The sequence below is a fragment of the Nocardia sp. NPDC003999 genome (genome assembly GCF_053604885.1).
In genome coordinates this window covers 566,464-679,200 of record NZ_JBSGIB010000001.1, presented here as the reverse complement: position 1 = coordinate 679,200, position 112,737 = coordinate 566,464, and the positions used below count along the sequence as shown (strand labels likewise).

Annotated in this window: 104 protein-coding genes, 2 tRNA genes and 1 pseudogene (2 of these 107 cut by a window edge); 55 read left to right on the top strand and 52 right to left on the bottom strand. The window is 68.1% G+C overall.

What is annotated here, in order from left to right; translation table 11 throughout:
* Together ACWESM_RS03305 and ACWESM_RS03300 are read left to right on the top strand one after the other, a co-directional pair.
* Window positions 1-587, top strand: the 3' portion of a protein-coding gene (locus ACWESM_RS03305) for an SDR family NAD(P)-dependent oxidoreductase (RefSeq protein ID WP_364429319.1). The gene continues 109 nt to the left of window position 1, outside the view; the window shows 587 of its 696 coding nt (coding positions 110-696); the start codon falls outside the window, past its left edge; the stop codon is at window positions 585-587.
* A complete protein-coding gene (locus ACWESM_RS03300) occupies window positions 584-1,630 on the top strand; it encodes an S-adenosylmethionine:tRNA ribosyltransferase-isomerase (RefSeq protein WP_452490889.1) in 1,047 nt (348 codons plus the stop codon). The genes ACWESM_RS03305 and ACWESM_RS03300 overlap by 4 nt, the downstream gene beginning before the upstream one ends.
* Here the strand turns inward: ACWESM_RS03300 and ACWESM_RS03295 are convergent.
* Both ACWESM_RS03295 and ACWESM_RS03290 read right to left on the bottom strand, forming a co-directional pair.
* Window positions 1,617-1,970 (bottom strand): hypothetical protein, encoded by a 354-nt coding sequence (locus ACWESM_RS03295; RefSeq protein ID WP_157170886.1) that lies wholly within the window; start codon window positions 1,968-1,970, stop codon window positions 1,617-1,619. The two genes, ACWESM_RS03300 and ACWESM_RS03295, sit on opposite strands and share 14 nt — an antisense overlap.
* A gap of 109 nt (window positions 1,971-2,079) precedes the next feature.
* Window positions 2,080-2,628, bottom strand: coding sequence for a Uma2 family endonuclease (locus tag ACWESM_RS03290; RefSeq protein ID WP_355078795.1), 549 nt, complete (start codon window positions 2,626-2,628; stop codon window positions 2,080-2,082).
* A gap of 223 nt (window positions 2,629-2,851) precedes the next feature.
* Here ACWESM_RS03290 and ACWESM_RS03285 point away from each other — a divergent pair, with 223 nt between their 5' ends.
* From ACWESM_RS03285 to ACWESM_RS03275, 3 genes are read left to right on the top strand one after another with little or no spacing between them, the layout of a single operon-like run.
* Entirely contained in the window at window positions 2,852-4,096 is a 1,245-nt protein-coding gene (locus ACWESM_RS03285) for an AAA family ATPase (protein ID WP_452490888.1), read from the top strand.
* A gap of 19 nt (window positions 4,097-4,115) precedes the next feature.
* On the top strand, window positions 4,116-4,439 hold the full coding sequence (locus tag ACWESM_RS03280) for a hypothetical protein (RefSeq protein WP_355078797.1): 324 nt from the start codon (window positions 4,116-4,118) through the stop codon (window positions 4,437-4,439).
* 50 nt (window positions 4,440-4,489) lie between these two features.
* Window positions 4,490-5,014 (top strand): GNAT family N-acetyltransferase, encoded by a 525-nt coding sequence (locus ACWESM_RS03275; protein ID WP_452490887.1) that lies wholly within the window; start codon window positions 4,490-4,492, stop codon window positions 5,012-5,014.
* Between the two features lie 41 nt (window positions 5,015-5,055).
* On the opposite strand, the gene ACWESM_RS03270 is transcribed toward ACWESM_RS03275, so the two are convergent.
* A complete protein-coding gene (locus ACWESM_RS03270; RefSeq protein ID WP_355078799.1) occupies window positions 5,056-5,706 on the bottom strand; it encodes an ACT domain-containing protein in 651 nt (216 codons plus the stop codon).
* Between the two features lie 315 nt (window positions 5,707-6,021).
* Between ACWESM_RS03270 and gatC the strand changes: the two genes are divergently transcribed.
* Both gatC and gatA read left to right on the top strand, forming a co-directional pair.
* Window positions 6,022-6,321: an Asp-tRNA(Asn)/Glu-tRNA(Gln) amidotransferase subunit GatC gene (gatC, locus tag ACWESM_RS03265; protein ID WP_067797657.1), complete on the top strand. Its 300-nt coding sequence runs from the start codon at window positions 6,022-6,024 to the stop codon at window positions 6,319-6,321.
* Window positions 6,318-7,811, top strand: coding sequence for an Asp-tRNA(Asn)/Glu-tRNA(Gln) amidotransferase subunit GatA (gene gatA, locus ACWESM_RS03260; RefSeq protein ID WP_364429299.1), 1,494 nt, complete (start codon window positions 6,318-6,320; stop codon window positions 7,809-7,811). The genes gatC and gatA overlap by 4 nt, the downstream gene beginning before the upstream one ends.
* A 60-nt stretch (window positions 7,812-7,871) precedes the next feature.
* On the opposite strand, the gene ACWESM_RS03255 is transcribed toward gatA, so the two are convergent.
* The gene (locus ACWESM_RS03255) at window positions 7,872-8,774 is read right to left on the bottom strand and encodes an SDR family NAD(P)-dependent oxidoreductase (protein ID WP_452490886.1); all 903 of its coding nucleotides are present in this window, start codon (window positions 8,772-8,774) and stop codon (window positions 7,872-7,874) included.
* Window positions 8,775-8,882: 108 nt separating this feature from the next.
* Between ACWESM_RS03255 and ACWESM_RS03250 the strand changes: the two genes are divergently transcribed.
* Window positions 8,883-9,470 carry a TetR/AcrR family transcriptional regulator gene (locus tag ACWESM_RS03250; RefSeq protein ID WP_452490885.1) on the top strand — a complete coding sequence of 196 codons (588 nt, stop codon included), beginning with the start codon at window positions 8,883-8,885 and terminating at the stop codon, window positions 9,468-9,470.
* A 109-nt stretch (window positions 9,471-9,579) separates the two neighbouring features.
* Here the strand turns inward: ACWESM_RS03250 and ACWESM_RS03245 are convergent, their stop codons facing one another.
* From ACWESM_RS03245 to ACWESM_RS03235, 3 genes are read right to left on the bottom strand one after another with little or no spacing between them, the layout of a single operon-like run.
* A complete protein-coding gene (locus ACWESM_RS03245; protein ID WP_452490884.1) occupies window positions 9,580-10,026 on the bottom strand; it encodes an SRPBCC family protein in 447 nt (148 codons plus the stop codon).
* 55 nt (window positions 10,027-10,081) lie between these two features.
* The gene (locus tag ACWESM_RS03240; RefSeq protein ID WP_452490883.1) at window positions 10,082-11,446 is read right to left on the bottom strand and encodes an alpha/beta-hydrolase family protein; all 1,365 of its coding nucleotides are present in this window, start codon (window positions 11,444-11,446) and stop codon (window positions 10,082-10,084) included.
* Complete coding sequence (locus ACWESM_RS03235; RefSeq protein WP_397275412.1) at window positions 11,443-12,237, bottom strand: hypothetical protein; 795 nt, start codon at window positions 12,235-12,237, stop codon at window positions 11,443-11,445. Before ACWESM_RS03235 ends, ACWESM_RS03240 begins: the two co-directional genes overlap by 4 nt.
* Window positions 12,238-12,404: 167 nt before the next feature.
* Between ACWESM_RS03235 and ACWESM_RS03230 the strand changes: the two genes are divergently transcribed.
* Both ACWESM_RS03230 and ACWESM_RS03225 read left to right on the top strand, forming a co-directional pair.
* On the top strand, window positions 12,405-13,634 hold the full coding sequence (locus ACWESM_RS03230; protein ID WP_364429281.1) for a sensor histidine kinase: 1,230 nt from the start codon (window positions 12,405-12,407) through the stop codon (window positions 13,632-13,634).
* Between the two features lie 315 nt (window positions 13,635-13,949).
* Window positions 13,950-14,615: a response regulator gene (locus tag ACWESM_RS03225; protein WP_039799687.1), complete on the top strand. Its 666-nt coding sequence runs from the start codon at window positions 13,950-13,952 to the stop codon at window positions 14,613-14,615.
* Between the two features lie 6 nt (window positions 14,616-14,621).
* Here ACWESM_RS03225 and ACWESM_RS03220 read toward each other — a convergent pair whose 3' ends face one another.
* Complete coding sequence (locus ACWESM_RS03220; protein ID WP_355078807.1) at window positions 14,622-15,524, bottom strand: serine hydrolase; 903 nt, start codon at window positions 15,522-15,524, stop codon at window positions 14,622-14,624.
* 240 nt (window positions 15,525-15,764) lie between these two features.
* Here ACWESM_RS03220 and ACWESM_RS03215 point away from each other — a divergent pair, with 240 nt between their 5' ends.
* A complete protein-coding gene (locus ACWESM_RS03215; RefSeq protein ID WP_452490882.1) occupies window positions 15,765-17,549 on the top strand; it encodes a protein kinase domain-containing protein in 1,785 nt (594 codons plus the stop codon).
* Between the two features lie 10 nt (window positions 17,550-17,559).
* On the opposite strand, the gene ACWESM_RS03210 is transcribed toward ACWESM_RS03215, so the two are convergent.
* Genes ACWESM_RS03210 through ACWESM_RS03200 form a run of 3 tightly spaced genes read right to left on the bottom strand, consistent with a single transcriptional unit; the run spans window position 17,560 to window position 21,168 of the window.
* Window positions 17,560-20,052, bottom strand: coding sequence for an FtsX-like permease family protein (locus ACWESM_RS03210; protein ID WP_452490881.1), 2,493 nt, complete (start codon window positions 20,050-20,052; stop codon window positions 17,560-17,562).
* 46 nt (window positions 20,053-20,098) lie between these two features.
* Window positions 20,099-20,806, bottom strand: a complete 708-nt coding sequence (locus ACWESM_RS03205; RefSeq protein WP_355078810.1) for an ABC transporter ATP-binding protein — start codon at window positions 20,804-20,806, stop codon at window positions 20,099-20,101.
* Window positions 20,807-20,859: 53 nt separating this feature from the next.
* A complete protein-coding gene (locus ACWESM_RS03200; protein ID WP_452490880.1) occupies window positions 20,860-21,168 on the bottom strand; it encodes a hypothetical protein in 309 nt (102 codons plus the stop codon).
* A 157-nt stretch (window positions 21,169-21,325) separates the two neighbouring features.
* On the opposite strand from ACWESM_RS03200, the gene ACWESM_RS03195 reads away from it, so the two are divergent.
* The 3 genes and pseudogenes from ACWESM_RS03195 to ACWESM_RS03185 form a co-directional block, all read left to right on the top strand.
* Window positions 21,326-22,639 (top strand): sensor histidine kinase, encoded by a 1,314-nt coding sequence (locus tag ACWESM_RS03195; protein WP_397275421.1) that lies wholly within the window; start codon window positions 21,326-21,328, stop codon window positions 22,637-22,639.
* A 181-nt stretch (window positions 22,640-22,820) separates the two neighbouring features.
* Window positions 22,821-23,474: a response regulator transcription factor gene (locus ACWESM_RS03190; protein ID WP_364429610.1), complete on the top strand. Its 654-nt coding sequence runs from the start codon at window positions 22,821-22,823 to the stop codon at window positions 23,472-23,474.
* Between the two features lie 70 nt (window positions 23,475-23,544).
* Window positions 23,545-24,573, top strand: a pseudogene (locus tag ACWESM_RS03185) (serine/threonine-protein kinase); the annotation flags it as partial.
* Window positions 24,574-25,806: 1,233 nt separating this feature from the next.
* Here the strand turns inward: ACWESM_RS03185 and ACWESM_RS03180 are convergent.
* From ACWESM_RS03180 to ACWESM_RS03150, 7 genes are all read right to left on the bottom strand, one after another.
* The gene (locus ACWESM_RS03180) at window positions 25,807-26,205 is read right to left on the bottom strand and encodes a rhodanese-like domain-containing protein (RefSeq protein ID WP_355078813.1); all 399 of its coding nucleotides are present in this window, start codon (window positions 26,203-26,205) and stop codon (window positions 25,807-25,809) included.
* Window positions 26,202-26,750, bottom strand: a complete 549-nt coding sequence (locus ACWESM_RS03175) for a cysteine dioxygenase (RefSeq protein ID WP_356961158.1) — start codon at window positions 26,748-26,750, stop codon at window positions 26,202-26,204. The genes ACWESM_RS03180 and ACWESM_RS03175 overlap by 4 nt, the downstream gene beginning before the upstream one ends.
* 165 nt (window positions 26,751-26,915) lie before the next feature.
* Window positions 26,916-28,187 (bottom strand): cytochrome P450, encoded by a 1,272-nt coding sequence (locus tag ACWESM_RS03170; protein ID WP_452490879.1) that lies wholly within the window; start codon window positions 28,185-28,187, stop codon window positions 26,916-26,918.
* 488 nt (window positions 28,188-28,675) lie between these two features.
* Complete coding sequence (locus ACWESM_RS03165; protein WP_452490878.1) at window positions 28,676-29,635, bottom strand: SRPBCC family protein; 960 nt, start codon at window positions 29,633-29,635, stop codon at window positions 28,676-28,678.
* A gap of 60 nt (window positions 29,636-29,695) precedes the next feature.
* Window positions 29,696-30,283: a TetR/AcrR family transcriptional regulator gene (locus tag ACWESM_RS03160; RefSeq protein ID WP_364429258.1), complete on the bottom strand. Its 588-nt coding sequence runs from the start codon at window positions 30,281-30,283 to the stop codon at window positions 29,696-29,698.
* Between the two features lie 55 nt (window positions 30,284-30,338).
* Window positions 30,339-31,466: a Gfo/Idh/MocA family protein gene (locus ACWESM_RS03155; RefSeq protein ID WP_364429255.1), complete on the bottom strand. Its 1,128-nt coding sequence runs from the start codon at window positions 31,464-31,466 to the stop codon at window positions 30,339-30,341.
* A 601-nt stretch (window positions 31,467-32,067) separates the two neighbouring features.
* Window positions 32,068-32,217 carry a hypothetical protein gene (locus ACWESM_RS03150; RefSeq protein WP_355078819.1) on the bottom strand — a complete coding sequence of 50 codons (150 nt, stop codon included), beginning with the start codon at window positions 32,215-32,217 and terminating at the stop codon, window positions 32,068-32,070.
* Between the two features lie 124 nt (window positions 32,218-32,341).
* Here ACWESM_RS03150 and ACWESM_RS03145 point away from each other — a divergent pair, with 124 nt between their 5' ends.
* From ACWESM_RS03145 to gatB, 6 genes are all read left to right on the top strand, one after another.
* Window positions 32,342-33,229: a hypothetical protein gene (locus ACWESM_RS03145; protein WP_355078820.1), complete on the top strand. Its 888-nt coding sequence runs from the start codon at window positions 32,342-32,344 to the stop codon at window positions 33,227-33,229.
* Window positions 33,230-33,311: 82 nt separating this feature from the next.
* Window positions 33,312-34,346 (top strand): ATP-dependent 6-phosphofructokinase, encoded by a 1,035-nt coding sequence (locus tag ACWESM_RS03140; RefSeq protein ID WP_355078821.1) that lies wholly within the window; start codon window positions 33,312-33,314, stop codon window positions 34,344-34,346.
* Window positions 34,347-34,357: 11 nt separating this feature from the next.
* A complete protein-coding gene (locus tag ACWESM_RS03135) occupies window positions 34,358-34,534 on the top strand; it encodes a hypothetical protein (RefSeq protein ID WP_355078822.1) in 177 nt (58 codons plus the stop codon).
* A gap of 68 nt (window positions 34,535-34,602) precedes the next feature.
* Window positions 34,603-35,046 carry a hypothetical protein gene (locus tag ACWESM_RS03130; RefSeq protein WP_355078823.1) on the top strand — a complete coding sequence of 148 codons (444 nt, stop codon included), beginning with the start codon at window positions 34,603-34,605 and terminating at the stop codon, window positions 35,044-35,046.
* A gap of 37 nt (window positions 35,047-35,083) precedes the next feature.
* On the top strand, window positions 35,084-36,460 hold the full coding sequence (locus ACWESM_RS03125; RefSeq protein ID WP_364429249.1) for an alpha/beta hydrolase family protein: 1,377 nt from the start codon (window positions 35,084-35,086) through the stop codon (window positions 36,458-36,460).
* A gap of 64 nt (window positions 36,461-36,524) precedes the next feature.
* Complete coding sequence (gene gatB, locus ACWESM_RS03120; RefSeq protein WP_355078825.1) at window positions 36,525-38,030, top strand: Asp-tRNA(Asn)/Glu-tRNA(Gln) amidotransferase subunit GatB; 1,506 nt, start codon at window positions 36,525-36,527, stop codon at window positions 38,028-38,030.
* Here the strand turns inward: gatB and ACWESM_RS03115 are convergent.
* Genes ACWESM_RS03115 through ACWESM_RS03105 form a run of 3 tightly spaced genes read right to left on the bottom strand, consistent with a single transcriptional unit; the run spans window position 38,027 to window position 40,621 of the window.
* Window positions 38,027-38,968, bottom strand: a complete 942-nt coding sequence (locus ACWESM_RS03115; RefSeq protein WP_364429245.1) for an SMP-30/gluconolactonase/LRE family protein — start codon at window positions 38,966-38,968, stop codon at window positions 38,027-38,029. The two genes, gatB and ACWESM_RS03115, sit on opposite strands and share 4 nt — an antisense overlap.
* 55 nt (window positions 38,969-39,023) lie before the next feature.
* Window positions 39,024-39,683, bottom strand: a complete 660-nt coding sequence (locus tag ACWESM_RS03110) for an NAD(P)-dependent oxidoreductase (RefSeq protein ID WP_452490877.1) — start codon at window positions 39,681-39,683, stop codon at window positions 39,024-39,026.
* Window positions 39,680-40,621: an EamA family transporter gene (locus tag ACWESM_RS03105; RefSeq protein ID WP_452490876.1), complete on the bottom strand. Its 942-nt coding sequence runs from the start codon at window positions 40,619-40,621 to the stop codon at window positions 39,680-39,682. Before ACWESM_RS03105 ends, ACWESM_RS03110 begins: the two co-directional genes overlap by 4 nt.
* Window positions 40,622-40,700: 79 nt before the next feature.
* Here ACWESM_RS03105 and ACWESM_RS03100 point away from each other — a divergent pair, with 79 nt between their 5' ends.
* Window positions 40,701-41,588: a LysR substrate-binding domain-containing protein gene (locus ACWESM_RS03100; protein WP_364429239.1), complete on the top strand. Its 888-nt coding sequence runs from the start codon at window positions 40,701-40,703 to the stop codon at window positions 41,586-41,588.
* Window positions 41,589-42,079: 491 nt separating this feature from the next.
* Here the strand turns inward: ACWESM_RS03100 and ACWESM_RS03095 are convergent, their stop codons facing one another.
* On the bottom strand, window positions 42,080-43,186 hold the full coding sequence (locus ACWESM_RS03095; protein WP_356961177.1) for a PQQ-dependent sugar dehydrogenase: 1,107 nt from the start codon (window positions 43,184-43,186) through the stop codon (window positions 42,080-42,082).
* Window positions 43,187-43,305: 119 nt separating this feature from the next.
* Here ACWESM_RS03095 and ACWESM_RS03090 point away from each other — a divergent pair, with 119 nt between their 5' ends.
* Complete coding sequence (locus tag ACWESM_RS03090; protein ID WP_452490875.1) at window positions 43,306-44,187, top strand: DoxX family protein; 882 nt, start codon at window positions 43,306-43,308, stop codon at window positions 44,185-44,187.
* A 210-nt stretch (window positions 44,188-44,397) separates the two neighbouring features.
* On the opposite strand, the gene ilvD is transcribed toward ACWESM_RS03090, so the two are convergent.
* Complete coding sequence (ilvD, locus tag ACWESM_RS03085; RefSeq protein ID WP_364429234.1) at window positions 44,398-46,239, bottom strand: dihydroxy-acid dehydratase; 1,842 nt, start codon at window positions 46,237-46,239, stop codon at window positions 44,398-44,400.
* A 336-nt stretch (window positions 46,240-46,575) separates the two neighbouring features.
* Window positions 46,576-47,085, bottom strand: a complete 510-nt coding sequence (locus ACWESM_RS03080) for a PH domain-containing protein (RefSeq protein WP_355080632.1) — start codon at window positions 47,083-47,085, stop codon at window positions 46,576-46,578.
* Between the two features lie 426 nt (window positions 47,086-47,511).
* Between ACWESM_RS03080 and ACWESM_RS03075 the strand changes: the two genes are divergently transcribed.
* The 3 genes from ACWESM_RS03075 (at window position 47,512) to ilvC (ending at window position 51,174) form a co-directional block, all read left to right on the top strand.
* On the top strand, window positions 47,512-49,446 hold the full coding sequence (locus ACWESM_RS03075) for an acetolactate synthase large subunit (protein ID WP_364429231.1): 1,935 nt from the start codon (window positions 47,512-47,514) through the stop codon (window positions 49,444-49,446).
* On the top strand, window positions 49,443-49,946 hold the full coding sequence (gene ilvN, locus ACWESM_RS03070; protein ID WP_039799659.1) for an acetolactate synthase small subunit: 504 nt from the start codon (window positions 49,443-49,445) through the stop codon (window positions 49,944-49,946). The genes ACWESM_RS03075 and ilvN overlap by 4 nt, the downstream gene beginning before the upstream one ends.
* 226 nt (window positions 49,947-50,172) lie before the next feature.
* The gene (gene ilvC / locus ACWESM_RS03065; RefSeq protein ID WP_174372187.1) at window positions 50,173-51,174 is read left to right on the top strand and encodes a ketol-acid reductoisomerase; all 1,002 of its coding nucleotides are present in this window, start codon (window positions 50,173-50,175) and stop codon (window positions 51,172-51,174) included.
* Window positions 51,175-51,246: 72 nt separating this feature from the next.
* Here ilvC and ACWESM_RS03060 read toward each other — a convergent pair whose 3' ends face one another.
* Together ACWESM_RS03060 and ACWESM_RS03055 are read right to left on the bottom strand one after the other, a co-directional pair.
* Entirely contained in the window at window positions 51,247-51,657 is a 411-nt protein-coding gene (locus ACWESM_RS03060) for a hypothetical protein (protein WP_364429228.1), read from the bottom strand.
* Window positions 51,658-51,906: 249 nt separating this feature from the next.
* Complete coding sequence (locus ACWESM_RS03055; RefSeq protein ID WP_356961184.1) at window positions 51,907-52,521, bottom strand: TetR/AcrR family transcriptional regulator; 615 nt, start codon at window positions 52,519-52,521, stop codon at window positions 51,907-51,909.
* Between the two features lie 97 nt (window positions 52,522-52,618).
* On the opposite strand from ACWESM_RS03055, the gene ACWESM_RS03050 reads away from it, so the two are divergent.
* From ACWESM_RS03050 to ACWESM_RS03035, 4 genes are all read left to right on the top strand, one after another.
* On the top strand, window positions 52,619-53,083 hold the full coding sequence (locus tag ACWESM_RS03050; RefSeq protein ID WP_452490874.1) for a nitroreductase family deazaflavin-dependent oxidoreductase: 465 nt from the start codon (window positions 52,619-52,621) through the stop codon (window positions 53,081-53,083).
* Window positions 53,084-53,275: 192 nt separating this feature from the next.
* The gene (locus ACWESM_RS03045) at window positions 53,276-54,319 is read left to right on the top strand and encodes an acyl-CoA thioesterase (protein ID WP_452490873.1); all 1,044 of its coding nucleotides are present in this window, start codon (window positions 53,276-53,278) and stop codon (window positions 54,317-54,319) included.
* A 31-nt stretch (window positions 54,320-54,350) separates the two neighbouring features.
* Window positions 54,351-55,235 carry an AAA family ATPase gene (locus ACWESM_RS03040; protein ID WP_452490872.1) on the top strand — a complete coding sequence of 295 codons (885 nt, stop codon included), beginning with the start codon at window positions 54,351-54,353 and terminating at the stop codon, window positions 55,233-55,235.
* A gap of 75 nt (window positions 55,236-55,310) precedes the next feature.
* A complete protein-coding gene (locus ACWESM_RS03035; RefSeq protein ID WP_452490871.1) occupies window positions 55,311-56,726 on the top strand; it encodes a vWA domain-containing protein in 1,416 nt (471 codons plus the stop codon).
* A 122-nt stretch (window positions 56,727-56,848) separates the two neighbouring features.
* On the opposite strand, the gene ACWESM_RS03030 is transcribed toward ACWESM_RS03035, so the two are convergent.
* Entirely contained in the window at window positions 56,849-57,472 is a 624-nt protein-coding gene (locus ACWESM_RS03030; RefSeq protein WP_452490870.1) for a TetR/AcrR family transcriptional regulator, read from the bottom strand.
* A gap of 30 nt (window positions 57,473-57,502) precedes the next feature.
* Here ACWESM_RS03030 and ACWESM_RS03025 point away from each other — a divergent pair, with 30 nt between their 5' ends.
* Window positions 57,503-57,853 (top strand): DUF6463 family protein, encoded by a 351-nt coding sequence (locus tag ACWESM_RS03025; RefSeq protein WP_452490869.1) that lies wholly within the window; start codon window positions 57,503-57,505, stop codon window positions 57,851-57,853.
* A 97-nt stretch (window positions 57,854-57,950) separates the two neighbouring features.
* Here ACWESM_RS03025 and ACWESM_RS03020 read toward each other — a convergent pair whose 3' ends face one another.
* From ACWESM_RS03020 to ACWESM_RS03010, 3 genes are all read right to left on the bottom strand, one after another.
* A complete protein-coding gene (locus ACWESM_RS03020) occupies window positions 57,951-58,184 on the bottom strand; it encodes a hypothetical protein (protein ID WP_397275453.1) in 234 nt (77 codons plus the stop codon).
* Between the two features lie 526 nt (window positions 58,185-58,710).
* Window positions 58,711-59,331: a GNAT family N-acetyltransferase gene (locus ACWESM_RS03015; protein WP_397275455.1), complete on the bottom strand. Its 621-nt coding sequence runs from the start codon at window positions 59,329-59,331 to the stop codon at window positions 58,711-58,713.
* Window positions 59,328-60,662, bottom strand: a complete 1,335-nt coding sequence (locus ACWESM_RS03010) for a helix-turn-helix domain-containing protein (protein ID WP_452490868.1) — start codon at window positions 60,660-60,662, stop codon at window positions 59,328-59,330. Before ACWESM_RS03010 ends, ACWESM_RS03015 begins: the two co-directional genes overlap by 4 nt.
* Before the next feature lie 178 nt (window positions 60,663-60,840).
* On the opposite strand from ACWESM_RS03010, the gene ACWESM_RS03005 reads away from it, so the two are divergent.
* Window positions 60,841-61,329 (top strand): DNA-directed RNA polymerase subunit beta, encoded by a 489-nt coding sequence (locus ACWESM_RS03005; protein WP_397275459.1) that lies wholly within the window; start codon window positions 60,841-60,843, stop codon window positions 61,327-61,329.
* Between the two features lie 306 nt (window positions 61,330-61,635).
* A complete protein-coding gene (locus ACWESM_RS03000) occupies window positions 61,636-61,938 on the top strand; it encodes a hypothetical protein (protein ID WP_452490866.1) in 303 nt (100 codons plus the stop codon).
* Between the two features lie 92 nt (window positions 61,939-62,030).
* On the opposite strand, the gene ACWESM_RS02995 is transcribed toward ACWESM_RS03000, so the two are convergent.
* The 9 genes from ACWESM_RS02995 to ACWESM_RS02955 form a co-directional block, all read right to left on the bottom strand.
* On the bottom strand, window positions 62,031-62,861 hold the full coding sequence (locus ACWESM_RS02995; protein WP_397275463.1) for a DUF6339 family protein: 831 nt from the start codon (window positions 62,859-62,861) through the stop codon (window positions 62,031-62,033).
* Window positions 62,858-63,754, bottom strand: coding sequence for a hypothetical protein (locus ACWESM_RS02990; protein WP_397275465.1), 897 nt, complete (start codon window positions 63,752-63,754; stop codon window positions 62,858-62,860). The genes ACWESM_RS02995 and ACWESM_RS02990 overlap by 4 nt, the downstream gene beginning before the upstream one ends.
* A complete protein-coding gene (locus ACWESM_RS02985; protein ID WP_452490864.1) occupies window positions 63,754-65,748 on the bottom strand; it encodes a hypothetical protein in 1,995 nt (664 codons plus the stop codon). Before ACWESM_RS02985 ends, ACWESM_RS02990 begins: the two co-directional genes overlap by 1 nt.
* The gene (locus tag ACWESM_RS02980; RefSeq protein WP_452490862.1) at window positions 65,745-66,761 is read right to left on the bottom strand and encodes a PD-(D/E)XK motif protein; all 1,017 of its coding nucleotides are present in this window, start codon (window positions 66,759-66,761) and stop codon (window positions 65,745-65,747) included. Before ACWESM_RS02980 ends, ACWESM_RS02985 begins: the two co-directional genes overlap by 4 nt.
* On the bottom strand, window positions 66,761-69,337 hold the full coding sequence (locus ACWESM_RS02975; RefSeq protein ID WP_397275471.1) for a Z1 domain-containing protein: 2,577 nt from the start codon (window positions 69,335-69,337) through the stop codon (window positions 66,761-66,763). The genes ACWESM_RS02980 and ACWESM_RS02975 overlap by 1 nt, the downstream gene beginning before the upstream one ends.
* Window positions 69,338-69,563: 226 nt before the next feature.
* Window positions 69,564-70,673, bottom strand: coding sequence for a DNA cytosine methyltransferase (locus tag ACWESM_RS02970; protein WP_397275473.1), 1,110 nt, complete (start codon window positions 70,671-70,673; stop codon window positions 69,564-69,566).
* Between the two features lie 46 nt (window positions 70,674-70,719).
* Window positions 70,720-71,697: a DNA cytosine methyltransferase gene (locus tag ACWESM_RS02965; RefSeq protein ID WP_397275475.1), complete on the bottom strand. Its 978-nt coding sequence runs from the start codon at window positions 71,695-71,697 to the stop codon at window positions 70,720-70,722.
* A 208-nt stretch (window positions 71,698-71,905) separates the two neighbouring features.
* Window positions 71,906-72,925 (bottom strand): Gfo/Idh/MocA family protein, encoded by a 1,020-nt coding sequence (locus ACWESM_RS02960; protein WP_452490859.1) that lies wholly within the window; start codon window positions 72,923-72,925, stop codon window positions 71,906-71,908.
* Between the two features lie 49 nt (window positions 72,926-72,974).
* Window positions 72,975-73,976 (bottom strand): LacI family DNA-binding transcriptional regulator, encoded by a 1,002-nt coding sequence (locus ACWESM_RS02955; RefSeq protein ID WP_355080602.1) that lies wholly within the window; start codon window positions 73,974-73,976, stop codon window positions 72,975-72,977.
* A 254-nt stretch (window positions 73,977-74,230) separates the two neighbouring features.
* Between ACWESM_RS02955 and ACWESM_RS02950 the strand changes: the two genes are divergently transcribed.
* The 9 genes from ACWESM_RS02950 to ACWESM_RS02910 all read left to right on the top strand — a co-directional run bounded on the left by ACWESM_RS02950 (window position 74,231) and on the right by ACWESM_RS02910 (window position 84,028).
* Complete coding sequence (locus tag ACWESM_RS02950; RefSeq protein WP_452490857.1) at window positions 74,231-75,127, top strand: TIM barrel protein; 897 nt, start codon at window positions 74,231-74,233, stop codon at window positions 75,125-75,127.
* An 11-nt stretch (window positions 75,128-75,138) separates the two neighbouring features.
* The gene (locus ACWESM_RS02945) at window positions 75,139-76,146 is read left to right on the top strand and encodes a sugar ABC transporter substrate-binding protein (protein ID WP_452490855.1); all 1,008 of its coding nucleotides are present in this window, start codon (window positions 75,139-75,141) and stop codon (window positions 76,144-76,146) included.
* Between the two features lie 10 nt (window positions 76,147-76,156).
* A complete protein-coding gene (locus ACWESM_RS02940; RefSeq protein ID WP_397275483.1) occupies window positions 76,157-77,200 on the top strand; it encodes an ABC transporter permease in 1,044 nt (347 codons plus the stop codon).
* Window positions 77,197-77,979: an ATP-binding cassette domain-containing protein gene (locus tag ACWESM_RS02935; protein ID WP_355080596.1), complete on the top strand. Its 783-nt coding sequence runs from the start codon at window positions 77,197-77,199 to the stop codon at window positions 77,977-77,979. The genes ACWESM_RS02940 and ACWESM_RS02935 overlap by 4 nt, the downstream gene beginning before the upstream one ends.
* Before the next feature lie 16 nt (window positions 77,980-77,995).
* Window positions 77,996-78,934: a 5-dehydro-2-deoxygluconokinase gene (gene iolC, locus ACWESM_RS02930; protein ID WP_452490853.1), complete on the top strand. Its 939-nt coding sequence runs from the start codon at window positions 77,996-77,998 to the stop codon at window positions 78,932-78,934.
* Between the two features lie 579 nt (window positions 78,935-79,513).
* On the top strand, window positions 79,514-80,407 hold the full coding sequence (locus ACWESM_RS02925) for a Cgl0159 family (beta/alpha)8-fold protein (protein WP_355080592.1): 894 nt from the start codon (window positions 79,514-79,516) through the stop codon (window positions 80,405-80,407).
* Between the two features lie 220 nt (window positions 80,408-80,627).
* Window positions 80,628-81,518 carry a 5-deoxy-glucuronate isomerase gene (iolB, locus tag ACWESM_RS02920; RefSeq protein WP_364429165.1) on the top strand — a complete coding sequence of 297 codons (891 nt, stop codon included), beginning with the start codon at window positions 80,628-80,630 and terminating at the stop codon, window positions 81,516-81,518.
* Complete coding sequence (gene iolD, locus ACWESM_RS02915; protein ID WP_452490850.1) at window positions 81,515-83,356, top strand: 3D-(3,5/4)-trihydroxycyclohexane-1,2-dione acylhydrolase (decyclizing); 1,842 nt, start codon at window positions 81,515-81,517, stop codon at window positions 83,354-83,356. The genes iolB and iolD overlap by 4 nt, the downstream gene beginning before the upstream one ends.
* A gap of 468 nt (window positions 83,357-83,824) precedes the next feature.
* Entirely contained in the window at window positions 83,825-84,028 is a 204-nt protein-coding gene (locus ACWESM_RS02910; protein WP_014987157.1) for a cold-shock protein, read from the top strand.
* Window positions 84,029-84,097: 69 nt separating this feature from the next.
* Here the strand turns inward: ACWESM_RS02910 and ACWESM_RS02905 are convergent, their stop codons facing one another.
* Window positions 84,098-84,736, bottom strand: coding sequence for a dihydrofolate reductase family protein (locus ACWESM_RS02905; protein WP_356961223.1), 639 nt, complete (start codon window positions 84,734-84,736; stop codon window positions 84,098-84,100).
* Between the two features lie 110 nt (window positions 84,737-84,846).
* Here ACWESM_RS02905 and ACWESM_RS02900 point away from each other — a divergent pair, with 110 nt between their 5' ends.
* A complete protein-coding gene (locus tag ACWESM_RS02900) occupies window positions 84,847-85,359 on the top strand; it encodes a winged helix-turn-helix transcriptional regulator (protein WP_356961224.1) in 513 nt (170 codons plus the stop codon).
* A 3-nt stretch (window positions 85,360-85,362) separates the two neighbouring features.
* Here ACWESM_RS02900 and ACWESM_RS02895 read toward each other — a convergent pair whose 3' ends face one another.
* Both ACWESM_RS02895 and ACWESM_RS02890 read right to left on the bottom strand, forming a co-directional pair.
* A complete protein-coding gene (locus ACWESM_RS02895; RefSeq protein ID WP_452490847.1) occupies window positions 85,363-86,169 on the bottom strand; it encodes a nucleotidyltransferase domain-containing protein in 807 nt (268 codons plus the stop codon).
* Between the two features lie 51 nt (window positions 86,170-86,220).
* Window positions 86,221-87,411, bottom strand: coding sequence for an MFS transporter (locus ACWESM_RS02890; protein ID WP_397275494.1), 1,191 nt, complete (start codon window positions 87,409-87,411; stop codon window positions 86,221-86,223).
* A 93-nt stretch (window positions 87,412-87,504) separates the two neighbouring features.
* On the opposite strand from ACWESM_RS02890, the gene ACWESM_RS02885 reads away from it, so the two are divergent.
* A complete protein-coding gene (locus ACWESM_RS02885; RefSeq protein ID WP_452490845.1) occupies window positions 87,505-88,431 on the top strand; it encodes a LysR family transcriptional regulator in 927 nt (308 codons plus the stop codon).
* 907 nt (window positions 88,432-89,338) lie between these two features.
* Here the strand turns inward: ACWESM_RS02885 and ACWESM_RS02880 are convergent.
* Window positions 89,339-91,048: an alpha/beta fold hydrolase gene (locus ACWESM_RS02880; protein ID WP_452490843.1), complete on the bottom strand. Its 1,710-nt coding sequence runs from the start codon at window positions 91,046-91,048 to the stop codon at window positions 89,339-89,341.
* A gap of 75 nt (window positions 91,049-91,123) precedes the next feature.
* Window positions 91,124-91,678: a TetR/AcrR family transcriptional regulator gene (locus ACWESM_RS02875; RefSeq protein ID WP_397275500.1), complete on the bottom strand. Its 555-nt coding sequence runs from the start codon at window positions 91,676-91,678 to the stop codon at window positions 91,124-91,126.
* A gap of 143 nt (window positions 91,679-91,821) precedes the next feature.
* On the opposite strand from ACWESM_RS02875, the gene serA reads away from it, so the two are divergent.
* A complete protein-coding gene (gene serA, locus ACWESM_RS02870) occupies window positions 91,822-93,420 on the top strand; it encodes a phosphoglycerate dehydrogenase (RefSeq protein WP_355080573.1) in 1,599 nt (532 codons plus the stop codon).
* A 245-nt stretch (window positions 93,421-93,665) separates the two neighbouring features.
* A complete protein-coding gene (locus tag ACWESM_RS02865) occupies window positions 93,666-94,673 on the top strand; it encodes a 3-isopropylmalate dehydrogenase (RefSeq protein ID WP_355069789.1) in 1,008 nt (335 codons plus the stop codon).
* A gap of 237 nt (window positions 94,674-94,910) precedes the next feature.
* On the opposite strand, the gene ACWESM_RS02860 is transcribed toward ACWESM_RS02865, so the two are convergent.
* Window positions 94,911-96,092: an MFS transporter gene (locus ACWESM_RS02860; protein WP_355069791.1), complete on the bottom strand. Its 1,182-nt coding sequence runs from the start codon at window positions 96,090-96,092 to the stop codon at window positions 94,911-94,913.
* A gap of 205 nt (window positions 96,093-96,297) precedes the next feature.
* Here ACWESM_RS02860 and ACWESM_RS02855 point away from each other — a divergent pair, with 205 nt between their 5' ends.
* The 4 genes from ACWESM_RS02855 (at window position 96,298) to ACWESM_RS02840 (ending at window position 98,981) form a co-directional block, all read left to right on the top strand.
* Window positions 96,298-97,071 (top strand): fumarylacetoacetate hydrolase family protein, encoded by a 774-nt coding sequence (locus ACWESM_RS02855; protein ID WP_355069792.1) that lies wholly within the window; start codon window positions 96,298-96,300, stop codon window positions 97,069-97,071.
* 13 nt (window positions 97,072-97,084) lie between these two features.
* The gene (gene gltX, locus ACWESM_RS02850; protein ID WP_356961234.1) at window positions 97,085-98,575 is read left to right on the top strand and encodes a glutamate--tRNA ligase; all 1,491 of its coding nucleotides are present in this window, start codon (window positions 97,085-97,087) and stop codon (window positions 98,573-98,575) included.
* A gap of 115 nt (window positions 98,576-98,690) precedes the next feature.
* Window positions 98,691-98,762, top strand: a tRNA-Gln gene (locus ACWESM_RS02845).
* A gap of 146 nt (window positions 98,763-98,908) precedes the next feature.
* Window positions 98,909-98,981, top strand: a tRNA-Glu gene (locus ACWESM_RS02840).
* A 778-nt stretch (window positions 98,982-99,759) separates the two neighbouring features.
* On the opposite strand, the gene ACWESM_RS02835 is transcribed toward ACWESM_RS02840, so the two are convergent.
* The 3 genes from ACWESM_RS02835 to ACWESM_RS02825 form a co-directional block, all read right to left on the bottom strand.
* Window positions 99,760-99,939, bottom strand: coding sequence for a DUF5302 domain-containing protein (locus ACWESM_RS02835; protein ID WP_355069796.1), 180 nt, complete (start codon window positions 99,937-99,939; stop codon window positions 99,760-99,762).
* A gap of 151 nt (window positions 99,940-100,090) precedes the next feature.
* A complete protein-coding gene (locus ACWESM_RS02830; RefSeq protein WP_452490840.1) occupies window positions 100,091-100,591 on the bottom strand; it encodes a PPOX class F420-dependent oxidoreductase in 501 nt (166 codons plus the stop codon).
* Window positions 100,592-100,624: 33 nt separating this feature from the next.
* Entirely contained in the window at window positions 100,625-101,326 is a 702-nt protein-coding gene (locus tag ACWESM_RS02825) for an IclR family transcriptional regulator (RefSeq protein ID WP_355069799.1), read from the bottom strand.
* Window positions 101,327-101,481: 155 nt separating this feature from the next.
* Here ACWESM_RS02825 and leuC point away from each other — a divergent pair, with 155 nt between their 5' ends.
* The 3 genes from leuC to ACWESM_RS02810 all read left to right on the top strand — a co-directional run bounded on the left by leuC (window position 101,482) and on the right by ACWESM_RS02810 (window position 104,361).
* Window positions 101,482-102,903: a 3-isopropylmalate dehydratase large subunit gene (leuC, locus tag ACWESM_RS02820; RefSeq protein ID WP_355069800.1), complete on the top strand. Its 1,422-nt coding sequence runs from the start codon at window positions 101,482-101,484 to the stop codon at window positions 102,901-102,903.
* 39 nt (window positions 102,904-102,942) lie between these two features.
* Window positions 102,943-103,551, top strand: a complete 609-nt coding sequence (gene leuD / locus ACWESM_RS02815) for a 3-isopropylmalate dehydratase small subunit (RefSeq protein ID WP_356961237.1) — start codon at window positions 102,943-102,945, stop codon at window positions 103,549-103,551.
* A gap of 156 nt (window positions 103,552-103,707) precedes the next feature.
* Entirely contained in the window at window positions 103,708-104,361 is a 654-nt protein-coding gene (locus ACWESM_RS02810) for an HU family DNA-binding protein (RefSeq protein WP_452490838.1), read from the top strand.
* A gap of 183 nt (window positions 104,362-104,544) precedes the next feature.
* Here ACWESM_RS02810 and ACWESM_RS02805 read toward each other — a convergent pair whose 3' ends face one another.
* The 3 genes from ACWESM_RS02805 to cofC all read right to left on the bottom strand — a co-directional run bounded on the left by ACWESM_RS02805 (window position 104,545) and on the right by cofC (window position 108,433).
* The gene (locus ACWESM_RS02805) at window positions 104,545-105,510 is read right to left on the bottom strand and encodes an NUDIX hydrolase (protein ID WP_356961239.1); all 966 of its coding nucleotides are present in this window, start codon (window positions 105,508-105,510) and stop codon (window positions 104,545-104,547) included.
* Window positions 105,507-107,678 carry an RNA degradosome polyphosphate kinase gene (locus ACWESM_RS02800; protein ID WP_355069805.1) on the bottom strand — a complete coding sequence of 724 codons (2,172 nt, stop codon included), beginning with the start codon at window positions 107,676-107,678 and terminating at the stop codon, window positions 105,507-105,509. The genes ACWESM_RS02805 and ACWESM_RS02800 overlap by 4 nt, the downstream gene beginning before the upstream one ends.
* A 71-nt stretch (window positions 107,679-107,749) precedes the next feature.
* Entirely contained in the window at window positions 107,750-108,433 is a 684-nt protein-coding gene (gene cofC / locus ACWESM_RS02795) for a 2-phospho-L-lactate guanylyltransferase (RefSeq protein WP_355069806.1), read from the bottom strand.
* 31 nt (window positions 108,434-108,464) lie between these two features.
* Between cofC and ACWESM_RS02790 the strand changes: the two genes are divergently transcribed.
* Entirely contained in the window at window positions 108,465-109,460 is a 996-nt protein-coding gene (locus ACWESM_RS02790) for an NAD(P)H-dependent glycerol-3-phosphate dehydrogenase (protein WP_364427320.1), read from the top strand.
* 76 nt (window positions 109,461-109,536) lie between these two features.
* The gene (locus ACWESM_RS02785) at window positions 109,537-110,640 is read left to right on the top strand and encodes a D-alanine--D-alanine ligase family protein (protein ID WP_355069809.1); all 1,104 of its coding nucleotides are present in this window, start codon (window positions 109,537-109,539) and stop codon (window positions 110,638-110,640) included.
* Between the two features lie 52 nt (window positions 110,641-110,692).
* On the opposite strand, the gene ACWESM_RS02780 is transcribed toward ACWESM_RS02785, so the two are convergent.
* Entirely contained in the window at window positions 110,693-111,460 is a 768-nt protein-coding gene (locus ACWESM_RS02780) for a DUF3515 domain-containing protein (protein WP_355069811.1), read from the bottom strand.
* Between the two features lie 152 nt (window positions 111,461-111,612).
* On the opposite strand from ACWESM_RS02780, the gene thiL reads away from it, so the two are divergent.
* A protein-coding gene (thiL, locus tag ACWESM_RS02775) for a thiamine-phosphate kinase (RefSeq protein ID WP_452490835.1) crosses the window boundary here: on the top strand, window positions 111,613-112,737 show its 5' portion. Its footprint extends 42 nt past the window's final position; 1,125 of the gene's 1,167 nt are visible here — the first part of the coding sequence; it begins with the start codon at window positions 111,613-111,615; its stop codon lies beyond the right edge, outside the window.

Sequence of the window (112,737 nt, the reverse complement as noted above, 5' to 3'; positions counted from 1 at the left end):
CCGACCGGTTGACGCGGGTGGCCGCCGAACTCGGGCCGTCGTTCCAGGCGGTCCCCGGCGACGTCACGGAGCCGGCGGATCGCGCCAGGTTGGCGGACGCCGCGCGCGGTGCGGGGGAACTCGCCCTGGTGGTGAACAACGCCAGCCGTCTCGGGCCGAGTCCGTTGCTGGGCCTCGCGGACTATCCACTCGACGAGTTCGAGCGCGTCTTGCGCACGAATGTGGTCGCGCCACTGGCGATTCTGCGCATCGTGCTGCCGCTGCTGCGGCCGGACGGCGTTGTGGTGAACATCAGCTCCGACGCCGCGGTTGAGCCGTATCCCACGTGGGGTGGATACGGTTCGTCGAAGGCAGCGCTCGACCAGCTCACGGCGATCCTCGGTGCGGAACATCCGGGCCTGTCCATCTACGCGTTCGATCCCGGCGACATGCGTACCGAGATGCATCAGGCCGCGTTTCCCGGCGTCGACATCTCCGACCGGCCCGAGCCCGCGACAGTAGTGCCCGCGCTGCTGCGGTTGCTCGCCGAGAAGCCGAAGAGCGGGCGTTATGCCGCCGCGGATTTCGTGGCCGGGCGGGCGTCATGACGGTGCGGACCGAACTGCCGTTCTTCGATCTGTCCCCGGATCGCAACGCCACCCTCCCGCCCGAGGCGAGAGGGATGGCGCGCGACGAGGTCCGTTTGCTCGTCGTCGAGGACGGTCTGACGCACGCCCGATTCCGAGAGCTGCCCGACCGCCTGCGCCCGGGCGACCTTTTGGTGGTGAACAACTCGGCGACCATGTCGTCGGCGGTCGACGCCACGATGGACGGCGAGCCGGTCGTGCTGCATTTCTCCACCTGGCTGGACGACGGCCGCTGGGTGGTCGAGGTCCGGACCACCGAGCGCACTCCCTATCCGCCCGAGCGGCTCTCGGCCGGGACCGTGTTGCGATTGCCGGGTGCGACGGCCACACTGCGGGCGCCCTGGCTTCCCGGCGGACGTCGTCTCTGGAGTGCGGAGGTCACCGGCGACGTGTTCGGGTTGCTCGCCGCACACGGCCGCCCCATCACGTATGCCTATGTGCCGCAGCGGTGGTCGGCGGCCTATTACACGACGGTCTTCGGCAGGGTTCCGGGCAGCGCGGAAATGCCGAGCGCGGCACGGCCGTTCACCGAGCGTGTGGTGTTGGATCTGATCACCGCAGGGGTTGCTCTCGCGCCGATCACCCTGCATACCGGCGTCTCCTCGCCCGAGGCCGGGGAACCGCCGAGCCCGGAACGGTTCGCCGTTGCCGCCTCGACGGCGCGGCTGGTGAACGACACGAAAGCCGCCGGTGGGCGGGTCGTCGCGGTGGGCACGACGGTGACGCGGGCGTTGGAGACCGCCGCCGACCCGGCGGGACTGGTCCACGCGTCGCGCGGGTGGACCGACCTGGTGCTCGGCGCACGGCGACCGGCTCGTGTGGTGGATGGTCTGATCACCGGTTGGCACGCGCCCGGCGCGTCACACCTGGATCTCCTGGTAGCAGTGGCGGGGGAGGAAACCGTCGCCGCCGCGTATGCCGCCGCCGTGGACACCGGCTACCTGTGGCACGAGTTCGGCGACAGCGCTCTGCTGTTCGGGCGTGGCCCGCTCAGTGGACCGTGACCGTGGCGCCCAGCTGGCCCGCGATGTCGAACCGCCCGCAACGGCCGTCGCTCAGGTCGAGCTTCTGGGTGATGATCTTGCCGCGGCGATTCTTGAACGTCGCCTCGGCGGACACGTCGGCGCTCGCCGTCGAGCACACCTTCGACACCACGCCGGGCGGGTCGTAGCTGACCGTCCCTCCGCCCTGGCAGGTGTTCGTGCTGTTGGCCAGGAACACGCGTGCGGTGCCCTCCGGACACGGCGCGTCCGCCACCGCCTCCGGCGCCACGGTCAGCGAGCCCAGCGCGAGCGCGGCGACGGCGGAGCCTCCGACCACTACGCGACGAACCGTCGATCCCATCGTTACCCTCATCCCATCGAACAACTTCGGCAGTACGCCGCGGCAAGACCGCAGCGTGCAGGCATGCTAACCCGCTATCACGCCTGCTGTCCTGGCGACTGCTGTCGAGCTACTCCGGAAACAGCAGGTTGTCGACGGCGATGGTGGTGTCCGCATAGCGGACCGGGATGTGGTCGCCGGGCCGGTACTCTTTGCGAGTCCGGTAACCCGTGGGTATCGGTTCGGTGTGCTCGTAGATCACGGTTCTCGTGACTACCCAGTAGGTCGAATACCCGGCGCGGCCATACAGTTTCGCTTTGACTCCGAGGTCTTGCATCACCGTTTCGTCGGAGATTTCGATGACCAGGAGCACATCAGCCGGATCCCACACAGCGATTTTCGAACCGATCAAATCGACCTGATCCGCGTCTGCCCGCAGTACCCAGCAGTCGGGATCGGGTAGCGACTGGGCGGTGGGCAGCGTCTCGCTGGTCACCTCGACCCCCTTGGTCGGAAGCTCCCGCGCGATGCGAAACACCGCTCGGCCGTGCCACGACCCGATAACCACCGGCCATACCTCCCCCTCGACGAGTTCGACACGATGGTCGAACGCGCCCGCCTCCCACGCGCGCAGGAACTCGCTGCGCGTCCAGCGGTAGGCGATCGAAGCCTCGGTCATGCGATCAGGGTACCGTGCCGCCGATCGCGCAGCCATCGGTCGCAGACCTGTTCCCCCAGGTAATGCTCGTGATCGAACAAAGAGAGGGAGGACGTTCGAGCCTTCGGCGAACTGTGTGTGGGCTCGGTGCGCATGTCGCCGACGTGGGGCGAGATCAGGCGCGGATCGCGGACGCTACCGGCCTGATGTCGCCTACCCATGCCACAGACGGAAGTATGGCGGCATGCTGCGCAGTTTTCAGGTGACCAATCACAGATCGCTGGCCGACGAGCAGGAGTTGCGGCTCACCAGAGGAAGCGGGCCGGTGGCGGTGCCGGTGACCGCCGTGCACGGCGGCGCCGCTGCGGGCAAGACGAACCTGATCGATGCGCTCGGGCAGATGCGTGACGCGGTGTTGCACTCGGTGACCGGGTGGGACCCGTACGCGGGCCCGGTGCGGGCGCCGCATCTCGGATTCCCGGACCGGCCTTCGGAGTTCGTGGCGGCGTTCGTCGCCGAGGGCGTGCCGTATACCTACGGGTTCCGGCTGGACAACGCCGACGTGACGGCGGAATGGCTGCACACCCATCCGCGCTCGCGCAAGCGAATCGTGTTCGAGCGCAACGGGGAACAGATCAAGATCGGCCCGATGTTCGAGGCCGCGCGCTACGGTATCACCGCGCTGGCTCCGCTGGTTCGTCCGAACGCGTTGCTGCTCAGCCTCGCCGGTCAGATGTACTCCGACGCGCTCGTGCCCGCCTACCGCTGGTTCGATTCCATGCTCGAAGTGCAGCGCGGTCCCTCCGAACCCGACGCCATCGCCCATCGGCTGGGCAGTCACATCTCCCGATCCCCGGACAACGCGGCGCGGCTGCTGATGCTGCTGCGCACGGCCGAGCTGGGCATCACCGACCTGCTCGTCGCCGAAAACGACCCGTTGTACGCCGACTACCTGCGTGATCTGGACGCCGACATCGCCGGTCTGGGCAAGCAGATCGATTTGTGCGCCTCCTCGCCCGGCCACGCCGACCAATTGCTTCGCGACAACGGCCTGACCCCGGTGCTGCTCGAACGTGAGCTGACCAATCTGAAGGCCGCGCGTGACGCCTTGTACACGCGCATGGTGGCCCGGCGCGGTGTCGGCCTGAGCCTGGTGCACGACGGCATCGACGCCCCGTTCGGGATCGGCGACGAATCCTCCGCCACGCTGTCGTTGCTGCGGGTCCTGCCCGCCATGCTCGACGCGCTGGACGAGGGCCGTGTACTCGCCGTCGACGACATCGGCGCGTGCCTGCCCGCGGAGGAGACCGATCGGTTGATCCAGCTGTTCCAGAACCCGGAGACGAATGCGCGCGGGGCGCAGTTGATCTTCACCACGAACAATCGGACGCTGATCGATCGGGGCAACGGACGATCGCAACGCACCCGCACATCGGTCTGGCAGGTACGGCGCACGGCTCAGGGCGCCAGCGAGCTCACGCCGGTGTGACGCGACTTAGCATGGGGGCATGTTGGAGTTCGTCGCGCTGGTTACCCTGACCGCGGTGCTGGTGTCGCTGATCGTGTTCACCATCCGCGGCAAGCGGGGCTACCGCCCGGCGAACCCGGAGGAGGGGACGCTGTACGTCACCGGTGTGAGCCCGCGCCCCGACGCGACGGGCGAACAGTACGTGACCATCACCGGCAATCTGAGCGGTCCTTCCGTCTCCGGCAAGGTCGTCTACGGCCGTTTCGCCTGGGACACGAGTTCCTGGCCGTCGATCGGCGACCTGCTCACCGTCGTCTATCCGGCGGGCAAGCCCGACCGCTGGCAGATTTCTCGTCCCGGCTGAGCGGTCGCCGTGCCGTAGCCCACACTATGGTCGATGGCATCATGCCGGGTATGGATGAGCGGGACGCGGGTGTCGTCGTCCGGGCGGCGCGGCCCGAGGAGTACGCGACGATCGGCGAGTTGACGGTGGAGGTCTACGTCGGCGAAAGCTACGTGGAAGCGGGCAGCTGGTACGCGGGCGAGCTGGCCGACACCGCCCGCCGCGCCGCCTCGGCCCGGGTCCTGGTCGCCACGCACGCGGGCCGGATCGTCGGCTCGCTGACGGTCGCACCCGCGGGTAATCCGTACGCGGAGATCGCGCTGCCGGGTGAACTCGAGTTCCGCATGCTCGCCGTCGCGAAGACCGCGCGCGGACTCGGCACCGGGACGGCACTGGTGCGCAGCGTGCTCGATCTCGCCCGCGCGGAAGGTTGCGCGGCGGTCGCCCTCACCACCATGGCCGCCATGGTCGACGCCCGGCGGATATACGATCGCTTCGGCTTCCTCCCCGTACCGAGCCGGGACTGGCGTACTCCCGCGGGGGAGCTGCTGCATGTGCTCCGGCTACCGCTCGGCCCTTCTGGCGATTCCGCCTAGGTAGTCGTCCGTGGCGCGGAATCCGCTGCGCCGCTTGTGAATCAGCCGAGGACGGTGGCGACTATCCCGGCGAGGTAGCCGAGCCGGGCCACCTCGGAGGGCCGGAAGTCGGGGCCGCCCGGCCTGCCGAGCAGCAGGACCTTGCCGGTGTTGCCGAGCGGAGCGGCGGCGAGTTTGGTGTCCATGTCCCGCCAGATCTCGGGCACCCAGTCGGCTTCGGGGTCGAGCACCGTCGGCTTCTCCAGCGGCATCCACGGTGCCGAACCCGCTTGTGTCTGTGGCGCACTCGGGCTGCCGACCACCCGGTAGGCGCCGTGCGGCCCGATGTCGATGATCGTGCTCCAGCCGACCCGCAGCACCCGCGGCACACCGTCCACCAGCACCTGCATCCGGTCGTCGCGAGCGCTGGCCACATGATCGATGAGTTCGAGTTCGCGATGGGTGTCGAGCACGCCGGAGTACGGGCGGATCGAGTCCACGTGCACGTCGCCGATCGATTCGGCGGCGGTGATGAGGGTGTCGGGGAGTGCGCCGGAGGGCACCTCGACGACCAGATCGTCGACGGCGTAGCCCGCGCCGCGCTCGACCACGTCCAGCGAGAGGATGTCGGCACCGACGGAGCCGAGTGCGAGGGCGAGCGCACCGAGGCTTCCCGGTCGATCCGGAAGTTGCACGCGGAGCAGATACGACACGTGCGTTTCCTTTCTTAGGGCGGCCGAGGCTCTGAACGGATACCCGGGTGACGCAATACTTACACCCCTTACGGCCGGTTATCGAGTCGAAGACCGGCGAGTGACGCGCGCCACTCGATGAATTCGCGCGAAACCGGCGTGTCGGGCTAGTCCGAGCGGCCGTGTCGCGCGCCGGAGGGGGTTGCCGGGGGCCTGCTGGGCGATGGTTCCTCCGCCGCGCCGACGAAGCCCGGGTGCCGGGTGGTGACCCGGTCCCCGGTGGCTAGGCTGTGTGGGTTGAGCACTGTTGATAACGAAGCCGAAAGGGGTCCCGCGGTGCCCGCCATCTCCCGCGACGAGGTCGCACACCTCGCCCGGCTGTCCCGGCTCGCGCTGTCCGACGCGGAACTGGATCAGTTCGCCGGACAGCTGGATTCGATCCTGAGCCACGTGCGGACCATTTCCGAGGTAGCCGCCGCCGACGTCCCGGCTACGGCGTCGCCGAACCCGGCGACCAATGTGACCCGTCCCGACGAGGTGGTGCCGGGCCTGACCCCGCGGGAGGCGCTGTCGGGCGCGCCCGCCGTGGACGAGCAGCGGTTCATGGTGCCGCAGATTCTGGGGGAGGGCGAATGAGCGCGGCATCGCATCACGATTCCGTCTTGACGACGCTGTCGGCGGCCGAGCTTGCCGACAAGATCCACGGCCGCGAGCTGTCCTCGGTCGAGGTCACCCAGGCGCACCTGGACCGGATCGCCGCGGTCGACGGCGAGTACCACGCCTTCCTGCACGTCGCGGGAGAGCAGGCGCTAGAGGCCGCGGCCGCGGTGGACGCCGCGATCGCCTCCGGCGCCGAGCCCGCCTCGCCGCTGGCCGGAGTTCCGTTGGCGCTCAAGGACGTGTTCACCACCACGGACATGCCCACCACCTGTGCGTCGAAGATCCTCGAGGGTTGGGTGTCGCCGTACGACGCGACCCTCACCACGCGGTTGCGCGCGGCGGGGATCCCGATCCTCGGCAAGACCAACATGGACGAGTTCGCCATGGGCTCCTCCACCGAGAACTCCGCCTACGGTCCCACCCGCAACCCGTGGGACACCACCCGCATCCCGGGCGGTTCGGGCGGCGGCTCCGCGGCGGCGCTGGCCTCGCACCAGGCCCCGCTGGCCATCGGCACCGACACCGGCGGATCGATCCGCCAGCCCGCGGCCGTCACCGCCACCGTCGGCACCAAACCCACCTATGGCACGGTGTCGCGCTTCGGCCTGGTCGCGTGCGCGTCGTCGCTGGACCAGGGCGGTCCGTGCGGTCGAACGGTGCTGGACACGGCGCTGCTGCACGAGGTGATCGCCGGATACGACCCGCGCGACTCCACCTCGCGCGACGTGCCGGTGCCGCCGGTGGTGGCCGCCGCGCGCGCCGGGGCGCAGGGCGATCTGCGCGGCGTCAAGATCGGCGTGGTGAAGGAACTGCACTCCGACAGCTACCAGCCCGGCGTGCTCGCCTCCTTCGACGCCGCCGTGGCGGTGCTGAAGGATCTCGGCGCCGAAGTGATCGAAGTGTCCTGTCCGCACTTCGAATACGCGCTGTCGTCCTACTACTTGGTGATGCCGTCGGAGGTGTCGTCGAACCTCGCGCGGTTCGACGCGATGCGCTACGGCCTGCGCGTCGCCGACGACGGTCAGCACAGCGCCGAGCAGGTCATGGCGGCCACGCGCGCGGCCGGGTTCGGCCCCGAGGTCAAGCGGCGCATCATGATCGGCACCTACGCGCTGTCGGCGGGTTACTACGACGCCTACTACGGCCAGGCGCTGAAGGTGCGCACGCTGATCGCCCGCGACTTCGACAAGGCCTACGAGCAGGTCGACGTGCTCGTCTCGCCGACCAGCCCGTTCACGCCGTGGAAGCTGGGCGAGAAGGTCGACGATCCGCTGGCCATGTACCTGTCTGACCTGTGCACCCTCCCGACCAATCTGGCCGGTCACCCCGCCATGTCGGTCCCCTCCGGGCTGAGCAAGGACGACGGCATGCCCGTCGGCCTCCAGATCATGGCCCCCGCGCTCGCCGACGATCGCCTCTACCGGGTGGGCGCGGCCTATGAGGCCGCCCGCGGTCCCGTCGCCTGATATTTCGCACCGAGCCGCTCGGCTCACCGCACCCGCGGTGCCGAGCGGCTCGGTGAACAATCAGGCGGGCCAGGTGAATTCGGGGTCGCCGGCGTAGTCGGCGCGTCGTTGATCCAACGCGAGTGCGACCATCTGGTGCGCGCCAGGCCCGATGATCTTGCGTAGCGGCGGGTTCGGCATGTTCACCAACTCGATCAGACCCGCGGCGCCGACCTCCGGAGGCGCTTCGATCCACTCGGGCTCGGTGTCGGTGCCCGATTCGACCGGAGCGGCGGGCTCGTTCGGTGTGTTCGCCGGCTCGGCTTCGGTCGACTCCGTTCCGGTCGCCTCGGCCGGGTAGTCCGGCATGCCCAGGATGGCGTTACGTACCGGCGCATAGGCGGGAATGCCGCTGGCGAATCGCATGCTCGACTTGGCCCAGTCGGTGTCGAAGCCGCCCATCTGCGCGAGCGTGACCCGGATGCCGAAGGGGCGCAGTTCGTCCGCGAGCGAGGCGCTGAATCCCTCCAGTGCCCACTTGCTCGCGTTGTACAGCCCGAACAGGGGCAGACTGCCCACGGCCCCGACCGTGGAGATCTGCACGATGTGCCCCGAACCCTGCGTGCGCAGATGGGGCGCCGCCGCTTGGGAAACCCAGAGGGCGCCGAAAAAGTTGGTGTCCATCTGGTCGCGGATCTGCGTCTCGGTCAGTTCCTCCACGGCGCCGACCAAGCCGTAACCCGCGTTGTTCACCAGCACATCGATCGTGCCCGTCAGCGCGAACGCCTTGTCCACGGTGGCGATCACGCCGGCGCGGTCGCGAACGTCCAAGGGCAACACGGTGAGACGGTCGTCGGCAATGCCCGCGAGGGCCTCCGGGTTTCTGGCGGTCGCGACGACGCGATCCCCCTCGGCGAGCGCGGCCGTCGTGAAGGCGCGGCCGAGTCCGCGGCCTGCCCCGGTGATGAACCACGTTCTGGTCATGGGTGATCCTTTCGTCGCGAGACGCTCCGTCTCGTCGGATACCGTGCCAAGTCGCTCGCGCCTTGTCAAGACGAGACGTTTCGTCTCGTCATCTGCTACCGTGACGGCATGCCCGAGACTCCCGCCGCCGCGCGCCGCAGCGAGCGCTCCCGTGCGGCGATACTCGCCGCGACCGCCGAGCTGATCCGTGAGGTGTCCTACGCGAAGCTGGGCATCGAGGCCATCGCGGCCCGTGCGGGTGTCGGCAAGCAGACGATCTACCGCTGGTGGCCGTCGAAGGGGGCGGTGGTGTTCGATGCCATGCTCGAAGCCGATTCGGGGCCGGAGGGTCCGGCGCTACCGGACACCGGCGACATCGCCGCCGATCTGCGCCAGTTGCTGCGCGGTTCGATCGTCGCGCTGACCGATCCCGGGTTCGAATCCTTCCTCCGCGCGATGTACATCGAGATCCAGCAGGACGCCGAGTTGGGCGCCGCCTACCGTGAGCGTTTGCTGCTGCCCCAGCGCGCCGCTGTCGCCGACCGCTTGGCCGCCGCCGTCGCCGCAGGCGAAGTGCGCGCGGATCTGGATCTCGAGCTCGCCATCGATCTGCTGCTCGGTCCGGTGCAGATGCGGTGGTCTCTCGGGCTCGGTGGCCTCACCCAGGCCTACGCCGACGCCGCGCTCGACGCCGCGCTGGCCTATCTGCGCGCGTGAATCCGTCCTGTCCGACTCGGTTTCCAGTCGCCTGGACTCCGACGCCGTCCGACTCCAGCAGGCCGGTTCGGCAACAAGGAAGTCGTTCGGCGCCCGAGGGTTTCCATCGTCAGGAAGCCCGCAGCGATTCGGCCTGCTTCTGGATGCCGTCGGTCATGCCCTCGAAACCCCGGCGCAGATTCTTGCCCAGCGATGCGACGACCACGGGATGCAGCCATCCGCCGAGTTCGAAATGGGATTCGTAGCGAGTGCGGTTGTCCGGAAGCGGCTTCACGATGTGGGAGCGCAGGCTGTGCAGCGCGCCCAGGGGTACGGGTTTCATCGCGTAACTCAGCTCGCGGCCCCGGGTGTGCGAGCGGATCCATTCCCGCTGCTTGCGCGGCTTCGAGCCGGAGACCTGGACGAGCATGTCGATCGGCTCGCCGGGCACCAGCGAACTGCGGCACTCCGTGACGAAGGGATTCCATTCGCCGTAGCGCGGGAAGTCGGTGATCACCTGCCACACCAGGTCGGCTGGGGCGTCGATGTCGGCGGCGAGGTCGATGACGAAGGCCATGAAGAAATTAGAACATGTTCTATGGCGGTCGCGGGCGAGTGGCGTGCCGAACAGCTCAGCACGAGCCCATCGCCGTCCCTTGATCCTGGCCGTACCGGTGGCCGTGGCCCGGCGGAGCGTGCAGCGCGGCGAGCAGATCGGCGGTGGTCTGCGCGAAGCTGAGCACCGGAAGCCATTGCGGAACCGGAGCGTCGACGCGGGCGCCGGTCAGGTCGGGCGCGCGCCACAGCTGGGAAAGCGACCAGTGGATCACCGGATCCGAGCTATTGGCCAGCACGGTCGCGCCGGAGCGGTGGACATTGTCGGCCGGTGGACCCGCCCAAAGAACCGCGCAGGTTCGGTCGTCCTGCTCGGCGTCGTCGGCGAAGACGGCGTTGCCGCCCAGAGCGCCCAGGCTCTGCCCGTACAGGTACAGCTTCGGCTTGTGCGCCAGGCTTTGGATGTGGCGCTCGACGGCGGTGAACAAGGCGCGAGCGGCCGTCACCGCCGATTCCCGGCCGAACACGAACGTCGCCCAGCTCGGGAGATAGGAGTATTGCAGCCCGACCAGCGCCACGTCACCGCCGAAGCGCCGATCGAACCCCGCCACGGCGTTCGCGTCGATCCAGCCCGATCCGGTGGGCACCGTGACGACCAGGTGCGAGCGCGCGAAGCCGCCCGACCGTTCCAGTTCCCGGATCGCCAGCGCGACGCGGCTGTCCAGGTCGGGTGCGGAGGCCACCCCGACGTAGACCCGCACGGCGCGCACCGACGCGTCGCTCACGAATTTGCGCCCCTCGGCGCCCAGCGACGTCCAGCTCACCGCCGACTCCGCGCTACCCGACCCGGCGTGCGAAACCGGTCGCACCAGAGTGGGATCCAGCTCGGCGTTGGCCCGCGCGTACGCCGCCTCCCGCCATCCGACCACCGCGGGCACACCGACCAGGTACAGCAGCACCGCCGCGACGGCGGCCAGCGAGATGCTCCGCGACCAGCCCAGTTTCCGCCGAGACCAGGCGATCGAGCGGGTGGCGGCGGCGAACAGCCCGACGATCAGCGCCGCGCCGAGCGCGCAGCGCACCCAGTAGTCGGCGCCGATCGGCGGCGTGCCCATCGCGGCGCGCAGCCGGTTCTGCCAGTGTCCCGCGTTCGCCGCTGCTCCCACCACCAGCACCGATATCGCGATCAGCAGGGGCAGCCGCAGCCACGCATGGTGCCGATCGAAGTCGAAACCGCGTCGCCGCACGATGATTCGCAGCGTTCCGGCCACGCCGAGCGTCAGCGCCGCGAGGAGCCCGGTCAGCACGGCTTGCGCGCCCGGTGTGCGAGGGAGCAGACCTGGGGCCAACGACGCCAGTGTGCCGAGCCCGATGCCGAGTGTGGTGCCGATCCGCGGCGGTCGTGCCTGGAGTCGGAGACGGCGGTTCGGGAACACCGTCATCGCCGCACCGTTGCCGCGACGGACGCAGGTGGCGGGCAATCCGCGAGTCCGGAGCCACGCCGCCGGTTGTGGACGACGAGAGCCGCGCTCAGACCGGCGATTCCGGCGACGAGCACGCCGAGCAGCTTCCAGCTCGACGCGGAGTCGGACTCGGCGGCGTCGAACAGGGGCTCGACCACCGGTACGCCGTAATCCTGCCGCCGCGAGTTCAGATCGACCGCGGTGTTCGCGATCGATGCCATCGCATCGCAGCGGGCGCGGGAGAACGGGTCCACGCGGGTGGCGCAGGCCTGGTGCATCTGCCGGTCCAGCGACGCGTCGAGGGCCTGCCGCGCCCACGGGCCCAGCGGTTCGCCGCGCTGGTCGGCGTAGCGCAACAGGTCGTAGCCGAGGTCATGGGCCTTGCACGCGGTGTCGAACTCGGCGGGCAGCGTCACCGGGGACGAGCAGTCGCCGTCCGGATCGACCAGCAAACCGTCCACCGTGCTGGGCCGGTAACCGAACGACGCGACGAAGTCCGCCGGGATCGCGGTGAGCGCGTCGGGGCCACCGGCGGCCAACTCGGCGACGGCGGCGCTCGCCTGCGGGCTCTCGATCGGCGCGGCCGCCGCGGCGGCCTGCGGGGCGGGGGAGAGGAAGACCGTCGCCGCCACGGTGGTCAGCGCGGTCGCGGTGAGCGCGGCGTAGCGTCGCGTGTGCGCGGTGACGGAAGAAGCTGCGGCGGAATGATTTCGGGCTCCTACGGCCGAAGCGAACCGGGTCTCGCGCCCGGCGCTGGTCGGTGTGCTCATGGCGACGACGTTAGGGGCCGGCTTTCCGGTCCCGCCTCACGCCCGGGGAGGTTTCGCGCGCCGTGCCGCCGGGGGAGCCGCCGCGCCGCCTCACACCGGGGTATCGGGGCGGAAATCACCCGTGGGTATGAGGCCGCGGTGAACTGGGAGTTCCTAGTGTCGTAGGCATGAACCGAGAAAGTCGCGGCTGGACGCGACGGCTGGACGCGCGGACCTGGTTCGACCTGGGCACGGTGCTGGTCGCGCTGATCTGGTACGCGGTGGCCTGGCCGACCCTGCACCTGACCCACGCGGTGCCCGCCGCGGCGCAGCCGTTCATCGCGGCGCTCGCCGCGTTCCCGGTGCTGCTGGTCCGGGTCAACCCGGCGCTGGGCTGGGCCATCTCGGCGGGCTCCGCGCTGGTGATCGCGCTGGCGATCCCGCATCAGCCGAACAACGACCTGCCGTTCCAGGTCGTGCACGTGCTCTGTGTGCTGGTGCTGTTGTTCGCGGTGGCATTGCGCGCCCCGGGACAGATCGTGGCGGTGTCCTGGGCGGCGACCGCCCTGCTGTTCGCGACCACCATGCCCGGCGAGGGCGAAGCGTTCGCGAACGCCGCGTGGGGCTGGCCGATCGCGCTGGGCGCGCTGGTGCTGTTCGGACTGCTCGTCCGCTGGCTGGCGCTGTCGCGGCGGCAGCTGGTGCGCCAGGAGGAGGAGAACGAACTCGAGCGGGCCCGCCGGGCCATCTTGGAGGAGAAGGCGCGCATCGCCCGCGATCTGCACGACGTCGTGGCCCACCACATGTCCTTGGTGGTGGTGCAGGCGCAGACCGCGCCGTACCGGGTCGAGGGCGTCACCCCGGCCGCGCGCGCCGAGTTCGAGTCGATCGGCGCCACAGCGCGCGAAGCGCTCAACGAGATCCGCGGCATGCTGGGTGTGCTGCGCAGCGACGGCCAGTTGCCCGAGCACGCGCCCCAGCCGAAGGCGGCCGACGTGATCGGCCTGTTCGAAGGCGCGCGCCGCGCTGGTGTCCGCATCGAGTGGACCGTCGAGGGTGCGCTGGACACGATCCCGGAGACCACCGGCCTCGCCTTGTTCCGCGTCGTGCAGGAATCACTGTCCAACGCCTCCCGGCACGCCCCGGGCGCGCCGGTCCAGGTGCGCATCGCCCGCGACGCGGAGCTGCTGCTCGACGTCGAGAACGAGCCGGGGGCCACGCCCGCCCGGACGGTCGGCAACGGCGGCCACGGCATCGCGGGTATGCAGGCACGAGCGCTGGCCGTGGGCGGCGAGGTGACGGCGGGGCCGCGCACGGACGGCGGATTCCGGGTCCACGCGCGCTTCCCGCTCACCGTGCCGGAAGCGGCTGCCGCAGTTGTCGGTGCAGGCGCGCTGCACGGCGAACCAGGACGCTGAGCACCGCCGGGAGGATGCGCAGTGCGCTGCGGGTTCCTGCGGATGCTGATCGGAGGCAGCGACGGAAGGCACGTGCCGCCGTTGCACAAAGCACCCGAGGCTGCCGGGCACGACACCGAATCGGGAGTTGAGCGGTGTCGAGACATCGCATCAGAGCAGACCGTGGCCGCAGCGCCCGAGCGGCGATCAGATGTGCTGGCCTCGGACACGGGCCGAGCGTGCCCGTCGATGCACAGTCGGGACAGTGGGCCCCTGGCATGCTCGTGCGTCCGGTCGGCGCGACGCGCAGTCGTACGGGGCAATTAGGGTGAGCTGGTGGCAATTACGGTGTTGATCGCCGACGACCAGGCGATGGTCCGTCAGGGGTTCGGGGCGCTGCTGGCCGCGCAGCCGGATATCAGCGTGGTGGGCGACGCGGCGGACGGCAAGGTCGCGGTGGCCGAGGCGAAGCGGCTGCGCCCGGACGTCGTGCTGATGGATGTGCGTATGCCGGAGATGAACGGGCTCGACGCGGCCCGCGCCATCCTGGCGGCCGGGTTCGACCCGCCGGTGCGCGTACTGATGCTCACCACCTTCGACATCGACGACTACGTCTACGAGGCGCTGAGCCTCGGCGCCAGCGGGTTCCTGCTCAAGGACGCGCCCGCCGAGGAACTGGTCCGCGCGGTGCGGGTGGTCGCCGACGGTCAGGCGCTGCTCGCGCCCACGGTCACCCGCAGACTCATCGCCGACGTCACCCGCCGCCGCAGCGCTGCCCGCGCCAAGCCGTCGCCGCAGCTGTCCGCGCTGACTCCCCGGGAGCGGGAAGTGCTGGAACTGATCGCGAAAGGCATGTCGAACTCCGAGATCGCCGAAACCCTGTTCGTGGCCGAGCAAACCGTGAAAACCCATGTTTCCAAGGTGTTCTCGAAGCTGAATCTGCGCGACCGGGCGCAAGCCGTGGTGCTGGCCTACGAAACCGGCTTGGTCACCCCGGGCTGAGCCGGGTCACATCGGCGGGCAGGACCCGCCGCGCAGTTCGTCGAGATGACCGCCGAGCATCCGCGCCATCCGGCTGAGGATGGTGGTGGAGTCGTCGAAGCTGCCGGAATCGGCCGTCGCCGCCAGCGCGACGGCGACCATGCCGGACCGCACCGGTACCAGGCCGAACTGGCGGACGGTGTAGACGCCGGTGTCGTCGTCGGGACCCCAGCCGCCTTTGAAGGCCGTGCCCTCCAGGACGCCAAGACCCCATGCCTGCTCGGGCGTTATCTTCGTCATCAGCTCGGTGACCTGGAACGACTCGGGCAGGCACGGCAGCCGGGAGGCGAAGCGGGCTTGATTGGCCAGCGTCCATTCGGTGCCGCCGAAGGAGGTGTAGTCCAAGGTGGTGCGCGGGCCCGCCACCCCGGTCGTGGCGTCGCCCGCCTCGTCGATCACGTCCTGCACCGCCTTGGCCGCTTCCAGCCCGTCGCCGAGCGATTGCCACAGCGCCTCCGCGGCGTCGTTGTCCGACCACGTGATGGCCGCCTCCACGTCGTGGATGATGCCCTCCTGCGGGTCGTGCCGCAGCGCGGCGATCGCGAGCGGCACCTTGATCGTCGACCACGCGATGCCGCTGACCCAGTCGCCGAAGACGGTCATCCGGCCCCCGCCGACGGGGATGATCGCCATGCCGACCTGTCCGCCGAGCTGGGGTTGTAACTGGGTGAAATCGGCGGCCAGCGAGTCGGGCATGGATATGGCGAGCCGCGGCCGCCACGCCCCCGCGGTGTCGACGACGACCGCCGGGGGATCGGTGTCGGCCCGATTGCCGGGAAGCAGCGTGCACGAAGTCAGCGTGAGCAGCACCACCATCGCTGCGGCGCGCAGCACCGAACGACACGACGAAGCGGATCCCGTCGACCTCACCACCGAGTCCTCCCCACCACCGGTGACGCGTCGCGCTGTAGAACGGCGGTGCAAAATATCTCATCGGGCCCGTCCGGTCGGTGACCGGACGAGAGACATCACCGCGGCGCGCGGCGGCGTCGACGGCACGATGTCTCGAACATAGTTTTGCCGATCTTCCCGGAGAATTCGAAACCCCGTGGCCACGGCGTCACCCGGTAGGCTCCAGGATCGGTAGGAAAGCGGTCACCTGAAGGGGGCGTGTTGCTCGACAGCGGTGCGGTGTTCGCCGGGTTCACCATAGAGAAGCTCCTCGGTCAGGGCGGCATGGGATCGGTGTATCTCGCCCGTCATCCCAGACTTCCTCGGCAGACCGCGCTCAAACTGCTCAACCGGGAGCTGTTCACCGACGTGGAGGTCCGGGCCCGCTTCGAGCGGGAGGCGGACCTGGCGGCGCAGTTGGACCATCCGAACATCGTCGCGGTGTACGACCGCGGCACCGAGGACGAGCAGCTGTGGATCTCCATGCAGTACGTCGACGGCGTCGACGCGGCCACGGTGAACCCGCAGAACCTGCCGCCGGAGCGTGCCGTGCAGATCGTCGAAGGCGTCGCCTCCGCCCTTGACTACGCGCACGGGATGGGGGTGCTGCACCGCGACGTCAAGCCGGCGAACATCATGCTGGCCCGCGCGGTGGGCGGCCACGGTGAGCGGGTCTTCCTCACCGATTTCGGCATCGCCCGGCTGCGTGAGGATTCCACCCACCTGACCCAGACCGGCATGTTCACCGCGACGCTGGCCTACGCCTCGCCCGAGCAGATGACCGGGGCCCACCTGGACCACCGCTCCGATCAGTACTCGCTGGCGTGCGCGCTGTATTGGTTGCTGACCGGCGTCGCCCCGTTCGACGCGCCCGCCCCCGCCGACATCATCCGCGGCCACCTCCAGTTGCCGCCGCCCTCCGTCGCGGCCCGGCGCGCCGGTCTGTCGCCCGCGCTGGACGCGGTGATCGCCAAGGCCATGGCGAAGCGACCCGACGACCGATACGTCTCCTGCGTCGAATTCGCCTCGGCCGCGCGGCGAGCGCTCACCGAGCCCGCTCCGACGGTGGTGGCCGCGCAGTACCAACCGCAGCCGGCGCCCACCGTCTTCGCGCAACCGGCCTATCCCGGGCCGGAGGCGAGTCCGCCGACCTACGTCCCCACCGCCTCCGCCCCCGGCTATACCGCTCCACCGCAGTACAACCCGAACCCCATGAGCGGCCAGCAGTTCTCGGCGTCCAATGGCTATGCCGCGGCGGCTCCGCAGCCGAGTTACCCTGCGGCGCCGCCGCCTTCGGCTCCGGCACCGATCGCCTATCCGCCCCACCAGCCGAGTTATCCGTCGCAGGGCCGCTCCAATACCGGCCTGATCGTGACCATCGTCCTGGTGATCGTCGCGCTGCTGGTCGGCGTCGGCATCGTCGTCGCGAAGGTCGGATTCTCGAATTCCGCGTCGCCGCTCGACCTCCCCACCAAGACGCCGTCGGGCCCGTCCGCCGCGGACAAGCTCGCCGAAGCGTTCCCGAAGCTGCTGCCGCAAGGCGTCGATACGAAATACGACATCGGCTCCGGACCGGGCTATCGCGGCAAGACCTGCTTCCTCGGCACCGCCAAGCCGGGCGGCAAGGTGTCCAGCGCCAACGGCGTACCCGACTTCCCGAACTGGGCGACGGCCTGGAACTGCTGGGGCACACCGATCGACGAGCCCGACTACGTCCTCATCGGCTTCAAGTCGTCCGCCGATGCCCAGGCCGCGGTGCGGGACCTGCCGTCGAATACCGCGACGACCGAACGCAACAACGGCGAGTCGTATTCGACCTACCGGTGGCAGGAGAAAGCGAGCGGACTGCCGGACGGCTATCTCGTCGTCGACTTCGCCGACGACCCGGCCCGGTCGAACTACCTGCTGTTCGCCACGGTGACCCTCACCGACAGCATGCCGACCTCCGGGTTCGGCATCACCTCGGCGAAATTCAAGGCCTGGTTCGCCGACCTGCCGCTGTGAACCAGGAGTCTCAGTCGACGGCCAGCGCCTCCACGATGGGCAGCCGGGCCGCGCGCAACGCGGGTGGAATCGACCCGAGCAGCGCCAGCGCCAGCGCGATCACGGCGTAGACCAGCAGCATCGGGCTCGGCCGGTAGGCCACGTCGATGGTCAGCGCGTGTCCGATGGCGACCGTGCCCAGGAACTGCACCGACGCGCCGAGCGCCAGACCAAGCACCGCGCCGACGATCCCGATACCGGCGGCCTCGGCCAGCACCGAACGCATCAGGAACTTGCGCCCGGTGCCCATGGCACGCAGTACGCCGAGTTCCCTGCGGCGCTCCAGCACCGAGAGCATCAACGTGTTGAGCAACGCGACCGTGGCGACCAGCACCACGATCCAGAGAATGGCGTTGCTCATCGCCATACCCTGCCGGATGCTCGACGAAGCGGCCACCACCGTGTCCGCGCCGGTGTCCACGTTCAACTCCGGCGGCACCACTTGCCGTATCGCCGCGAACACCGCCGCGCGGTCGGCGCCCGGTGCGATGTCGACCGCGATGACCGTCTCCCCGGGCCGTTCGTACCAGCTGCGCATCAGGTTCAGGTCCATCATCACCACGCCGGCGATGGCGGAGAAGTACGGAATCACCTGCAACACACGCACGGTGTGGGGGCCGGTAGGGGTCGGCAGGGTCAGTTCCGCGCCCGCGCCGACGCCGAGTGAGCGCGCCACGTCGCGCGAGATGGCCACGCCTTCCCCGGCCGACAGCCGGGCGACCGATTCGTCGGTGAGCATGCGCATCCGCGTTTCCCTGGCGTCGGGCGGAAACCCTTGCAGCATCACGCGACTGCCGCCCAGCGTGGCGAAGGCCATCTGCGCCGGGCTGAGATGCGCGACGCCGGGCACCGCCGCGAGCTTGCCCGCCAGATCCGCGGGCAGCAGCGGCCCGGTCGGGAACTGCGCCATCGAGGCGGGGCTGACGTAGACGTCGTTGCGGGCCAGATCGGTGAAAGTGACCGTGGCCGAGTCGATCATGTTGCTGGAGGCGCCGCTCATGCCGACGGTGGCCCCGACACCGATCATCACCGTCATCGCGGTCGCCCACACGCGCCGCGGCGAACGCTCCAGCGTGGTCGCGCCCAGGGCGCCGGGAGCGCGGAACCAGCGCGCGATCCCCGCCGCGGCCCGCACGATCGGGCCGGTCGCGGCGAAACAGATCAGGATCGCGGCGATGAACGACATCGAGATCGCGGTCAGCGAGTAGCGGCCGAGATCGCTGCTCGCGATCAGCACCGCCGCCCCGGCCAGCCCGCCACCTGCGATGACGGCGAGCCAGCGCAGCAGCGGGCTCGCGGTGTCGGTCCGGCCCGCTCCGACCGGAGCCAGCGCCTCGATGGGCTGGACCTTGTACACCTGGCGGGCGGCGAGGGAGGCCGCGAGCACGCTGGTGAACACGCAGGCCACGACGGCGAACGGAATCACGTACCAGGGCACCGAGTATTCGGTGCGCGCCTCCACGGACTGCACGATCGCGGTGGGCAGTGTGCCGATCGCGATGCTGCCCATGAACACACCCAGCGCCGCGCCGACCGCGCCGCCGAGCACGCCGAGCAACGCCGCCTCGGCCAGCAGGTCGCGCACCATCGGGCCGCGCTTGCCGCCGATCGCGCGCAGCAGCGAGAGCATCGGCCTGCGCTGGGCGATCGCCATGCTCATCGCGTTGTAGATGAGGAACGCCGAGACGATCAGCGCGGCCGCCGACGCCATGGTGGTGGAGTAGCGGACGATCTGCACCGCGCCGCCCGCCTGCACGGTGCGCAGACTCGGCTCGGCCACCACCGCGCGGCCGTCCACCGCGTCGGTGAGCGCCGCGCGCACCTGACCGAGATCGGCGCCCTGGGCTGGGATGATCTGCACCGAGTCCAGCCGCCCGGCCCGGTCGGTGATCTTCTGCGCCAGCCCGAGCGGGGCGGCGATGAGGTGGCCGTCGTCGAGTTTCCGGGAGGTCTCCGCGTCGAGGACACCCGCGACCGTGACCGTCGTGCCGCCGAGCGCGAACTGCTCGCCCTCGGCGCGGCCGAGCCCGGTGCCCACCAGCACCCCATTGGGCACCGAGAGCAGCTTCCCCGTGAAAGCGCTCATCGGCGCGGTCAATTCGCTGCCCAGCGCGCCGATGTTCGAGTCGGCGCCGATCAGCAGCGCGCGGTCGGCGCCGGTGCCGATCTGCGCGCGCAGCATCGGCACCGCCACCGCGACGCCGGGTGTGGTCGCGATCCGCCGCAGCAATTGCTGGTCGAATCCCGCGTCGGTGATCCCGCTGACCTCCAGCTGCGCCTTCCCGCCCAGGCCGCGGGTCAGTCTGTCCACCGAGCCGGTGACCGATCCGGAGATGCTCAGCACCGCCACCAGCAGCGACGCCGACACGCCCATCACGATCAGCGACATGAAGGTGCGGCCGCGATGGGCGAGCAGCTCGCCGATGTTGAACAGCCGCAGGCGATCCCACGCCGCGCCGATCATGCTGTTTCCCTTCTCGCCCGCATGTCCACGCCGCGCCGCCGACCGTTCACGCGTTGACCGTCCGCTCGACCTTGTCGTTGGACCCGATCCGGCCGTCGCGCAGGGTGATCACACGGTCGCAGTAGGTCACCGCGCCCATGTCGTGGGTCACCATCACCACCGAACTGCCCGATGCGGCGATCTCGCCGAGCAACTCGAGGATGGCGGCGCCGGTCTTGGAGTCGAGATTGCCGGTGGGCTCGTCGGCCAGGATCAGCGGCGGGTCCATGATCAACGCCCGCGCCACCGCCACCCGCTGCATCTGCCCGCCGGACAATTCGGCCGGACGGTGTTCGGCCCGCGCCGCGAGGCCCACCCGGTCGAGCAACTCCAGGGCGCGCGGCTTGGCCTTGCGCAAACCCGTGCCGTCCAGCAGTTTCGGTATCGCCACGTTCTCCCACGCCGAGAGCGTGGGCAGCAGGTTGAAGAATTGGAAGACGAATCCGACCTGGTGACGCCGGAATTCCGACTGCTGCTCCTCGTCCAGCACGCCGATCTCCTCGCCCCGGAACCGGATCGAGCCCGCGTCGGGACTGTCCAGCGCGCCGAGCAGATGCAACAAGGTGCTCTTACCGGAACCGGATGGCCCGATGATCGAGGTGAATTCCCCAGTCTCTATTCGCAATGCGACGTCGTCGAGTGCGCGGACCGCCTGGCCGCCGACCCGATACTCCTTCGTCACGCCCGATAGTTCCAGCATCGCCGGTTCCGGCATCGTCGTCCCCCGCTCCGTATGGTCGATCAAAGTTCTTCGTTCCTCGTCGCGCGTTACCGCGCCATGGCCTCCGACGCGAGTTTGCGGCGACGATACTGTGCGTCGAGCACCGCGCGCAGCACCGGCTGCTCGGCCGCCAGTTCGAGATAGGCCTCCATCGCCGTCGATCCCTGGTCGAGTTTCGCGGCGAAGTGGAGATTCCACCGGTAGCGCAATGTGAGCAGGAGCCCGTCCTCGCCGCCGAACAGCCGATCCAGATCGGGGAGTTCCGCGAACAGGTCGGGATCGGCCGGGTCGAGCGCCGCGCGGGTGAGTACGGTGTGCACGATGTCGGTTCGAGCGTGCTGATCCGTCCAGGACATGGCCATCGCCTTCCTCTGTGAATACCGCCAACGCTACGGACGCGACCGTGTTGTTGTCGTCGTGCCAGGGACCCGAATGCGTCTCCGACCACGGTAGGAGCGGCGGCCCGCTCGCGGGACGATGTACCGGCCCGGATCCGGCGGCTAGCCTTACAGAATGGGTTCGACCGGCGTATCCGAAGCACCGCCAGGTACGCCTCGCGCGGGCCGCGTGCCGGCCTCGATGCGGCGTGTCGGGGAGCGGTGCGCCGAGTTCGCGCGCGATCCGGTCGCGGCCTTCCGGCGCAGCGTCGAGGAGTTGCCCTACGACTACCCGCCCTCGGTGATCGTCAGCGTCGACATCGCGGTCTTCGCCGTGGCGGTCGCGGCGGCGATCCAGCGGCACAGCTATTTCCCGACCCTGCTTCCGATCGTGGCGGTGCTACTGACCTGCGCTTTCGGTCCCTTGCACGCGTTGCTCGGCGTGTTGCCGCGCCCGCTGCTGCTCGGCGCGATGGCGATGACGGCCGAGGCGCTGTTCCTCGCTCAACCGGTCGAGGCCGATTTCGCGCCGTTCGTCCTGGTGGCCGCCGCGGGCGAGATCGCGGCGATCGCGCCGAAACGGGTGAGCATCCCGGTCACCATCGCGATGATGCTGCAACTGGTCGCTTTCGCCCTGATCGGCCATGTGACCGAAGGGTTGCCGACCTATCTGGTCGGCGTCGCCTTCGGCTGGATGGCCGGGTTGATGCTGCAGTATCAGCGCCGCTTCCTCTACCAGGAACGCGGGTATCAGGACATCCGCGCCGCGCAGGCCGCCGACGAGGAGCGGCGCCGGATCGCCAGAGAAGTGCACGACGTGATCGCGCACTCGCTGAGCGTCACGCTGTTGCATCTCACCGCCGCCCGGCACGCGCTGCAGACCGACCGCGACGTGGACGAAGCCGTGGAAGCGCTGACCGACGCCGAACGACTCGGCAGGCAGGCGATGGCCGACATCCGCCGCACGGTGGGCCTGCTCGACGCGCGCCCCTGGAAGCAGGCGCCGGAACCGGGTGTGGAGGACATCGAGGATCTGGTCGGCGATTTCGTGCGGGCCGGTCTGGACGTGCGCTACGACCGCGAGGGCGATCTCGGCGCGGTGTCGCCCGCGGTCGGGCTCGCGCTGTACCGGATCGGCCAGGAGTCGCTGGCGAACGTGGTCAAACACGCGCACGGCGCGTCCGCCAGGATCCGGGTCGCGGTGGACACGACGATGGTCACCCTCACGGTGGACAACACGGTGCCCGCAGGGCTGCCCGCCCAGCGCGGCGCGGGCATGGGTCTGTCCGGTATGCGGCAGCGCGCCGAACTGCTCGGCGGGCGCATGACGGCGGGCCCGTCCAGCCGCGGCTGGTCGGTGCGAGCCGGTATCCCGCTCGCGCCCGGTCGCGGCGGATTCTCGTGTTCGGTGCTGCCGGGAAGCTCCACCACCGGCCGGGAGGTTTCGTGAGCGAGCGTCGGCGAACCGGAGCATCGGGCGTTGCCGGGTCCGGGCAACGAGGTGGAGTTGTGCGCGTTCACCGGCGAGTGAACCGAGAACGGAGCGTGCCGTCGTGCAGGTCGGAACCGAACGCCACCGGGGTGCGGTCGTGAGTGTGACGACACCCGCCAGTGGCGAGGACGCCGTAACCGTGCTGGTGGTCGACGACCAGGAGCTCGTGCGCGGCGGTCTGCGGCGCATCCTGCGCAGGCGGGACGGATTCGTGGTCGCCGAATGCGCCGACGGCGACGAGGTGCCCGCCGCCGTCGCGGAGGTCGGCCCCGACGTGGTGCTGATGGACCTGCGGATGAAACGGGTCGGCGGCATCGACGCGACCAGGATGCTGCGGGCGCGCGACGGGGCTCCGCCGGTCCTGGTGCTCACCACCTTCGACGACGATCAGTTGCTGTCCGGAGCGCTGCGCGCGGGCGCGGCCGGATTCATCCTCAAGGACTCGCCCGCCGAGGACCTCATTCGCGCGGTACGGATGGTCGCGGGCGGCGGCGCCTGGCTCGACCCCGCGGTGACCGGCCGCGTGCTGTCGGCCTACCGCACCGTACGCCCGGTGCGCACCAACACGGATGCACGCCTGTCCGAGCTGACCGCGCGCGAATACGAGGTGCTCGAACTGATCGGGCGCGGCCGGGTGAACGCGGAAATCGCTCGTGAACTCGGCATCTCGGAAGTGACCGTGAAAAGTCATGTGGGGCATATCTTCGGCAAGCTCGAGCTGCGGGATCGGGCCGCGGCGATCGTGTTCGCGTTTGACCACGGGGTGGTGACACCCGGAGAATCCAATCTATGACGGGCAGGCTCCGGTCGCGTACCGCGTGATCTCGGTGTGCGTTCCAGGCCCGGGATGCGGAGGATGACGGGTGCAGGAACCTGGGCCGAGAACCGGGACGCGGTTCGGGCCGTACGAACTGCGGTCGTTGCTGGGCAAGGGGGGAATGGGGGAGGTATACGAGGCGTACGACACGGTCAAGGACCGGGTGGTCGCGGTCAAGCTGCTCTCCGAAGAACTCGCCAAAGACCCGATGTACCAGTTGCGTTTCCGGCGCGAATCGCAGGCCGCGGCACGGCTGGCCGAACCGCACGTCATCCCGATCCACGACTGGGGCGTCATCGACGGGGTGCTGTTCATCGACATGCGGTTGGTCCGGGGCGTCGATCTGCGCACCCTGTTGCGCGGCAAGGGTCCGCTGAGCCCCGCTCGCGCCGTCGGCATCATCGAGCAGATCGCTTCGGCGCTCGACGCGGCGCACGCGAACAATCTGGTGCATCGCGACGTGAAACCGGCGAACATCCTTGTCACGGACGCGGATTTCGCGTATCTAGCCGATTTCGGTATCGCGCATACCGAAGGCGACAGCGCGGTGACGCTGGTCGGCATGGCCGTCGGCTCCTACATCTACATGGCTCCTGAGCGCTTCGACGTCGGCCCGGTGACCGGCCGCGCCGACGTCTACTCGCTGGCCTGCGTGCTGCACGAGTGCCTGACCGGAGCGACGCCGTTCCCGGCGGCCAGCATGAACGTGCTGATCAAATCGCACATGTCCGATCCGCCGCCGCGGCCGAGCGCGCAGGCCAGTGGCATTCCCGCCGCGTTGGACGAGGTGGTGAACCGCGGTATGGCCAAGGACCCGGCCGACCGCTACCCGACCGCGACCGCGCTGGCCAGGGCTGCCCGCGCCGCCCTCACCTCGGCGCCTGCCACCGGGCCGACGCTGGTGGTGCGCGCGCCCGACCGGTCGCAGCAGACCGGTGCGGCGGTCGCGCCGGAATCGACCGGCGAGCTGCCCGTGATCCATCCGAGCGCGCCGACGGTGGTCCGGCCGACGGAGTTCCAGTTCACGCCGCTTCCGTCGGCTGATGCGCCGGAGCCGCCGCGAGCCCCGTTCCCGCCGGAGGTGGACTTGCCTCCGATACGTCCCTTCCCGGACGCGCACCTGTATCCGGAAACCCAGGCGTATCTGGAGGCGGCGGGATACCCGCAGGCGCCGGAGCCTGCCGCGCCGCCGACACAGGTGTATCGGCAGGGCTACGCCGATTCCGCCGCGCCGGGGGTTTTCGATTCCGCGTACGCGCGACAGCTGGACGACGCCGCATACCCCGATCCGGATTCCACTCGGATGTTTTCGGAGCCCGCTGCCCCGCCGACGCAGGTGTTCGGGCAGGGTTCAGCCGCGCCGGGGGTTTTCGATTCCGCGTACGCGGGGCAGGCGGACGACTCCGCGTACGCCGATCCGGATTCCACGCGGGTATACGCGGAACCGACTGTGGCGCAGGCGTATTCCGATACGCCGCCGCAACCCTATTCGCAGGCCGCCGAAAACGTCTTCACCGAAAGTCATCCGGGGCTCGGGAACTACCCGCAGTATCCGGATCGAGAACAGCCACCCGCACCGCACGGCACGCCCGACCACCTTCCCGCACCGGACTCGGCCCCGACCCAGTATCTGGCGCCGGCGGAGCACCACGCACACGCGGCTCGCACCGACTATCCGCCGCATGGCGATTACCCCGCGCGCACCGGCCGCCCCCTGGGCCGCGACGAACCGGAGTACGGCTATGACGAGTACGACGAGCCCGATTACTCCGAGTCTCGTCCGAGTCGCTCCATAGCGCTGCCCATCATGGTGGCCGTTTTCGCCATCGTCGCGTTGACCGTCGGCGGCGCGATCGCCTGGCAGTCGTTCGGCCGCGGGCAAGTCGAGACGACCTCCGCCGCCGCGCACTCCGAGGAGTCCGCGCCGGTGGCCGGGCCCACCACTCGGGCGCCGAGCCGCACATCGGCCCCGTCGGCCACGTCGACCTCGGCGAAGCCGACCCAGGTCACGCTGCCCGCGGGTGCGAAGCCGTGCGGCCAGGGGCAGGCCGCCGCCGGGACGTTCACCCAGTCGGCGACGGGTACCGCCGTGACCAGCTGTGCGTTCGCCGAGGAGGTGCGCAGAGCCTATGCCGCACTCGGCCAGTCGCAGAACGCGACTCGTGACGCGCCGCGCTCGGTCGTCGCGATCAGCCCGGTCACCGGCCGCAGCTACACCATGAACTGCCTGCCCGAAGGTCAGGTCGTCACGTGCAGCGGCGGCGAGAACGCGGTGGTGTACGTCTACTGACGGTGCGGCGCAGGTCGGCTACGGCACGGCCGGGCTTCCGCCCGGGACCACCGGCAAGCCCGCCGCCTTCCAGGCTCGGAACCCTCCGACGAGGTCGGTCACCTGACGCAGTCCCAGACGCAGCCCGTCGGCGGCCGCGAGACTGGAGGCGTAGCCCTCGTTGCACACGATCACCACCGGGGTGTCGGCGGCGACGCCGGGCAGCCGGTGGTCGCCGTTCGGGTCGAGGCGCCACTCCAGGACGATCCGCTCGACCACGACCGCGCCGGGTATCTCACCCTCGGCACTGCGGTTCGCGTGCGGCCGGATGTCCACGATCAGTCCGCCCTCGGCCTGCACCGCGGCGGCCTGCTCCGGCGTCACCCGTTCCAGCTGCGCTCTGGCCCTGGTCACCATGTCCTCGGCGCCTGTACTCATCGTGCATCCACTCCGCTCGCTGACGTCCCTGCGAAGTCAGCCAGCGTACGGTATTCGCGGACCGGTCGAAGCGGGGGAGAGTACGCGTGCACCGACGCGGCGGGCCACGGCTTGTCGTTGCGCAGCTGATGCGCTCGATCGGGGCCGAATCCGACCGTGTCACCTGCCCGTCGTTCCGCCTTCTGGACCGTCCCGCCCAGATGCAGATATTCCTCGCTGAGTTCCCCCACGGTCATGGTGAACGAGCCGGACGCGCCGCCGTGGTCGTGCGGTTCGGTGCCCTGCCCAGGAGCCCAGGACAGCAGCCACAACTCCACGCCCATGGTCAGGGCCAGGCGGGTCCACCAGCGCTGCTCGGCGTCGAAGCGCACGATGTCCAGCAGCGGCGTGGCCAATTCCGCGGCCACCAAGCTGGTCAACCGGTGTAACTCGGCGGGTGACCACAGCGTCCGCTCCGGGTGGATGGCGTCTCGAACCAGCGGCACGTCGATGTCGGGATGGATATCGCGCGCGTGCTTGAGGTTCACCGGAACGGATGTGGTCACATGTGCTCCTGACGGGATCGATCGGATGAGCGGCTCGTGGCTGCCGCGTGGATTCTCCGCCATCGCGCCCGGATTTTCACGAATCACGATCAGGGCGAATAAAATTCATCGATCGCCGTCACGGCCGCACACCGGGCCTCGGCGTGCGGCGCCACCGCCGTTCGGCTACCCGAACCCGGGCATCGGCGGGGATTCCGGGAAGACGACGGGCAACGACACGAGGGCACGGTGGAACGGTCCAGGTCGCCAGGACAGCTCTTCCGGCTCGACCGCCAGTCGCATCTCGGGCAGGGCATCCAGTAGTTGGTCGATGGCGTCCTGCGCGATCAGGTACGCCATCGATTTGGCGGGGCAGGAGTGCGGTCCGGCTCCCCAAGCCAGGTGCGCCCGGCTGTCGGTGTGCTGGCCGGTGTGGATCGCCGGATCGTTGTTGCACGCGGCCATGCTGATCACGACCGGCTGGTGCGCGGGCAACCACACGTCGTCGATCAGGATCGGCTGTTTCGGGTAGCTGAAGCAGTAGTTGGCGCCGGGCGGGTCGTCGAACAGTACCTCGTCGAGTGCGTCGCGGGTGGACAAGCTGCCGCCGAATATCCCGCCCGCGAATCGGCGGTCGGTGAGCATCAGCCGCAAGGTGTTGGCGATCAGGTTCTGCTGTGGCTCGATCCCCGCCCCGTACAGGGTGACCAACTGGTGGATCATCTCCATGTCGTCGAGGCCGACAGGGTGCCGCAGCAGTCGCGAGGTGATGTCGTCCCCCGGACTCCGCCGTTTCATCTGCACCAGGTCGAACAGCGCGTCGGCGAGCATCGCGTTGCCCTTGTCCGCGTTGACGCCCTCGAAGATGGCGGCCATGCCGATCGCGACGTGCTGCCCGATCTCCGGCGGGCAGCCGAGCATCGAATTGAGCACCGCGAATGTGAGCGGGAACGCGTACTGGCTGATCAGATCCGCCGCACCGTCCTGGCAGAAGGCGTTGATCAGCGGGCCCGCGATCTGTTCGGTCGTCGCGTGCAGTGCGTGCAGGTCGACCGCGTCGATAGCGGCGACATTCACCTGCCGGTAGCGCTGGTGCTCGAATCCGGTGTTGCGCAGCGCGTTCGGCCGCCACTCCATCATCGGCAGGATCGGGCAGCCACCGGGAATGCCCTGCTGCCAAGTGCGTGGGTCCGAGGGAAAGTGCACCGGGTCGTTGAGGATTCGCAGCGCCGTGTAGTAACCGATCACCAACGTCGCGGGCACATTCGGCGCCAGTTCGATCGGCACGAGCGAGCCGTACCGGCGGCGCATCTCACGGTAGGCGTGATGCGGGTCCGCGGCGAATGCCTCCGTGTACAACGCGACCCGTGGCCCGTCGGTGTCTAGTGGCGAATTGTGCTGAACTGGACAGCTTTTCGTGCTCTCAGAAGTGGATTGCGGGGACTGTGGCGTGGACAAAGGGCATGACTCCAGAAGAGGAGGCTCGTCGCCGGTGCGTGCGGGGCACGCGGGGTCGGCTACGCGCCGGTCAGGTGCATGTTTTCCGATGTAGCTACGGGATCGTAAGCAGTTCCGGCGCCGTGGTGGGGCGGTTTGAGTCGCCCGATCGGTGAACGCGGAGCTGTTCGCGGCGGCTGCGTCGGTCCGGGGCTTGCTCGCGCCGCTCGGCAGGCGCCTCTCGACCGTGTTTCGTCATGGCCGCCCTCGTCGTCCCCGTAGGGGGTTTATCGGCTCAGTGCCGCATCGCGATTCATCCGGGAAGGTGGTCCGTCGCACTGGCGATTCAGTGATGGCAGAGGCCTCGGTCACGTACGTCCGCTCATTCGGACGGGCGTGGATGCCCCGCCGGAGCGCCTCTTCAGTATCAGCGGAAGCGTCGTGGCGACTGAACCGAGCCCCGCCGTTGCGCGACCGGCGGTTCGGCGTTCATGCGATGGTCGGCCTGATCATTCGCCGAGGTCCGCCGCATACCGTTCGGAGAGCGAGGCGATGCGTTCGGCGGGCCAGGGGCACCGGAGGTCTCCTCGGGTAGCGGCGAAGAAGACTTCCAGGTGGACGTGCCAGGCGGCCAGCAGTTGGGGCCGTAGCCTAGCCAGTTTTTCCGGCAGGGTCTGGGTCAGCTCCACCCGCACGCCGAGGTCGGGATCGGCTTCGAAGGACCAGCGCACGGTGCCTGCCACCGCGTCGTCGTGCCGCCACTCGTACTCCAGCCACCGAGGCGGCTCGACACCGACGAGCTCACCCGCCTCGACGTGCGCGTTGGTCGCCCGGATCGGCGGCGGGCCGCCCACGGTCGGAGTCTGCTCCTCGGTGAGCAGCGACCACAGCCGGTCCCGCGGCTGCCACACCAGGTCGCGAGCGAAGCGCAGCGCATAGCCGTCGGCGACCTCGGCGCAGTCGCCCGTGTCCAGCCCGAATTCCGCTGTGTAGTACTCGATATCGGCGGGCCAGGTGGTGTCCGGTTCGGTGTGGCCACCGTCGAGCGCGGCCGTGAGTGCCGCCAGGCAGCGGTCCCAGCCGACCGCTGACCGCGCGGCGCCGAGCCGCGCGCCGGGCCCGCCGCCGAGGACATGGGTGAAGATCAGCAGCGTTGCGTCCCCATCGGCCACCAGCTCGAAGCGCAGCACGTCCCGGTTCCATCGGAACATGTAGACCTTGGGTGGGTCGAATTCGAGCACCTCGCCGTGGGACATGCTGTCGGCTGTCTCCGGTGCGTCGGCGAAGGTGAATCGCATCGCTGCGCCGGGCCGCGGCTCGGTCGTGACAGCGGCGGGGAACCAGGCGGACATCTGGCTCGGATCGCTGATCGCGCGCCACACTTTTTCCGGGGGATGGGCCAGCCTGCGTTCGAACCGCAGGGTGGGCGCGCCGTCGACGGTGCGCAGTCGTGCTCGGGGCTCGCTCATCGGTGTCCTTTCTCGTCGGGCATGGCGTCGAGATGACGTTCCAGGGCGTCGAGGCTGGTTTCAGGGCTGTGGCCACGACCGCAGTGCGATGTCCACGGTCCGGCGCAGGTGCGACGGTTTCGCGCCCGAGGCCGCTTGGACCGCGATCCCGTCGGAGACCGTCATGAGGTAGCGGGCGAGGTCGGCGGGTTTGCTGTCCTCGGGGAGGTCGCCGTCGGCGCGTGCTCGCTCCAAGCGCCGCCGCAGCGCGGCCTCGCCCGCGAGGCGCACCGCCACCGCGCTCTTGCGGCTGTGCTCGGCTTCCGGCCCGCAGGCTTGCGCGCTGCGCACCGATAGGCAGCCGGGGCTGTCGTGCCCGGTGGTCAGCTCGATCGCGCCGGCGAGGTACGCGGCCGCGACCGCGCGGGCGGTCGGGAGTTCGATGGCTTCGGTGAGGTAGCGCCCGGGTCCGTCGACATAGCGTTCGAGCGCTCGGTCGAACAGTTCCGCTTTGCTGCCGAAGGCGGCGTACAAGCTGGGACGGTTGATGCCCATCGCCGCGGTGAGATCCGACAACGCGGCGCCCTCGTAGCCGTACCGCCAGAACACCTCCAGCGCGCGGTCCAGCGCGCTGTCGATGTCGAAGCTCCGGGGCCTGCCTCCCGGCATGGGCACCTCCCACTGCTGTTTGCCTATCGGTACCTTAGGCCGCCGCGGTGCGCGCTCACAGGTCGCCGACCGGTCTGCGCACACCGGTTTCCGCGGCTTCGGCGATGGCGTCGACGAGGCGGCGCTGGCGCAGGCCCACGGTGAAGTCGGGCCGAGCGGTCCTGCCCTCGGCGATGGCGCTCGCGGTCTCGCGGTAGACGCCCGCGACGTGGGCGACGGGACCTGGGGGCAGTGTGGACGGCACCAGGCGGTAGCGCTCCGGGACCGGGAGTTCGCTGATCAACCCCTGATCGGTGCGCAGTTCGATGCGCCAGTCGGCCCAGTGCGGATACATCCCGGCCTGCACCGGGCTGATCGCAAGAGCCCCCTCCGTACCGCGAATGTGCAGCGCGAATCCGGACGGAGCGTCCGCGTTTCCGCCGTGCACGGTCACCGCGGCGACCGCGCCGCTCTTCAGGCGACCGGCCAGGACCAACTGCTCCGGCTGCCGATTCGGGACGGTCCGGCCGGTGCCGACGACGGTCAATTCGTCGTGCGGTGTGGCGACGACGGCGGACACTTCGGCGAGTTCACCGGCCAGGTGTTCGAGCACCGCGAGCACGTGCCCGGCCATGATCGTCAGCAGACCGGTGCCCTGGGCGGGATCGGTGGTCCAAGCCAATTCCGGCCGAATCGAACCGCCGCCGAACGGATCTCCGGCGGCGATGACGGTGACCGCGGAAACGGCGCCGATCCGGCCCGCCGCGAGCAGATCGCGGACGAAGTTCACCGACGGCGAGTGGTAGCCCTGCAAGACCACCGCGTGCACTACATCCGCCGCTGTCGCCGCCGCGGTCAGCTCGGCGCTCTCGGCCGCGCTCGCGCCCATCGGCCACTCGCAGACGACGTGCTTGCCCGCCGCGAGCGCCGCGCGCACCACCGCGGCGTGCCCCGGTGACTTCACTGTCGCCACAACCAGGTCCACCTCGGGATGCGCGGCCAACTCGGCCGCGTCGGTGAACGCGTGCGTGGCGCCGGTGGCCTCGGCCGCGGCGGCGGCCGAGGCGGGGTTGGTCGTCGCCACCGCCGCGACGCGGAACTCGGGCAGTGCGGCCAGCGCGGGCAGGTGGGTCGCGGCGGCCCAGCTTCCGGTGGGATTCGCGCCGACGACGCCGACACCGAGCGGGGTGGTGCTACCGGTCATGAGGACTCCTAGTTCTGTACCGTTTGGTAGTAAACTAGGCGCGCTACGGCCGCGCGGCAACCGATAATGTACCGATAGGTAAAAAATTTCGACGCCGACTGGAGAGTGCGCCCCTCCTGCTCCAGTGGTGATTGCTGAGAGATTGCGAATAAGTGTGCTAGACATTTGCGCTGGATCGGAACGGCGATGCTCCGGGGTGGTCTGGCGCGGGAATGCCCGCGGATCGGAAGATCACGTCCGGGCAGTGGCGTCACTCTGGCGAATCGGCGGTGACCGTGCTTGCGGCGGGGAGCGTCGGCCGGGCTCGATCCGATCGTGGCTGCCGAACGGCATGGCGGTGGTCGTTGCGGCCTCGCCCGCCGCGCGGCGGATGTCGCCGCTGGTGCGGCCCTCCGACGACGACGAGGAGGGCTTGCGTCGACCGCCTCGATGTGCTTTCCGCCAAGGCGGGTGCATCTCGTGGTGAAGCCCGCCAAACGCGCTCGCGGGAAGCCTTGCCCTCGGGGGCATACCTCCGGCACCCAAAAAGTCCTGCGGTAATACTCGAATGCTATTGAGCGCGACCGGGGTGCGCAGACCTGTTCGGCAGTGGCCGTGGCGGTCAGAGGTTTTCGGTGAACTGGGGCGTAATCAATTCATCTAGTACGTTCTCCGGGATAACGAGAAGCAGTTCTCGGGTGAGGCCGACGGCGAACGTCGGTTCCGAACCCGGCCGCTCGGCGACATCGGGCGGGTAGGTGGAGGTGTCCATGCTTGTTGACCGCGCCGTCGTCATCTGGCGGGGAGACAAGAGTCAGTCGACCCGAGGCCGCGCCCCTGCCGTCGCGGTCGCCGGTCGGCGAGCCGGGGGAGTTCGCGAGAAGAATGTGCCGAAAATGTCTACTGATCGATTCCGCAGAGTTCGAAACGTCCTGGGTTGTGCGGCGCTTGCCGCGGCTCTGGTAGCCGGGTGTAGTACCAACCGCGCCGAGGATTCGTCGAGCGAGCCGACCATCACCGAGGCCGCGGCCCGCACCGACCAGAAGGGCCTGTCCATCATCGTGCCGGGCACCTTGGCAGCGAGCTATGCCGAGCTCGCCGCGGGCGTGCGCGGGAAGATGGGCATGGCCATCGTGCCGGTCGGCGGCGAGCAGCCGATCACCTTCGGCGAATGGACCAGCGGTCCGGCCTGGTCGACGATGAAGGTGCCGCTGACCGTCGCCGCGCTGCGGCGCAGTCCGAGCAGCTCTAACTACGCCGCGTCGGCCGCGATCACGCAATCCGACAACGCCGCCGCCGACGTGCTGTGGCAGTCGCTGGGCACGCCGCAGGAGGCGGCGCAGGCCGTGCAGGCGGTGCTGCGCGAAGGTGGGGACAGCAAGACCGTCGTGCCCGCCACCCGTGCCCGTGCCGAACACTCGGCCTTCGGTCAGGCGGAGTGGTCGCTGATCGACCAGGTGCGGTTCGCTTCACATTTGCCGTGTCTGCCCCAGACCGACCGCGTTACTTCGCTGATGGAACAGGTCATCGCCAGCCAGCGCTGGGGTCTCGGCGAGTTCGGCGGCGCCGAGTTCAAGGGCGGCTGGGGGCCGGACGTGTCGGGCAACTACCTGGTGCGGCAGTTCGGGATCATCAACGTCCCCTCGGGGCAGATCGCGATCGCGGTCGCGGTGCAGCCGGAGTCGGGATCGCTCAGCGACGGCATGAACGTTCTGGACAAACTGGCCACCGTCGTCTCCCAGCATCTCGGCGAGCTGGCCGGGGGTCATTGCGCGGCCGCGTGAGGTCATCTGTCCAGGTCAGTGTTACGCGACGTTCACGGGGGCGGGGCTGCCGAGATCGGACATGGGGGGCAAGATAGCGGCCATGCGCATCGGAGTTCTGACCGGAGGCGGAGACTGCCCAGGACTGAACGCGGTCATCCGCGCCGTCGTTCGCACCGCGAACGGCCGTTACGGAGACGCGATCGTCGGCTTCGAGGACGGTTGGCGCGGCCTATTGGAGGACCGAAAGATCCAGATCCGCAACGACGACCGCACCGACCGGATCCTCACCAAGGGCGGCACCATCCTCGGCACCGCCCGCACCAACCCCGACGTGCTGCGCGCGGGCCTCGGCCGGATCAAGCAGACCCTGGACGACAACGGCATCGAAGCCCTGATCCCGATCGGCGGCGAGGGCACGCTCACCGCCGCGAGCTGGTTGTCCGACGAAGGCGTACCGGTGGTCGGCGTCCCGAAGACCATCGACAACGACATCGATTGCACCGACGTCACTTTCGGCCACGACACCGCCTTGAACATCGCCACCGAGGCGATCGACCGGCTGCACACCACCGCCGAATCGCACCAGCGCGTCATGCTCATCGAGGTGATGGGCCGCCACGCGGGCTGGATCGCGGTCGGCGCCGGCATGGCGGCGGGCGCCCATCTGACGCTCGTGCCGGAGGTCCCCTTCGAGGTCGACGAGGTGTGCGCCATGATCAAGCGGCGTTTCCAGCGCGGTGACAAGCACTTCATCTGCGTCGTCGCCGAGGGATCGCACCCCGCGCCGGACTCCGGGTTCACCTTGCGCGAGGGCGGCATCGACGAGTTCGGCCACGAGCGGTTCACCGGCGTCGCCCAGCAGCTCGGCGTGGAGATCGAGCGGCGCATCGGCAAAGAGGTCCGCACCACCGTGCTCGGTCACGTGCAGCGCGGCGGCAGCCCCACGCCCTACGACCGGGTGCTGGCCACGCGCTTCGGCCTGCACGCCGCCGAGGCGGTGCACGCGGGCAAGTTCGGCCAGATGGTCGCGTTGCACGGCACCACCATCGACCTGGTCCCGCTGTCGGAGGCCACAAAGCAGCTCAAGCGGGTGCCTTCGGAGCGCTACCGCGAGGCGGAGGCGTTCTTCGGTTAAGGGCGTCGCATATGGCAGATGAACTCAGCGGTGAGCTGTGGTTACCGCCGCTGTCGGGGATCCATACCGTCGAACTGAAGCGACGGCTTGCCCGGCTACCCCGCGCCGGTAGCAGCGCTGAGGAACGTGATCAGGTGGACGCGATGTTCGGCCGAGATCGGCTCGATGAGGGCCTCGAGGCGTGGTGATCGTCTCCGGGGCGACCGCGCCGGTCGCTTCGACGCGGATGTGCATATGTCCGGATACGCTGGCCGGTATGGCCGAACTCCCTGTGCACGATCTGCCGGATACCGCCGTCGACGTCCTGCGCCGCCGAGCGCGCGCGGCCGGGTTGCCGCTGTCGCGGTACATCGGGCGCGAGCTGGTCGCGCTGGCCGGTCGACGCACGGCGGACGACGCGGTCGTCGAGTTCTTGGAGTCCGAAGGACGCGACCTGGCCCCGCAAATAGATGATGACGCGGTGGCTCTGGTACGGCGGTACGACCTTTCGATCGAGGCGCTCGACGTTCTGGGTCGCCGCGCTCGCTCCGCGGGTGTTCCGCTGGGGGAGTATGCGCGTCGCGAACTGGTGCGGCTGGCGCGGCGCAGCACCGTCGAGGACGCGTTGCTGGAGTTCCGCGAGGTGCAGGAACGGGATCCGAGTCCGCGACTCGACATGGCGGAGATCGCCGCGGCCGTGCGGTACGCGCGCGGCGAATAGGCCGGGGCCGGCCCGCGTCGTCGGTACTGTGAGTCGCATGCGCAGTGGGCGACTGATCGCGTTGGCACTGTTGGTGATCACGGCAGTGGCGGCCGGGTGCTCGGAGTCGAATCCGCCCGAGCCGACCACGGGTGACTGGCACGGCGCCGTCGAGGTCCCCGGCCAGCCGGTGCAGGTCGGCGTGAGTTTCCACGACGACGGCACGGCCACCGTCGACATCCCGGCGCAGGGCATGAGCGGCGTGCAACTCAAAGACGTCAGCACCGACCGCAACGGCGTGTCTTTCGCGGTCCCCGACGTCCCTGGCGATCCGGTGTTCCACGGCAAGTACGAGTCCGGAACCGACCGGATCACCGGAGATCTCACCCAGGCGGGGCAGAAATTCCCGCTGGCGCTGAGCCGGGGCAAGGTCGTACCGCCGGCCCATCCGCAGGAACCGAAGCCACCGTTCCCGTACAAGACCGAGGATGTCACCTACGGCAACGGCGGCATCACTATCGCGGGCACGTTGACCGAACCGCAGGGCCCTGGCCCGTTCCCGGCCATCCTCATGATCACCGGAAGCGGCGCCCAGAACCGCGACGAGGAACTGATGGGGCACAAGCCGTTCCTGCTGCTGGCCGACACCTTCACCCGCGCGGGCTACGCCGTGCTGCGCACCGACGACCGAGGCGTCGGTGGCACCGGCGGCAAGCTGGACGACGCGAACTACACCGACCTGGCCGAGGACGCCGCCGCGGGCGTCCGCTTCTTGCGGGCCCGCTCCGAGATCGACCCGGCGCGGGTCGGGCTCTTCGGCCACAGCGAGGGCGGCTACCTTGCGCCGCTGGTCGCCGCGCGCCCCGACAGCGGCGTCGCGTTCGCCGTCCTGATGGCCGGACCCGGCGTCCCTGGCTCGGACGTGCTCGTCGAACAGACCCGCTTGCTCGCCACCGCGAACGGAACACCTCCCGACCAGGTGGAGACCCAGGTCCGGGACATGGCCGAACTGTCCGCCCTGCTGAAGGCGGGCGACCTCGACGGAGCGAGACAACTGGCCGTTCGGCAGAACCAGGCCCTGCCCGCCGACCAGCGCGTGCCCGACGATCAGGCGGCCGCGCAGATCACCCCGTATCTGGCCGCCCTGGTCGCCTACGATCCGGCGCCCGCGCTCTCCGCCCTGCGGATTCCGGTGTTCGCGTTCTTCGGCGGGAAGGATCTCCAGGTGCCCCCGGCGCAGAGCGAGCAGCCGATGCGCGACCACCTCGCCGCCGATCCCGATGCGACCGTTCACGTCTTCCCGGGTCTCAACCACCTGATGCAGCACACCGAGACCGGCCTTCCCCGCGAGTACGGCGCCATCGAAACGACCATTTCTCCCGAGGTGCTCGACTACGTCACCGGCTGGCTGCGGCAGCGGGTCCCGGTGAAGTAACACCGCGCCGCGGGACGCGAGAGCCGCTGCGCTGCGACGGGAGCGCTTACCTAAACTGATGGCCATGAGCGCACCCACGGTCGACCTGATGGATTACTCGGATGTCATCGCCCGGTTCGAGCCGGTGCTCGGCATGGAGGTCCACGTCGAGCTGAACACCGCGACGAAGATGTTCTGCGGTTGCCCGACCGAGTTCGGCGCCGAGCCGAACACCCAGGTGTGCCCCGTGTGCCTCGGCTTGCCCGGTTCGCTCCCGGTGGTCAACCAGAAGGCCGTCGAATCGGCCATCCGGATCGGGCTGGCGCTGAACTGCTCGATCACGCCGTGGGGCCGGTTCGCGCGGAAGAACTACTTCTACCCCGATCAGCCGAAGAACTACCAGATCAGCCAGTACGACGAGCCGATCGCCACGAACGGGCACCTGGACGTGGTGCTCGACGACGGCAGCATCTTCCGTGTCGACATCGAGCGCGCGCACATGGAGGAGGACACCGGCAAGTCGGTGCACATCGGCGGTGCGACCGGCCGCATCCACGGCGCGAGCCACTCCCTGCTCGATTACAACCGGGCGGGGGTGCCGCTGATCGAGATCGTCACCAAGCCGATCACCGGCGCGGGGGAGCGCGCCCCCGAGGTGGCGCGGGCGTACGTGACAGCGCTGCGGGATCTGCTGAAGTCGCTCGGGGTGTCCGACGTGAAGATGGAGCAGGGTTCGCTGCGCTGCGACGCGAACGTCTCCCTGATGCCCATCGGCGCAACGGAATTCGGCACCCGCACGGAGACCAAGAACGTCAACTCGCTGCGCAGCGTCGAGGTCGCGGTGCGCTTCGAGATGCGCAGGCAGGCCGCTGTGCTCGCGGGCGGCGGCACGATAGTCCAGGAGACCAGGCACTTCCACGAGGCCGACGGCACCACTTCGCCCGGTCGCCGCAAGGAGACCGCCGAGGACTACCGCTACTTCCCCGAGCCGGACCTCGAGCCCGTCGCGCCCGCGGCGGAGTGGGTCGAGCAGTTGCGCGGCACGATCCCCGAGTACCCCTGGCTGCGCCGCGCGCGCATCCAGTCCGACTGGGGCCTGTCCGACGAGGTGATGCGCGACCTGGTCAACGCGGGCGCGCTGGACCTGATCATCGCCACCGTCGACGCGGGCGCACCGGCCAACGAGGCGCGCTCCTGGTGGGTCGCCTACCTCACCGAGAAGGCCAAGGAGCGCGAGGTCGCGCTGGAGGAGCTGCCGATCAGCCCGGCCCAGGTCGCCGAGGTGATCAAGCTGGTCGACGCGAAGACGATCAACAACAAGGTGGCCAAGCAGGTCGTCGACCACGTGCTGGCAGGCGAGGGCGACCCGGCGCAGATCGTCGAGGCCAAGGGCCTCGGCATGGTCAGCGACGACAGCGCCTTGCAGTCGGAGGTGGAGAAGGCCCTGGCCGCGAATCCCGACATCGCCGACAAGATCCGCTCCGGCAAGGTGCAGGCCGCGGGCAAGATCGTCGGCGACGTCATGAAGGCGACCCGCGGTCAGGCCGACGCGGCGCGCGTCCGCGAACTGGTCCTGGCTGCCTGCAGCTAGGTTCGGCGGTCGACCCCGACCGCGCTGTATGACGTGGTCGGGGTCGGTGGCGTGGTGTAGCGCGCGTTCGGCAGGTAGAGCCGCTCCTCGTACGCCGCGACGGTGGTCGGTACGTCGAAGCGCGGGTCCGTGACGCGTCCTACGACCGATCCTGTAATGCCCGCGTGGTCGAGCGCGACCACCGCGATCGTGTTGGACCGGTTCTGCACGACCAGAAGTGTGTCGCCGCGCAGCAGCAGTCCGTCCCCGTTGGGCAGCGTCTCGGCGCCGAGGTCGATCCGCCGCGTCGTGCCCGTCGCCGGGTCGACGCGGAACAACCGGCCGGTCACCGACTGCATGATGATCAAGCCGGTGCCGTCGGGTGTGCGCACGATCCCGTTGGCGTTGATCGCTCCGGGCTCGTAGCGGATGTCGCCGGTCAACGGGCGTCGCACCACCGCCGTGGGTGAGGGCAGAGCGTCCTGGTCACCGACGGGCAGATGGTAGAGCACGGGCGTGCGCGAGTCGGTGAACCACGCGCCCGTGGGCGTGAGCACGACATCGTTGACGAACGTGTCCGGCGAGATGCCGAGGGGGTAGCTCGCCAATACCGCGCCCGTGCCGGTGTCCACGACGCGTGCGTCGCCTCCGGTGCCACCGGCGACGAACAGCCGACCGTGGTGGTCGACCTGGAGTCCGAGCGCGGGCGTCCCCGGCCCCTGGCTCAGGATCTCGCCTCGCCCGGTCACCAGGTCGGCGCGGTAGATGGAGCCGTCGACTCGCGAACCGAAGTAGGCCACCGGCCGTGAACCGATGGCGATGCCTTCCGGCTGGAACCCGGCGGGCAGGTCGATCCCGGCGGCGAGGACCGGAGGGTATGCCGCCGTCCGGTCCCCGGGCGCCGACGCCGCGACGCCGAGACAGCCGAGCGCGGCCGAGATCGCCAGGACTCGCTTCATCTCATTGCTCCTCTGTTTCGGTGGTCGCGGGGCCTGCGGCATCGGGCCGAGACGTTCAGGGAGTGCCGAGCGTTTCGACGTCTCCGTAACCGACCGTGAAATGACCATTCCCGCAGGGATTTTCGAGCTCGTCCAGGACGGCTACGGCAAGGTCTTCCGCCGAGATCCGGGACGTGCCGTCAGCGCTGGTGATGAGCGTCGTGGTGCCCCGCCGGTACTTCCCGGTGCGTTGTCCGGGTTCGAGGAGGGCGGGTGGGCTGAGATAGACCGAGTCGGCCGGATGCGCCCGGCAGGTCTCCCATTGCGCGACGCTCGCGGCGGCGATGGTGCGGATCGACGCCGGTACGTATTCCGGACTGTCGAGTACCAGCTGCTCGGGGTGTCCCGGAACCCGTAGCGGCGCGGCGCCGCCGACGACGAGGATGCGCGTCCCGGTGGCCGCGGCCGCGTCGAGCAGGGCTGTTGTAGTCGTCGTGACGGTGTGTTCCTGCCCAGCGGCCGCACGGGTCGCGGCCACGATAGCGTCGGCGCCGTCGAACAATTCGCTCATCCGGACCCTGTCGTTCGCGTCGCCCTCGACAACGGTCACCATGGGCGGCAGGGCGATCCGCGGCCCTGTCCGGAAGACGGCGACGATCTCGTGGCCGCGGCCGGCGGCCTCGTCGACGACGCACGAGCCGACCATGCCTGCGGCTCCGACAACGGCGATCTTCATTTCGATATCCCTTCGGGTGCTGCGAGAGGAGCGGAGAAGCGGGTGGGCGCGGGAAGCTGTCCCGCGACGATCGCGGCGAGCGCGAGCCCGAACCCCGCGAGTTGGACCGGGCCTAGTGTCTGGCCGAGCAGAACGGCGCCGAGAACCGCCGCGACCAGCGGCGAGAGCAGAACCAGAACCGCGACGGAGGTGACGGGCAAGGAGCCGATGCCGCGGAACCACAGGACATACGCGAGCAGACCCCCGACCAGCCCCAGCCATAGGTATCCGAGAACGGCGGGCGGGTCGATCGCGGGAGGCGGCCCTTCGACGAAGAACGTGAGAGGCAGCAGGAACAGCCCACCGGCGGTGAGTTGCCAGCCCGCGAACGCCGTGGGACCGGCCTCGGCAGGCCGCCCCCACTTCTTCGTGAGGGTCAGGCCGAGCGCCATGGAAGCCGCGGCGGCAAGACCGGCGACAACCCCGATGAGGTCCAAGGCCGCGTCCGGCCCGATCACCACCAAGCCGACGCCGACAAGGCCTATCGCTCCCCAGACCAGGCGCCAAGCGGAGGGGCTTTCGCCCAAGATCACCACGGCCAAGACGGCCACGACGAGCGGCTGGGCCGCCGCCAAGGTCGCGGCCACGCCGCCCGGCAAGCGTTCGGCGGCGAGGAACAGCATCGGGAACAGCAGCCCGATGTTGAGCACACCCAGCACCGCGGCTTTGCCCCACCAGGCTCCGCGCGGCAGCGTCCGCGTGATCGCCAGCGCGATCAGACCCGCAGGCAAGGCCCGCAGGAGACCGGCGAACAGCGGGTGTCCCGGTGGGAGCAGCTCGGTGGTGACGACATAGGTGGTGCCCCATGACGCGGGAGCGAGCGCCGTCAGGACGGTGCGCGGCAGGGTTCCCAGTGGCGCAGTTCCGCCGAAAACCGCCTGTGTTGCTGGACTTTTCACCTTCGCAGTCTCGCGCGGAAGTGATCAATGAGTCCAACACATGTTTGTCAATTCATCAATCGTGTTCAAAGATCAATCCATGGAGCTCCAGCAGATGCGCTACGTCATCGCCGTGGCCGAGACGAACAGCTTCACCCGGGCCGCCGAACGATGCCTCGTCGTGCAGTCCGCCCTCAGCCATCAGATCGCACGTCTGGAACGGGAATTGGGCGCGCGACTCTTCGAGCGCACCAGCCGCCGGGTGCGCCTCACACCGGCCGGCGCGGCGTTCCTCCCCGCCGCCCGGCAGTGCCTCGACGCCGCCGAGCGCGCCGCCGCCGAGGTGGCCGCGGCGGTCGGCGAGGTGCGCGGGCGGCTCGCCGTCGGGCTGATCCCCACCGTCGCCGCGGTGGACATCCCGGAGGCGCTGCGCGATTTCCGCCGCCGCCACCCGCACGTGCGCATCAGCCTGCGCGTGGGTGCGAGCGAGGAGCTGGTGGAGAAGGTCGAGCAAGGAGCCATCGATGTCGCATTCCTCGGATTGCCGACGACGGCACGACCCCGAGGCGTGGTCGCGCACGAACTCGCCCGCGACCGGCACGTAGCCGTCGTCGCGCTGGACCATCCGCTCGCCGGAGAGCGGTCGATCGACCTGCGCACGCTGTCCGCCGAGGTCTTCGTGGATCTCCCGGCCGGGACCGCCGGACGTCTCCAGTCCGACCAAGCCTTCACTGCCGCCGGTCTGGACCGCGACGTCGCTTTCGAAGTGACCAGCGCGGACTACATCGCCCGACTCGTCCGCCCCGGCCTCGCCATCGCCATGCTCCCGTCCACTTACGTGCCCCAACTAGAGGGCGTGACCACCATCGAGGTCACCGACGCCCCCGCCCGAGTCGAATACGTCATCTGGAGCCGCAGCCGCACACCGGCGGCCACCGCGTTCCTCACCGTTCTCGGCATCGCCGCGCAGACCTCGGACGACTCCTGAAGAATCTCGCCTCATTTCGGCCCGAGCGCCGCACCGGGAGAGATGCTGTGGAGTGACATCCTGACCTTCTTCGCCCCCCCTGACCTGATCGGACTCTGCCGGATGTGTCGGTGTCGAGTGGCACGAGCGAAAACCTGGGTCCGTCCGTCGCTTCCGAGGGCGGTCGGCGCCGGTTCCGACAGCGAGATCGGCGCGCATGCCGTTGCGCGCTCGGCTCAGTTGGGGGCGGCTGTTCGTTCGTGCGGAAAGAGTGAGCCGCAGCCACCGCCCACCTTGCCGAGGCAAAGCCTCAGATCGCACGGTTACCGCAGCGCGGACCCAGCACACCTTGCCGAGGCGGAGCCTGAGGCCACGCGGTTACCGCCGTCCGCGCCCAGCGCACCTCGACCACGTCTTTCGAGCGAAGCGAGACCGAGCATGCGCCGTTCGCGGCTCGGACGCGAGCCAAGAGGGGGCCGCGAACACGCCGCGACGAAGTCGCGGCCGACAACTCAGTCCGGTCCGCCGCCTCCGGCCTGCGGGGGCGGGATGCGGACGACGCGGTCGTCGAACGGTCCCGGCTGGCCGTCGGTCTTGTTCACCGTGGTCACCCAGATGGTTCCGTCGGCGCCGACCGCCGCGCCGCCGAGTTGCCCGTACTTGTCCTGCGCGGTCAGCGTCGGCGTCGCGGTGACCGCGTGGGTGGTGGGGTCGGCGGCGGCGATGGCGAGGGCCTTCGCGCGGGTCATCGAGATCGCGACACCGTCCGAGGCGGCGGCGCACCCGGCGACGCCGGGCCGATCCGGCCAGGTCCACATGGTGGTGACCACGCCATCGCCGCCGAGTCGCTGCAGCCGGTCCTCGGCGGCGGTGCGGTCGGTGATCCAGATGCTGTCCTTGCTGTCCCGGCACACGTCCCCGGCGGTCCCGATGCCCGAGACGGCGACTTCCGGCGTGAGTGTGCGGCCGGGCACCGGGGAGTTCACGCGCAGCAGCTTGCCCGCGAGGGAGCCGGCCGAGGCGGCCGCGCCGGGATTGCCCGCGTCGCCGGTCAGCACGAGCATCTGGTCGGACGAGGCGAATTCGATCGCGCCGTGATTTCCGCTGGAGCCCTTCGGGATTCCGGTGAGCACGTCCTTCGGCGAGCCGCCTTCGGCGATGCGGACCACCCGGTTGTCGCTGCCGGTGGTGATGTACGCGTACATCAGGCCGTCTTCGTTGTAGGTCGGGGACAGCGCGATGTCGCTGAGGCCGCCGTCGCCGGAGCCGTCCACGTCCAGGCGGGCGATCTCGACCGGCGGCTGGTCGGGCACCACCTTCAGGATCCGCCCGGTTCTGCGCTCGGCGACCAGCGCGCCGTCGGGAAGCGCGACCAAGCCGCCGGTGGTGTCCAGGCAGGTGGCCACCACCGCGGGGTCGGGATCGATGCACGGGCCGCTCGGCCGGGTGGTCGAGGTGGGCGGCTGGCTCGGTTTCTTCGGGTCGATGTTGGCTCCGTGCAGGGTCGGTTCCGGAGTGAACGGACTGGACGCCGAATCGTCGAACCGGGCGCAGCCGACCAGCAGGACGGAGCCGAGCGCCAAGCTCGCCGCGACGCGGCCCACGACAACCAAACTCATAGCCCAGACGTTACGGAAATTCCGTCGCCCGCGCCCTTCCGGGTGGGGGTGTCGCGCGCGCACTGACACGCCGCGCTGTACTTGCCCGCCCCGGTGCGGTGCGGCATAGGGTATTGGCCGTGACCGACAAGCCGAAAGACACGCCCGAATCCGAGGCCGGGAACGCCGCTCCTTCCACGGCCGAGCAGGCGGCGGTGTCGTCCACCGGTCGGGGAGTGACCAGCCCGTACGATTCGCCGACCGAGCAGTTCGAGCGGGTGGATCCGGCCCAGCGGCCGCAGCTGTCCAAGGACGTCCCGCGCACCGAGGAAGAACTCGGGCTCGAGCCCGAGGTCCCCACCACCGGCGCGAACAGAACCGCTGCGGGCGCGACAGCGGCGCCCACCTACGACTACGCCAGCATCCCACCCGCCCCGGCCCCGCCGAGCGACACCGCGCGTCTACGTCGCCGCAACGGCGAGGTCCGCCGCGGCACGCTCGATCTCGGACTGTTGCTGCTCCGCTTGGTCGTCGGCGTCACTTTCCTCTACCACGGCCTGCAGAAGCTGACCGGCTGGTTCCATGGCCCCGGCCTGGACGGCACCCGCGACATGATGGAGCGCGGCGGCTGGGACCACCCGAGCGTGTCCGCACTCCTGGTGACAGCGGGCGAGGTCGGCGGCGGTGCGCTGCTGATCCTCGGCCTGCTGACTCCGCTGGCGGCCGGTGCGGTGCTCGCGGTCATCCTGGACGCCTGGGCCTGGAAGCAGGGCATGGCCCCCGGGTTCCAGTACAAAGCCGGTCCGGGAGCGGTGGAATACGAGAGCGTCCTCGCGGGCGTCTCGGCCGTCATCATCCTGACCGGCCCCGGTCGCCTGTCCTTCGACCGCAACCGTGGCTGGGCCATCCGCCCCGCCTCCGGCTCCTTCGTCATCCTGCTTCTCGCTGTGGCGGCCGCGGTCGGCGCGTACTGGTACCTGCACGGCGGCAACCCACTGACGGGCATCGGCCCCTTCGACTGATCAGTACGAACAAGAGGCCCTTCATCCCGTAACGGGATGAAGGGCCTCCGTCGTTCGCCACCTGAGGCTGCCCCTGACAACTGATTTCGCATGGACATGGGTAACTCGCCGGGTACGCCCAAAAACCGTGACCCACCTGACGCAGGACCTGAGACCAGGTCCTGTCGCACCGAACTCGTACGGCCTCGAGACCCCGAGAGGCGGGGGAGCCTAAGGCACGTGGCGGACAGCGCCCTTGTCGGCTGAGGTCGCCATCGCGGCGTACGCCCGCAGCGCGGTCGTCACCGGACGATCGCGGTTGACCGGTTGCCAGGGCCGTTCGGAGGCTTCCATCTTCGCGCGGCGCTCGGCGAGCGCCGCATCGTCGACGAGGACCTCGAGCGTGCGGGTGGTCACGTCGATGCGGATCTGGTCGCCGTTCTCGATCAGGCCGATGACACCGCCGCTGGCCGCCTCGGGGGAGATGTGCCCGATCGACAGGCCCGAAGTGCCGCCGGAGAAGCGGCCGTCGGTGATCAGCGCGCACTCCTTGCCGAGGCCGGAGCCTTTCAGGAAGGCGGTCGGGTGCAGCATCTCCTGCATGCCGGGGCCGCCCGCTGGCCCTTCATAGCGGACCACGATCACGTCGCCCGGCTTGATCTTCTTGCCGAGGATGACCGACACGGCCTCCTCCTGCGAGTCCACCACCACCGCGGGGCCCTGGAAGGAGAACAACTCCTCGTCGATGCCCGCGGTCTTGAGCACCGCGCCGTCGGGCGCGATGTTGCCGCGCAGCACGACCAGGCCGCCTTCCTTGGTGTAGGCGTGCTCGAGGTCGCGGATGCAGCCGCCCTCGGCGTCGGTGTCCAGCGACGACCAGCGGTTGTCGGTGGAGAACGGCTCGGTGGTGCGCACCCCGCCCGGGGCGGCGTGGAAGAGTTCGATGGCTTCCTGAGAGGCCTTGCCCGAGCGGATGTCCCAGGTGTCGAGCCATTCGTCGAGGCTCGCGGTGTGCACCGTGGTGACGTCGGTCTCCAGCAGGCCCGCCCGGCGCAGCTCGCCGAGGATCGCGGGGATGCCGCCTGCGCGGTGCACGTCCTCCATGTGGTAGTCGGAGTTGGGCGACACCTTCGACAGCGTGGGCACCCGGCGGCTGATCTCCTCGATGGTGTGCAGATCGAAGTCGACCTCGCCTTCCCGCGCGGCGGCGAGCGTGTGCAGCACGGTGTTGGTCGAACCGCCCATCGCCACGTCCAGCGCCATCGCGTTGCGGAACGCCTTGGCGTCGGCGACGTTGCGCGGCAGCACGGACGCGTCGTCCTCGCGGTACCAGCGGTTGGCGATGTCCACCACCACGGTGCCCGCCCGCTCGAACAGCGCCCGGCGCGCGGCGTGCGTCGCGAGGGTGGAGCCGTTGCCGGGCAGCGCCAGACCCAGTGCCTCGGTGAGGCAGTTCATCGAGTTCGCGGTGAACATGCCGGAGCAGGAACCGCAGGTCGGGCACGCGGAGCGCTCGACCTCGGACAGACCCTCCTCCGACACCGCCTGATTCGCGCTCGCGGAGATCGCGGTGATCAGGTCGGTCGGCGCCTGCGCGACCCCGCCGACGACGACGGCCTTGCCCGCTTCCATCGGCCCGCCGGAGACGAACACCGCCGGAATGTTCAGCCGCATGGCCGCATTGAGCATGCCCGGGGTGATCTTGTCGCAGTTGGAGATGCAGACCAGCGCGTCGGCGGTGTGCGCGTTGACCATGTACTCGACGGAGTCGGCGATGATCTCGCGCGAGGGCAGCGAGTAGAGCATGCCGCCGTGACCCATGGCGATGCCGTCGTCGACGGCGATGGTGTGGAATTCGCGCGGCACGCCACCGGCGGCGCGCACCGCGTCGGCCACGATCTCGCCGACGTTCTTCAGATGCACATGGCCGGGGACGAACTGGGTGTAGGAGTTCGCGATGGCGACGATCGGCTTGCCGAAGTCGGTGTCGGTCATGCCGGTGGCGCGCCAGAGTGCGCGTGCGCCTGCGGCATTGCGGCCGATGGTCGTGGTTCGTGAACGAAGCGGTGGCATTTCGATGGTCCTCGGGTCGCGGGGGCTGACGTGCGACGGCGCAGAGCGTGCTCGGCGGAGCACCACGTTACTCCCGGTGGGCGTGCCCACCTGCTGGGTGGTGTGGCGTCTCATCGCGGTCGGCCGGGTCGGGTGTGTCGCCGGTGCGTGGTGTCGCGGGCGACGACGGTGACGCCGGAGGTACCGGAACGTCGGGGTGGGGACGAGGAGGATCAGTGCTCCGGGGAAATCATCCCATCACTCGACCGCAACCTCCCAACGGCGGCGAATGTTCCGCTTCGGCGCGATGGGGCTCGAGCCGGGCAACTGGAGCGTCGGTCGGTGTGACCGAACTCGCTACGTCGCGCTGTCGCGTCGCGTGCCTTCTTCGGCGTTCTCGCCGGACTTCGCCAAGCCATTGGTCGCCGGATCGCCCTCGGTATTCGAGGTCCCGCTACTCGCGTCCGAGGGTTCGGCGGGGGACTCTCCCGTCGCGGGTTCCCTCGGCTCCGCGAACGGGTCCGGAATCCGTCCGCCGGAGAAAGCGGCCAGATCGCGCAGCCGGTCATAACTCACCGCGGGCAACTTCACTTCGCTGCCGTCGGTCAGGTCGGCGCGCACGTATCCACGCTTCGGGATTCGCACACCCTTCACCTGTGCCCAGTCGAGGTGGCGGGAGCCGAACAGCGTCCGCAAATCCAGCCCCGCGTCCGAGACGCCGGTCTGCGTCCGCAGCACCCAAGCCAGCACCGCGACGGGGATCAGCAGCAGCCACCACAGTCCGGCGGGCCAGCCGACGAAGGGGAAGAACACGCACATCAGCAGGATGAATACGCCCAGGAACGCCAGCCGTGGGATGCGGATCACATGGGCGTCCGAGGCGCCACCCGTATCCGTCGTCCCCGCGGGTGTGTGGGACGATTCAGACGGTGGCACGGACTGATGCGGTGATGACACACCACCATCCTCGCATCCTGATGAACGGACACAAGCAACCGCACTCTCCCACATAATGGGACACACGGGGTCATCTGTTTGACTCTTCGGTTCACACCCGCTTAACGTCGTGCGCGTGAATCGAAACGAGTTGCTCGTAATCGGCCGGCGCGTCCAGCGTTGAGCCTGACACACTGAGTCGAATACGTCAGCTCGCGTTGCGACGCGCCACCCTCGATCAGCCCTGCGCTGTCGGGGGCTTTTTTATGTTCGGACTAATGTCCGGCATGGCGAAGCGCAAGACACCGCTGACACAACATCCGGGGTCGGAACCACAACCAGTAAGGAACGAAGACGGTGAGCGCACCTACCGCACGGCCCGGGCCTTCGGCCCGTAGGCCAGCGCCTTCGGCGAATCAGCAGGCCACGCCCGCTGCCAACGCGACGTCCGCGGCCAACCGCCGCCAGCTCCCGCCCGAGCGGGTCACCGGCGCGCAGTCGGTCATCCGGTCGCTCGAGGAGCTCGGCGTCGACACCGTATTCGGCATTCCGGGCGGCGCGATCCTTCCCGTCTACGACCCGCTTTTCGATTCCACCAAGGTGCGTCATGTGCTCGTCCGCCACGAGCAGGGCGCGGGCCACGCCGCCACCGGTTACGCCCAGGCGACCGGCAAGGTCGGTGTGTGTATGGCCACATCCGGCCCCGGCGCGACCAACCTGGTCACCCCGATCGCCGACGCGCAGATGGACTCCGTCCCGATCGTCGCCATCACCGGCCAGGTCGGCCGCGGCCTGATCGGCACCGACGCGTTCCAGGAAGCCGATATCTCCGGCATCACCATGCCGATCACCAAGCACAACTTCCTGATCACCGAGGGCGTCGACATCCCGCGCATCATCGCGGAAGCGTTCTACCTCGCCGCCTCGGGCCGTCCCGGCGCCGTGCTGGTCGACATCCCGAAGGACGTGCTGCAGGCGCAGACCACCTTCACCTGGCCGCCGGAGATGCGGCTGCCCGGCTACCGTCCGGTCACCAAGCCGCACGGCAAGCAGGTGCGCGAGGCCGCGCGGATGATCATGGAAGCCAAGGCTCCCGTGCTCTACGTCGGCGGCGGCGTGATCAAGGCCGACGCCTCGGCCGAGCTGCTGCAACTGGCCGAGCTCACCGGCATCCCCGTGGTCACCACGCTGATGGCGCGCGGCGCGTTCCCCGACAGCCACCGCCTGAACATGGGCATGCCCGGCATGCACGGCACCGTGGGCGCGGTCGCCGCGTTGCAGCGGTCGGATCTGCTGATCACCCTGGGCGCGCGGTTCGACGACCGCGTCACCGGTCAGCTGGACTCCTTCGCGCCCGGCGCCAAGGTCATCCACGCCGACATCGACCCGGCCGAGATCGGCAAGAACCGCCACGCCGACGTCCCGATCGTGGGCGACTGCCGCGAGGTGATCGTCGAGCTCATCGAGACACTGAAGGCCGACCCTTCGGCGGGCGACGCGCTGCCGCTGGCGCTGACCGACTGGTGGACCTACCTCGACGGCGTGCGCGACGCCTACCCGCTGGGCTGGACCCCGCCCGCGGACGGTTCGCTGTCGCCGGAGTTCGTCATCGAGGCGCTCGGCCGCCTGGCCGGACCCGACGCGATCTACTGCGCGGGCGTCGGCCAGCACCAGATGTGGGCCGCCCAGTTCATCAAGTACGAGAAGCCGCGCACCTGGCTGAACTCCGGTGGCCTGGGCACCATGGGCTACGCCGTCCCGGCGGCCATGGGCGCCAAGATGGGCGCGCCGGACAAAGAGGTGTGGGCGGTCGACGGTGACGGCTGCTTCCAGATGACCAACCAGGAGCTGGCCACCTGCGCCGTCGAGGGCGTCCCGATCAAGGTCGCGCTGATCAACAACGGCAACCTCGGCATGGTGCGCCAGTGGCAGACGCTGTTCTACCAGGAGCGTTACTCCAACACCGACCTGGGCACGCACACCCTGCGCATCCCCGACTTCGTGAAGCTCGCCGAAGCCCTCGGCTGCCACGGCATCCGGGTGGAGCGCGAGGAGGACGTGGAGGCCGCGATCCGCGAGGCGCAGTCCATCAACGACCGTCCCGTGGTGATCGACTTCATCGTCGGCAAGGACGCCCAGGTGTGGCCGATGGTCGCCGCGGGCACCAGCAACGACGAGATCATGGCCGCTCGCGGCATCCGCCCGCTGTTCGACGACGACGAGCAGGCCTCCGAGCCCGCGGTCATCCACACGGCGATGTCGCACGAACAGAACAAGGTGAACAACGGATGAGTACCACGCATACCCTCAGCGTTCTCGTCGAGGACAAACCGGGCGTGCTGGCACGGGTCGCGGCGCTGTTCTCCCGCCGCGGCTTCAACATCGAGTCGCTGGCGGTCGGTGGCACCGAGCTCCCCGAGATCTCGCGCATGACCATCGTCGTCACCGTCGAAGACCTGCCGCTGGAGCAGGTCACCAAGCAGCTCAACAAGCTGGTGAACGTCATCAAGATCGTGGAGCAGGATTCCGACAGCTCGGTGGCCCGCGAACTGATCCTGGTGAAGGTGCGCGCCGACGCCAGCGTGCGGACCCAGGTGATCGAGGCCGTGGGGCTGTTCCGCGCGAAGGTCATCGACGTGTCGCCGGACGCGCTCACCGTCGAGGCGACCGGAACCCGGTCCAAGCTCGACGCGCTGCTGCGGATGCTCGAACCGTACGGCATCCGGGAGATCGTGCAGTCCGGTGTCGTCGCGGTGGGGCGTGGACCGAAGTCCATCACCGCCACCCGATGAGCTGACGAGCGGCATACCGATGGGGCCGACCGCACAGCGGCGGCCACACGCTAGTCTTTCTGCGATCGACGGTTGGCGTGCCGCCTCCCCGCTCACGCGGGAATGATCCCCTCCCGCGGCTGCGGGGGTGATCCGATCCAGAACAACGTAAATCCGCACCGGCGCAAGCCGGTGTGCCCCGCCTCGCGCGGGGATGATCCCGGAAGGAACCACAGTGGCAGTCGAGATGTTCTACGACGACGATGCCGACCTGTCGATCATCCAGGGCCGCAAGGTCGCTGTCATCGGCTACGGCAGCCAGGGTCACGCGCACTCGCTGAGCCTGCGCGACTCGGGCGTCGAGGTCCGCGTCGGTCTGGCCGAGGGTTCGAAGTCGCGTCCGAAGGCCGAGGAGGCGGGCCTGACCGTCGGCACGCCCGCCGAGGTCTCGGAGTGGGCGGACGTCATCATGGTGCTCGCGCCCGACACCGCGCAGGCGTCGATCTTCACCAACGACATCGAGCCGAACCTGAAGGACGGCGACGCGCTGTTCTTCGGCCACGGCCTCAACATCCACTTCGGCCTGATCAAGCCGCCCGCCAACGTCACCATCGGCATGGTCGCCCCGAAGGGCCCGGGCCACCTGGTGCGTCGTCAGTTCGTCGACGGCAAGGGCGTTCCCGCGCTGATCGCGATCGACCAGGACCCGAAGGGCGAGGGCCAGGCGCTGGCGCTGTCCTACGCCAAGGGCATCGGCGGCACCCGCGCGGGCGTCATCAAGACCACCTTCAAGGAAGAGACCGAGACCGACCTGTTCGGTGAGCAGGCCGTGCTGTGCGGCGGCACCGAGGAACTGGTGAAGACCGGTTTCGAGGTCATGGTCGAGGCCGGTTACGCGCCGGAGATGGCCTACTTCGAGGTGCTGCACGAGCTGAAGCTGATCGTCGACCTGATGTACGAGGGCGGCATCGCGCGGATGAACTACTCGGTCTCCGACACCGCCGAGTTCGGTGGCTACCTGTCGGGCCCGCGGGTCATCGACGCCGACACCAAGAAGCGCATGCAGGACATCCTCAAGGACATCCAGGACGGCAGCTTCGTCAAGCGTCTGGTCGCCAACGTCGAGGGCGGCAACAAGGAGCTCGAGGCGCTGCGCAAGAAGAACGCCGAGCACCCGATCGAGGTCACCGGCGCCAAGCTGCGCGGCCTGATGAGCTGGGTCGATCGCCCGATCACCGAGACCGCCTGATAGCCAGGCCGATTCGCGCGGTGGCCCGCTCCGGAGTTCCGGAGCGGGCCACCGGCGTCTTTCGCGGAGTTTCTAACTGCTGCCGAACGAGCCTGTGCCCGGGAAACCCTGACCCCAGCCGCCGCCTTGGCCCCAGCCCCCGCCCTGGCCCCAGCCCTGATTCCAGCCTCCGCCCCAGCCTTGGTTCCAGCCTCCGTCGCCCCAGCCCTGGTTCCAGCCTCCGCCGCCCCAGCCACCACCCTGGCCCCAGCCAGGACCGCGGCCATAAGGTGGTGCGCCGTAGTGCGGTTTGTCGACCAAGACGTTGTTGTTGCAACTCCAGTCCTGGAACGGGCCGAAGGCGCACTGGTTGTAAGCCGGAGTGACCCCGGGTGTGCTCGGGGTGGCGGAGGCGGGCATCGCCAGCGCGGTCAACGGAATCGCGGCGATCGCACCGGCGACGGCCACGCGAAAGATACGGCGTGCGCTGATTGACGAGAACAACGTAAATCCTTTCAGTCTGCGGCGAGCGTCTCCGCCCGCCATCCCCCGTTTGCGGGGTCCGCCCACGGCCCACCCCCGCAGACAGATCTTGGATCTACGGTCACTGCTTCGCGGTCGCGCTTACCGACGGCACAGCGACTGCATAGCTACACTCTTGCGCACTCGCCGCCGAAGGTCACGGGTGTTCTCTCCCCTGCGGGGCAAATCGAACCGCGGTATTAGGGAGTTCCCCTATCGCCGCACCCTGGATCAACCGAACAGCGGCAGCACCGTGTCCACTATGTCCGCAGGCGACGGCAGTGACGTGAACGCGCTCGCTGGGCTCAGGTGGCGTTGCAGCGCGCGCTGATGCGCCGCGCCCACCAGCAGCAGCGCTGCGGCGCGCAGATTTACGGCGCTCGAGGCGGAGGGCTGCGCGGCCGCGAGCCGCGCTTGCATCGCATCCACCGCGCGGTGCGGACCGATGTCCGTCTCCTGGGCGCGGTCGAGGTACCGCGCGCGCAGTTCGGCGTCGGATTGGATCGCGGCGGCAACGGGGATCGTGGCGACGAAGAAATCTTCCAGCGCTTCCATCAAGGCGACGAGATCGGCGCGCAGGTCTCGGTGCGCGTCGATGTCGCCGAGGACGTCCTTGACCGGTCGCAGATGCCGTTGGACCACCGCCTGCAACAGCCCGGTCCGGTCGCGGAAGTGATAGAAGATGCTCGACTCGGCGACACCGGCGCGGTCGGCGACCCCTTTCGTGGACAGCCGCGCCACACCCTCCTCGGCGAGGATTCGCTCCGCGGCGGCGATCACCGCGTCGCGCACGCCCGTCGAGGGACGCCCACGGCGGCGGCCTTCGACCCGGCCGGATGCCGTCACGAATCCTCCGATCTTTCGTTCGTCACCCCTTGCAGTATGCCCGACGCGGTCGTATTTTCTGAGTAGATACTCAGTAAATATCTCGGAGGTGACCGATATGTCCAGCCAGGCTTCGGTGCGGCGGCCCCCATCGCGATTCCAGCGCACCGGGGACGCGGTCGTAAGGTCGTTGCTCCGGTCTCCGCTGCATCGGGTGCTCAGCGGCAGGTTGCTGCTGGTCACGGTGCTCGGGAGGAAATCGGGGCGCGAGTACACCAATCCGGTCGGATATGCCGACCATGACGGAGCGCTGCTCGTCGGCACGACGGCCGGGTGGCGGCGCAATCTCCGCGACGGTGAAGCCGTGCGTGTCCGGCTGCGCGGCAGTGAGATTCGTGCCAGAGCCGAAGTGATCGCCGACGAGGCCCGGCTCGCCAAGCTCGCTCCGGTGGTGGTGTCGGCGAATCCGATCCACGGGCGCTACGCGGGTATCGAGCTGGAGCCGGACGGGACGGTCGATCGCGACGATCTGCGGCGAGCCATGGCGAACGGGTATGTGATCGTTCGTCTGAGCCCGGTCTGAGGCGGGCCGGGTCGTCGCCCGGGTCCGTTTCGCGCCGTCCGGATCGCTCTCCCGCCGCCGCGCGGTAAGGCATCCGTTGTAGCGACCGTCTGGTTACTCGCTCGTACGGCGGCTGGGGCCTATGGTTCTTCCGGACAACGAGGTCGGAGAAATGTACACCCGGAGATTCCCTGTCCGAACGGATTCCGCACCGTGGCCCACTCGACAAAGCTCGACCGCACCGTGACCGTCCCGACCTCGGCCGGCCGCCGACCCGAGGCGATCCACCGATTTCTCGTGAAGCCCGACGACGCGGGCATCGTCGGATCGGTCGACGGCGGCAAACTCCTGGAATGGATCGACAAGGTCGCCTACGCGGCGGCGGCCCAGTGGAGCGGTCGCTACTGCGTCACCGCCTACGTCGGCAATATCCATCTCGACCGGCCGATCGCGATCGGTGAGCTGGTCGAATTGCATGCGAATCTGGTCCACACCGGGCGCACCAGCATGCACATCCTGGTCACCGTCTATTCGACCGATCCCACCCGGGTGCAGCCGGTGCAGTCGGCGCAATGCCTGACGATCTTCGTCGCCGTGGACGACGACCGGCGCACCGTGGAAGTGCCGCAATGGAATCCCGCCACGCTGCTGGAATTGCAGCGGCACCGCCAGGCGCGAGCCCGGGTCTCGGTGCGCAAGCTGATCGAGGAGGCGATGGCCGCGCAGCGGTACACGTCGGCGGGCACCGCGCCGAGCGCCACGCTGCGGTTCCTGGCCGCGCCGTCGGACATCAATTGGGGCGGCAAGGTGCACGGCGGCCGCACGATGCGGTGGATCGACGAGGCGGCCTACGTCTGCGGTGCGGACTGGGCCGGGCAGCGCGTCATCACTTCGTACTTCGGCGGCATCCGCTTCTACCGGCCGATCGTCATCGGCCATGTCGTCGAGGTCACCGCGCGGCTGATCCACACCGGCCCGCGCAGCATGCACCTCAGCGTGCACGTGACCTCCACCGACGCCCACTCCGACGAGCCCGCGCTCGCCGCGCACGGTCTCGCCGTGGTCGTCGCGCTTGACGGCGAGGGCAAAGCACGGCCGGTGCCGCAGTGGGAGCCGGTCTCCGAGGAGGATCGCGCGCTGGACGCGCACGCCAGGCACCTCATCGAACTGCGCTCGCTGGTCGAGCCGTTCACTGTGGCGAGCGCCGTGCCGTCGGACGCCGAGCCGAGCCATTTCCGCATACCTGCGCCGAGCTGAGGCCCAAGCGCCCGGTCTAGACTAGTTACCGATGAGTAAGTTCTTCGCGTCGGTGGACGAGGTGACCGGGCGTCTCACCGAGGCCGGGTACCTCCCGTCCCTCGATATCGCCACCGCCGTGTTCCTCGCGGGCCACCTCGGCAAGCCCCTGCTGATCGAGGGCCCGGCGGGCGTCGGCAAGACCGAGCTGGCCAAGGCCGTCGCCGCGGCGACCACGTCCGACCTGGTGCGGCTGCAGTGTTACGAAGGCATCGACGAGGCCCGCGCCCTCTACGAGTGGAACCACGCCAAGCAGCTGCTGCGCATCACCGCCTCGGACGACGAAGGCTGGGACAGCACCCGCGACCACGTCTTCACCGAAGAGTTCCTCCTCGCGCGCCCGCTACTGGCCGCCATCCGTAACCAGCGCTCCACGGTGCTGCTCATCGATGAACTCGACAAAGCCGATGTGGAGTTGGAAGGCCTGCTGCTCGAGGTGCTCGGCGACTACCAGGTGAGCATCCCCGAACTCGGCACCGTCACCGCGGTGCGCAAGCCGTTCGTGTTCGTGACCTCCAATGCCAACCGCGAGCTGTCCGAAGCGCTCGAGCGGCGCTGCCTGTACCTGCACATCGATTACCCGACGGCGGAATTGGAGCGGGCGATCGTGCGGATGAAGGTTCCAAAGCTGGACGAGGCGCTGGGAGAGCCGGTGGTCCGCGTGGTCGGTGCGTTGCGCCAGCTCTCGTTGCGCAAAGCGCCGTCGATCGCCGAAACCGTCGATTGGGCGAAGACGCTGGTCGCTCTGGGTGCGCGCAATCTATCCGGTGGTGTCGTCCGCTCGACGCTCGGTGTGCTGTTGAAATATCAATCCGACCACCGCGTGGCGATCGAGCGGCTCGGACTCGATCTGGATGCCGAGCAAGGTGGGCGGTGAGGTGGGGTTCCATCCGACCGCTGACCGCCTATCGGCCAAGGCCGGTCATCGCGCCCAGTGCGGGGCTGGGGCGTTATGAGCATCGCTGAAAGCCGCGCCGGTGAGATGGGTACCGGATCGATGACCGATCGGCTCGTTGAATTCGTCGGGCTGCTGCGGGATCACGGCATCAACGCGGGGCCGAGTGAAACCATCGACGCGGCTGAGGCGATGATCGCCCTCGGAATCGATGATCGCAATCGCTTGCGCTCCGGCATGGCCGCCTGCCTGCTGCGCCGCAATGGTCAACGCGCCGTGTTCGATCAACTCTTCGACCTGTATTTCCTTACCGCCCAACAGCCACAGTCCGTCGATCCGTCGACGCCCGAATCCATCGAAGCGCTGCGAGATCGTCTCGTTGCCACACTGGCACAGGACGATTCGGAGTCGGTCGCCGAACTGGCCCGCCAGGCGCTGACCGAACTCGGCGGCTACGGCGGCGCGGGCGCCGGGCAGTCCACCGCGCCGATCACCACCGCATCCGGCGCGGGCTGGTCCTCTTACCTGACCATGAAAGCCCTACGCCCGGACGAACTCATCGATCGCGTCGTGGCGGGCATGAACGGCTCCTCCCAGCTCGACACCACCGTCCACACCATCGAGGCCAACCGCCGCCTCGCCGCTTTCCGCACCGCCGTCCAAGCCGAGGCCCGCCTGCGCTCCGCACAGCTGCGCGGCACCGAATACATCGCCCGCCGCGGCGTCGAATCCAGCACCGACCAGATCGATTTCCTCGGCGCCCGCGAACAGGACCTCGCCGAAATGCGTCGCCTGGTCCACCCTTTGGCCCGCAAACTCGCCACACGCCTCGCCGTCCGCCGCCGCAAAGCCGTCCGCGGCCAGATCGACCTACGCCGCACCCTGCGCCGCTCCATGGCCACCGGAGGCGTCCCCATCGACCCGGTCCTGCGCGCCCGCAAACACGGCCGCCCCGACCTGGTCGTCCTCGCCGACATCTCCGGCTCGGTCACCGGCTTCGCCGAATTCACCCTTCAGCTGATCCAGGCCCTGCAAGACCAGTTCAGCAAGGTCCGCAGCTTCGGCTTCGTCGACACCTGCGACGAGATCACGCACTTCTTCACCCCCGGCGAACCCCCGACCCCCGGCACCGCCGCCCGAATCATCCGCTCCACCAAGGTCGCCCGCTTCGGCAGTTCGAACTACGGCGAGGCCTTCCAAGGGTTTCTCGACAACTACGCCGAGGCCCTCGGTCCGCGTACGTCCGTCCTCATCCTCGGTGACGGCCGCACGAACCGCACGGACCCGAATCTCGCTGCGGTGCAGACCATTGCCGACCGGGCGAAGCACACCTACTGGCTGAATCCGGAGCCGTCGCGGTCGTGGTCGACGGGGGATTCCGCCGCCCACGTGTACGCGGCGAACGTCACGATGCACGAGTGCCGAAACGTCAAGCAGTTGACCGAGGTCATCGCGCGTTTGTTACCAGCGTGAGTCGGCGTCTGCGACGGTGTCTTATCTGGCCTGCTCAGCTGGCTGGTACTGCCACCGCTCCGTCCCGCTGACCACATCTGGGCTCGGTCGGCTGGCGCGCCGCCGACAACACCAAGCCCTGCTCAACTACCACCAGCGCTGCGGCCGCCTACTCGAACACCAGTCCGGCGCAACTTGTGTATAACGGCGGCTGTCGCGGTGGCGGTGACGTCGTCGACCCAGTCCGGAATGGCCACCGCGTTCGCGATGTACTCGCGGACGAGCCCGTAGGGAATCGCCTTGACCGCAGCCACCGCGATCGCCATGTGATGCTCGTCGGCCTCGCCGCATTCCGCCGCGACGGCGGCACGCAGTGCGTCGTTCATCCGGTCGTTGACTCCTGCGATATCCGCACGCAACTCGGCAGAGCCCACTTCGAGCAGTTCCTCGCGCCGGAACATCTTCATCGCACGAGCTTCGGTGGGATGCTCGCGGCAATATCGCGGCAGGTGCATCGCGGCGGCGAGCAGTGGGTCGGCTCCCGACAGCGCGGCGACGAATCCGATATGGAAGCGCTGGATCGAGCGCAGCCACAGTCGTGCGAGCAACTCTTCGCGGGAAGCGAAGCGCACGTAGATCGATCCGGTGTGGACGCCGGAAGCGGCACTGATCGCGGCGATGGTCGGCCTGGTCGTCGCCGGATCGGCCAGCAAGTCGCGTGCGGCGTCGAGGATCTGCTCATCGGTGAAGCGCCGGGGTCTTGCCATGGGGGACAGCCTAAGGCAAGGTTTCGGAATATGGATTCAAAAACTGCGTTCCCGATCACGGGCAGTCTGCTCACATTCATCGGATCGGCACATACCGCGCTCGGCGGCGTCATCTGGGCGACCGGTCGCGAGGAGACCGAACTCGCCTTCTGGTTCACCGCGTTCGGAGTCGCCGCCGTCGGCTTCGGCATCGCCGTGATCGAGACGGAACGAACCCGCGGCTACGTACCAGCGCCGATCCTCACCGCGATCGCCGTGCTCACCGCGTTCGGCCTCGTATTCGAGCCGGTGTCAGGGTTTCTCACCGTCCTGGTACCGCTGGCCATCGGCGTCCGTGGGTGGGTGCGCCGTCGCCGCATCGCCGCGATCCCGGCAGGGTGAACCGGACCCCGCTCGGCCACATCTCACCGGACGTGACTCGGTCTCGCGCCGTCACGAGCCTGACCGAGATCGCAGTTGCGACCGGCTATCAAGTGGACTACGAGCCGACGCCGCCGATGTCAGGGCGGCCCTGGCCGAGCACGCCGCGCTGGATCGTTCCGCCACTGGTCGGAACGCCTCGATCGTGAACTACGGTTCCGCTTGGGCGTAGGAAGGTCCCAGCGGCCAAGGCCACCGCGGCGCCGACCGCCGGGTACACCAGGTCGTCGGTGTGCCGGTACCAGAAGGTGGCGTAGCGGCTTTCGGTGCTGTCGCACAGGTCATCGATCACCCGGGTGTCCGTTGCCTGGTCGACACAGATTCCGACGTGAATCGGCTGCGCGGTGTCGGTGGCCGGCGTAGTCGGGATGATCCGAGGAGTGGTCGTCGGTGGTGGCAGGGTAGTAGTGGTCGTTGGCGGAGTCGTGCGAGCCGGGGTCTTCGAGGTGGTGTAGACCGTGGTGACGATCGGGCGGGGAGCAGCGGTACCACCAGCCCCACACCCACTCGACATAAGCGCCGTAGCCACCAGGGCAGGCAATGTGTACGAGACACGGCGCGACGCCATGACCCGCTTCTGCCCACGATCGCAGCCCGATGCGCCGCTCATACATTCCCCTCCGATTCATACGCCCCACTGCCCGGACCGCCCGATGTTAGCAATGTGCAAGCGTGCGAACGGTTGATCCGCGGTTCGTGAAATGCCAATTGCCAGAATGTTTTTACCCCGCGCTGGCCCGGAATCACTCCTATGCAGAAGCAGTTGACGGAGTTCATCGCGAAGCTGTTGCCGTCGTGACTCAGCCGCAGCTCTTTCCTCAGTGTGCAGCAGTACCCAGCTGGTCCACGTGAGCCTGTTGAAGATCGCGCATCAGAACATCGAATCGCGGCGCATCGGGCCAATCCGGGCGCAGTGTGCCGACGCGGTGCCACCCCCAGCGGCGATAGTTGTCATACGCCCGGCGGTTATCCGGTCGGACAAGCAGCGTCGCGCGCTGTTCCGGCCGACCCTCGAGTAGTTCGTCGTGCAGGGCACGCGCAATACCCTTCCCCGTAAACTGCTTGCGCACCATGATCTCGCTGAATGCGAATGTGCGAGAGCCGTTCTCGGCGGTGAAGGACGCTTGGTCGCCCTCGTCAAGTTTCAGTCCGTCCCACCACGCGGTCTTGGCAGTGAGCGGCCAACCCCATGCCTGGCCGCAGGGTTCGCCGTCGAGGCGGGCGATCACCAGCTCGAAGGCACCGGCGCGGGCGGGGTCGGTGTAGGCGTCGAAACGGTGCATGAACGCTTCGGGAGATTCGAACTCCTCACCGGACTCGATCGCGTCAACGTAGGAGTCTCGGAAGATGGTTTCGACCTCGTCGCGTAGTTCGCGTGCCTGCGCGGCGGTGTAGCGCTGAAAGTTCAGGTCAGACAATGCGGAATCTTCGGAGGTCATACGGTAATCGCCCTTTCCGCCAGCTCGTCGAATCGTGTCGAAAATTCCTCGTCCCGGCCTTCAGCCGCGACCCGCACTGGTTCGAGCAGGCGCAGCGTGCGGGTGGAGGACACAGAGTTCTCCAAGTCGGCGAGAACCGACATGCCCTCTTCGATAGCAGCGCCGATCTCACCCAGATCAGCCAGCGCCGCCGCGGAACCTGCTCGATAGTTCGCAGAGTTACGCGCACTGGACTTGTCCACAACCAACCCGGAACAAAGGTCTGCCGATTTCGCGTGATCGCCCAAGTGGCTGAAACCGCGGGCTTCATGGCTTCTGATCTCGGTGGCATTGACGAACCGCAACCATGGTGGGCAGTCCTCACGGGACTCATGGTCGAGCGCGAAATCAAGCTCCCGCCAAGCGATGGCCATGGCCTTTCCGAACGCGGTGCGGTCGCCGAGGACTCCGTACGCTTGCGCTTCGCGTGTCGCGATCAGGACATGGACTCGCCCCGGTGCGTGACCGCGTGTGAGCGCCCGAGCGCGGCCTGCGAGAGTCAGGGCACGGTGCGGATTCGCTTCGCCTGTGCGCTGCCGCGACAGCGCCATCTGCGCGGCGTTGAGGCAGACATGCACGGTCAGTTGGTCGTCACCGGCTTGGCTGGCCAGCGCGAACGCGTCGGCGTAGCAGCTGCGGGCGAGCGGATACCTATCGGCGTCGTAGGCCAGCCAACCCGCGATCGTCGCAAGCTCTCCTGCGGCACTCATGAATGCGCGGCCCGCCTGTTCGGAGAACGCACAGGTGTCCAAGAGGCGCTTAGCTGCCTCGAGTCCTTGAACGGCGTCGCTCACAAGGGCCGCACCACCAATGACTTGCTCGCGCCGCCCGAACTCGGCCGCAAGCGCGTCGAGCCTTTGCGCGTCGCCGATCCCGATTCGAGCTGGAGCTCGATCACCACCTGCCGCGAAGTAGGCGGCACCTAGTAGCATCCCGAATTCACGTCGCTTCACAATGTCCTCGACTTCCGGCGCGCTATCGCGACCATCCCTGACCAGGCTATCGCTCGCTATGCCGACGAAGCGCTGGTGAACCAGGGGCACCGTGGCCTCGTGTACGGAGTTGATCTCGGCGCGGAAACGGGCACGCTGCTCATCAGTGAGACGAGCAAGCTCGGTGTCCAACGCTTCAGCCGACTCATTCCGCACCGGCTTCGCGTGGGTTGCGCGCTCCCACTTCCGAATTGTCGCCGTCGTGAAGCCCATCTTCTCGGCGAACTGCTCCTGCGTCATCCGCAGGGCCGCCAAGCGAAGCGCTTTGACCTCCACCTTTGTCCACTTGCTGACGATCATGCTCACCCCCTGTTGCCCCTGCAAAGCATGCTGGCGCAAGCGTATTACTTCTGTGCGAGTCCTGTGACTGGGATCGCATGCCTGGCCTGGCGAAGCTGGAAACAGCCCCGCCGCCGGGTTGAAAATGCTCCCCGGCGGCGGGTGCATGCCACGTTGAACCAGGCGGAGGGACACTCGAATGAGTTCGCGGAACGACATCAAGGACACGGCGTTGACGGTGTGTTACTACTACCGAAACACCTGCGATCTACCCGCTGAGGTAGACCCGGCGCATACGGGGCGGATCGTGATACGCACCGGAGGCGTGTGCGGCTTGATGATGCCGGCCTTCATCGGTTCAGAGGTGAAGGCACGGATGCAGTGCCACGGCCAAGTCGGGCCGATTCTGACCCATCCGCGCTCGCACCGTTGGACATTCCTGGTGGATGCGGATCTGACGAATGAAATCGGGTTGTACGCAGAGATGGTGCGCTTGCAGGTGTCCATCATCCGAGGTGGAGGGGTCATCGCTTTGCCTGGTCCGGGCCGGCGCCCAGGCCTGTTTCGCGCGTGGGTTGAACCGCCGCGCGACGCGTTTCGCCCGTCCGGCCGTGACGTGGTCGACGCGATTCGGGAATGTGCCGCGCAACACGCGAAGAACCGGAAGGGACTGGTGGCAGATGCCTGACACCGCGCACGGATGTAGTCCGGAATGCGAACCGTGGATGACCGCCACGCATTGTGGCGTGACGAAGTTCCACTACGCGACCGGTGAACTCCTGGCAGTACGTTGCCCGTCGAAGACCTGCTGTGACCTTATGGTGCCGCTCGTCGCAGGACGGATCGCGCCGCACACTTCGCCGGTCGGTGTAGCTCACGGTCGGTGCCCATGGATCGGCATGCGGGTGGTCGACGATCGCGGTCCATCCCAGTGCGAAAAGCTCGAGAATTTCTCGACGGAACTCCGCGTTACCGATGGCCAGCGGTCTGGGTCATGAACTACGACACCCGGGCGGAAGCAGAAATCGACGTGCTCACGGACGTCTTGACCGCGCTCGGTAACGCCACCGCGACGGCTGCTGGTCGCAGACTCAGCGATGCCGACCGTTTACGCCTCTTCGCGGTGGTTCTTTACGAATTGTTCGTCAGTGCGCGCAGGGTGGCGGGCCCCGACGCAGGAAGGCTATACGCCGCACCACTCCTCGATCCGGTCCTCGAAGGTGCCGGGATTGCCGACGAGTTATCGCCGTTGGATCTGCTGATACCGGCGCTACTCGACCTCCAGACCCCGCCATAGTCGGGTGCCGCAGAAAATCGGTCGTGAAGCATGCCACGCAGAGTCCCGAGGGCTCGGGCGATGAGTAGTCGTACCGGCGAGAGGTTGTTGTACTACGAAGAAGGCGAGCCTGAGTCACCGAATACGCGAGCTGCGCGGACTGCTGCTTCTTCGGCCGACACACGCCCGCCCGCCGATAACACCCCGACAACCGTTTCCTTCGCGATCTCGGCAAGTTCCTCGTCGAGTGCTGGCTCGTCCAATGCTTCGAAGACGACGAATGGAGCCAGCCGGAGCAGCCGCTTCAGGAAATCTCGAAGTATGTCCCTCTCCGTCAGCCCTTTCAGGTCCATACGTCGCCATACTCTCAGGATCGACTTGATCAGGTGCGGACTGCCGCCCAAGGCCGCGCGCCGCGCATAGATTTGATCGAATGCGGCTTCGCCGAGAACATGCAGCGCCGAATACGGATCGGGATCAGCGGGGGAATACACCAGGTGTGCGCGCCACCACATCCGGCCGAACACGTGACGAGTGAGATCAGAACCGAGGACTCGATCGACCGGTGGCTTCGGGTAGCGCCAGTGAGCGACGTCGGGAAGGACGATCAATGCCAGAAAGGCCCACACGTCGCCTGCAGCAGCTTCCGCAGGCGTGATTCGCATTTCCTTGTGCAACGCGACGGCGAGGCTGAGATCGAATGCAACCTTCTGGCGCGCGTCAGGTGGTTCCGGGAAGCCGGACTCCTTGGCGAGGTCGATGACGATGTCGCGAAGGAAGCGCAGCTTCTCGTCGTCGACCCGGGTACCACCGGTCGCAACGAACACCGCCGATTCGTCGGCGACCGCCCAGCGGTCGTGCAGGTCGAGCGGGGTGAGCTCTTTGTATTGGGCTGCAAGCGGTTTTGCGCGGTACCGGAGCAGCCGAGGATACAGAAGTGTCATGCGACGCCCTCGAAAATCTTCACAGCCGCCTGCAGTTCGGAGGCGAACAAGTTCGGGGACTCCTGTGCCGCCAGCCGGACATCCGTGATCGACCGGCCTGGGAAGAGTCGGCCGAACAGTTCCTGCAGCGTGGCACCCAGGGTCTCATCAATGTGGTGGGATTCGTCATCGAACTCGCTCAGGCGCAAGGCATGGTCCACCATGGTGCGGGCCACGTCGGCATAGAGCGCGGAGAGGGCGATCTTGTCCTCCAGACGGGGGTTGCCCGCGCGTTGGAGGGCTTCTGTGATGACGGTCTTCTTTTCGTTGACAAGAAGGAGAAGGGAGCCCATCGTTGCCGCGTCGAGGTTCGTGCCGATCTCCAAGTGCCACGCAGCGTCACTCGGATAGTCGGTTCTGTCGAAGTCAACTATGGCGATAGGGAATTGAGGAGCGTCGCCCTGGAGGCGGATCTGGCTACGATCACTCCATAGAACCGAACCGCCGCGGCGGGGTGCCACCGGCCGGTCACCGCCATGTCGGCGCCGGGCAAGGACCAGGGCGGTATCCAACAGGACGACGCCGCCCAGGTCGGCCCCCGGCAGGTCGGCTTGCAACTCGACGTCGCCATTCTCGGGAACCACTGTGCGCATCACTGTTCCCCTGAGTTTCGATCCGGTCGATGTCCAGATCGCAGCGAGCGCGAGTTCGGTGCCGGGGGCCAGCGTCGATTCTGCAAGGGCGCGGTGCAGATCGACCTTGACGATGCGGCGTATGCGGAGTGTCGTCTGGTAGTCCCAATGCGGGTACGACTCTGGCAGTGGCAGTTCGTCGCCGTCGACCGACAGCAACCACTGACCTGCCTGGACGACGGCAGGCGACGGCTTTTTATAGGGAAGAACGCGATGGACCATCAGCCGACCGCCTCTGCGTAGAGCATGATGTCGGTCATCGTGTCGGTGGCAGGCTTCACGACAGCTTTCCAGATCTGACCGTCGCCGCCTTCGATGACATACGACGGCACTTGGTGGAGCTCCCCGTGTGGGTCCTGCCAACCGACGAGGCCCGGCATTTCCGCACCAGCGGGAGGGTCCATCTCGAGACCGCCATCGCTGTTCAATGCAACGGCCAAATCGACGGTGACTCGTTGCGGAATGCCGACCGGCAGGCGGAAACGCTGCACCACTACGGCATTGCCCCACAGTTCCTCTGGTTCCGGATCACCGACGTATTCGATTTTCGGGCGTCGCCGCCGTTGCTTGACCATCTTTGCGGGCTCGGCGAAGACGTCGGATTCGGACGACTTTCCGTCTCCGGCAGTTCCATTCGAGTCGGTGGGCTCGCGTCCTCCGATGCTCGCTGGGTCCGGAATCTCCACGACTTCAGTCTCATCGACATCTTGCCGTCGACCACTCGGGCGACGAGTAGATATCGGTCGAGCGGGTGGTGCGGTGTCGCCTGGTTTGCCATAGTCAGTGGCCGCTCCGATTCCCCACGCACCACCCACCAAAGGCGAAAGGCGTTCGCTGGCAGCGCCCAGGGACACTCGGGCGACCTCGACCCCACCACTGCCACGCGGGCCGAGAACCCGATCGATTACTTCCCTGATGCGTACGAAGGTCGTCTTGACGAATGAATAGTCAGGGTGGTCCAGCGACTGATAGTTCCAGTTGTCGTGAGTCGGCGGCTCGGCCGATGCATAAGCCTCGTCCATCGCGGGATCGGCGCGAAACACACCTGCATACGCGGAGTACTCGCTTGCAGGCTTGGGGCCGGGCCAATAAGTCACCACTAGTTCGGCCGGGCGCATCAGGCAGACGTGGTGCACCATTCCGTTCTCGAAGCCTGCCATCCGCTCGGCGTCCGTGGGATCGAAGCGTTGCGCCATCGACTGATGCAGGGCAAACCGCCCGAGCAGCTTCTTCGGCCTGCGGCAGTGCAACTCTTGCGCCTCACTGCCGACCATTTTGCGATAGGCGGTGACGAACAAGCGCAGGGACTTCATTGAGGCCGGTTCCGGCACCTTGTAATCGATACCGTCGCAGGTCACCGAGAACCGCATCGGAACAATGCCGTCACGGTCGGACATCATCTTCGGCCACAAGTGACACGTGATCGTCTCCGCAAGGTACCGGGCTACGTTCGCTGGTTCCCTGCCGTCGAGATCGGGATCGAGGATGATGATCGTCGTTCCGGTCTCGGTGGGGCCGAACGTCCGCAGTCCGAGCCTTCGCGCCATCGCGTCGGCTTCGGCGCCGATGAGCGGCTCGATCACGTCCTCGGACGTGTCTCCCCACCAGTGCCTGCCGGTGTAACGGCGTTCACGGTTGGACTCTTTCGCGTCATAGCTCTTCCACAGAGCGGCGCCCATCAGTCGAGTCTCATAGCGTCCCTCGTACTGGCACCTGGTGTGGACGAGGATGGTGCCTGATTTCGAGACGAGATACAGGATGCCCTTACCGAAACCGTACGTGCCGCCACCCAATTTCTGGTCGCGTGGTTCACCGATATTTCGGAGGAAGGCAACGAAGTCACGCCCCTGCTCGGTAACCGCATCGGCGCGCGTCGGTCCGCCAAGTCCGCGGGTTCCCCGATCCGAGATCGTCAACACCCGGATAGTGGGCTGCTGCAATGAGTCGCGTAGTGGAAGCACCTGCCTAGCAGGCGCCTGACGCAGCAGATTATCTCTCCAGGCCGGTGCATCGGCGGCGCTAACGGTCTGCAGATCGATGCGATAGTCCACCGAAATGCCTTCACTGCGACGAGCATCCCAGCTGTTCTGCGCCGACTCGCGGACCAGGATGGTCAGATGATCGAGCTCGGGCTTGCCGAGTTGATTCCTGATACCTTCCGCGGCACTGGCACCCTCCGGCGGAAAAGGTTGTGAAACCCAGGCAGGCGGCGTCACACATGCTCCTCGATCATGACCCGGATGTGTCGTTCCACTTGGCTGTCCTCCATCGGGCCGGGCGTGTCGCCCGAAAGGTCGATCGTGTAGTCGACATCGCGAACGTTCGAGGAGATCGCGGCCGCTGCGAGGTCGATGGTGGTCAGTCTCGGAAACGCGATATCCACGTTGTACCAGCGCTGTTCGCCCACCTGGTACCGGGCGTGGCGGTAGTGGTCGTCGTCGGCTTTTCGGTAGCCGATCGATGCCAGTTGGTTGAGAACGGCCGTCTCGTCATCGGAAAGTCCGAGCACTCGATCGACCAGATCGAGAAAACCGATTCCGTCGCGCACTACCGGTTCCAGCCGAAGCCAAACCAGACCCAATGCGCCGTTGGCAGGAGGCTCCAATTGATCTAGACCGTGGATCCGAATCTGGCGACCGTTGGGACTTGTCGAGGTCTTGACCTCGAGAGCACCCGCGTCGGTCGCGAAATCATGACGATGGCCTGACGGCCCTCGCCACAAGAGGTGCGCACTGCTGTCATGTTCGAGAAGGCGCGCCAGCACGATCAGCTCGCCGAACAGTCCGGCGAGTTTCTCCGAGCCCAACGGAGGACCGGGATTCTGGAACAGTGCCTTCCACCGATCGAGTACCCGGTTGAGAACCTTCAGCGGATTCTCGGGTGCTGCCTCTGTGGCGATGAGTACATCGGCGCAAAGCGTTGTGAAGATGTCGCTGAGATCCTGACGAAGACAGGCAAGGTCGGCATAGTCGTGTCGCGTCCGGTCGTCATCGAGGGTCCGCTTGTGCAACATCAGGACCGGTCCGTTGAGCCCTTTGCGCACGTTCTGATGTGCTCCGATTGGCATGAGGAGATGCCGGTTGCCCGTGCTGTCGAGTGCGGCTGCCAGCGACCCGATCGGTGTCGGTACGGGTAGTTCGGAAACGGCGACGACCGACGACATCGACGGTGGACGATGTGCGAGGCGACGCCAGTGATCATCCAGCACGTCTCTGATCTCTGAGGACATCAGATGTCCTCGGCTTCGAGGGCGCTGAAGTCCTCCTCCTCGGTTTCGACGCCGGAGAGGTCTGCCGATATGTAGTTGGCCTCCCAGGCAACGGTGCTGTCGTCGTTCGTCGGTGTCGGGAACACCAAACCAACGCCGATGACGTGCTCTGGTGCGTCGAGCGGTTGACGCATATTTTTAGGTGAGTCCGGCTTGGGCTCCGGGCTCGACACCTTGTCGATTGGATACAGCACCAGCAATCCGGCGTCGGGCTGCTGCGCCTTGCGCGCCTTCTTGATTTCTTCTTCGGTGGTGCTGGTCGTGATGCCCTCTAGATCGAGGCCTGCGTCACGACGGCTCATCAGCGTCTTGATGTCGGAATAGTCCGGCCCAAGCGCGAATTGAGACCGAACGATCCGTCCGACGCTGATCCCGGGGGCGAAGTCGAACCGCTCCGAGACGTGGTCGGTTGGTTTCCCGACTACTGCGATGTTCCAACGTCGCAAGGTCCCCGCGTTCCGGATGCGCTTCTCGATGTATCCTGCCATGAGCTTCGCGTCGCACTCCTGCGACCGCTCATGGAACTGATAGTCACGGAGGAACTCGAGGACGACGTCACTGGACACATTTCGGATGAGATAGCGACCGTCCGCTGAGCTTCCTTCCACGCCACCGATCAGCGCTGCCTCACTCACCACCTTGCGTGCTGCTGATTGATTCTGTAGCAACCATCCTGATTCCAGACGGAAGTACCGCGTTTGAACGCGTTGTCCGCCATAGGACGACGACGCCGATACCGCGTCCTTCATTTTCGCGGCTGCGGTCACGCGCAGTGCAGGATGCGTCCGGAGGCGTACCGCAAAGTTCATCGGCGTCTTGCCCTCTGTCATGTAGACGTCGATGTCGCGGCGCATCTCCGTTTCGACCGTGGCAAGGTGGCGGAACCAGTCCTCGAGTTCCTTGGTCATCCAGATGCGTGGCAGGTCCGCATATCCCTTGCGATAGCCGAACCAGCGACCCATCTGCAGCAATGTGTCATATGTGGAGACTGAGCGTACGAAGTAACTGACGGACAGACCCTCGAGCGTCAGACCTCGCGACAGCGTGTTGCCGCCCACCGCTATCGCGACCACAGGCCCGTTTTCGTAGTCGAGGCGGTCAGTGCTCTCCGAGTTGTCCATCACGACGCGGCAATCACGGAGTACGCCCGGCAGCTCTGCCGCGAGCTCATCGAACGAAACAACCGCTTCTCCGAACTCCGCAGCGGGCACGCGAGACGTTTCCTCATCCCAGAGCGTACGTAACTCACTCCGGAGCGCCGGATCGTTGAGGGTGCGTCCGACCTTGGCTCTTAAGGAAAGCAGTGGATCCCGGAAGCTGTTGTGGACCGCCGTTCGGACGCTGGTATGAATCAGCATGGTGCAATGGGGATTTCCACCACCGCGTACCCGACGGGCCGCGGTTGTGAGCCAGAAGTAAAGCACTGCATGGCGCAGGGTGTCAGTAACGGTCGGATAGAAGCCCTCAGCATCCGCCCTAGTCTTCGGTCGGACTAGTTCGACATCGTCGTTGGGGACAGTGCGGATCATGTCGTAACCGTCATCGACGTCGTTGGGATCTTCACCATCCAGCGCGTACCTGCCGAACAACACTTCCGTTCCGAAATGACCGTGCGGTTGAGGGAGATTCACGATGAAGTGTTCGGGATACAGATCCTCAGCGGCAGGGTTGATCAGCAGGTTCGCGAACGGTGAGGCTGTGTAGCCAACATAGGCAGACTTCGGCAAGGTGTTGAGGATCTGTCGAATCAACGGATTGATCGACTTTGTCGCGACGGTGGCCTGATCGGCCTCGTCATCGATGATCAGCGCCGGGCAATCCGCCAAGTACTCAGAAGCATTGCCCAGCCACTTCACCAGTTTGCGCAGTACAGTGGCGTTCTTCTTGACGACACACAGCACGTGCGTCTTGTTCGACTTGCCGAAGAAGCTGGCGGGGTTGGCGGTCGGTCGGAAGTCATGATCCAGGTCGGTAATCTGGGACCAGAGCGTCGGGTTCGGCTCCACGAGCTGCTGGACCAACCGGGCTTGGGTCTGTCTGCGAAGGCCGTTGTGGATTCCTGCGAGCACGATGAACAGCTTGTAGCCGCGATCGGCCGCCTTGGCCATCACCGCAGTGAAGTTGGTGGTCTTGCCGGACTGCACGTAACCGACGACCAAGCCACGCGTCGAGAAGGAACTCTGTCTCGGATGCTGTAGAAGTGAGACAACCCGCGTTGAGGCCCCGTCCAGGCTCTCGATCGATGTCTTGGGCCAGCCGTCCTTGGCTAGGCCGGCGGTGATCGACGGCCACAGCTTGTCATCGGGATGAGGCCCGGCATACCAGGTTTCATAATTGTCGATCACGACAGAGTGTGGCTCTCGCATCTCCTTGATGCGCACGACTTCCTGCTCGTGACGGTCCACGATCCGCTTGATGACTTCATCGGGCGTGGAGAACAAACGGAGCTTCTTGATCGCCTCGGCCGGCGTGTAAGTGTCGAGCAACAACCTGAACACATCGAACAGCTCGTCTTGCTCATCGATTACATCGCTCACCGCATCTCCCACTGAGTGCTTCCCCTACGTCAACGATGGGAGGTTTGGCTCCCCCGCGTTGCGGGTAACTGTATCGGCTCGATCCGATGATCTCCGGGTAAGTGGACGAAGTGTTACCCCGCTGATGTCACGTATCGGTTCTTGGCGCGGATTTGCTACAGCAGTCGTCAGACTGGACTGGATCGGCGCAGAGGAGTGTGCGCAACGCCCTCACCTGTGAGAACGGTCAGACGAACAGTTGGCCGACTCGTGCGAAATGGTCCAGTGGAGCTGAGTCGCGGGTGTCGATCCATGGACGATCGACGACCTTCCGCGCATCCTCGTGACTCACCTGCTTCCCCAGCGCAGCGGACAAGACGTGTAGAGCAAGCACGGGTGGGATCGCATTGCCGATCTGCTGGGCGATGTCGTTGCCCGACCAAGGGTAGTCGAGCGGGAATGTTTGCAGTCGACCCGCCTCAGCCAGGCTGAACCGTGGGCTGTCGATGCCGGCGTCATCGACGATCCTGTTCCGAGACACCTTGCCGGTGATCGTGGCCGACGGCTCACGAGAATGGCGACGACCCCGCAACTTGGGGTTGCCACCTGTGCCGTAGTTCGAAACCACGCAGAAGTCGTATCCACGATTCAGTGCTGCATCCATCGTCTCCCAAGGGAGGAGATCGGACTCGCCCTCGGTGCGTTCGACACCTTTGCGGTAAGGCCGGTGTGTGGCCTCCGGAAGCATGCGCTCACCTTCGAGGCTGGCGATCAGAATGGCTCGGCGGCGAGTCTGTGGAACGCCGAACTGTTCGGTCCGCAGTACATCGCATGCGACGTGATACCCGCGCTTCTTCAGAACGTCGCTCATCGCTTGCCAGATAGGCAAGACCGCCGGAACCTGCTCCAGCACAATGACTTTGTACGGATCGCTGCGGCCATGCGCAGCCAATGCCCATCGCAAGGGTTCCAGAACCAGACCGGTCCGCTCGTCCTTTAAGGTCTTCAGGTCCGCGGACACGTCTTCATCGTCACCCATCCGAACGACGTAGCTCAAGACCTCGTCGAGTGCCCTGCGCCCTGCGCCCGAACCGGCGACGGTGAACGTTTGGCAGGGCGGCCCGCCGGCCAGTATCCAGGCGCTCGGTGCTGTCTCGGGTCCGAAGTCACGTACATCGTGCGGGCGGTCGTTGAGACCGGCGGCGGACCTTGTCGCGCACGCGTTCCGATCCCATTCGAACCCATAGACGCTCAGCCCCAACCACCGCGCCGCCACATCGAGCCCCCCAGGTCCGGCGAACAAGTCGATCATGTCGACCTGGCGCGGTCGGGGTTGCTCGTGTGGATCGGAGGGCATGACTCGCGATCTTAGAGCGGCGTGACGCGGCCTCGCCATACGGCGCTCAACAGGCGGTCAACGCTGCCCGCAGGGCAATGCCAACCGCGCGCGCGGCGGGTGGCGGGGTCGCGTTTCCGACCTGGCGATACCGCGCGGTTTTGCGGCCTGCGATACGCCAATACGCAGGGAAACCCTGCAATATGGCGACCTGTTCGACGGTGAGTTTCACCATGTGGTCCGGGCCGAGAGCCGGGTTCCACACGAAGTCGGCGGCTGGTAGTTCGTCGCTGATCGATCGAGCGTTGACGCCGATTCTCGCCCAAACGTTGACAGAACCCTGCGGGCCAAGGTCCCCACCGCCGCGGTCCCACGAGCCACCAACAATGGTGGGAGCGATCACGTTCGCCTGCGCAGCCCACTCGTCGGCTCGAGGCCAGCCGCGCGAACCCATGGACGGCCCCAACACCGTGCCGACCGTCAAGGCCAAGCTCGGCGGCGGAGCGGTCAGATTCCTTTCGAACTGTGCGATGTTTCCGTTGCGTAAGGCGACCAGTAGGCCCAGCAGTCGATGCTGCGGCACTCCGAAGTCGCGTGCGTCTATCACCAGCCATCGGTATTCGTAGCTGGCGCTATCCAGGTATTTCTCGACGCAGGACCGGCTCTCACGGTATTCGGGTCGAGTAACCATGTCCGGCACGTTCTCGATCAGCAACGCGCGAGGGCGCATCTCTGAAGTCAACCGGCCTGTTGTCTCCAGCAGTTCCAACTCCCACCCGCTGCCGCGCTGTCTGGATGCGGTTGCCGCAGATTTCACTCTCGGGAGGCCGGCGGCCAAGAGATCGATCTCGGTCGAGCGCGGTAACTCCAACCGCGGCTCGAACTTCAGCAGGTCGGCGTTCACCACCCTCCACTGAGGCCGGTTCGTAACCAGCGTCGCGCACGCGACATCGCGATTATCGAGAAGCAGGATGGGATCGAATCCCGCTTGCTCGAGACCGAGTGCGAGGCCGCCGGCGCCTGCGCAGAACTCAACCGAGCGCATTCGCCGCCCCATTGGAACCACTCGAGCGTTGGTGTGTTCTGCCTTAGGCAATGCCTACCTCCCCACCTGGTAGATGTCTCATCAGGATAGTGCGCAGTTCAAACCATGCATTCCGCCATCCAGACAACGCCGCACTAAGACGCTTCGCTGGTGATCGGGTGCTGGAACCGGCTGGATCTCGCCATCGTGTTGTAGACCCGGAGCTGGGTCAGCGTCGGAGTTCGGCGACCTCAACCGCTCGCCCCTCGCGCCCCGACAGTTCGCACGCCTCGGCAACATAAAACGCCTCCAGAGCCTCCGCCGGAGTGCAGGGATTCTCGAGCTGCCCGGTCGCAACCTCGATGAAAACTGCCAGTTCCTCCGCATACGCCGGACGGAACCGTTCCATGAACCCCGCATAGGGAGGATAGGGCGAGGGACTGTGGTCGGGTTCGACGGAAGTCAGGGGTGCGCGGTCGTCCAGTCCGACCACAGCATTCCCTTTGGAACCCAACGCTTCCAACCGAACGTCGTACCCCGCCCCGTTGTACCGGGTCAGCGATACGGTGGCCAGCGCCCCGTCATCCAGACGCAGCACCACCGCCGCCGTGTCGACGTCATCCGCTTCGGCGAAGAACGCCGCGCCCCGGTTCGCCCCGAGCGCATACACCTCGACGATCTCCCGCCCTGTCACCCACCGGATGATGTCGAAGTCGTGCACTCCGCAGTCGCGGAAGATGCCGCCGGAGCGGGGAATGTAGTCGGCGGGTGGAGGAGCCGGGTCGAGGGTTGTGGCCCGCAGCGTGTGCAGCCAGCCGAGGCTTCCGGACCGGATCGCCTCGCGGGCCGCGCGATAACCGGCGTCGAACCGGCGTTGGAAGCCGATCTGGACGGGCACCGAGGAGTCGCGAAGGTGATCGATGACGGCGAGCGTGCCGGTGATGTCGGCCGCCACGGGCTTCTCGCAGAAGACGGGGATCCCCGCGTCGACGGCGCGGATGATGAGTTCCGGGTGGGAGTCGGTGGCGGTGGCGATGATCAGGCCGTCGAGGTCGGCGGCGAAGAGGGTGTCGAGGTCGGGGGCGAATTCGACGCCGAGGACGGCGGCGGTGGTGCGGGCGCGGTCGGCGTCGGCGTCGGCGACCACGACGGTGGCGACGTTCGGGAGCTTCTTCAGGGTCTCGGCGTGTGAGGTCCCGATGCGGCCGGTTCCGGCGAGGCCCAGCGTGACGGGTCGGTGGGGTGACATCGGCTCTCCTTATATATGGACGCGACGTGTGTTGGCGGGCGCCGGTGGTTCAGCGTGGGGCGGCTGTGGTGGAGCGGACGACGAGTGACGGTTCCACCCGGCGGCGCGCTGGGGTGGTGCGGCCGTCGCGGAGTCGTTCGGTGAGCGCGTCGATCGCTAGGCGGCCCATCTGGATGCGGGGCTGGTCGATGGTGGTCAGCGCGACGTGACGCAGCGCGGCAAGCGAGGTGTTGTCGTAGCCGACCACCGAGACGTCCTCTGGCACCCGCAGGCCCGCTTCCTCCAGCGCGGACATCGCCCCCACAGCGTTGAAGTCGTTGCCGCAGACCAGGGCGGTGGGGAAGTTGTCGTGGGAGAACAGGTTCAGCAGTTTGCGCACCGCGGCCATGCCCGCGGAGTCGGTGTGCTCGCTCGGCACGACCATCGGCTCCAGGCCGTGGCGCTGCATGGCGGCGCGGTAGCCCTTGCGGCGTGGGGCCGAGGTGAAAGCGCCGCCGCCGTCGAGGTGCACGATGCGCCGATGTCCGAGCATGACCAGGTGGTCGACGGCCAATCCGGTGCCGACCTCGCCGTTGTCGTTGACCGTGTCGATCTCGGTGACGGTGGACGTGCGGGATACCAGCACCAGCGGAGCCTGCTGCGCCGCTGCGCGAATGGCGGCGGCGGGCAGGATCGGCGACAGCAGGATGATGCCCCCGGGACGGAAGGAGAGCAGGCTTTCCAGCGCGGTGCGCTCGCGGGCGGCGGTGCGTCGGCCGGTGTTGAGGATCAGTTCGAGGCCGGCGGCCTGGGCGGCGGCGTCCATGCCTTCGACGACGTCGGCGAAGAAGGCGTTGCGCAGGTCGGAGACCATGACGCCGACGATGTTGGAGGTCCGGCTGGCCAGCGAGCGCGCCATGATGTGCGGTTGGTAGCCGAGGTCTTTCGCCGCGTCGAGCACGGCGCGGCGACGGTGCTCGCTGACCTTCGGGGAGTTGCGCATGACCAGCGAGACGAGGGCGCGGGAGACGCCGGCGCGGGCGGCGACATCTTCCATGGTCGGTCGTGCCATATCGCCTCCGTTCCGCGTTCGCAGGCCTTTTCGGCTCGGACGATACAAGCTCCGCGCGGGCTGATCAATAGAGCGCTCTAATCGGACTTCACGAGTGGCGTATCGGTTCGGGCCAGGCGCTCACAGCCGAATATCGCCTGGTAATTGCGTTTTGGCGACGCGCTGACGACTCTTGACACGCTATGACCTGCGTTACATAGTTGGAGCGCTCCAATAGAGCGGTTCACCTCGACGTCGAAGGTCGGAGAGCACCGATGACCGAATCCCTCTACCCGCTGCGCATCGCGGCCGCGCCGATCTCCTGGGGAGTATGCGAGGTCCCCGGTTGGGGCCACATGCTCGACGCGCACACCGTCTTGGCGGAGATGGCCGCACTCGGCCTGACCGCGACGGAACTCGGTCCTCCCGGCTATCTGCCACGCGACCCAGGTGAGCTGCGCCGGTTACTGGAGACCTTCGGACTCACCGCCGTCGGCGGATTCCTCGCCGCCGTGCTGCACCGCGACCGGCAGGACGCCGTCGCCCGCGCCGAGGACACCGCCGCCCAGCTGGCCGCCGCGGGCGCTGAAGTCCTCGTCCTCGCCGCCGCGACCGGTTTCGACGGGTACGACGCGCGCCCGCAACTGGACGGCTCCGAGTGGAGCGCCTTGGTCGACACGGCCACCGCGATCCGGGACGTCGTCGCCGCGCACGGCCTGCGCACGGTGCTGCACCCGCATGTCGGCACCCATGTGGAGAGCGAGGCCGAGGTCGAGCGGTTCCTCGCCGATTCCGATCTCGACATCTGCCTGGACACCGGGCATCTGCTCATCGGCGGCACCGACCCGGTCCGGCTCGCGCGACGGCACGCGGAGCGGATCGGGCACATCCATCTCAAAGACGTGCGCGGCGCGCTGGCCGATCAGGTCCGTGCCGGAAAGCTGGACTACAGCTCGGCCGTGTGCCGTGGGCTGTATGTGCCGCTGGGCGAGGGCGAGGTCGACATCGCGGCACTCGTGCACACCGCGCGGGCCGCGGGCTACCGGGGCTGGTACGTGCTGGAGCAGGACACCGCGCTGCGACCGGGCGAGTCGGCGCGGCAGGCGAGCGACGACACCGGGCGCAGCCTGCGCCACCTCGCGGACATCGCGCTCGCCGCCGCGGGAATCTGAAGGAAGCGACGATGTCTCCGACACCACAGCGCTGCCTCACCGCGAGAGGGCGGCGTTCGAGCCGCCTGCTGCCGTGGATCGCCACGGCCGCGCTCCTGGCCGCGTGCACCGGCCCCGGCGCCGACGCGCCCGCGCCCTCGCAAACACCGATGGCCGCTGGGACGGTGGAATCCATCGCGGTGGTGACCCACGGCAGCCCTGGCGACGCGTTCTGGAATGTGGTCAAGAACGGTGCGGAAGCGGCGGGCAAGGACCTCGGAATCCGGGTGGAGTACAACGCTTCCGGTGATCCGGGCCAGCAGGCGAAGCTGATCGACAACGCGGTGGCGCAGGGCGTCGACGGGCTCGTCGTCTCGATGGCCAATCCCGAGGCGCTGCGGCCGTCGGTGGAAAAGGCTGTCGCCGCTGGCATTCCGGTGGTGACCATCAATTCGGGCGAGTCCGAGAGCGCGAAGTTCGGCGCGTTCGTCCATGTGGGCCAAAGCGAGTCGCTGGCCGGGCAGGCCGCGGGCAGACGGCTCGCCGAGGCGCGGCGCACGAAGATGCTGTGCGTCATCCACGAAGCGGGCAATATCGGCGCGAACGAGCGCTGCGCGGGCGCGACCAAGGCCTTCGGCAATGCCACCACGCTCCAGGTGGACATCAACAATCCGACCGACGCGCAATCACGGATCAAAGGAGCGCTGGAGGCCGACCGCTCCATCGACGCGGTTCTGACGTTGAACTCGCAAGTCGCCGCGCGAGCCGTGGACGCGGTGCGGGAAGCCGGTTCGGCCGCGACCGTCGCCACCTTCGACCTGAATTCCGATGTGGTGGAAGCGATCCGGGCCGGGAAGCTGCTGTTCGCGGTGGATCAGCAACAGTACGAGCAAGGCTATCTGCCGATCGTGCTGCTGAAGCTGTACCGGACGAATCTGAACACCGCCGGAGGCGGCGCTCCGGTGCAGACCGGACCCGGTTTCGTCGACAAGAGCAATGTGGACGCCGTCGCCGCGCTCGTCGCGCAGGGCACGCGATGAGGTGGATGAAATGACCGTTGCCACAAAGACACCCGACCGGACCCAAGACACGGGCCGCTCACCGCTGCAACGCCTGGCCGTGCGGCCGGAGATCGGCGCGGCGCTGGGGGCGCTGCTGGTGTTCGTCTTCTTCTCCGTCATCACCGACCGGTTCCTGAGTCCGCTCGGCGTCGCGACCTGGCTGGACGACGCCTCCACGCTGGGCATCATGGCGGTGGCCGTGGCCCTGCTGATGATCGGCGGCGAGTTCGACTTGTCGGCGGGCGTGATGACCGCCTCCACGGCGTTGGTCACCGCCCTGCTCGCGGTGCACGCCGGCTGGAACGTGTGGTTCGCGCTGCTCGCTTCGCTGGTGTTCGCGCTGGTCGTCGGCGCGTTCAACGGCTGGGTGGTGATGCGGACCGGCCTGCCCAGCTTCATCGTCACCCTGGGTACGTTCCTCGCCCTTCAGGGCCTGAATCTCGGCGTGACACGGCTGGTCACCGACACGGTGCAAGTATCGGGGGTGCGCGGCGCGGACGGCTACCAGTCGGCGGGCTGGGTGTTCGCCTCGACACTCGATATCGGGGAAGCGCACCTCCAGGCGTCGGTGGTCTGGTGGGTCGTGCTCACCGCGATCGCCGCGATAGTTCTGGTCCGCACGAGGTTCGGCAACTGGATCTTCGCCGTCGGCGGCGCGCTGCCCAGCGCCCGCGCGGTGGGCGTGCCCGCGGATCGCACCAAGATCCTGCTGTTCATGGGCACGGCGTTCGCCGGCTGGGTGGTCGGCTCCTGCAACATCCTGCGGTTCGCGAGCGTGCAGGCCAACCAGGGCGTCGGGCTGGAGCTGCACTACATCATCGCCGCCGTCGTCGGCGGGTGTCTGCTCACCGGTGGCTTCGGTTCGGCGGTGGGGGCCGCGATCGGCGCGCTGATCTTCGGCATGGCGCGCCAAGGCATCGTGTTCGCCCGCTGGGACAGCGACTGGTTCATGCTGTTCCTCGGTGTGCTGCTGCTGGCTGCGGTGCTGGTCAACAACCGATTCCAGAAACGAGCCGAAAGGGTGCGCCGATGACTTCCCTCATCGAGGCCGTCGACCTCGGCAAGAGCTACGGCGGCGTGGTCGCCCTGCGCGAGGTGTCGACGGTGGTGAACGCGGGCGAGGTGACCTGCGTGCTCGGCGACAACGGCGCGGGCAAATCCACGCTGATCAAGATCCTCGCCGGAGTGCACCGGCACGACCGAGGCGAACTGCGCGTCGAGGGCGAATCGGTGCGGTTCGCCTCACCGCGCGAGGCGTTGGATCGCGGCATCGCCACGGTGTACCAGGATCTCGCGGTGGTGCCGTTGATGAGCGTGTGGCGCAACTTCGTGCTGGGCTCGGAGCCGACATTCGGATTCGGCCCGTTCCGGCTGCTGGACCGCAAGAAAGGCTGCGCGATCGCGCGAACGGCGTTGGCGGATATGGGTATCGAGATCCGCGACATGGAACAGCCGGTCGGCACGCTGTCGGGTGGGCAGCGGCAGTGCGTCGCCATCGCGCGGGCCGTGCACTACGGCGCGAAGGTGCTGATTCTCGACGAGCCGACCGCCGCGTTGGGCGTGAAGCAGGCGGGGGTGGTGTTGCAGTACGTCGTGCGGGCGCGTGAACGCGGGCTCGGCGTCGTGCTCATCACGCACAACCCGCACCACGCCTATCCGGTCGGCGACCGATTCCTGCTGCTGAAGCGGGGCGCGATGCTCGGCTCGTACGAGAAATCGGAGATCGACCTGCCGGAACTGACCCGCCAGATGGCGGGCGGGGCGGAACTGGAGGCGTTGCAGCACGAACTGCGACGCGTGGTGACGCCGTGAACGAGGAGGCGAATTCGTGACCGAGCTGGAGGCGTTGACCATCGGCCGGGTCGGGGTGGACCTGTATCCCGAACAAAGCGGCGTCGCCTTGGCACAGGTGCGCAGCTTCTCGAAATTCTTGGGCGGCACCGCGACCAACGTCGCCGTGGCCGCCGCCCGGCTCGGTCGCCGTACGGCGGTGCTGACCAAGGTGGGCCCCGATGGCTTCGGCGACTTTGTGCGCACGGCGCTGGAGGACTTCGGCGTCTCGTCCCGTTATGTGACGACCGCGCCGGACCTCCAGACGCCCGTGGTCTTCTGCGAGCTCACGCCGCCGTCCGATCCGCCACTGCTGTTCTACCGCGCGCCGATCGCGCCGGACCTGACCATCACTCCGGACGAAGTGCCCTGGGAAGTCGTGGATGCCGTGCCCCTGCTGTGGGTCACCGGCACCGGAGTGAGCGCGGAGCCGGGGCGCGGCACGCAGCGGGACATATTGCTGCGGCGTGCACGACGCGGGCACACGGTGCTCGACCTGGACTACCGGCCGATGTTCTGGCCGGATGTCCAGACCGCGCGGACCGAGATCGGGTGGATGGTCGACCACGTGAACGTAGTGGTCGGAAACCGCGCCGAGGTAGAGATGGCGGTAGGCACCGCTGACCCGCACGCGGCGGCCGATCGGTTGCTCGCCCGCGGAGTGCGCCTCGCGGTGATCAAGCAAGGCGGCGACGGCGTGCTGGTGGCCACCGGCGAGGAACGTTGGACGGTGCCGCCGTGCCGCGTGGACGTGGTGTGCGGGCTCGGCGCGGGTGACGGATTCGGCGGGGCGCTGGTCCACGGCCTCCTCTCGGAGTGGGACCCACGACGCATCGCTACCTACGCCAACGCGGCAGGCGCCCTGGTGGCCGCGCGTCTGGCCTGCGCGGACGCGATGCCCACGGCCGCGGAGATCGAGGAACTGCTGTGCGGCTGAAGTCGCGAGGGCGGGGCGAAGGGGCTGTCGTGCCGGTGGCCGACGGCTCTGGGGCGAGTCACTGCGCGTGTGTGCGAGGGATGCCCGTCGGGACGGAGCGCAGCTACGGGCTCCGGCAGCTCGGTGGCCCGCGAAGCGCAAGTGCCGCTATCCGATCCATGGTCTGCTTTCGGATCGGCCTCGCGTGCACCGACACCAACGCCGACACGATGGGCGCATCGGCCGCTTCTTGCCCAGCGTGCGGGGGATGCGATGGCACACGGACGCGGAGATCGAGCATCTGCCAGGCAGCCGCACCGAATGGAGCAGCCGTGTTGTGGAGCCGGGCTGGAATTCCGGGGCAGCCGCACCGAATGGGGAGCGGCCGTGTTGTGGAGCCGGGCTGGAATTCCGGGCCGGCCGCACCGAATGGGGAGCAGCTGTGTGGTCGAGCCGGGCCGGAAATCAGGGGCAGCCGCACCGATGGAGACTCAGCTGTGCGGTTGAGCTGGGCCGGCAATCGAGAAGCGGCGCGCGGACCGATCTGTGATCGAGCCGCGGACCGCGGCTGAGCACTGAGTGCGGGAAGGAGTAACTGTCATGCATGTGACCGACGAACGCTGGCGTGAGTTACTGCACGTGCGCGCGACGGACCCCGCCGCGGTCGAACGGGCCTACGCCGAACGAGTACGCCGCGCCGACTTGTTGGCGGGCAAGCAGACCTTGTTCCTCGTCGCCGCCGACCACCCGGCCCGCGGGGCGCTGGGCGTCGGCGCGGATCGCACGGCCATGGCGGATCGGCGCGCGTTGCTGGAACGGCTGCTGATCGCGCTGGCCGACCCGGATGTCGACGGCGTGCTCGGCTCGCCGGACGTGGTCGAGGAACTGTTGCTGCTGGACGCGCTGGACGACAAGGTCGTGATCGGTTCGATGAACCGCGGTGGGCTGGCGGGCGCGGAGTGGGAGATCGACGACCGCTTCACCGGATACGACGCGGACTCCATCGCGCGGTTCCGGCTCGACGGCGGCAAAATGCTACTGCGCCTGGTCGACTCCGACGCGGGCACCGTGCCGACGCTGCAAGCTTGCGCGGAGGCGGTCTCGGAGCTAGCGGCGCACGAGCTGATGGCGATGGTCGAGCCGCTTCCGTATCACCGGGACGGCTCCGATGCGCTGGTGATGAGCAAGGACGCGGTCTCGCTGTCGCGGGCGATCACGGTGGCCTCCGGACTCGGCGTCACCTCGGCCTACACCTGGCTGAAGATCCCCGCACCGCAGGATATTTCGGTACTGGACGCCACCACACTGCCGGTTCTCGTGCTGGGCGGTGCACCGTCCGGAGATCCGGCGGTGGATCGAGCGCTGTGGGGCGGGGCGCTCGGCCACGACGTTGTTCGCGGTCTCGTCGTCGGCCGCACCCTGCTGTACCCACCGGACGGCGACGTCGCCAGGGCGGTCGAAACCGCCGCCCGCTTGCTGAAAGAAGCCCGATGAGGCGGGACAGCATCTGGGTACCGGCCTCGCGATGTGCCACAGACGGCGGCGATCGCTCACCGACAGAGCCGATCCGAGCGGTTCCCGTCGTTCCTGCCGTGTACAGCACGGGCACAGTCTCCGACCACTGGCACGGTCGTCGGCGAAGGGGTCGGCCGAATGTGTTCGCCCGGCGAGGCGACCGAGTTGCCGGTTCTGGATCGAGCATGGAGGAGGTGCGATGACACTGCATCGTCCGGAAGGAACGCTGCGTCATGACGGTGACCCGATCCTGCTGACTCCCGACGACGCCGGATGGACCTATGCCGGGCTGCGGGTGCTGCGGATCGACGCGGGCGAGTCGCGGACAGTTCGGACGGGGGAGTTCGAGGCGTTCGTCCTGCCGCTGTCAGGGGCGTGCACGGTACGCGTCGACGGCGAGACCTACGCGCTGACCGGCCGGGAATCGGTCTTCACCCGAGTGACGGATTTCGCCTACGTCCCGCGCGACGCCGAACTGGAACTCGTGGCCGAGGGCGGCGACCTCGAGGTAGCACTGCCGATGGCGCGATGCGGGAAGCGGCTCGAGCCGAGATACGGCCCTGCCGAGGAGGTGCCGGTCGAAATCCGAGGCGCGGGAAGCGCGACGCGTCAGGTGACCAACTTCGGCATACCCGGTGTGTGGGAACACGCGGACAAGCTCAACGCCTGCGAGTTGATCACCCCGGACGGCAACTGGTCATCCTATCCGCCGCACAAGCACGACGAGGCCAGCGCCTGCGAGGTCGTCAACGAGGAGATCTACTACTTCCGCATCGCCGGACGGGACGGCATCACCCCGTCCCGCGAGGGATTCGGTATGCACCGCACGTACACCGCCGACGGCACGGTGAACGAGAACGTCGTGGCCCGCGACGGTGACGTCTTCCTGATCCCGCGCGGTTATCACGGCCCGTGCATCGCCGCGCCTGGTTACCCCATGTACTACCTCAACGTGCTGGCCGGTCCGGCGCCCGAGCGATCGATGGCGTTCTGCGACGACCCCGCGCACAGCTGGGTGCGGGCGCGCTGGGACGCCGAGCCGATCGATCCGCGCTGCCCGGTCACTTCCCACGAAGGACGGATCGGATGAAGCTCACCACGGCGCAGGCGCTGGTGGCCTGGTTGATCGCCCAGCGCTCGGAGACACTCGACGGCCGCGAGGCGCCGTTGTTCCCCGCCGTCTTCGCGATCTTCGGCCACGGAAACGTGCTCGGCCTCGGCACCGCGCTGCACGAGCGGCGCGCCGAACTCCCCGTCTGGCGCGGGCACGCCGAAGAGGGGATGGCGCTGGCCGCCGTCGGCTATGCGAAGGCCACTCATCGGCGTCAGGTCGGTGTCGCCACCTCATCGATCGGTCCCGGCGCGCTCAACATGGTGACGGCGGCGGGCGTCGCACACGCGAATCGCCTCCCGCTCCTCCTCCTTCCTGGCGACACCTTCACCGGACGCGCGCCGGACCCGGTTCTGCAACAGGTCGAGCACTTCGGCGACCCGACCGTCACCGTGAACGACGCGTTCCGCGCGGTGAGCCGCTACTTCGACCGCGTCACACGCCCGGAACAGTTGATCGCCACTTTGCCCCAGGCGGCCGGGGTGCTCACCGACCCGGCCGACGCCGGCCCGGTCGTCCTGGCGCTTCCACAGGATGTCCAGGCCGAGACCTACGACTTCCCTGACGCGCTTTTCGAGCCGGTGCTGCACCGTCTCACCCGGCCACGTCCCGACCACCGGGCACTCGCCGAAGCCGTCGCCGCACTGCGCGCCGCGCACCGTCCGCTGCTGATCCTCGGCGGCGGCGTCCGGTATTCGGGCGCGGGACGCATCCTGCTGGAATTCGCCGAGCAGCGCGGCATTCCGATCGTGGAGACCACCGCCGGCCGCACCCTGGTGCCGCACGAGCATCCGCTGTACGCGGGACCGCTCGGCATCACCGGCTCGGCGTCGGCGAACGCGATGGCGGCCGACGCCGACCTGGTCCTCGCGGTCGGCACCCGGTTGCAGGACTTCACCACCGCGTCCTGGACGGTCTTCGCACCGGACGTTCGCCTGGTCACCATCAACGTGGCACGCTTCGACGCCGTCAAGCACGGCGCGCTAGCGGTGGTCGGCGACGCCGAGGCCACGGTGTGCGAGCTGGCCGGGCGGATGGGGAAGTGGCGAGTCGACGCCGAGTGGACCGCGCGAGCCGCCGAGCAGCGGGGCGCCTGGGACGCGCACATCGATGAATTGCGCGCGCCGACCCCGGGCGCGCCGAGCTACGCCCAGGTGGTCGGCGCCGTGAACGACCTGAGCGGGCCGAGCGACTATGTGCTGACGGCCTCCGGCGGCCTGCCCGGTGAACTCGTCGGCGGCTGGCGGGCGACCGGTGGCGCGCCGACCATGGACGTGGAATACGGCTTCTCCTGCATGGGCTACGAGCTGGCGGGCGCGTGGGGCGCGGCCATGGCGCGCACCGACGGCGTGGTGACGACGCTGCTCGGCGACGGCTCGTATCTGATGCTGAACTCGGAGTTGTTCTCGGCGGCCTTCGCCGGGCATCCGTTCGTCGCGGTGGTCTGCGACAACGACGGCTATGCCGTGATCGCGAGGCTGCAAGAGGGGCAGGGCGGCGAGCCGTTCAACAACTTCTATGCCGATTGCCGCACCACGCGGGAACAACCGCCGCGAGTCGATTTCGCCGCCCATGCCGCCGCTCTGGGGTGTGCCGCTTTCACCGCCGCCGACCTGGACGAATTTCGTGACGCGTACCTGCGGGCGCGGGCGACGGCGATGGCCGAGCAGCGCCCCGCCGTGCTGGTTGTGCGGACGCGGCCGTCGTCGTGGACCGACGCGGGCGCCTGGTGGGAGGTCGGCGTGCCCGAGCAGCTGCCGGGCCGCGCCGCCTACGACGAGGCGAAACCGCGCCAGGTGCGCTACCTCCGGCCGTGAACAGAACTTAATGAACAGTGCGCCCGATGGGCCACGGACCTAGGCTGAAGTAGGAGTCTAGGCGTGGTACGCTGAAATACGCTGCGGCACAAGATAACTGGTAGCGAATCCGTATCGGTTTCGAGCCGCGTCGCAAAGAAGCTCCACGCTGCCTGGCGCAGGTCGGTGGGGCATGCTCGTCAGGGAGGGTGACGGGCGTTATCCGGCGAAAAGTACGGGTACCCGACGGGCGGGCCCCGGCGATGTCGCGTGATCGGGACCCGACCGAGCGTGGGAGGTGACAGACCAGCCCGCCCCTGAGCGAGCATTGCGAGTGCACTCGCGCACGACCGAGCCGAGCGTCCTCGTGAGCGTTAGCTCACAGTTGGTGGTGCGAAACGTGAGTAATTCGTCGGATCATGGCATCGTTGATCTACGAGACCAGGGCATCTCGATAACACCACCTGGCTCGTCTACAGAAAGTATGAAATGGCTCAAGGCATTGTGAAGTGGTTCAACAGCGAGAAGGGCTTCGGCTTCATCGCACAAGACGGCGGAGGGCCCGACGTCTTCGTGCACTACTCGGCTGTGAGCGGCTCGGGTTTCCGGTCCCTCGATGAGGGGCAGCGCGTGGAGTTCGAGATCGGCCAGGGACAGAAGGGTCCGCAGGCCCAGGACGTCCGCGTTCTCTGATCGCGACTTGACTTTCGAAAGGCCCCGCACCGGGACGGTGTGGGGCCTTTCCGCTTGTTCGGAGGGTCCTTACGCCTCGGAGCGGGTGAAGGTGACATGGGTGACGGCGGGTGAGTGGGTCACCGAGGCGACCTGGTAGCCGGGCAGTTCGCCCAGATCGTCGTAGAGGCGCTCGCCCGCGCCGAGCAGGATCGGGACGACGGCCAAATGCAACTCGTCCACCAGCCGCGTCCGCAGGAACTGCCGCACCGTGGAGCAACCGCCGCCCAAGCGCACGTCTTGGCCGTTCGCCGCGTCGAACGCGCGGTGCAGCACCGCCTCGGGGGTTTCGTCCACGAAGTGGAAGGTGGTGCCGCCCTCCATCCCGAACGACGGGCGTGGATGGTGCGTCAGGACGAAGACGTCGTGGTGGTACGGCGGATTGTCGCCCCACCAACCCGTCCATTCGTGGTTCGGCCATGCTCCGCGAATCGGACCGAACATATTGCGTCCCATGATGGTCGCGCCGATGCCGCGATCGCCCGCGGCCAGATGCTCATCGTCGACGCCGGGATCGTTCGTGGCCTCCGGGTTGGCGTAAGGGGTCGCGAAGACCCACTCGTGCAGTCGCGTGCCGCCTTCGCCCAGCGGATTGTCCGGCCCTTGGTTCGGACCGGCGACATAGCCGTCCAGGGAGATCGCCAGGTTGTGTACGCGCAGCTTCGGCATGGCCCACTCATTCCCACTAAGTGATTGCAATTCGCAATCGGTTATGCGGCAGCGTACGTCCAACTGGTTGTATATTGCAAGCAGTAGTTGACGACCGACAGGAGTGCCGGATGCGCGAGGAGGGACGTTCGGGATGCCCGATCAACGCGACGATCGAGGTGATCGGCGATCGGTGGACGCTGCTGGTGCTGCGTGACGTGATGTTCGGCAACCGGCGGCACTTCCGCGAACTGCTGGCCGGATCGGAGGAGGGCATCGCCTCCAACATCCTGTCCGACCGGCTCAAGCGCCTGGTGGCCGCCGGGCTGCTCAGCCGTGCGGACACCAGGCCCGGCCAGAAGGCCGAATACCGGCTCACCGAAGCGGCCATCCAATTGGTGCCGATCATGGCGCAGCTCGGCGCGTGGGGTCTGCGGCACCGCCCGACCACCAAGCGTCTCCGGGTTCGCGCCGAATTGCTCGAGGCGGGCGGTCCGCGGCTATGGGCGGATTTCATGGACGAATTGCGCGAGGGCCACCTCGGCATCCCGCGCCCGGATCCGGACCGTCCGACCGCCACGCAGCGACTCGCCCAGGCTTACGCCGACGCCGTCGCCGAGGACGATCGGAAAGTCGCCTCGTAGGCGTCAGCCCGCCAGTGCCTCGGAGCGGAAGAACTCCGCGGTGATCGCCCTGGCCCGAGTGATGTCCTGGCCCCGAGATTTAACGGAAACATCCTCCGCACAGGCGAATTCGGCGGCGATGAACGCGGAGATCGGCGCGGGCACCGAACCGCTGCCCATCTCGCGGGTTCGTGATTTGAGGTCGGTCAGCTCGGTCACCGCCGCCGACAACTCCGCGGGCAGCTCGCACTGCCGCAACAGTGTGGGCAGATGCATCGGCGCCACCGCCGCCCCGGGACGCTCGCGCAGCCAGCGTAGTGCCATCGCCGGACGCAGCGCGTAGAACACCTTCTTCAGCGATCCGGTGCGCTCGAACAGCTCCCACTGCTTGGCGCCCAGGTGCAGATAGTGCCGGGCGACCCTGTCACGGTCGGCGACCTCATCGGCCAGCGCGCGCAATCGGTCGCGAAACAGCGGGTCGCCGCGGTACACGATCGGCGACATCAGCCATTCGATCAGCACGGCGTTGCCCTGCACCAGCAAGCGCAGCGCTTTGGCCAGATCCCAGCCGTTCACGTCGAGCAGGTCTGTGAGCGGCGTCTCCACCACGTCGCGGGTGCGCCACGGGGATAGGTAGGTCTCCAGCGCGGCGACGTAGACGAACCGGCAGTCGTAGTCCGAATCGGGAGACGGAAAGCCCCACGCGCGGCTGCCGCTTTCGATCGCCAACCGGATCGACACCCGGTGGTCCAGCTCCACCCGGTCCAGCTCGCGATCGATGGACCCGACCACCGTCGGGTCCATCGAATCCGGTATCGCGCGCAGAGACATGGAGCGATGGTAGGTGCCGCAGCGAGGTTGTCGCAGCTGCATTTTCGTCGTTCAGGACCGGTGCACGCCCCTTCCGAGCGCGGCGACCGGCACGGCCATGAGCGCGAGCGTCCCGCCCAGCCACATGGCGGCGGCCACGCCGATCGCGTCCGCCGCCAGACCGCCGGTCAGCGACCCCAGCGCGATGGCGGCATTGAAAACACCCGCGAACAGCGCGGACGCGCCTTCCTTCGCCTGCGGCGCCGCGGCGAAGACCCAGCTTTGCGTGCTCACCGAGACCCCGCCGTAGGACACGCCCCACACGATCATCAGCACGACAGCCCCCGGCAGGGAGGCGCCCAGCGCAGGCAAGGCGATCGTGGTCGCGGCGAGAATCGAGCCGATCGCTGTCAAGGTCTTCCGCGGTGCCCGCGCCGCAGCGGCTCCCGCGCCGAAATTGCCTGCGACACCGGCGATCCCGTAGATGAGCAACAGCGCACCGAGCGTTTCCGCATCGACGCCGGTCGCTCCCTCGAGCGCAGGCCGCACATAGGTGTAGGCGGTGAAGTGGCCGGTTACCAGGAATGCGACAACGAGCAAGGCGATTCGCAAGCCGGGCTGCCGCGAGAGTCGCAACACGCCACGCAATGCCGAGGTTTCCGTCGCGGGCAGACGCGGCAGCAGCACCGCCAGAGCCGCGAGCACCAGTACTGCCAGGCAGGCCGCGGCCACGAACGCGATCCGCCACCCGGCGAGCGCACCCAAGAAAGTTCCCGCCGGAATGCCGAGCACCGACGCGACCGCGACGCCGGAGAAGACCAGCGAGGTCGCGGCGGCGACCGATCGCGCGGGCACCAGCCGCGCGGCCAGGCTCGCCGCGATCGCCCACACCCCGCCCATGCCGACGCCGACCAGCACCCGCGCCCCGATCAGCACGCCGAAGGTGGGGGCGGCGGCCGCGCCGAGATTGCCCAGCGCGAGCAGCGCCAGCAATCCGCACAGCACCACCTTGCGCTCGACTCGGCGCAGCGTCGCGGTGACCAAGGGCGCGGCCAGCGCGGCGACCAGGCCTGTCACCGTCAACGCGAGACCGGCGCGGCCTTCGCTCACTCGCAGCGCCGAGCCGATCGGAGTGAGCAGTCCGACCGGCAACATCTCGGCGGTGACCACCGTGAACGTGCCCGCTGCCACCGCGCCGACTCCGAGCCAACCGCGTAGCGACGAAACCGGCTGCGAAGCAACGACTTCTCGAACCTGTGTCATGTCTTCCAGACAAAAGGCTCCCGGTATGGGGAAACAACGGCGAAGGTCTCATAGTTCTATGAGCTGGACTCATCGACCGTGGAAGGGAGGCAGATGAGTGGGCTGGAGGTCCGTGAACTGGAAGCGTTTCTCGCGCTCGCCGAGGAACTGCACTTCGGGCGGGCCGGTGCTCGGCTGTATGTGTCGCAGAGCCGGGTGAGCCAGCTACTGCGCTCGCTGGAGCGGCGCATCGGCGGACAGCTCGTGGAACGGACCAGTCGCACCGTCCGGTTGACCCCGCTCGGCGCGGATTTCCTCGCCGCGCTGCGGCCCGCCTATGCCGCGTTGCGCGCGACGGTCGACGATGCTCGCGCCGCCGCCCGGGGTGCGGACGGGATCTTGCGCATCGGATTCCAAGGCGCGGGCAACGATCACCTGATGGCCGCGGTCGAGTTGTTCCAGCAGTGGCACCCGGACTGCTCGGCCGAGCTGGTCGAAATACCGCTGGCCGACCCGTTCGGTGCGGTGCGGCGCGACGAGGTCGACGCCGCCGTCGTGCTGCTGCCGATGGGCGAGGGAGATCTCGTGCTCGGCTCGGTGTTCGCGGGGCAGCCGCAGACGCTCGCGCTGGCCAGTGCCCACCCGCTTGCGGGCCGGGCCGAACTGTCGGTAGAGGAACTCGCCGCTCTTCCACTGATAGGAGTGCGCGCGCCCGCGCCGGAGTATTGGCGCAGAGCTCAGGCACTCGACGTCACGCCGGGCGGTCGAAGGGTGCGCTCCGGGCCCGAGGTCGGCACGTTGGAAGAAGGTCTCGCCGCGGTGGCGGCCGGCCGCGGAGCGATGTTGCTGTGTCATCCCACCGCGGATTCCCACCGCAGACGGCCGGTGGCCTTCGTGCCGGTCACCGGGATCGCCGAGTCCCGGCTCGGATTGGTGTGGCGTCGGTATCGCGAGACACCGCGGGTGCGCGCGTTCTCCCGCGCCGTCGCGGCCACCAAGCAGTCCGAAGATGTGCGATCGGTCACTGTCGGGGCATCCTGACGGTCTGCCGTCGCGGCGCCCGGCGAATCGGGAACAGGGCCGCCGACGTGGAGCCGAGCATTTCTCCGTCTACCCCTTCGACGTATTCGAAAGTTATTTGGTATCTCTATTGCCGGGTCTGTCGAAGTGGCTCGAATCACTCGGCAGCCTCATTTCCGGACGCGGCGCGAGATTCGTACGAAGTTTTTCTGGAATGTCGCATTCGACTTCTATTAGCGAGGGAAATCTTCTAGCGCTTTTGGTGTCTTGACCTGGACAAACGTATAGATTCCCAGCTCATTCGCAATGAGATGAGTGTCGTGAGTCACATTTCGATTGATATGTGGTCTGCATTACCAAATATTCGAATTCTGTAACTGTCGCCGATCCGGCGCCGACATGCCCCGTGTCAGCCAGTTCGACTGGATAAGTTTCGAGGAAGAGGTATTTCCATGATCCCCGTTATCATCGACACCGGTAGCGCTGCCTTGAACGGTCTTTTCGGCACCCTTGGCGCCGCGCTGCACGGTCTTGTCGACACCCTGTGGACGGGTTCCTTCGGCGGCCGCTGACCGACGTAACGGTCGAGCAGAGTCGACCGGGTCGCACGCCGACCGATGGCGTGACCGAGCGGGCCCCCGCACCTGGTGGTGTGGGGGCCCGCCGCTGTGTGCGGTTGGGACGAGCCGGGGTGGTCGGGTTCCGCCGCGATGAGGTCCGCGCCGATGCTGGGAAGGTCGAAGCACAGTGCGGCCGCGTGTGCCGCGCGTCGACAAGCCGCGCCCCGCAACGGGCGGGATCGGCCGCGCGGCCGGGATGTCGGCGGTCGGGATCGGCCTCGTGCCGCGTGGTCAGCGGTGGGTGTGGCCCCGTGCCCTCGACGCCGGAGTCGGAGATCAGCCTTGCGCCGCGATGTCGGAGTGCGAGATCAGCCCTGCGCCGCGACGGCGGAGATCCGGCTGAGTTCTGCCGCCACCTGGGCCGGGTGGGTCAGTTGCGGGTAGTGGCCCGCGCCTTCGATCGAAATCCGCTCTCGCACGGTCGGAGCGGTGATCGGGTCGTCGGAACCGGCGATGATCCGCACCGGCACGTCGATCCGTTCCAGCAGAGTTCGCAACTCCGCACGCCGCGCGGGAGCGCTCGCCTCGCGTAACGCGCCGACCGTTCGACCCGCGACGCCCGGCCTGCGCAGGTTCGCCGCCGCGCTCGCGATGGCGTCGCTCTCGGGCACGCCGAGCCGTTTCGACAAGGCCGCCGCCGAGATCCGGCGCATCGCCGCGGTCGCGAGCGGCGAGCGCAGCAGCCGGCCCGACCGCGGCTGCAAGAAGGCGGGCGCGACCAGCACCACGCCGGAGACTCGGTCGGGATGCTGCGCCGCGTACCGCAGCACCGGGCCGCAGCCGAGCGAGTGGCCGACCAGAACGGGGCGCGTGTGCACCGAAGCGAGCAATCCCGGCAGCACCGCGTCACGATCCCCGGGCGCCGAACGCCCGAGGCCGGGCAGGTCCACGACCAGGCTGGGCCCGTCCAGCTCCGCGCGCACCTCGTTCCACGACTCGCCGTCCAACGGAAGGCCGTGCACCAGGACGTAAGCGGGGCGGACGCGCTCGCCGCCGACCCAGACACCGTGGGCGAAACCGGCTGTCGGGTCATCGGCCACCGCGCCGAACCGGGTGGCCACGAGATGGTCGGCCCAGCCCAGGAGGGTCGCCTCGGTCGGCGGCATGGTGAGCCCCGCTCGGCGCGCCACTTCCAGCGCCGCCGATGTGTCGTAGCGGTCGTCGGCGATGAAGCTGAGCGTCTCCGGGTCGGCGCCGGTGAGTGCGGGCGGAAGCTTCGAGATGACGCCGACCGGAATCGAGAATCGGGGCGCACGGACGCCCAGGTGACCCGCCAGTAGCCGAACAAGCTTCGGCAGCACGGGAGTCCGATCATCCAGAACCGTGTAGGACCGGCCCGCGGTATCGGGCAGCGTGGGCAGGCTGATCAAGAAATCCGTGAAGTAGCCCAGATCCACGATGGGCACGAAGGTCTCGGGCCCGCCGGGGAGAGCCGGGAGCCGCCCGTTCCACAGATCCTCGACGACGCTCGCCAGCCCGATGTATTGACCGGGACCGATGACGCTGCTCGGGTTCGCGATGGTCAGCGCGACGCCGAGTTCCGCCGCCCGGCGACGCAGCAGCGGATCCGATTCGAACTTCGACGCGCCGTACGCGCCGTTCTCGTAGTGCTGCTCCTCGGATTCCTCCACGGTGATCCGGTACCCGGTGATGTGCACGACGCGTCGCAACTCGGGGAGGGCGGCGGCCCATTCCAGCACCCGCAGCGCCCCGGTGACGTTCACCGCGTACGCGTCCTCGGGGGCGAGCCCGAAGGCGAAGCGGGCCGCGCAGTTGTACACGTCGCGCACGCCGGACGAATCGAACTCGGCGGGCAGGCCGAGGTCCGGCGCGGTCACGTCACAGGTGAGGATCTCCAACCCGCTCTCGTCCACGCCTTGTCTGCGCAGCCAACTGGTGAGCCGCTCCGCACTGCCCGCACGCAATGCGGCGGCGACGGAATGCCCCTGCTGGAGCAGGCGGGCGACCGCATTACGGCCGAGGAACCCGGCGGCTCCGAAAACGATGCTGTCGGACATGACGTCCTCCTTACTAGACCGGTCTACATATTCTGTGGACATGGAAAATTTCTTGCGGTATCGGCGGATTCGGCCTCAGATCATGGCGCGCAGTGTGCGTTCGACCCGTTCCAAGGGTTCACGGCTTCGCTGCGCACGTGCCAGCAGCAGTGCGCCCTCGACCATCGCGAGCACCGCTGCCGCCAGATCGTCCGCGTCGTCGCGGCCGTCGGCCCGCAGCCGGATCCGCAGCGCCTGCTCCCATGCGGCGTAGGCGGCGGCGCACTCGGCCTGGATCGGGTCGTTCGCCGCCGCGACGTCCAGGGCGACGGTGGCGACCGGGCAGCCTTGTTGCCAGCCGGATGCTTCCAGCCGGTCGCCGAACGCTCGGAGCAGCCTGCTCGCGGCCTCGGCGGCATCGCCGGGCTCGATGGCGTCGATCAGCGCGGCGATCTCCTTGCCCGCTTGGGCGACCGCCGCCGCGACCAATTCGTCCTTGCCGCCGGGGAAATGGAAGTACAACGATCCGCGCGGCGCCCCGCTGGCCGCCAGGATCTGGTTGAGCCCGGCGCCGTAGTAACCGTGCCGCTCCACCAGCGTGCGCGCCGCGTCGACGAGTTTGCCGCGAGTCTCCGTGCCTTTGACGCCCATGTGGTGACTGTAGACCGGTCTGCATATTTTTGTCAGCGTCGGGACTGACGACGGCCGCCCACCAGGTGGTAGCCGGGTCGGAAATCGCGCGCACTAAGCTGGTCGGCGGTAATTGCCGACCCCATTCCCCAGGAGTACTCCACGTGAGCCAAGCAGGCCGTCCTGTAGTTCTGATCGCCGACAAGCTCGCCCAGTCGACCGTCGACGCGCTCGGTGACGGTGTCGAGGTCCGGTGGGTGGACGGACCGGACCGCCCGGCCCTGCTGGCCGCGGTGCCCGAGGCCGACGCGCTGCTCGTGCGGTCGGCGACCACGGTCGACGCCGAGGTCCTGGAAGCCGGGAAGAACCTGAAGATCGTCGCTCGCGCGGGCGTCGGCCTGGACAACGTCGACGTTCCCGCCGCCACCGAGCGCGGCGTCATGGTCGTGAACGCGCCCACCTCGAACATCCACACCGCCGCCGAGCACGCGGTCACCCTCTTGCTGTCCGCCGCCCGCCAGATTCCGGCCGCGGACGCCACCCTGCGTGAGCACACCTGGCAGCGCAGCAAGTTCAACGGCGTCGAGATCTTCGACAAGACCGTCGGCGTCGTCGGCCTCGGCCGCATCGGCCAGCTGTTCGCCGCGCGACTGGCCGCCTTCGAGACCAAGATCGTCGCCTACGACCCCTACGTGTCGCCCGCGCGCGCCGCGCAGCTCGGCATCGAGCTGCTCAGCCTGGACGAACTGCTCGAGCGTGCCGATCTGATCTCGATCCACCTGCCGAAGACCCCGGAGACCAAGGGCATCATCGGCAAGGAGGCCATCGCCAAGACCAAGCCCGGCGTGATCATCGTCAACGCCGCGCGCGGCGGCCTGGTCGACGAGGCCGCCCTGGCCGAGGCCATCAAGTCCGGCCACGTGCGCGCCGCGGGCCTGGACGTGTTCGAGACCGAGCCGTGCACCGACAGCCCGCTGTTCGACCTGCCGCAGGTCGTGGTGACCCCGCACCTGGGCGCCTCCACCTCCGAGGCGCAGGACCGCGCGGGCACCGACGTCGCCAAGTCGGTGCTGCTGGCGCTCGCCGGTGAGTTCGTGCCCGGCGCGGTGAACGTCACCGGTGGCGCCGTCGGCGAAGAGGTCGCCCCCTGGCTGGACATCGTCCGCAAGCAGGGCGCCCTGCTCGGCGCGCTGTCCAACGAGCTGCCGGTCAGCGTGGAGGTGCAGGTGCGCGGCGAGCTGGCCGCGCAAGAGGTCGGCGTACTGGAGCTGTCCGCGCTGCGCGGCATCTTCTCCGCGCTGGTCGAGGACCAGGTAACCTTCGTCAACGCGCCCGCGCTGGCCAAGGAGCGGGGCATCACCGCCGAGGTCACTACCGCGACGGAGAGCCCGAGCCACCGCAGCGTCGTCGACCTGCGCGCCGTGTTCGGCGACGGCAGCACCCTGAACGTGGCGGGCACGCTGACCGAGCCGCAGCTGGTGGAGAAGATCGTCAACGTCAACGGCCGCAACTACGACATGCGCGCCGAGGGCCTCAACCTGGCCATCCTGAACTACGACGACCGGCCGGGCGCGCTGGGCAAGATCGGCACCAAGCTCGGCGAGGCCGAGGTCGACATCCTGGCCGCGCAGCTGACCCAGGACGTCGACAAGGAAGGCGCCACCGTGGTGCTGCGCGTGGCCCGCGAGGTGCCCGCCGACGTCCAGGCCGCGATCGCCGAGTCCGTCGGCGCGGCCAAGGTCGTGCAGGTCGACCTGTCCTGATCCGATCCGGGGCGCGGCCCCGGTGAACTCGGAATCGGCGCCGCGCACGAGCACTCGTGCGCGGCGCCGGTCTCTTCGTCGGCGCGCAGGCCCGCCGCGCGCCCGATGCTCGGCGATCCGGCCGCGCCGAGTACCGTGACGGTGCTGCGGTCACCCGGCCGGAATGTCGTGCGCACGCCGACGGTCGCCTCCGGGCCGCACGTTGCGGCGGCCCGCGACCGGCAATATCGAACGGAGCATTTGTCATGAAGCTTGCTGTCATCCCGGGCGACGGGATCGGGCCCGAGGTCATCGCCGAGGCGCTCAAGGTGCTCGACGCGGTCGTGCCCGGCGTCGAGAAGACCGAGTACGACCTCGGCGCGCGCCGCTACCACGCGACCGGCGAGATCCTCCCGGATTCGGTGCTGCCCGAACTGAAGCAGCACGACGCGATCCTGCTCGGCGCGATCGGCGATCCGTCGGTGCCCAGTGGCGTGCTCGAACGCGGCCTGTTGCTGCGCACCCGGTTCGCGCTGGACCACCACGTGAACCTGCGACCGTCCAAGCTGTTCCCTGGCGTGACCAGCCCGCTGGCCGGCAACCCCGACATCGACTTCGTCGTCGTGCGCGAGGGCACCGAGGGCCCGTACACCGGCACCGGCGGCGCGATCCGCGTCGGCACCCCGCACGAGGTGGCGACCGAGGTCAGCACCAACACCCGCTTCGGCATCGAGCGCGTGGTGCGCTACGCCTTCGCCAAGGCGCAGGCCCGGCGCAAGCACCTGACGCTGGTGCACAAGAACAACGTGCTCACCTTCGCCGGCTCGCTGTGGCAGCGCACGGTGGACGAGGTCGCGGCCGAGTTCCCCGATGTCACAACGGCTTACCAGCACATCGACGCCGCGACCATCCACATGGTCAACGACCCGGGCCGGTTCGACGTGATCGTCACCGACAACCTCTTCGGCGACATCATCACCGACCTGGCCGCCGCCGTGAGCGGTGGCATCGGCCTCGCCGCCAGCGGCAACATCGACGCGTCCGGCACGAACCCGAGCATGTTCGAGCCGGTGCACGGCAGCGCCCCCGACATCGCGGGCCAGTCCAAGGCCGACCCGACCGCGGCGATCCTCTCGGTCGCCCTGCTGCTCAACCACCTCGGCGACGCCGAGGAGGCCGCGCGCATCGAGTCGGCGGTCGCGAAGGACCTCGAGTCTCGCTCCGGCACGGCGTCGACCGTGGAAATCGGCGACCGCATCGCGGCCACCCTCTGACCGTCGCCCAGGAAGGTCCCGTTTGCCACCTCCGGCAACGGGACCTTCCGCGTTCAGCCGTCCGCCCCGCCGACGCGGGCGAATCCCGCGGCGGCCTCCCGCGCCCGCGGCGCGCTCGACCAGCGCTGTGTCACCGAATTCAGGTGACACAGCGACATCGAGTCGAGATCGTCCAGGCGATCTGCATGCGGAGTGCGGCCCTGTGGCGCGGACCCGGCAATCCTTCGACGCGCGAACCTAGGCGGGGTCGCGGGGAACCAGCGGGACCGCCGCGACGGCCGAGACCGCGGCCAGAAGGAAGGCGGCGGGGAAGCCGCTCGCGGTGATCAGGGCGCCGAACACGGGCGGAACCGCGGCCATCGCGAGGTTCTGCCCGGTGTTCTGGATGCCGAGGCCCCGGCCGCTCCAGTACGGGCCCGCGATCTCGGCGACCGCGGTGAAGGCCAAGCCGTTGTCGGAGACGGTGATCACGGACGCGGCGATCAGCAGCGGAATGGCGGCCCACCACCAGTGGGTCGACGCGGTCAGCGCCAGCGCGGTCATCGACAGCACGGCGGCGACGGCCACCGTGCGCAGCGGGCCCATCCGGCTGCCGACCCGATCCGACCACGCGCCCGCACCGATGCGGCCAAGCGCGCCGAGGATCTGTGTGACGGTCACCAGCGCACCCGCCGCGGCCAACGACCAGCCGACATCCCGGTGCAACCACAGCAGCGCGAACGTCCACACGGTGCCCTGCGGGACGACGAGCAGAACCGAGACCAGATGGATGCGCCACAGCATGGCGTTGTCGCGATAGGGATTGGCGCGCAACGCCGGATCGGCGGCGGCGCGATCGGGACGCGGCGGGTCCACGATGCCGGCCAGGCAACCCATGGCCGCCACACCCGCCATGAGTGCGGGAACGAGAATGGCCGCGGGTACACCGTGGGCGGAGGCGACGGCCGGAATCGCCAGCGCGCCGACACCGACGCCCAGCGGCTGCGCGGTCTGCCGGATGCCCATCGCCAGCCCGCGCCGCTGCGGCGGGAACCAGCCGACGATCACCCGGCCGCTCGCGCCGTTCGTGCTGGCCGCCCCGACGCCCCCGAGAAACAGCAGCGCGCCGAGGGCGATGTCGTTCGTCGTCGCCGCGGCGGCGCAGCCCGCCGCCAGCATCAGCAGCGGACCACCGACCAGCACCTTGCGTTCGCCGATCCGGTCCACCAGATAACCCCACGCGATCAGGGTGCACACCAGCCCGACGGTGGGCATGGCCACCAGCAGGCCCGCCGTCGCCAGCGGCAAGCCACGGTCGGTCAGCGCGGGCAGCAGGAACGGGACGCCGTGGATGAAGACCGCGCTGGAGGCCTGGGCGAACACGCCGAGACCGAGCATGGACCAGCGCCGAACCTCGTCGATCTGCGTAACGGTCGCCATCGGCCTCACCTCGGAATCTCATTATTTGGGATACAATTCCCATTGTGTGAACTTCGCTGCTCACGGTACACCCGGCGGCGGCTCGATTCGACGGTTGCGGTTGTCGGGCTGCTCACAGCGCGCGCCACCGCCGGATCCGGGCGGATTCCGTACCACCCGGTCGGGCGCGTTCGAGCAGGTGACGGTGGGTCGATAGACTCCGGGCATGCGTCTAGGTCGAGTTGCCAGTCCCGATGGAGTCGCTTTCGTCAGCATCGAAGGCGACGGAAGCGACAGCGTGGCCAAGGAGATCGCGGAACACCCGTTCGGCACACCGACGTTCACCGGCCGCAGCTGGCCGCTGGCCGACGTGCGGCTGCTCGCGCCGATCCTGGCCAGCAAGGTGGTCTGCATCGGCAAGAACTACGCCGCCCACGCTGCGGAGATGGGTGGTCCCGCGCCCGCCGACCCGGTGATCTTCCTCAAGCCGAATACCGCGATCGTGGGGCCGAACGCCCCGATCATCCTGCCGCCCAGTTCATCTCAGGTCGACTACGAAGGGGAGCTGGCGATCGTCATCGGCCGCCCCTGCAAGGACGTGCCCGCCGCCCGCGCGCTGGACGTGGTGCTGGGTTACACCGCCGCCAACGATGTGACCGCCCGCGACCAGCAGCGCCACGACGGCCAGTGGACCAGGGGCAAGGGCTACGACACGTTCTGCCCGCTCGGTCCGTGGATCGAAACCTCCCTGGACCCTTCGGATCTGGAGGTCGTCACCGAGCTCGACGGTGAAGTGCGTCAGCGCAGCCGCACTTCGCTTCTGCTGCACGACATTCCGAAGCTCATCGAGTGGATCACCACCGTGATGACACTGCTGCCCGGTGACGTCATCCTCACCGGCACCCCGGAGGGCGTCGGCCCGATGCGGGAGGGCCAGCAGGTGTCGGTGACCGTCGAGGGCATCGGAACCCTCACCAATCCCGTTGCCGCCAAACGCTGATCGAAAGAGAGCCATGACTGAAGTACGGGTCCGATTCTGCCCGTCACCGACCGGGACGCCGCACGTCGGCCTGATCCGGACGGCGCTGTTCAACTGGGCCTACGCCCGCCACCACGGTGGCGCATTCGTCTTTCGAATCGAAGACACCGATGCCGCACGGGATTCCGAGGAATCCTACCGGGCGATTATCGACGCGCTGCGCTGGCTCGGCCTCACCTGGGACGAGGGGCCGGAGGTCGGCGGGCCTTACGCGCCATATCGCCAGTCGCAACGAAAAGAACTGCACCAGGACGTTGTTCGGCGTTTGCTGGAGGCCGGTGAGGCTTACGAATCGTTCTCCACGCCGGAGGAAGTCGAGGCCCGTCATCGCGCCGCGGGACGCGATCCGAAGCTCGGTTACGACAACTACGATCGCGACCTGACGCCGGAGCGGATCGAGGCGTACCGGGCCGAGGGGCGCGCCGCCGTCGTCCGGCTGCGGATGCCGGAAGAAGACCTGTCCTGGAACGATCTGGTGCGCGGGGAGACCACCTTCAAGGCGGGCAGCGTCCCGGACTTCGCGCTCACCCGCGGCAACGGCCAGCCGCTGTACACGCTGGTCAACCCCGTCGACGACGCGCTGATGCGGATCACCCACGTACTGCGCGGCGAGGACCTGCTCTCCTCCACTCCCCGCCAGCTCGCGCTGTACGCCGCGCTGCGCCGGATCGGGGTCGCCGATTTCACTCCCGAGTTCGGCCATCTGCCGTTCGTGATGGGTCAGGGCAACAAGAAGTTGTCCAAGCGTGATCCGGAGTCGAATCTGTTCGCCCATCGCGACCGCGGGTTCATCCCCGAGGGTTTGCTGAATTATCTCGCGCTACTCGGCTGGGGCCTGTCCGAGGACCGCGACGTGTTCTCCATGGCGGAGATGGTCGAGGCCTTCGACATTTCGAAAGTGAATTCGAATCCGGCCCGATTCGACCAGAAGAAGGCGGACGCGCTCAACGCCGAGCACATCCGATTGCTGGCTCCGGGTGATTTTGCCCACCGGCTGCGGGAGTATCTCACCGGACACGGCCATATCGGCGCCGAAATCGATGAAAAAGTGTTCGCCGCGGCGGCGGAACTCGTGCAGACCAGGATTGTCGTCTTGTCCGACGCTTGGGACCTTCTGCGTTTCCTGTTCGCACCGGCGGAGGAGTTCGCGATCGACCCGGCCGCGGGGGCCAAGAATCTCGGTCCCGACGCGGCTCAGGTATTGCAGGCGGCTATTACCGCTGTGGAGCCGTTGACCGAGTGGACCACCGAAGCGATCGAAGCGGCACTGAAAAAGGCACTGATCGATGATCTCGGGCTGAAACCGCGCAAAGCCTTCGCTCCGGTGCGGGTCGCGATCACCGGATCGCATATCAGCCCGCCGCTGTACGAATCCTTGGAACTGCTCGGCCGCGACCTCACCTTGGATCGGCTGCGCGCGGCGCTGGACTGGAAGGAGACCGCCCAGACCGGCTCCGAAGGCTGAAAATATGGCTTTGACCAGGCGATTTGTAGTTAACCCGTAGCCGTTTGGTACTCTTCTTCTCGGCCCGGAACACGGTCTCGAGTCACCCAGACGCGAGGCTGAACGACCTGGTCATTGGGGTATGGTGTAATTGGCAACACAGCTGATTCTGGTTCAGCCATTCTAGGTTCGAGTCCTGGTACCCCAGCGGAGTGTGTTGTAAGACTTCGGTTCGCGGCCGAAATCCCTCAGCACCTGGCGATTTGGTCGCCGGGCCTCGGCCAGATAAACTAGCCGAGCCTCCTGATCGAAAGATCAACCACGGCGCTCCTCGCGACAGTGAGAAGCAGTCCTGGCCCCGTCGTCTAGCGGCCTAGGACGCCGCCCTCTCAAGGCGGTAGCGCGGGTTCGAATCCCGTCGGGGCTACACGAATGGAAGGCCCATGCTCATGGAGCATGGGCCTTTCTCGTTTCGCAGTGTCTTGTGATGGTGCAACCCCCACGCCCCGCCTGGAGGGCTTCGCCCCCGGACACTCGGCGAGGGCTTCGCCCCGCCTGGATGGTCGTGGCCCGGTGGTGTGGTCAGTGGCGGATCCGGGCCTAGGCGGGCGGCGGATCTCTTCGGAAGCTCGGCCTGTCGTTGGTGGTACCTTGACTGTGCCGTATCTCACTCTCGGCCGATCGGGTTCGCGCTGGACCCCGTGAGCGCTGTCCGGCTCCGTATGAAGGGGCCATGATCCAGGTATTCGGCGGGTACCAGCTGTGGTCCCGTCCCACCGTGGGAACCCCGCCGAGTCATCGAAGGCAGTGCGGCATCCCATGCGACGTGCTCGTGTGGACCGATTCGCATGCTGCGGCAGTCGGCCCGAGTCTCGATCCGCAATGACCTGGATCGCACGGCAGAGAGCGTCGGAGCCGCCTGTGCGGACGGTCAGGATCGCCCACCGGCAGGATCGGGCAGTGCGGCGGTGGCGCCGAATTGCCCGTGCCGGGTCTTCCGGGTGCGGGACTGTTCGAGCCGTCCCGGTGAGTCCGGCAATCCAGCCGAGCCGTTCGCGGGAGATGGGGGCAAATGAGCGGCCCGGCTGCGCCGGTGGCAGCGGACGGACGCAAATCGGCCGCCGGGCCGTGCCGGTCGCGGGGGAGAGCGGCAAAAGAAAGGCCCTCCAGCGATCTTGCTGGAGGGCTTTCGCCGACTGTGCGGACTATCCGCTCTTGCGCCGGAATTCCCGCTTGTGGCCGACCGCGGAGTGCGCCGAGGACGCCTTCGACCGTCCGTCGAGGTGGTCGGCCGCGCGGGCGTTCTGCTGGTTCTTGCGCTCCAGTGCTTCCCGGAACTTGCGCTTCACCTCGTCGGCGCCGTTGGACTTACCCGAATCCGCCATCGCTGCTCCTCGTCGTCGCGGCCGCGCGCCGCGTCCTCGCGGGCGGCGGTGCCCGGCCGATTGCTGTCGAACACCCGACGCTAGCCCGTGCGAGGCGGTTGTGTCAGTTGGATTTCGCGCGCGTCGCGCGGCCCGATCGCGTTCGGGCCGGTCAGTCGAGTGCCTGCGCGGTACTGCCGCCCAGCGGCATCGCCGGAAGGCCGAGCTTGCGATGATCCCAGCTGCGCGTGCGCTCCGGCACGACGCGCACGGCGACCCGCTTGTTCAGCATGGCTTCGACCATCGGGCGCAATTCCTCGTTGTAGGGGCCGGTGTAGCGCTCCCATACGCTCACGCCGACGGCGAAGAGTTTCTCGGCGTCATCGATGATCTCGGCGCGGCCCTCGATCGAGACGCCCCGGAGTTGCTCGTAGGTGTCGCCCGCCTCGACCATGCAGGTGACCCGAGGATCGCGGCGCAGGTTCACCGCCTTCTGCGATTTGGCCTTGGTCTCGAACCAGATCTCGCCGTCGATGAGCGCGTACCACATCGCGGTCAGGTGCGGCGTGCCCTTCGGTCCGATGGTCGCCAGCGTCGCGATCCGGCTGCGCTGCAGGAACTCGGTGATCTCGGTGTCGGACATCACGATCTGTGCCCGTTGATTGACTCCCATGGGGCAACTCTAGAGAGTCCGGACTGAAACAGGTTACAGGCGCTTGTGCAGCGCCTCGGCCGCCGCGACCAGATCCGCCGCCCACCGCGCGCCCGGCCTGCGGCCCATCCGATCGATCGGTCCCGACACCGACACGGCCGCGACCACGGCGCCGCCCGCGTCGCGCACCGGCGCGGAGACGCTGGCCACGCCTGCCGCACGCTCGGCCGCGCTCTGCGCCCACCCGCGCTTGCGCACCTCGGCCAGCGCGCGTTCGCCGAACACCGCGTCGGCCAGGATGGTGCGCTGTAGTTCCGGGTCGGCCCACGCCAGCAGTACTTTGGCCGCCGACCCCGCGGTGAGCGGCAGCCGCGCCCCGATCGGCACGGTGTCGCGCAGTCCCACGGGAGGTTCCAGCGCCGCGACGCAGACGCGGGCGTTGCCGTCGCGGCAGTACAGCTGGACGCTCTCGCCGGTGATCTCGCGCAGCCGGGGGAGGATGGCCGACGCGGCCTCGAGCAGTGGATCGTTCGCGCTGGTCGCGAGCTCGGCGAGGGCCGGCCCCGGCCGCCAGGTGCCGTTGCTGTCGCGCGCGAGCAGGCGATGCACTTCCAAGCCGACGGCGAGACGGTGTGCGGTGGCGCGGGGTAGACCGGTGCGCGCGCACAGCTCGTTGAGACCCGAGGGATGCTCGGCTACGGCGTACAGGACCGCCACTGCTTTGTCGAGGACGCCGATGCCGCTATGCTGTCTCATAGAACGATACTAGCGTCTCGGATGTTGAGAAATCCACCTCCACGGATCCTTCCTCTCAGCGTTCGGACCAGGCGCAGCTATCCCAACTTGTGCAACCGTCGCCGCGTCGGAGTCCAGATCGCGGAACGGCTGCTTCGTCCGAAAGGTGATCGACAATGGCCGAACCGCGCACGCTGGCCGAGAAGGTATGGGACCAGCACGTCGTCGCTCGCGGGGAGGGCGAGGGTGCCTCGCGCGAACCGGACCTGATCTACATCGACCTGCATCTCGTCCACGAGGTGACCAGCCCGCAGGCCTTCGACGGACTGCGCGCGGCGGGCAGGCCGGTGCGACGGCCCGATCTCACGATCGCGACCGAGGACCACAACGTTCCGACGATCGATATCGACAAGCCGATCGCCGACCCGATTTCACGTACCCAGGTGGAGACGCTGCGGCGCAACTGCGCGGAATTCGGTGTGCGGCTGCACCCGATGGGCGACCTGGACCAGGGCATCGTGCACGTGGTCGGGCCGCAGCTGGGCCTGACCCAGCCGGGCACGACCGTGGTCTGCGGCGACAGCCACACCTCGACGCACGGCGCGTTCGGGGCGCTGGCGATGGGCATCGGCACCTCCGAGGTGGAGCATGTGCTTGCCACCCAGACCCTCTCGCTGCGCCCGTTCAAGACGATGGCGATCACGGTGGACGGCGTCATGCCGCCCGGCGTGACGAGCAAGGACCTGATCCTGGCCGTCATCGCGAAGATCGGCACCGGCGGCGGACAGGGCTACGTCCTGGAGTACCGCGGCGAGGCCATCCGGGCCATGTCGATGGAGGCCCGAATGACGATCTGCAACATGTCCATCGAAGCGGGCGCGCGGGCAGGCATGATCGCGCCGGACGAGACCACCTACGAATTCCTCAAAGGACGGCCGCACGCGCCGCAGGGAGCCGATTGGGACGCCGCGGTGGCCGCCTGGGAGGCGCTGAAGACCGACGAGGGCGCTGTTTTCGACGCCGAGGTGCACATCGACGCCTCCGAGCTGACTCCGTTCGTCACCTGGGGCACCAACCCGGGTCAAGGCGCCCCGCTGGGCGAGGCGGTGCCCGATCCCGCCGCCATCGCCGACGAGGTGGCTCGCGAGTCCGCGGAGAAAGCTCTGCGTTACATGGACTTGGAGCCGGGTACTCCGCTTCGACAAGTGCCGATCGACACCGTATTCGTCGGCTCGTGCACCAACGGACGCATTGAAGATTTGCGTGCGGTGGCCGGGATTTTGAAGGGACGTCATGTCGCCGACGGCGTGCGAATGCTGGTTGTACCGGGCTCGATGCGGGTTCGCGCACAGGCGGAAAAAGAAGGACTCGGGGAGATTTTCACTGCGGCGGGCGCCGAATGGCGGCAAGCCGGCTGCTCAATGTGCCTGGGAATGAATCCGGACCAGCTCGAGCCGGGCCAGCGTTGCGCGTCCACCTCGAACCGCAACTTCGAGGGCAGGCAGGGCAAAGGCGGCCGTACGCACCTCGTTTCTCCCCTCGTAGCGGCCGCGACGGCGGTCCGTGGAACTCTGTCATCGCCTGCGGATCTGGACTGACCGGCCCCGATTCCCTCAATCAAACCCAGGAGATTCGTTATGGAAGCCTTCACTGTGCACAAGGGCATCGGGGTGCCGCTGCGCCGCTCCAATGTCGATACCGATCAGATCATCCCGGCGGTCTACCTCAAGCGGGTGACGCGGACCGGATTCGAGGACGGGTTGTTCGCCGCATGGCGCACCGATCCCGACTTCATTCTGAACATCGCGCCTTACAACAGGGGTAGTGTCTTGGTGGCGGGTCCGGATTTCGGTACGGGATCGTCGCGTGAGCACGCCGTTTGGGCGCTGTCGGACTACGGCTTTCGGGTGGTCATCTCATCCCGGTTCGCCGACATCTTCCGCGGCAATGCGGGCAAGGGCGGTCTGGTCGCCGCTCAGATGTCACAGAACGATGTCGAAATGCTCTGGAAGTTGCTCGAGGAACAGCCCGGCTTGGAATTGGTTGTGGACCTCGAGGCGCGCACGGTGACGGCCGGAACCGTCGTGTTGCCGTTCGATATTGATGACTACACCAGGTGGCGTCTGCTGGAAGGATTGGATGACATCGGCCTGACGCTGCGCCGGGAGGACGCGATCGCCCGGTTCGAAAAGGCAAGGCCAACATGGAAACCCACTACCCTGCCTGCACATATTTCGCAGACGTAATCACCCCCGCCGGTTAGCTGGACACCCGGAGTTGCGGTAGCTGGACGTGTGCTAAACCACATGAATTTTGGCGTGGCACATAGACTCTTGCCCAAAGTGGGTTTACCGTGGTACCTAGTCGGTCCGACGACGGGCCATTAGTCTGCGGAGGATTCAATGAACAAGGCGGAACTGATCGACGTTCTGACCGAAAAGTTGGGTACGGACAGGCGCACGGCCACCGCGGCAGTCGAGCATGTGGTCGACACCATCGTGCGCGCGGTGCACAAGGGTCAGAGCGTCACTATCACCGGATTCGGTGTGTTCGAACAGCGTAAGCGTGCGGCTCGCGTCGCGCGGAACCCGCGTACCGGCGAAACCGTGAAGGTCAAGCCCACTTCGGTGCCCGCGTTCCGTCCCGGCGCTCAGTTCAAGGCGGTGATCGCGGGTAAGCAGAAACTGGCCGCGACCGGGCCCGCCGTCAAGCGCGGGGTGAATGCGCCGGTGTCTGCGAAGAAGGCGGCGGCGAAGAAGACGGCGGCCAAGAAGACCGCCGCCAAGAAGTCGACGCCGACCAAGGCGCCCGCCAAGACGACGGCCCGCAAGGCCGCCGCCAAGGCTCCGGCGAAGACCACCGCGCGCAAGACGACCGCTACGAAGACCGCTGCGAAGAAGGCGCCCGCGAAGAAGACCGCGGTCGCGAAGAAGGCTCCGGCCAAGAAGACGGCCGCCAAGGCCACGGCGGCCAAGAAGACCACCACCGCTGCCGCCAAGAAGACCACCGCGAAGAAGACCGCGGCCAAGAAGGCCTCGACTCGCGGAACCCGCTGATCTCGAGCCACCGCCGGATCGGCGCTGAATGCGTGGCCCCACGACTGGGCCCATTCGCCTCAACGTCGAGACGGCCCCGGGAGACACCCGGGGCCGTTTTCGGCTGTCCGCCTGCCGAGACCTCACGGCCGTGGCCGCCACTCGGCGCCCGCCGACCCGCGCGGTGACGCGGGAGCTGCAGGTCTAATCCGACCGCACCACGTAGGCTGACAGCGATCGATCCAGATGGTCGGCGGCCACCAAGCGATGGCCGACGAACGACAGCACCCACACACTGCCCTTGCGATTGCGCGCCGACGGCAGCGCGACTCCATCGCGTTCGGCCAGCCATCCCAGCAGATCGGGGATCACCTTGCCCTGACTGCAGACGACACGAATGGCTTTGTCCGACACCAGGGCTCGAAAACGTTCCCGGGCGTCGTCCGGGTTTTCGGCGTACCCGGTCTCGGAAAGCAATGGCTCCTCGATGATTTCGACACCGAGTTTCTCCGCCAACGGCGCCACGGACTGCACGCAACGCAGTGGTGGAGCCGAATAGACCTCAGATGCGCCGAACGCCAAGAGGTTCGGCGTGAGCGCCTGTGCCTGCGCCTCGCCCTCGCGGTCGAGCGGACGCTGCTCGTCGGGACCGTTGAAGCGGTCCCTGCGGCCTGCTTTGGCATGCCGCACCAACAGCAGAGTGTCGGTGCGCGCGGGCAGCCGGGTGAAGGCGCGCACCACCTGCCGGTCCATCGGATACGACAGTTGGTCCATCACCCGATCCAGCGGATGCCAGCTGAGCACGTCCACCTCGGAGTTGACGGTGAACTCACCGCCCACCTGTTCGGCGGCCCAATAGTCGACCCGCTTCAGCTTGCGGTGGCCGGGGATCGGGTAGGTCACGTGGCCGAGGTAGCGGCCGAGCCTGCTCTCCAGCCCGGTTTCCTCCCGTACTTCGCGGACCGCGGCCAGCACCGGGGTCTCGCCCGGGTCGAGTTTGCCCTTCGGCAGCGACCAGTCCTCGTACTTGGGGCGGTGGACGATCGCGATCTCGATCGCACCCGAGGACGACTCGCGCCACAGCACCGCTCCGGCGGCGTGGATATTGGCGGTGACGCGGGGATCCCAGAACGGGCCCCCCTCTTGTTCGAACCCCGTTTTGGCGTTCACTGCTGATCTGGCCTCCGCAGCCGCATCAAGAACTCCTGATGGTCTCTGATCTTGTCCCCGTCGCCGGACACGCCCGGCGACGCCTGCCACGTGCCGTCCGGTTGCAACACCCAGCAGCGCGTGGTCGGCGACAGAGCCGAGTCGAAGACCCCGCCGAGTTGTTCGGTCAACCGCGGATCCTTCACCTGCGCCATCACCTCGACCCGGCGATCGAGGTTGCGGTGCATCATGTCGGCGCTACCGATCCAGTACTCGTCCTGCGCCTGGAAGTGCAGGATGCGGGAATGCTCCAGGAACCGGCCGAGGATCGAGCGGACCTCGACGTTCTCGCTCATCCCGGGCACACCGGGGCGCAGGCCGCAGATGCCGCGCACCACGATCTGTACCGGCACGCCCGCCTGGGAGGCCCGGTACAGCGCGTCGATGACCTCCTCGTCGACGATGGCGTTGGCCTTCAGCCGGATTCGGGCGTCCTTACCCTCACCCGCCAGATCGGTCTCGCGCTGGATGCGCTCGATGATGCCGGAGCGCACGCTGTGCGGGGCGACGAGCAGATTGCGGTAGTTCTCTTTCCGCGAGTAACCGGTCAGCGAATTGAACAGGTCGGTCAGGTCGGCGCCGATTTCGGGTGCGGCGGTGAGCAATCCGACGTCCTCGTAGAGGCGTGCGGTCTTCGGGTTGTAGTTGCCGGTGCCGATGTGGCAGTAGCGCCGGATGGTGGCGCCCTCGCGGCGCACCACCAGGCAGGTCTTGCAGTGGGTCTTCAGGCCGATGAGGCCGTACACCACGTGCACGCCGGCCTGTTCCAGCGCGCGGGCCCATTTGATGTTCGCCTGCTCGTCGAAGCGCGCCTTGATCTCGACCAGGGCGACCACCTGCTTGCCCGCCTCGGCGGCGTCGATGAGCGCGTTGACGATCGGGGAGTCACCGGAGGTGCGGTACAGCGTCTGCTTGATGGCGAGCACCTGCGGGTCGGCGGCGGCCTGTTCGATGAACCGCTGCACGCTGGTGGAGAACGAGTCGTACGGATGGTGCACCAGCACGTCACCCTCGCGCAGCGCGGCGAAGACGTTGCGCGGCGTCTCGCGCTCGCCGAACGCGGGCGGGGTCGCGGGAACGTACGGAGTGTCCTTCAGATTCGGCCGGTCGACGCCGTACACCTGCCAGAGGCAGGACAGGTCGAGCAGGCCGGGCACCTGGATGACGTCGTCGGGGTCGACGTCCAACTCGCGGAGGAGCAGATCGAGCATGTGCTCGGTCATGTCGTCGGACACCTCTAGTCGCACCGGCGAACCGAACCGCCGCCGGGCCAGTTCCCGCTCCAGCGCCTGGAGCAGGTCCTCGTCGCGATCCTCGTCGACTTCGAAGTCCGCGTTGCGGGTGATCCGGAACGAGTGGTGCTCGACCACCTCCATGCCGGGGAACAACAGGTCCAAATGCGCGGCGATGAGCGCTTCCATCGGCAGGAAAGCCGCGATCGGGGAGCCGGAGTCGGTGCGGCGCACACGGACGAACCGGTCGACGTTGTCGGGGACCTTGACGCGGGCGAAGTGCTCGCCGCCGGTCGCGGAATCCTTTACCGTCACCGCGAGGTTGAGACTCAGCCCGCTGATGTAGGGGAAGGGGTGCGCCGGATCGACCGCGAGCGGGGTGAGGACCGGGAAGACCTGATCCTGGAAGTAACCCGAAAGGCGACTGCGTTCGTCCTCGTCCAGATCGCTCCAGTCGATGATCGCGATGCCCTCGGCGGTCAACGCGGGCAGCACGCTGTCGAGGAAGACGCGGGCATGCCGCACCGCGATCTCCTGGGTGCGCGCGGCGATCAGTTCCAACTGCTCGCCGGGGGAGCGACCGTCAGCCGAGCGCACCAGCAGGCCGGTCTCGGCGCGGCGTTTCAGCCCGGCCACCCGCACCATGTAGAACTCGTCGAGATTGGACGCGAAGATCGCCAGGAACTTCGCACGCTCCAGCAACGGCAGCGACTCGTCCTCGGCGAGGGCGAGCACGCGGGCGTTGAAGTCCAGCCAGCTCAATTCGCGATTGAGGTAGCGATCGCGTGGCAACCGCGCCGCCGACGAGTCGGCGGACAAGGGTGTCGCCGCTGGGGGTGGCGTGGGAAGCAACGGCTGCTGCTTGACGGTTTCCGTATCGCTCACGTCACCGATCATCCCCTACCGGAGAGGTCGTGTGCATCCCGCGACCGTGATCGTCATGTGTCTCACGCCACCACGGCGACCGGCTAGCACACGTGTGGAACGTGTTCGTGAACGCCGCCCGGCCAGCCGATGTCGTGCAGGACAGCACGCGTCGCGTTTCCGGCCCCGAGTGCCACCGCGCGGTCCAGATCGGCGGGGGTGTCGACGTCCAAGCGCAGGCCCGGCCAGTCCCCGGTGAGATCGACCGCGCCCGCGTCGATATGGCTGCGTGCCGACCCGGGACCGAAACGGGGATCGAGCGCGGCGACCGGGTCGCGAACCACGAGCGCGGCGGTGCCGCTGCCCTCGTGATCGATCACGATCGAGCGCAACCCGCGCGGGGCGGCGGCGAGCATGTCCGACAGTTCTTCCGGGCGCAGCGCGGGCAGATCCGCCTGCAAAGCGAGCAGATCGATCGGGCCGTGCGCGCCGCGCAACGCGGCGGCGGTGGCGGCGAGCGCGGTGTTCAGCCCGTCGGCGTGCCGCTGACGCGGTTCCGGATGGACTTCCGCGCCCAACGTGCGGGCCAGGTCCGCGACGGCGGGGTCGGGCGTGACCACGGTGACCGATACGACCTCGCCGACCGCCGCGGTGGCGGTCACGGTGTCGGCGAGCATGGCCAACACCAACCGGGCCCGGTGCTCCGGGCGCAGCCGGTCGGCCAGTCGGCTCTTGGCCTGATCGAGGCTCTTGACCGCGATCACGGCATGCACGGCGTGCGGGCGCATGCGAGCAATCCTTCCATGGCATATTGGGCTGATGACGAGGGCGGCAGTGCTGGGCGCGGGATCGTGGGGCACCGCGTTCGCGAAGGTGTTGGCGGACGCGGGAACCGAGGTCACGATCTGGGCCCGGCGGCCCGAGGTCGCCGCGACGCTGGCCTCCGAACATCGCAATCCCGATTACCTGTCGGATATTCCGCTGCCGCCGGTCGCGGCCACCCACGACCCGGCGGTGGCGCTGGACGGAGCGGACATCGTCGTGCTGGCGGTGCCGTCGCAGTCGCTGCGGGCCAACCTCGCGGAGTGGAAGGGGTTGATCCCCGGCGACGCCACGCTGCTGAGTCTGGCGAAAGGCATCGAGACCAGGACGCTGCTGCGGATGAGCCAGGTGATCGAGGAGGTCACCGGGGCCGATCCGAGCCGGATCGCGGTGCTTTCCGGACCGAACCTGGCGCGCGAGATCGCGGTGGGCCAGCCTGCCGCGACCGTGGTCGCCTGCTCGGACAACGATCGCGCGGTGGCGGTGCAGCACGCCTGCGCGACCGGATACTTCCGTCCCTACACCAACACCGACGTGGTCGGCTGCGAGATCGGCGGCGCTTGCAAGAACGTCATCGCGCTCGCCTGCGGCATCGCGTCGGGAATGGGGCTCGGCGACAACTCGATCGCCAGCCTGATCACCCGCGGTCTCGCCGAGATCATCCGGCTCGGGGTGGCCCTCGGCGCGGAGCCGGTGACGCTCGCGGGTCTGGCCGGCGTCGGAGACCTGGTCGCCACCTGTACCTCCCCGTTGTCGCGCAACCGGTCGTTCGGGCGCGTGCTCGGCGCGGGCGGATCCATGGACGCCGCCCAGTCGGCCACTCATGGCCAGGTCGCCGAGGGTGTGAAGTCCTGCACATCGGTGCGTGCGCTGGCCGAGCGGCACGGCGTCGAGATGCCGCTGACCACCGCGGTGCATCAGGTCTGTCACGAAGGGCTCTCCGTGCGCGAAGCCGTCGGCAACCTGCTCGGGCGGCGGATGAAGCCCGAGTGAGCCCGCTCCGCCCCGGCGGGAGTGTCCGGGACGGTCAGCGGTGGGAGTGCGCATCGAAACGGGTACGGTTCGGGGCATGACGAACCGGATCAGGGTGGCTGTGGTGTTCGGCGGGCGCAGTAACGAGCACGCCGTGTCCTGCGTATCGGCCGGTAGCGTGCTTCGCCACCTGGATCAGGAGAAGTACGAGGTCGTGCCGATCGGCATCACCACGGAAGGCCGCTGGGTGCTCGGCGGTTCGGAGGTGGCCGCGCTCGGCATCCACGATCGCGCACTGCCGTCGGTGGACGCCACCGGCACGGCATTGACCCTGGCCGCGGACCCCAGCCGCCCCGGGGCGCTGATCGCGCTCGACGATCCCGGCGCGGCGCTCGGCTCGGTCGATGTGGTGTTCCCGATCCTGCACGGACCGTTCGGCGAGGACGGCACCCTGCAAGGGATGCTGGAACTCGCCGGAATTCCCTACGTCGGCCCCGGCGTGCTGGCCAGCGCCGCGGGCATGGACAAGGAGTTCACCAAAAAACTGCTCGCGGCGGAGGGGCTGCCGATCGGCACGCAGGTGGTGTTGCGGCCCGGCACCGCGACGGTCACCGAGGAAGACCGGCTGCGCCTGGGTCTGCCCGTGTTCGTCAAACCGGCCCGTGGCGGCTCATCGATCGGCATCACCCGGGTCACCGACTGGAACGAGCTGGACGCGGCCATCGCCGTGGCGCGCGCGCATGATCCGAAGGTGATCGTCGAAGCGGGCATTGTCGGGCGTGAGGTGGAGTGCGGGGTCCTGGAATACCCGGACGGCCGGGTCGCGGCGAGCGTGGTGGCGGAGATCCGGATGCCGGAGACCGGCGTCACCGTCGACGGACCCGCGTTCTACGACTTCGACACGAAGTACCTCGACGACGTCTGCGAATTCGACGTTCCCGCGAAACTGGACGACGAGGTGTCCGACCGGATCCGGGAATTGGCCGTGCGTGCCTTCCAGGCTCTCGACTGCCAGGGACTGGCGCGGGTCGATTTCTTCGTCACCGAGCAGGGGCCGGTCATCAACGAGATCAACACGATGCCGGGATTCACCGCCATCTCCATGTATCCGCGCATGTGGGAGGCCACCGGCATCGACTATGCCGCACTCGTCTCCACGCTCATCGAGACCGCGCTCGTTCGCGGCACCGGGTTGCGTTAGGGCCTGCCGTCGTCGGGTGCGCCCCAGGTGATCGGCGCGCGACTACTCGGAGTCAGTTGGGCAGCGGTCCCGGGTCGATCGGCTGGGCCGGGAGGTTGGCGGTGATGGTGTCGGAGACTTCTTGCAGCGGTGTCGGACCGGAGCCGTCGGGGACGGTGAGGGCGACGTAGGTCCCACGGTCGACGGCGAACCACGTGCTCGCCTTGGCGGCCTGGTCGCGGACCTCGAACCACTGCACGCCGTTCACGATCTGCAGCGGCGAGGCGCGATTGAATTCCAACGGGCGATCCAGCCCGCAGCGCAGCACGATGGCGTCGCCGCCGTCGGCGCGCTGCCATGCGCGTGTGGCGGGCGGAGCGGGCTCGACCAGCGTCGATTTCGTGAAATCACCCAGCTCCGCGGGTAAGGCGGGCAGCAGGGCGGCGCACGCCGGGCCCTCCGCAGCCGGAGCCGGGACAGGGCCGAGCACCAGCGGTTCGCGCTCGACGGGCGCGCGGTGCGCGAGTACGGCGGCGACGAGCACCGCGACGACCAGCACGACCGGAAGCGCCACGGCGGTCGCGATGAGGGCGGGCGGGTACTGGTGTGCCGGGGACGACGCGGGGCGGCTGTCCGGCTCACCGGTATCGGTATCCGCTTTCGCGCTGTCCTCGCTCTTCGACAAGGAAGGAGTGGTCCGCGCGTCCGAGTCGGCGGCTTGTGGGCGATCGGACGCATTGTCCGTCGCCGCCGGTTCCTTCGGGGCGCTCCCGGGATCCGTGGCATCGGTGCGTTCGTGCTCGGGCTCCGCCGAATCACGGTCCGACGAATCCGCCGCCATGCTCACCGATCCTTTCCGCTACGCGCGTCGTCGCTGCCGCGCCGCAGGGCCGTTGGTACTCGAGTGCCCCCGAAAGGGTACCGTCGGGCTCATTCCAGCAAGCAGCGCGCCGGAGAGGATCGGTCATCAGCGCCAGCAGTGCCCCGAGGACAGTGCGTGAACTGGGCGAGTTCGCGCTGATCGAGCGCATCAACGCGGGTCGCGTCCAGGCGCCGGGTGTGCTGCTCGGCCCCGGTGACGACGCGGCGCTGGTCGCGGCGCCGGACGGCCGTTTCGTGGTGACCACCGACATGCTCGTGCAGGACCGGCACTTCCGGCTGGACTGGTCCAGCCCCGAGGACGTCGGCCGCAAGGCGATCGCGCAGAACGCCGCCGATGTGGTCGCCATGGGGGCGACGCCGACCGCGTTCGTCGTCGCGCTCGGCTGCCCGGCCGAGACCCCGCTCGAGGTGATCGACGGACTCGCGGACGGCATGTGGGCCGAGGCCGCCAGGGCGGGCGCGTCCATCGCGGGCGGCGATCTGGTCCGCAGCCGCGAACTGGTCGTCTCCGTCACCGCCTTCGGTGATCCGGGCCGCGGCGCGCCGGTCACCCGAGCGGGTGCCCGCGTGGGCGATGTCGTCGCGGTAGCGGGCCGCCTCGGCTGGTCGGCCGCGGGACTGGCCGCCTTCACCGCCGGAGCGACCGGACCGGAGTTCGTGGAAGCGCTTGCCGCGCATCGCGTTCCGCAGCCGCCGTACGCGCTCGTATTGAGCGCGCTGCGGCGCGGGCGACGCGGAGGACCGAATCCGTCTGAGGTGCAGCCCGTCTCGTCTCGAACCGAAACCACATCCGAGGTAACTGCCGGAGATCCCGGGACCGCACGCCTCGATTCGGGAGCGCCCGGCTCCCTCGGGACCTCGGCTACCGAGTCGTCCGCACCGGTCACGCTCGACGAGGACTTCGGAACCGAAGCGTCCGACGTCGGCCTGCACGCGCTGACCGACGTGTCCGACGGACTGCTCGCGGATCTCGGGCACATCGCGTCGGCCTCGGGCGTGGCCATCGATCTGGATTCGGCCGCCCTGCGCGACCCTGCGCTGGAACCGATCGCCGCCCGGCTGGATGCCGATGCGGCGCAATGGATCCTGACCGGCGGAGAGGACCATGCCTTCGCGGGCACCTGGGCGCCGGACGGTGCGCTTCCCCCTGGATGGGTCGCGATCGGGCGGGTTCTGGCCGGTCGCGGGCTCACCGTCGACGGTGTGGCGCAGACCGGCGACGTCGGGTGGGAATCG

Bases quoted from the DNA above. Each gene is read 5' to 3' on its own strand.
- ACWESM_RS02825 (WP_355069799.1), bottom strand. From the start codon at position 101,326: ATGAGACAGCATAGCGGCATCGGCGTCCTCGACAAAGCAGTGGCGGTC.
- ACWESM_RS02885 (WP_452490845.1), top strand. From the start codon at position 87,505: ATGAGTGGGCTGGAGGTCCGTGAACTGGAAGCGTTTCTCGCGCTCGCC.
- ACWESM_RS02890 (WP_397275494.1), bottom strand. From the start codon at position 87,411: ATGACACAGGTTCGAGAAGTCGTTGCTTCGCAGCCGGTTTCGTCGCTA.
- iolD (WP_452490850.1), top strand. From the start codon at position 81,515: ATGAAGCTCACCACGGCGCAGGCGCTGGTGGCCTGGTTGATCGCCCAG.
- ACWESM_RS02880 (WP_452490843.1), bottom strand. From the start codon at position 91,048: ATGTCCGACAGCATCGTTTTCGGAGCCGCCGGGTTCCTCGGCCGTAAT.
- ACWESM_RS03245 (WP_452490884.1), bottom strand. From the start codon at position 10,026: ATGGCCTTCGTCATCGACCTCGCCGCCGACATCGACGCCCCAGCCGAC.
- ACWESM_RS02785 (WP_355069809.1), top strand. From the start codon at position 109,537: ATGACGAACCGGATCAGGGTGGCTGTGGTGTTCGGCGGGCGCAGTAAC.
- ACWESM_RS03000 (WP_452490866.1), top strand. From the start codon at position 61,636: ATGAACTACGACACCCGGGCGGAAGCAGAAATCGACGTGCTCACGGAC.
- ACWESM_RS03035 (WP_452490871.1), top strand. From the start codon at position 55,311: ATGAGCATCGCTGAAAGCCGCGCCGGTGAGATGGGTACCGGATCGATG.
- ACWESM_RS03195 (WP_397275421.1), top strand. From the start codon at position 21,326: ATGGGTTCGACCGGCGTATCCGAAGCACCGCCAGGTACGCCTCGCGCG.
- ACWESM_RS02830 (WP_452490840.1), bottom strand. From the start codon at position 100,591: ATGGGAGTCAATCAACGGGCACAGATCGTGATGTCCGACACCGAGATC.
- leuD (WP_356961237.1), top strand. From the start codon at position 102,943: ATGGAAGCCTTCACTGTGCACAAGGGCATCGGGGTGCCGCTGCGCCGC.
- ACWESM_RS03010 (WP_452490868.1), bottom strand. From the start codon at position 60,662: ATGATCGTCAGCAAGTGGACAAAGGTGGAGGTCAAAGCGCTTCGCTTG.
- ACWESM_RS03015 (WP_397275455.1), bottom strand. From the start codon at position 59,331: ATGACCTCCGAAGATTCCGCATTGTCTGACCTGAACTTTCAGCGCTAC.
- ACWESM_RS03150 (WP_355078819.1), bottom strand. From the start codon at position 32,217: ATGGACACCTCCACCTACCCGCCCGATGTCGCCGAGCGGCCGGGTTCG.
- gatB (WP_355078825.1), top strand. From the start codon at position 36,525: ATGAGCGCACCCACGGTCGACCTGATGGATTACTCGGATGTCATCGCC.
- ACWESM_RS03100 (WP_364429239.1), top strand. From the start codon at position 40,701: ATGGAGCTCCAGCAGATGCGCTACGTCATCGCCGTGGCCGAGACGAAC.
- ACWESM_RS02865 (WP_355069789.1), top strand. From the start codon at position 93,666: ATGAAGCTTGCTGTCATCCCGGGCGACGGGATCGGGCCCGAGGTCATC.
- ACWESM_RS02910 (WP_014987157.1), top strand. From the start codon at position 83,825: ATGGCTCAAGGCATTGTGAAGTGGTTCAACAGCGAGAAGGGCTTCGGC.
- ACWESM_RS03210 (WP_452490881.1), bottom strand. From the start codon at position 20,052: ATGATCGGCGCGGCGTGGGATCGCCTGCGGCTGTTCAACATCGGCGAG.
- ACWESM_RS02925 (WP_355080592.1), top strand. From the start codon at position 79,514: ATGCATGTGACCGACGAACGCTGGCGTGAGTTACTGCACGTGCGCGCG.
- ACWESM_RS03040 (WP_452490872.1), top strand. From the start codon at position 54,351: ATGAGTAAGTTCTTCGCGTCGGTGGACGAGGTGACCGGGCGTCTCACC.
- ACWESM_RS03115 (WP_364429245.1), bottom strand. From the start codon at position 38,968: ATGAAGCGAGTCCTGGCGATCTCGGCCGCGCTCGGCTGTCTCGGCGTC.
- ACWESM_RS02965 (WP_397275475.1), bottom strand. From the start codon at position 71,697: ATGCGCTCGGTTGAGTTCTGCGCAGGCGCCGGCGGCCTCGCACTCGGT.
- ACWESM_RS03160 (WP_364429258.1), bottom strand. From the start codon at position 30,283: ATGCCGGGAGGCAGGCCCCGGAGCTTCGACATCGACAGCGCGCTGGAC.
- ACWESM_RS02905 (WP_356961223.1), bottom strand. From the start codon at position 84,736: ATGCCGAAGCTGCGCGTACACAACCTGGCGATCTCCCTGGACGGCTAT.
- ACWESM_RS02955 (WP_355080602.1), bottom strand. From the start codon at position 73,976: ATGGCACGACCGACCATGGAAGATGTCGCCGCCCGCGCCGGCGTCTCC.
- ACWESM_RS03180 (WP_355078813.1), bottom strand. From the start codon at position 26,205: ATGAGTACAGGCGCCGAGGACATGGTGACCAGGGCCAGAGCGCAGCTG.
- ACWESM_RS03030 (WP_452490870.1), bottom strand. From the start codon at position 57,472: ATGGCAAGACCCCGGCGCTTCACCGATGAGCAGATCCTCGACGCCGCA.
- ACWESM_RS03200 (WP_452490880.1), bottom strand. From the start codon at position 21,168: ATGTCCTGGACGGATCAGCACGCTCGAACCGACATCGTGCACACCGTA.
- ACWESM_RS02855 (WP_355069792.1), top strand. From the start codon at position 96,298: ATGCGTCTAGGTCGAGTTGCCAGTCCCGATGGAGTCGCTTTCGTCAGC.
- ACWESM_RS03255 (WP_452490886.1), bottom strand. From the start codon at position 8,774: ATGACCAGAACGTGGTTCATCACCGGGGCAGGCCGCGGACTCGGCCGC.
- iolB (WP_364429165.1), top strand. From the start codon at position 80,628: ATGACACTGCATCGTCCGGAAGGAACGCTGCGTCATGACGGTGACCCG.
- ACWESM_RS03025 (WP_452490869.1), top strand. From the start codon at position 57,503: ATGGATTCAAAAACTGCGTTCCCGATCACGGGCAGTCTGCTCACATTC.
- ACWESM_RS03165 (WP_452490878.1), bottom strand. From the start codon at position 29,635: ATGAGCGAGCCCCGAGCACGACTGCGCACCGTCGACGGCGCGCCCACC.
- ACWESM_RS03300 (WP_452490889.1), top strand. From the start codon at position 584: ATGACGGTGCGGACCGAACTGCCGTTCTTCGATCTGTCCCCGGATCGC.
- cofC (WP_355069806.1), bottom strand. From the start codon at position 108,433: ATGCGCCCGCACGCCGTGCATGCCGTGATCGCGGTCAAGAGCCTCGAT.
- ACWESM_RS02895 (WP_452490847.1), bottom strand. From the start codon at position 86,169: ATGTCTCTGCGCGCGATACCGGATTCGATGGACCCGACGGTGGTCGGG.
- ACWESM_RS02900 (WP_356961224.1), top strand. From the start codon at position 84,847: ATGCGCGAGGAGGGACGTTCGGGATGCCCGATCAACGCGACGATCGAG.
- ACWESM_RS03135 (WP_355078822.1), top strand. From the start codon at position 34,358: ATGGCAGATGAACTCAGCGGTGAGCTGTGGTTACCGCCGCTGTCGGGG.
- ACWESM_RS02980 (WP_452490862.1), bottom strand. From the start codon at position 66,761: ATGTCCTCAGAGATCAGAGACGTGCTGGATGATCACTGGCGTCGCCTC.
- ACWESM_RS02960 (WP_452490859.1), bottom strand. From the start codon at position 72,925: ATGTCACCCCACCGACCCGTCACGCTGGGCCTCGCCGGAACCGGCCGC.
- ACWESM_RS02995 (WP_397275463.1), bottom strand. From the start codon at position 62,861: ATGACACTTCTGTATCCTCGGCTGCTCCGGTACCGCGCAAAACCGCTT.
- gatA (WP_364429299.1), top strand. From the start codon at position 6,318: ATGAGCGCGGCATCGCATCACGATTCCGTCTTGACGACGCTGTCGGCG.
- ACWESM_RS03140 (WP_355078821.1), top strand. From the start codon at position 33,312: ATGCGCATCGGAGTTCTGACCGGAGGCGGAGACTGCCCAGGACTGAAC.
- ACWESM_RS03095 (WP_356961177.1), bottom strand. From the start codon at position 43,186: ATGAGTTTGGTTGTCGTGGGCCGCGTCGCGGCGAGCTTGGCGCTCGGC.
- ACWESM_RS03155 (WP_364429255.1), bottom strand. From the start codon at position 31,466: ATGACCGGTAGCACCACCCCGCTCGGTGTCGGCGTCGTCGGCGCGAAT.
- ACWESM_RS03130 (WP_355078823.1), top strand. From the start codon at position 34,603: ATGGCCGAACTCCCTGTGCACGATCTGCCGGATACCGCCGTCGACGTC.
- ACWESM_RS02800 (WP_355069805.1), bottom strand. From the start codon at position 107,678: ATGATCGGTGACGTGAGCGATACGGAAACCGTCAAGCAGCAGCCGTTG.
- ACWESM_RS03295 (WP_157170886.1), bottom strand. From the start codon at position 1,970: ATGGGATCGACGGTTCGTCGCGTAGTGGTCGGAGGCTCCGCCGTCGCC.
- ACWESM_RS02790 (WP_364427320.1), top strand. From the start codon at position 108,465: ATGACGAGGGCGGCAGTGCTGGGCGCGGGATCGTGGGGCACCGCGTTC.
- ACWESM_RS02940 (WP_397275483.1), top strand. From the start codon at position 76,157: ATGACCGTTGCCACAAAGACACCCGACCGGACCCAAGACACGGGCCGC.
- ACWESM_RS02990 (WP_397275465.1), bottom strand. From the start codon at position 63,754: ATGGTCCATCGCGTTCTTCCCTATAAAAAGCCGTCGCCTGCCGTCGTC.
- leuC (WP_355069800.1), top strand. From the start codon at position 101,482: ATGGCCGAACCGCGCACGCTGGCCGAGAAGGTATGGGACCAGCACGTC.
- ACWESM_RS03290 (WP_355078795.1), bottom strand. From the start codon at position 2,628: ATGACCGAGGCTTCGATCGCCTACCGCTGGACGCGCAGCGAGTTCCTG.
- ACWESM_RS03240 (WP_452490883.1), bottom strand. From the start codon at position 11,446: ATGACGGTGTTCCCGAACCGCCGTCTCCGACTCCAGGCACGACCGCCG.
- ACWESM_RS03050 (WP_452490874.1), top strand. From the start codon at position 52,619: ATGTCCAGCCAGGCTTCGGTGCGGCGGCCCCCATCGCGATTCCAGCGC.
- ACWESM_RS02780 (WP_355069811.1), bottom strand. From the start codon at position 111,460: ATGGCGGCGGATTCGTCGGACCGTGATTCGGCGGAGCCCGAGCACGAA.
- ACWESM_RS03145 (WP_355078820.1), top strand. From the start codon at position 32,342: ATGTCTACTGATCGATTCCGCAGAGTTCGAAACGTCCTGGGTTGTGCG.
- ACWESM_RS03275 (WP_452490887.1), top strand. From the start codon at position 4,490: ATGGATGAGCGGGACGCGGGTGTCGTCGTCCGGGCGGCGCGGCCCGAG.
- ACWESM_RS02875 (WP_397275500.1), bottom strand. From the start codon at position 91,678: ATGGGCGTCAAAGGCACGGAGACTCGCGGCAAACTCGTCGACGCGGCG.
- ACWESM_RS03205 (WP_355078810.1), bottom strand. From the start codon at position 20,806: ATGCCGGAACCGGCGATGCTGGAACTATCGGGCGTGACGAAGGAGTAT.
- ACWESM_RS03235 (WP_397275412.1), bottom strand. From the start codon at position 12,237: ATGAGCACACCGACCAGCGCCGGGCGCGAGACCCGGTTCGCTTCGGCC.
- ACWESM_RS03285 (WP_452490888.1), top strand. From the start codon at position 2,852: ATGCTGCGCAGTTTTCAGGTGACCAATCACAGATCGCTGGCCGACGAG.
- ilvC (WP_174372187.1), top strand. From the start codon at position 50,173: ATGTTCTACGACGACGATGCCGACCTGTCGATCATCCAGGGCCGCAAG.
- ACWESM_RS02945 (WP_452490855.1), top strand. From the start codon at position 75,139: ATGTCTCCGACACCACAGCGCTGCCTCACCGCGAGAGGGCGGCGTTCG.
- ACWESM_RS03125 (WP_364429249.1), top strand. From the start codon at position 35,084: ATGCGCAGTGGGCGACTGATCGCGTTGGCACTGTTGGTGATCACGGCA.
- ilvN (WP_039799659.1), top strand. From the start codon at position 49,443: ATGAGTACCACGCATACCCTCAGCGTTCTCGTCGAGGACAAACCGGGC.
- ACWESM_RS02935 (WP_355080596.1), top strand. From the start codon at position 77,197: ATGACTTCCCTCATCGAGGCCGTCGACCTCGGCAAGAGCTACGGCGGC.
- ACWESM_RS03280 (WP_355078797.1), top strand. From the start codon at position 4,116: ATGTTGGAGTTCGTCGCGCTGGTTACCCTGACCGCGGTGCTGGTGTCG.
- ACWESM_RS02810 (WP_452490838.1), top strand. From the start codon at position 103,708: ATGAACAAGGCGGAACTGATCGACGTTCTGACCGAAAAGTTGGGTACG.
- ACWESM_RS03110 (WP_452490877.1), bottom strand. From the start codon at position 39,683: ATGAAGATCGCCGTTGTCGGAGCCGCAGGCATGGTCGGCTCGTGCGTC.
- ilvD (WP_364429234.1), bottom strand. From the start codon at position 46,239: ATGCCACCGCTTCGTTCACGAACCACGACCATCGGCCGCAATGCCGCA.
- ACWESM_RS03230 (WP_364429281.1), top strand. From the start codon at position 12,405: ATGAACCGAGAAAGTCGCGGCTGGACGCGACGGCTGGACGCGCGGACC.
- ACWESM_RS02970 (WP_397275473.1), bottom strand. From the start codon at position 70,673: ATGCCCTCCGATCCACACGAGCAACCCCGACCGCGCCAGGTCGACATG.
- ACWESM_RS03005 (WP_397275459.1), top strand. From the start codon at position 60,841: ATGAGTTCGCGGAACGACATCAAGGACACGGCGTTGACGGTGTGTTAC.
- ACWESM_RS03250 (WP_452490885.1), top strand. From the start codon at position 8,883: ATGCCCGAGACTCCCGCCGCCGCGCGCCGCAGCGAGCGCTCCCGTGCG.
- ACWESM_RS02950 (WP_452490857.1), top strand. From the start codon at position 74,231: ATGACCGAATCCCTCTACCCGCTGCGCATCGCGGCCGCGCCGATCTCC.
- ACWESM_RS02860 (WP_355069791.1), bottom strand. From the start codon at position 96,092: ATGGCGACCGTTACGCAGATCGACGAGGTTCGGCGCTGGTCCATGCTC.
- gltX (WP_356961234.1), top strand. From the start codon at position 97,085: ATGACTGAAGTACGGGTCCGATTCTGCCCGTCACCGACCGGGACGCCG.
- ACWESM_RS02835 (WP_355069796.1), bottom strand. From the start codon at position 99,939: ATGGCGGATTCGGGTAAGTCCAACGGCGCCGACGAGGTGAAGCGCAAG.